The 111,600-nt window shown below is 72.6% G+C and carries 106 protein-coding genes and 3 pseudogenes (1 of these 109 only partly in view); 56 read left to right on the forward strand and 53 right to left on the reverse strand.

Features of this window, described 5'->3' with window-relative positions; all coding sequences use genetic code 11:
- The 3 genes from ACIP8Z_RS28465 to ACIP8Z_RS28475 form a co-directional block, all read left to right on the forward strand.
- A partial coding sequence (locus tag ACIP8Z_RS28465; RefSeq protein ID WP_402088345.1) for an acyl-CoA dehydrogenase family protein occupies positions 1-303 on the forward strand: 303 nt, incomplete at its 5' end.
- Positions 304-331: 28 nt separating this feature from the next.
- The gene (locus ACIP8Z_RS28470; RefSeq protein ID WP_073906858.1) at positions 332-1,117 is read left to right on the forward strand and encodes an electron transfer flavoprotein subunit beta/FixA family protein; all 786 of its coding nucleotides are present in this window, start codon (positions 332-334) and stop codon (positions 1,115-1,117) included.
- Between the two features lie 38 nt (positions 1,118-1,155).
- Positions 1,156-2,112 (forward strand): electron transfer flavoprotein subunit alpha/FixB family protein, encoded by a 957-nt coding sequence (locus ACIP8Z_RS28475; RefSeq protein ID WP_266970384.1) that lies wholly within the window; start codon positions 1,156-1,158, stop codon positions 2,110-2,112.
- A 103-nt stretch (positions 2,113-2,215) separates the two neighbouring features.
- On the opposite strand, the gene ACIP8Z_RS28480 is transcribed toward ACIP8Z_RS28475, so the two are convergent.
- The 5 genes from ACIP8Z_RS28480 to ACIP8Z_RS28500 form a co-directional block, all read right to left on the reverse strand.
- The gene (locus ACIP8Z_RS28480) at positions 2,216-2,605 is read right to left on the reverse strand and encodes a zinc ribbon domain-containing protein (RefSeq protein ID WP_402088349.1); all 390 of its coding nucleotides are present in this window, start codon (positions 2,603-2,605) and stop codon (positions 2,216-2,218) included.
- Between the two features lie 122 nt (positions 2,606-2,727).
- Entirely contained in the window at positions 2,728-3,444 is a 717-nt protein-coding gene (locus tag ACIP8Z_RS28485) for a TetR family transcriptional regulator (protein ID WP_402088352.1), read from the reverse strand.
- Between the two features lie 111 nt (positions 3,445-3,555).
- Positions 3,556-4,317 (reverse strand): SDR family NAD(P)-dependent oxidoreductase, encoded by a 762-nt coding sequence (locus ACIP8Z_RS28490; protein ID WP_402088355.1) that lies wholly within the window; start codon positions 4,315-4,317, stop codon positions 3,556-3,558.
- A gap of 180 nt (positions 4,318-4,497) precedes the next feature.
- The gene (gene cynS / locus ACIP8Z_RS28495) at positions 4,498-4,965 is read right to left on the reverse strand and encodes a cyanase (protein ID WP_402088358.1); all 468 of its coding nucleotides are present in this window, start codon (positions 4,963-4,965) and stop codon (positions 4,498-4,500) included.
- Positions 4,966-5,037: 72 nt separating this feature from the next.
- Entirely contained in the window at positions 5,038-5,634 is a 597-nt protein-coding gene (locus tag ACIP8Z_RS28500) for a carbonic anhydrase (RefSeq protein ID WP_402088361.1), read from the reverse strand.
- 95 nt (positions 5,635-5,729) lie between these two features.
- Between ACIP8Z_RS28500 and cynR the strand changes: the two genes are divergently transcribed.
- From cynR to ACIP8Z_RS28515, 3 genes are all read left to right on the forward strand, one after another.
- Complete coding sequence (gene cynR, locus ACIP8Z_RS28505; RefSeq protein ID WP_402088364.1) at positions 5,730-6,665, forward strand: transcriptional regulator CynR; 936 nt, start codon at positions 5,730-5,732, stop codon at positions 6,663-6,665.
- 151 nt (positions 6,666-6,816) lie between these two features.
- Positions 6,817-7,380 carry a heme-binding protein gene (locus ACIP8Z_RS28510; protein ID WP_402088874.1) on the forward strand — a complete coding sequence of 188 codons (564 nt, stop codon included), beginning with the start codon at positions 6,817-6,819 and terminating at the stop codon, positions 7,378-7,380.
- 45 nt (positions 7,381-7,425) lie between these two features.
- Positions 7,426-8,091 (forward strand): ankyrin repeat domain-containing protein, encoded by a 666-nt coding sequence (locus tag ACIP8Z_RS28515; protein WP_402088367.1) that lies wholly within the window; start codon positions 7,426-7,428, stop codon positions 8,089-8,091.
- Here the strand turns inward: ACIP8Z_RS28515 and ACIP8Z_RS28520 are convergent.
- Positions 8,066-9,214, reverse strand: coding sequence for an acyl-CoA dehydrogenase family protein (locus tag ACIP8Z_RS28520; RefSeq protein ID WP_402088370.1), 1,149 nt, complete (start codon positions 9,212-9,214; stop codon positions 8,066-8,068). The genes ACIP8Z_RS28515 and ACIP8Z_RS28520 overlap by 26 nt on opposite strands.
- Positions 9,215-9,330: 116 nt before the next feature.
- Between ACIP8Z_RS28520 and ACIP8Z_RS28525 the strand changes: the two genes are divergently transcribed.
- Entirely contained in the window at positions 9,331-9,936 is a 606-nt protein-coding gene (locus ACIP8Z_RS28525; protein ID WP_319321807.1) for a TetR/AcrR family transcriptional regulator, read from the forward strand.
- Between the two features lie 92 nt (positions 9,937-10,028).
- On the forward strand, positions 10,029-11,375 hold the full coding sequence (locus ACIP8Z_RS28530; protein ID WP_402088374.1) for an ROK family protein: 1,347 nt from the start codon (positions 10,029-10,031) through the stop codon (positions 11,373-11,375).
- A 118-nt stretch (positions 11,376-11,493) separates the two neighbouring features.
- On the opposite strand, the gene ACIP8Z_RS28535 is transcribed toward ACIP8Z_RS28530, so the two are convergent.
- The 5 genes from ACIP8Z_RS28535 to ACIP8Z_RS28555 form a co-directional block, all read right to left on the reverse strand.
- Positions 11,494-12,630 (reverse strand): XdhC family protein, encoded by a 1,137-nt coding sequence (locus ACIP8Z_RS28535; protein WP_402088377.1) that lies wholly within the window; start codon positions 12,628-12,630, stop codon positions 11,494-11,496.
- Positions 12,631-12,673: 43 nt separating this feature from the next.
- On the reverse strand, positions 12,674-14,140 hold the full coding sequence (locus tag ACIP8Z_RS28540; protein WP_017238279.1) for an NCS2 family permease: 1,467 nt from the start codon (positions 14,138-14,140) through the stop codon (positions 12,674-12,676).
- A gap of 288 nt (positions 14,141-14,428) precedes the next feature.
- Positions 14,429-16,834: a xanthine dehydrogenase subunit D gene (pucD, locus tag ACIP8Z_RS28545; RefSeq protein WP_402088380.1), complete on the reverse strand. Its 2,406-nt coding sequence runs from the start codon at positions 16,832-16,834 to the stop codon at positions 14,429-14,431.
- A 2-nt stretch (positions 16,835-16,836) separates the two neighbouring features.
- Positions 16,837-17,424, reverse strand: coding sequence for a (2Fe-2S)-binding protein (locus tag ACIP8Z_RS28550; protein ID WP_402088383.1), 588 nt, complete (start codon positions 17,422-17,424; stop codon positions 16,837-16,839).
- 2 nt (positions 17,425-17,426) lie between these two features.
- The gene (locus tag ACIP8Z_RS28555) at positions 17,427-18,317 is read right to left on the reverse strand and encodes an FAD binding domain-containing protein (RefSeq protein WP_402088386.1); all 891 of its coding nucleotides are present in this window, start codon (positions 18,315-18,317) and stop codon (positions 17,427-17,429) included.
- A 309-nt stretch (positions 18,318-18,626) separates the two neighbouring features.
- On the opposite strand from ACIP8Z_RS28555, the gene ACIP8Z_RS28560 reads away from it, so the two are divergent.
- Positions 18,627-20,324 carry a PucR family transcriptional regulator gene (locus ACIP8Z_RS28560; protein ID WP_402088389.1) on the forward strand — a complete coding sequence of 566 codons (1,698 nt, stop codon included), beginning with the start codon at positions 18,627-18,629 and terminating at the stop codon, positions 20,322-20,324.
- Between the two features lie 314 nt (positions 20,325-20,638).
- The gene (locus ACIP8Z_RS28565; protein ID WP_402088392.1) at positions 20,639-21,427 is read left to right on the forward strand and encodes a hypothetical protein; all 789 of its coding nucleotides are present in this window, start codon (positions 20,639-20,641) and stop codon (positions 21,425-21,427) included.
- 66 nt (positions 21,428-21,493) lie between these two features.
- On the opposite strand, the gene ACIP8Z_RS28570 is transcribed toward ACIP8Z_RS28565, so the two are convergent.
- Together ACIP8Z_RS28570 and ACIP8Z_RS28575 are read right to left on the reverse strand one after the other, a co-directional pair.
- Positions 21,494-23,170, reverse strand: a complete 1,677-nt coding sequence (locus tag ACIP8Z_RS28570) for a WD40 repeat domain-containing protein (protein WP_402088394.1) — start codon at positions 23,168-23,170, stop codon at positions 21,494-21,496.
- Positions 23,171-23,318: 148 nt separating this feature from the next.
- Positions 23,319-24,296 (reverse strand): GntR family transcriptional regulator, encoded by a 978-nt coding sequence (locus tag ACIP8Z_RS28575; RefSeq protein ID WP_402088877.1) that lies wholly within the window; start codon positions 24,294-24,296, stop codon positions 23,319-23,321.
- A gap of 407 nt (positions 24,297-24,703) precedes the next feature.
- Here ACIP8Z_RS28575 and ACIP8Z_RS28580 point away from each other — a divergent pair, with 407 nt between their 5' ends.
- Together ACIP8Z_RS28580 and ACIP8Z_RS28585 are read left to right on the forward strand one after the other, a co-directional pair.
- Complete coding sequence (locus tag ACIP8Z_RS28580) at positions 24,704-25,570, forward strand: (2Fe-2S)-binding protein (RefSeq protein ID WP_402088397.1); 867 nt, start codon at positions 24,704-24,706, stop codon at positions 25,568-25,570.
- A gap of 204 nt (positions 25,571-25,774) precedes the next feature.
- The gene (locus ACIP8Z_RS28585; RefSeq protein ID WP_402088400.1) at positions 25,775-26,899 is read left to right on the forward strand and encodes a DUF2637 domain-containing protein; all 1,125 of its coding nucleotides are present in this window, start codon (positions 25,775-25,777) and stop codon (positions 26,897-26,899) included.
- 38 nt (positions 26,900-26,937) lie between these two features.
- Here ACIP8Z_RS28585 and ACIP8Z_RS28590 read toward each other — a convergent pair whose 3' ends face one another.
- The 4 genes from ACIP8Z_RS28590 to ACIP8Z_RS28605 form a co-directional block, all read right to left on the reverse strand.
- Positions 26,938-27,342 (reverse strand): ATP-binding protein, encoded by a 405-nt coding sequence (locus ACIP8Z_RS28590; RefSeq protein ID WP_319322053.1) that lies wholly within the window; start codon positions 27,340-27,342, stop codon positions 26,938-26,940.
- A gap of 70 nt (positions 27,343-27,412) precedes the next feature.
- A complete protein-coding gene (locus ACIP8Z_RS28595) occupies positions 27,413-29,155 on the reverse strand; it encodes a pyruvate dehydrogenase (RefSeq protein ID WP_402088402.1) in 1,743 nt (580 codons plus the stop codon).
- Positions 29,156-29,210: 55 nt separating this feature from the next.
- Positions 29,211-30,809 carry a protein phosphatase 2C domain-containing protein gene (locus tag ACIP8Z_RS28600; protein ID WP_402088405.1) on the reverse strand — a complete coding sequence of 533 codons (1,599 nt, stop codon included), beginning with the start codon at positions 30,807-30,809 and terminating at the stop codon, positions 29,211-29,213.
- Between the two features lie 123 nt (positions 30,810-30,932).
- Complete coding sequence (locus tag ACIP8Z_RS28605; protein WP_402088408.1) at positions 30,933-34,694, reverse strand: S8 family peptidase; 3,762 nt, start codon at positions 34,692-34,694, stop codon at positions 30,933-30,935.
- 232 nt (positions 34,695-34,926) lie between these two features.
- Here ACIP8Z_RS28605 and ACIP8Z_RS28610 point away from each other — a divergent pair, with 232 nt between their 5' ends.
- The 4 genes and pseudogenes from ACIP8Z_RS28610 to ACIP8Z_RS28625 form a co-directional block, all read left to right on the forward strand.
- Complete coding sequence (locus tag ACIP8Z_RS28610; protein ID WP_402088410.1) at positions 34,927-35,910, forward strand: helix-turn-helix domain-containing protein; 984 nt, start codon at positions 34,927-34,929, stop codon at positions 35,908-35,910.
- 85 nt (positions 35,911-35,995) lie between these two features.
- Positions 35,996-36,430, forward strand: a complete 435-nt coding sequence (locus ACIP8Z_RS28615) for a hypothetical protein (RefSeq protein WP_402088412.1) — start codon at positions 35,996-35,998, stop codon at positions 36,428-36,430.
- 64 nt (positions 36,431-36,494) lie between these two features.
- The gene (locus tag ACIP8Z_RS28620; protein ID WP_402088415.1) at positions 36,495-36,977 is read left to right on the forward strand and encodes a DUF456 domain-containing protein; all 483 of its coding nucleotides are present in this window, start codon (positions 36,495-36,497) and stop codon (positions 36,975-36,977) included.
- Positions 36,978-37,029: 52 nt separating this feature from the next.
- Positions 37,030-37,257 (forward strand): annotated as a pseudogene (locus ACIP8Z_RS28625) (PPOX class F420-dependent oxidoreductase); the annotation flags it as partial.
- Here ACIP8Z_RS28625 and ACIP8Z_RS28630 read toward each other — a convergent pair.
- Positions 37,190-38,635, reverse strand: a complete 1,446-nt coding sequence (locus ACIP8Z_RS28630; protein WP_402088417.1) for a DNA-3-methyladenine glycosylase 2 family protein — start codon at positions 38,633-38,635, stop codon at positions 37,190-37,192. The pseudogene ACIP8Z_RS28625 and the gene ACIP8Z_RS28630 overlap by 68 nt on opposite strands.
- A 78-nt stretch (positions 38,636-38,713) precedes the next feature.
- Positions 38,714-39,832, reverse strand: coding sequence for a ribosome small subunit-dependent GTPase A (gene rsgA / locus ACIP8Z_RS28635; RefSeq protein ID WP_402088420.1), 1,119 nt, complete (start codon positions 39,830-39,832; stop codon positions 38,714-38,716).
- A gap of 339 nt (positions 39,833-40,171) precedes the next feature.
- Between rsgA and ACIP8Z_RS28640 the strand changes: the two genes are divergently transcribed.
- Entirely contained in the window at positions 40,172-40,636 is a 465-nt protein-coding gene (locus ACIP8Z_RS28640; RefSeq protein ID WP_402088423.1) for a VOC family protein, read from the forward strand.
- Here the strand turns inward: ACIP8Z_RS28640 and ACIP8Z_RS28645 are convergent.
- Together ACIP8Z_RS28645 and ACIP8Z_RS28650 are read right to left on the reverse strand one after the other, a co-directional pair.
- Positions 40,519-41,310 carry a helix-turn-helix domain-containing protein gene (locus tag ACIP8Z_RS28645; RefSeq protein WP_402088426.1) on the reverse strand — a complete coding sequence of 264 codons (792 nt, stop codon included), beginning with the start codon at positions 41,308-41,310 and terminating at the stop codon, positions 40,519-40,521. The two genes, ACIP8Z_RS28640 and ACIP8Z_RS28645, sit on opposite strands and share 118 nt — an antisense overlap.
- Before the next feature lie 26 nt (positions 41,311-41,336).
- A complete protein-coding gene (locus ACIP8Z_RS28650) occupies positions 41,337-42,461 on the reverse strand; it encodes a YihY/virulence factor BrkB family protein (protein ID WP_402088429.1) in 1,125 nt (374 codons plus the stop codon).
- A 17-nt stretch (positions 42,462-42,478) separates the two neighbouring features.
- On the opposite strand from ACIP8Z_RS28650, the gene ACIP8Z_RS28655 reads away from it, so the two are divergent.
- The 17 genes from ACIP8Z_RS28655 (at position 42,479) to ACIP8Z_RS28735 (ending at position 59,163) form a co-directional block, all read left to right on the forward strand.
- On the forward strand, positions 42,479-44,137 hold the full coding sequence (locus tag ACIP8Z_RS28655) for an acyl-CoA dehydrogenase family protein (protein WP_402088431.1): 1,659 nt from the start codon (positions 42,479-42,481) through the stop codon (positions 44,135-44,137).
- A 345-nt stretch (positions 44,138-44,482) separates the two neighbouring features.
- Positions 44,483-45,784 (forward strand): GAF domain-containing protein, encoded by a 1,302-nt coding sequence (locus ACIP8Z_RS28660; protein ID WP_402088433.1) that lies wholly within the window; start codon positions 44,483-44,485, stop codon positions 45,782-45,784.
- Positions 45,785-46,039: 255 nt separating this feature from the next.
- Positions 46,040-46,609, forward strand: a complete 570-nt coding sequence (locus tag ACIP8Z_RS28665; RefSeq protein ID WP_402088435.1) for a GNAT family N-acetyltransferase — start codon at positions 46,040-46,042, stop codon at positions 46,607-46,609.
- Between the two features lie 193 nt (positions 46,610-46,802).
- Positions 46,803-46,886, forward strand: coding sequence for a putative leader peptide (locus tag ACIP8Z_RS28670; protein ID WP_310591794.1), 84 nt, complete (start codon positions 46,803-46,805; stop codon positions 46,884-46,886).
- A gap of 136 nt (positions 46,887-47,022) precedes the next feature.
- The gene (locus ACIP8Z_RS28675) at positions 47,023-48,720 is read left to right on the forward strand and encodes a nitrite/sulfite reductase (protein WP_319321903.1); all 1,698 of its coding nucleotides are present in this window, start codon (positions 47,023-47,025) and stop codon (positions 48,718-48,720) included.
- Positions 48,717-48,896 carry a hypothetical protein gene (locus ACIP8Z_RS28680; protein ID WP_078944884.1) on the forward strand — a complete coding sequence of 60 codons (180 nt, stop codon included), beginning with the start codon at positions 48,717-48,719 and terminating at the stop codon, positions 48,894-48,896. The genes ACIP8Z_RS28675 and ACIP8Z_RS28680 overlap by 4 nt, the downstream gene beginning before the upstream one ends.
- On the forward strand, positions 48,893-49,600 hold the full coding sequence (locus tag ACIP8Z_RS28685) for a phosphoadenylyl-sulfate reductase (protein ID WP_402088438.1): 708 nt from the start codon (positions 48,893-48,895) through the stop codon (positions 49,598-49,600). The genes ACIP8Z_RS28680 and ACIP8Z_RS28685 overlap by 4 nt, the downstream gene beginning before the upstream one ends.
- 29 nt (positions 49,601-49,629) lie before the next feature.
- Entirely contained in the window at positions 49,630-50,163 is a 534-nt protein-coding gene (cysC, locus tag ACIP8Z_RS28690) for an adenylyl-sulfate kinase (RefSeq protein WP_383863651.1), read from the forward strand.
- Positions 50,160-51,095: a sulfate adenylyltransferase subunit CysD gene (cysD, locus tag ACIP8Z_RS28695; protein WP_355960028.1), complete on the forward strand. Its 936-nt coding sequence runs from the start codon at positions 50,160-50,162 to the stop codon at positions 51,093-51,095. Before cysC ends, cysD begins: the two co-directional genes overlap by 4 nt.
- On the forward strand, positions 51,095-52,438 hold the full coding sequence (locus ACIP8Z_RS28700; RefSeq protein ID WP_402088440.1) for a sulfate adenylyltransferase subunit 1: 1,344 nt from the start codon (positions 51,095-51,097) through the stop codon (positions 52,436-52,438). The genes cysD and ACIP8Z_RS28700 overlap by 1 nt, the downstream gene beginning before the upstream one ends.
- 205 nt (positions 52,439-52,643) lie before the next feature.
- The gene (locus tag ACIP8Z_RS28705; RefSeq protein ID WP_402088443.1) at positions 52,644-53,753 is read left to right on the forward strand and encodes an aliphatic sulfonate ABC transporter substrate-binding protein; all 1,110 of its coding nucleotides are present in this window, start codon (positions 52,644-52,646) and stop codon (positions 53,751-53,753) included.
- A gap of 33 nt (positions 53,754-53,786) precedes the next feature.
- Positions 53,787-54,581 (forward strand): ABC transporter ATP-binding protein, encoded by a 795-nt coding sequence (locus tag ACIP8Z_RS28710; protein ID WP_402088446.1) that lies wholly within the window; start codon positions 53,787-53,789, stop codon positions 54,579-54,581.
- Complete coding sequence (locus ACIP8Z_RS28715; protein WP_402088449.1) at positions 54,568-55,470, forward strand: ABC transporter permease; 903 nt, start codon at positions 54,568-54,570, stop codon at positions 55,468-55,470. The genes ACIP8Z_RS28710 and ACIP8Z_RS28715 overlap by 14 nt, the downstream gene beginning before the upstream one ends.
- A gap of 7 nt (positions 55,471-55,477) precedes the next feature.
- Positions 55,478-56,221: a sirohydrochlorin chelatase gene (locus tag ACIP8Z_RS28720; RefSeq protein WP_402088452.1), complete on the forward strand. Its 744-nt coding sequence runs from the start codon at positions 55,478-55,480 to the stop codon at positions 56,219-56,221.
- A gap of 200 nt (positions 56,222-56,421) precedes the next feature.
- The gene (locus tag ACIP8Z_RS28725; RefSeq protein WP_402088455.1) at positions 56,422-56,904 is read left to right on the forward strand and encodes a hypothetical protein; all 483 of its coding nucleotides are present in this window, start codon (positions 56,422-56,424) and stop codon (positions 56,902-56,904) included.
- 80 nt (positions 56,905-56,984) lie between these two features.
- Complete coding sequence (locus tag ACIP8Z_RS28730; RefSeq protein ID WP_402088458.1) at positions 56,985-58,094, forward strand: hypothetical protein; 1,110 nt, start codon at positions 56,985-56,987, stop codon at positions 58,092-58,094.
- 148 nt (positions 58,095-58,242) lie between these two features.
- On the forward strand, positions 58,243-59,163 hold the full coding sequence (locus ACIP8Z_RS28735; RefSeq protein ID WP_402088461.1) for a D-alanyl-D-alanine carboxypeptidase family protein: 921 nt from the start codon (positions 58,243-58,245) through the stop codon (positions 59,161-59,163).
- A 104-nt stretch (positions 59,164-59,267) separates the two neighbouring features.
- Here the strand turns inward: ACIP8Z_RS28735 and ACIP8Z_RS28740 are convergent, their stop codons facing one another.
- The 5 genes from ACIP8Z_RS28740 to ACIP8Z_RS28760 all read right to left on the reverse strand — a co-directional run bounded on the left by ACIP8Z_RS28740 (position 59,268) and on the right by ACIP8Z_RS28760 (position 63,755).
- Positions 59,268-59,894 (reverse strand): DsbA family protein, encoded by a 627-nt coding sequence (locus tag ACIP8Z_RS28740; RefSeq protein WP_402088464.1) that lies wholly within the window; start codon positions 59,892-59,894, stop codon positions 59,268-59,270.
- A gap of 74 nt (positions 59,895-59,968) precedes the next feature.
- On the reverse strand, positions 59,969-60,526 hold the full coding sequence (locus tag ACIP8Z_RS28745) for a DUF1697 domain-containing protein (protein ID WP_402088467.1): 558 nt from the start codon (positions 60,524-60,526) through the stop codon (positions 59,969-59,971).
- A gap of 153 nt (positions 60,527-60,679) precedes the next feature.
- Entirely contained in the window at positions 60,680-61,975 is a 1,296-nt protein-coding gene (locus tag ACIP8Z_RS28750) for an ABC transporter substrate-binding protein (RefSeq protein WP_402088470.1), read from the reverse strand.
- Positions 61,972-62,814, reverse strand: coding sequence for a carbohydrate ABC transporter permease (locus tag ACIP8Z_RS28755; RefSeq protein ID WP_402088472.1), 843 nt, complete (start codon positions 62,812-62,814; stop codon positions 61,972-61,974). Before ACIP8Z_RS28755 ends, ACIP8Z_RS28750 begins: the two co-directional genes overlap by 4 nt.
- Positions 62,811-63,755: a carbohydrate ABC transporter permease gene (locus ACIP8Z_RS28760; RefSeq protein WP_402088475.1), complete on the reverse strand. Its 945-nt coding sequence runs from the start codon at positions 63,753-63,755 to the stop codon at positions 62,811-62,813. Before ACIP8Z_RS28760 ends, ACIP8Z_RS28755 begins: the two co-directional genes overlap by 4 nt.
- A gap of 165 nt (positions 63,756-63,920) precedes the next feature.
- Between ACIP8Z_RS28760 and ACIP8Z_RS28765 the strand changes: the two genes are divergently transcribed.
- Both ACIP8Z_RS28765 and ACIP8Z_RS28770 read left to right on the forward strand, forming a co-directional pair.
- The gene (locus tag ACIP8Z_RS28765; RefSeq protein WP_402088478.1) at positions 63,921-64,778 is read left to right on the forward strand and encodes a phosphotransferase; all 858 of its coding nucleotides are present in this window, start codon (positions 63,921-63,923) and stop codon (positions 64,776-64,778) included.
- A 47-nt stretch (positions 64,779-64,825) separates the two neighbouring features.
- The gene (locus tag ACIP8Z_RS28770) at positions 64,826-65,650 is read left to right on the forward strand and encodes an alpha/beta fold hydrolase (protein WP_402088481.1); all 825 of its coding nucleotides are present in this window, start codon (positions 64,826-64,828) and stop codon (positions 65,648-65,650) included.
- 19 nt (positions 65,651-65,669) lie between these two features.
- On the opposite strand, the gene ACIP8Z_RS28775 is transcribed toward ACIP8Z_RS28770, so the two are convergent.
- The 4 genes from ACIP8Z_RS28775 to ACIP8Z_RS28790 form a co-directional block, all read right to left on the reverse strand.
- Entirely contained in the window at positions 65,670-66,395 is a 726-nt protein-coding gene (locus ACIP8Z_RS28775) for a 3'-5' exonuclease (RefSeq protein ID WP_402088484.1), read from the reverse strand.
- Positions 66,396-66,482: 87 nt separating this feature from the next.
- Positions 66,483-67,766, reverse strand: a complete 1,284-nt coding sequence (locus ACIP8Z_RS28780) for an SAV2148 family HEPN domain-containing protein (protein ID WP_073906727.1) — start codon at positions 67,764-67,766, stop codon at positions 66,483-66,485.
- Positions 67,767-67,876: 110 nt separating this feature from the next.
- Entirely contained in the window at positions 67,877-69,247 is a 1,371-nt protein-coding gene (locus ACIP8Z_RS28785) for a copper amine oxidase (protein WP_402088487.1), read from the reverse strand.
- 73 nt (positions 69,248-69,320) lie between these two features.
- Positions 69,321-70,136 (reverse strand): Tat pathway signal sequence domain protein, encoded by an 816-nt coding sequence (locus tag ACIP8Z_RS28790; RefSeq protein ID WP_402088879.1) that lies wholly within the window; start codon positions 70,134-70,136, stop codon positions 69,321-69,323.
- Between the two features lie 189 nt (positions 70,137-70,325).
- Between ACIP8Z_RS28790 and glgX the strand changes: the two genes are divergently transcribed.
- Positions 70,326-72,446, forward strand: coding sequence for a glycogen debranching protein GlgX (gene glgX / locus ACIP8Z_RS28795; RefSeq protein WP_319321957.1), 2,121 nt, complete (start codon positions 70,326-70,328; stop codon positions 72,444-72,446).
- Here the strand turns inward: glgX and ACIP8Z_RS28800 are convergent.
- Positions 72,415-73,647: an MFS transporter gene (locus tag ACIP8Z_RS28800; RefSeq protein WP_402088882.1), complete on the reverse strand. Its 1,233-nt coding sequence runs from the start codon at positions 73,645-73,647 to the stop codon at positions 72,415-72,417. The genes glgX and ACIP8Z_RS28800 overlap by 32 nt on opposite strands.
- A gap of 90 nt (positions 73,648-73,737) precedes the next feature.
- Between ACIP8Z_RS28800 and treY the strand changes: the two genes are divergently transcribed.
- Positions 73,738-76,119, forward strand: a complete 2,382-nt coding sequence (treY, locus tag ACIP8Z_RS28805; protein WP_402088490.1) for a malto-oligosyltrehalose synthase — start codon at positions 73,738-73,740, stop codon at positions 76,117-76,119.
- A gap of 76 nt (positions 76,120-76,195) precedes the next feature.
- On the opposite strand, the gene ACIP8Z_RS28810 is transcribed toward treY, so the two are convergent.
- From ACIP8Z_RS28810 to ACIP8Z_RS28825, 4 genes are all read right to left on the reverse strand, one after another.
- Positions 76,196-76,681, reverse strand: a complete 486-nt coding sequence (locus ACIP8Z_RS28810) for a hypothetical protein (protein ID WP_402088885.1) — start codon at positions 76,679-76,681, stop codon at positions 76,196-76,198.
- Positions 76,682-76,783: 102 nt separating this feature from the next.
- Positions 76,784-77,917 carry a cytochrome P450 gene (locus ACIP8Z_RS28815; protein WP_402088493.1) on the reverse strand — a complete coding sequence of 378 codons (1,134 nt, stop codon included), beginning with the start codon at positions 77,915-77,917 and terminating at the stop codon, positions 76,784-76,786.
- 177 nt (positions 77,918-78,094) lie between these two features.
- Entirely contained in the window at positions 78,095-79,027 is a 933-nt protein-coding gene (locus tag ACIP8Z_RS28820; protein ID WP_402088496.1) for a hypothetical protein, read from the reverse strand.
- A 43-nt stretch (positions 79,028-79,070) separates the two neighbouring features.
- On the reverse strand, positions 79,071-79,619 hold the full coding sequence (locus ACIP8Z_RS28825; RefSeq protein ID WP_402088499.1) for an FHA domain-containing protein: 549 nt from the start codon (positions 79,617-79,619) through the stop codon (positions 79,071-79,073).
- Between the two features lie 258 nt (positions 79,620-79,877).
- Here ACIP8Z_RS28825 and ACIP8Z_RS28830 point away from each other — a divergent pair, with 258 nt between their 5' ends.
- The gene (locus ACIP8Z_RS28830) at positions 79,878-80,795 is read left to right on the forward strand and encodes a GNAT family N-acetyltransferase (RefSeq protein ID WP_402088887.1); all 918 of its coding nucleotides are present in this window, start codon (positions 79,878-79,880) and stop codon (positions 80,793-80,795) included.
- A gap of 61 nt (positions 80,796-80,856) precedes the next feature.
- Positions 80,857-82,608 carry a malto-oligosyltrehalose trehalohydrolase gene (gene treZ, locus ACIP8Z_RS28835; protein WP_402088502.1) on the forward strand — a complete coding sequence of 584 codons (1,752 nt, stop codon included), beginning with the start codon at positions 80,857-80,859 and terminating at the stop codon, positions 82,606-82,608.
- A gap of 18 nt (positions 82,609-82,626) precedes the next feature.
- On the opposite strand, the gene ACIP8Z_RS28840 is transcribed toward treZ, so the two are convergent.
- The 4 genes from ACIP8Z_RS28840 to ACIP8Z_RS28855 form a co-directional block, all read right to left on the reverse strand.
- The gene (locus ACIP8Z_RS28840) at positions 82,627-83,790 is read right to left on the reverse strand and encodes an aminopeptidase P family protein (RefSeq protein ID WP_402088505.1); all 1,164 of its coding nucleotides are present in this window, start codon (positions 83,788-83,790) and stop codon (positions 82,627-82,629) included.
- A gap of 74 nt (positions 83,791-83,864) precedes the next feature.
- Positions 83,865-84,824: a hypothetical protein gene (locus ACIP8Z_RS28845; RefSeq protein WP_402088508.1), complete on the reverse strand. Its 960-nt coding sequence runs from the start codon at positions 84,822-84,824 to the stop codon at positions 83,865-83,867.
- A 49-nt stretch (positions 84,825-84,873) separates the two neighbouring features.
- Positions 84,874-85,755: a LysR family transcriptional regulator gene (locus ACIP8Z_RS28850; RefSeq protein WP_402088511.1), complete on the reverse strand. Its 882-nt coding sequence runs from the start codon at positions 85,753-85,755 to the stop codon at positions 84,874-84,876.
- Between the two features lie 20 nt (positions 85,756-85,775).
- The gene (locus ACIP8Z_RS28855; protein WP_319321982.1) at positions 85,776-86,309 is read right to left on the reverse strand and encodes a tetratricopeptide repeat protein; all 534 of its coding nucleotides are present in this window, start codon (positions 86,307-86,309) and stop codon (positions 85,776-85,778) included.
- 96 nt (positions 86,310-86,405) lie between these two features.
- Here ACIP8Z_RS28855 and ACIP8Z_RS28860 point away from each other — a divergent pair, with 96 nt between their 5' ends.
- Positions 86,406-87,137 carry a hypothetical protein gene (locus ACIP8Z_RS28860; RefSeq protein ID WP_402088514.1) on the forward strand — a complete coding sequence of 244 codons (732 nt, stop codon included), beginning with the start codon at positions 86,406-86,408 and terminating at the stop codon, positions 87,135-87,137.
- A gap of 26 nt (positions 87,138-87,163) precedes the next feature.
- Here ACIP8Z_RS28860 and ACIP8Z_RS28865 read toward each other — a convergent pair whose 3' ends face one another.
- Positions 87,164-87,814: a nucleoside/nucleotide kinase family protein gene (locus ACIP8Z_RS28865; RefSeq protein WP_402088517.1), complete on the reverse strand. Its 651-nt coding sequence runs from the start codon at positions 87,812-87,814 to the stop codon at positions 87,164-87,166.
- Between the two features lie 207 nt (positions 87,815-88,021).
- On the opposite strand from ACIP8Z_RS28865, the gene ACIP8Z_RS28870 reads away from it, so the two are divergent.
- Positions 88,022-88,438 (forward strand): VOC family protein, encoded by a 417-nt coding sequence (locus ACIP8Z_RS28870; RefSeq protein WP_402088520.1) that lies wholly within the window; start codon positions 88,022-88,024, stop codon positions 88,436-88,438.
- Positions 88,439-88,444: 6 nt separating this feature from the next.
- Here ACIP8Z_RS28870 and ACIP8Z_RS28875 read toward each other — a convergent pair whose 3' ends face one another.
- Together ACIP8Z_RS28875 and ACIP8Z_RS28880 are read right to left on the reverse strand one after the other, a co-directional pair.
- On the reverse strand, positions 88,445-88,786 hold the full coding sequence (locus ACIP8Z_RS28875) for a hypothetical protein (RefSeq protein WP_402088523.1): 342 nt from the start codon (positions 88,784-88,786) through the stop codon (positions 88,445-88,447).
- Complete coding sequence (locus tag ACIP8Z_RS28880; protein WP_402088889.1) at positions 88,783-89,301, reverse strand: DUF6232 family protein; 519 nt, start codon at positions 89,299-89,301, stop codon at positions 88,783-88,785. The genes ACIP8Z_RS28875 and ACIP8Z_RS28880 overlap by 4 nt, the downstream gene beginning before the upstream one ends.
- A gap of 627 nt (positions 89,302-89,928) precedes the next feature.
- Here ACIP8Z_RS28880 and fusA point away from each other — a divergent pair.
- On the forward strand, positions 89,929-91,953 hold the full coding sequence (fusA, locus tag ACIP8Z_RS28885; protein WP_402088526.1) for an elongation factor G: 2,025 nt from the start codon (positions 89,929-89,931) through the stop codon (positions 91,951-91,953).
- Between the two features lie 46 nt (positions 91,954-91,999).
- Here the strand turns inward: fusA and ACIP8Z_RS28890 are convergent, their stop codons facing one another.
- On the reverse strand, positions 92,000-92,497 hold the full coding sequence (locus tag ACIP8Z_RS28890; protein ID WP_402088529.1) for a DUF3592 domain-containing protein: 498 nt from the start codon (positions 92,495-92,497) through the stop codon (positions 92,000-92,002).
- A gap of 80 nt (positions 92,498-92,577) precedes the next feature.
- Positions 92,578-92,829, reverse strand: a pseudogene (locus ACIP8Z_RS28895) (ATP-binding protein); the annotation flags it as partial.
- A gap of 154 nt (positions 92,830-92,983) precedes the next feature.
- Here ACIP8Z_RS28895 and ACIP8Z_RS28900 point away from each other — a divergent pair.
- The 3 genes and pseudogenes from ACIP8Z_RS28900 (at position 92,984) to ACIP8Z_RS28910 (ending at position 94,851) form a co-directional block, all read left to right on the forward strand.
- A pseudogene (locus tag ACIP8Z_RS28900) lies at positions 92,984-93,745 on the forward strand (Scr1 family TA system antitoxin-like transcriptional regulator).
- The gene (locus tag ACIP8Z_RS28905) at positions 93,742-93,981 is read left to right on the forward strand and encodes a DUF397 domain-containing protein (RefSeq protein WP_402088532.1); all 240 of its coding nucleotides are present in this window, start codon (positions 93,742-93,744) and stop codon (positions 93,979-93,981) included. Before ACIP8Z_RS28900 ends, ACIP8Z_RS28905 begins: the two are co-directional and overlap by 4 nt.
- 84 nt (positions 93,982-94,065) lie before the next feature.
- The gene (locus tag ACIP8Z_RS28910; protein WP_402088535.1) at positions 94,066-94,851 is read left to right on the forward strand and encodes an SDR family NAD(P)-dependent oxidoreductase; all 786 of its coding nucleotides are present in this window, start codon (positions 94,066-94,068) and stop codon (positions 94,849-94,851) included.
- A 137-nt stretch (positions 94,852-94,988) separates the two neighbouring features.
- On the opposite strand, the gene msrB is transcribed toward ACIP8Z_RS28910, so the two are convergent.
- From msrB to ACIP8Z_RS28930, 4 genes are all read right to left on the reverse strand, one after another.
- Positions 94,989-95,396, reverse strand: coding sequence for a peptide-methionine (R)-S-oxide reductase MsrB (gene msrB, locus ACIP8Z_RS28915; protein ID WP_319322016.1), 408 nt, complete (start codon positions 95,394-95,396; stop codon positions 94,989-94,991).
- 16 nt (positions 95,397-95,412) lie between these two features.
- Complete coding sequence (gene murC / locus ACIP8Z_RS28920; RefSeq protein ID WP_402088538.1) at positions 95,413-96,804, reverse strand: UDP-N-acetylmuramate--L-alanine ligase; 1,392 nt, start codon at positions 96,802-96,804, stop codon at positions 95,413-95,415.
- Between the two features lie 163 nt (positions 96,805-96,967).
- Positions 96,968-97,450 carry an indole-3-glycerol phosphate synthase gene (locus ACIP8Z_RS28925; RefSeq protein WP_402088541.1) on the reverse strand — a complete coding sequence of 161 codons (483 nt, stop codon included), beginning with the start codon at positions 97,448-97,450 and terminating at the stop codon, positions 96,968-96,970.
- A gap of 106 nt (positions 97,451-97,556) precedes the next feature.
- Positions 97,557-98,342, reverse strand: coding sequence for a pyrimidine reductase family protein (locus ACIP8Z_RS28930; protein ID WP_402088544.1), 786 nt, complete (start codon positions 98,340-98,342; stop codon positions 97,557-97,559).
- Between the two features lie 36 nt (positions 98,343-98,378).
- On the opposite strand from ACIP8Z_RS28930, the gene zapE reads away from it, so the two are divergent.
- The 4 genes from zapE (at position 98,379) to ACIP8Z_RS28950 (ending at position 102,493) form a co-directional block, all read left to right on the forward strand.
- On the forward strand, positions 98,379-99,464 hold the full coding sequence (gene zapE, locus ACIP8Z_RS28935) for a cell division protein ZapE (protein ID WP_402088547.1): 1,086 nt from the start codon (positions 98,379-98,381) through the stop codon (positions 99,462-99,464).
- Positions 99,465-99,498: 34 nt separating this feature from the next.
- The gene (locus tag ACIP8Z_RS28940; protein ID WP_319322032.1) at positions 99,499-99,930 is read left to right on the forward strand and encodes an OsmC family protein; all 432 of its coding nucleotides are present in this window, start codon (positions 99,499-99,501) and stop codon (positions 99,928-99,930) included.
- A gap of 135 nt (positions 99,931-100,065) precedes the next feature.
- Positions 100,066-101,439 carry an alkaline phosphatase PhoX gene (locus tag ACIP8Z_RS28945; RefSeq protein ID WP_402088550.1) on the forward strand — a complete coding sequence of 458 codons (1,374 nt, stop codon included), beginning with the start codon at positions 100,066-100,068 and terminating at the stop codon, positions 101,437-101,439.
- 223 nt (positions 101,440-101,662) lie between these two features.
- The gene (locus ACIP8Z_RS28950; RefSeq protein ID WP_402088892.1) at positions 101,663-102,493 is read left to right on the forward strand and encodes a PPK2 family polyphosphate kinase; all 831 of its coding nucleotides are present in this window, start codon (positions 101,663-101,665) and stop codon (positions 102,491-102,493) included.
- On the opposite strand, the gene ACIP8Z_RS28955 is transcribed toward ACIP8Z_RS28950, so the two are convergent.
- Positions 102,479-104,011, reverse strand: coding sequence for a helix-turn-helix domain-containing protein (locus ACIP8Z_RS28955; RefSeq protein ID WP_402088553.1), 1,533 nt, complete (start codon positions 104,009-104,011; stop codon positions 102,479-102,481). The genes ACIP8Z_RS28950 and ACIP8Z_RS28955 overlap by 15 nt on opposite strands.
- Positions 104,012-104,132: 121 nt before the next feature.
- On the opposite strand from ACIP8Z_RS28955, the gene ACIP8Z_RS28960 reads away from it, so the two are divergent.
- Both ACIP8Z_RS28960 and ACIP8Z_RS28965 read left to right on the forward strand, forming a co-directional pair.
- Positions 104,133-104,348, forward strand: coding sequence for a hypothetical protein (locus tag ACIP8Z_RS28960; RefSeq protein ID WP_402088556.1), 216 nt, complete (start codon positions 104,133-104,135; stop codon positions 104,346-104,348).
- Positions 104,349-104,357: 9 nt separating this feature from the next.
- A complete protein-coding gene (locus tag ACIP8Z_RS28965) occupies positions 104,358-105,254 on the forward strand; it encodes a polysaccharide deacetylase family protein (RefSeq protein WP_402088559.1) in 897 nt (298 codons plus the stop codon).
- Between the two features lie 48 nt (positions 105,255-105,302).
- On the opposite strand, the gene ACIP8Z_RS28970 is transcribed toward ACIP8Z_RS28965, so the two are convergent.
- Genes ACIP8Z_RS28970 through ACIP8Z_RS28985 form a run of 4 tightly spaced genes read right to left on the reverse strand, consistent with a single transcriptional unit; the run spans position 105,303 to position 107,717 of the window.
- Positions 105,303-105,509 carry a hypothetical protein gene (locus ACIP8Z_RS28970; RefSeq protein ID WP_402088562.1) on the reverse strand — a complete coding sequence of 69 codons (207 nt, stop codon included), beginning with the start codon at positions 105,507-105,509 and terminating at the stop codon, positions 105,303-105,305.
- 14 nt (positions 105,510-105,523) lie between these two features.
- Positions 105,524-106,174: an ABC transporter gene (locus tag ACIP8Z_RS28975; protein ID WP_402088565.1), complete on the reverse strand. Its 651-nt coding sequence runs from the start codon at positions 106,172-106,174 to the stop codon at positions 105,524-105,526.
- The gene (locus tag ACIP8Z_RS28980; protein WP_402088568.1) at positions 106,171-107,046 is read right to left on the reverse strand and encodes an ATP-binding cassette domain-containing protein; all 876 of its coding nucleotides are present in this window, start codon (positions 107,044-107,046) and stop codon (positions 106,171-106,173) included. The genes ACIP8Z_RS28975 and ACIP8Z_RS28980 overlap by 4 nt, the downstream gene beginning before the upstream one ends.
- A complete protein-coding gene (locus ACIP8Z_RS28985; RefSeq protein ID WP_355959888.1) occupies positions 107,043-107,717 on the reverse strand; it encodes an AIM24 family protein in 675 nt (224 codons plus the stop codon). Before ACIP8Z_RS28985 ends, ACIP8Z_RS28980 begins: the two co-directional genes overlap by 4 nt.
- Before the next feature lie 71 nt (positions 107,718-107,788).
- Between ACIP8Z_RS28985 and ACIP8Z_RS28990 the strand changes: the two genes are divergently transcribed.
- The 4 genes from ACIP8Z_RS28990 to ACIP8Z_RS29005 form a co-directional block, all read left to right on the forward strand.
- The gene (locus ACIP8Z_RS28990) at positions 107,789-108,496 is read left to right on the forward strand and encodes a peptidyl-tRNA hydrolase (protein WP_402088571.1); all 708 of its coding nucleotides are present in this window, start codon (positions 107,789-107,791) and stop codon (positions 108,494-108,496) included.
- Between the two features lie 137 nt (positions 108,497-108,633).
- Positions 108,634-110,052, forward strand: coding sequence for a DUF692 family multinuclear iron-containing protein (locus tag ACIP8Z_RS28995; RefSeq protein ID WP_402088574.1), 1,419 nt, complete (start codon positions 108,634-108,636; stop codon positions 110,050-110,052).
- A gap of 1 nt (position 110,053) precedes the next feature.
- Complete coding sequence (locus tag ACIP8Z_RS29000; RefSeq protein ID WP_402088577.1) at positions 110,054-111,142, forward strand: TIGR04222 domain-containing membrane protein; 1,089 nt, start codon at positions 110,054-110,056, stop codon at positions 111,140-111,142.
- Positions 111,143-111,190: 48 nt separating this feature from the next.
- A protein-coding gene (locus ACIP8Z_RS29005; RefSeq protein WP_402088580.1) for a TIGR04222 domain-containing membrane protein crosses the window boundary here: on the forward strand, positions 111,191-111,600 show its 5' portion. Its footprint extends 334 nt past the window's final position; 410 of the gene's 744 nt are visible here — the first part of the coding sequence; the start codon lies at positions 111,191-111,193; its stop codon lies beyond the right edge, outside the window.

Here is a 111,600-nt window from a genome sequence, read left to right on the forward strand (position 1 = left end):
CTCGCCGACATGGCCATGAAGCTCGAAGCCGCCCGCCAGCTCACCTACGCCGCCGCCGCCAGGTCCGAGCGCGTCTCCGCCGGAGGCGACAAGGAGGACCTCACCTTCTTCGGCGCCGCCGCCAAGTGCTTCGCCTCCGACGTCGCCATGGAGGTCACCACCGACGCCGTCCAGCTCCTCGGCGGCTACGGCTACACCCGCGACTACCCCGTCGAGCGCATGATGCGCGACGCCAAGATCACCCAGATCTACGAGGGCACCAACCAGGTCCAGCGCATCGTCATGGCCCGCAACCTCCCGTAATCGTCTGTCACTTGAAAGGAGCCAGGCCGTGACCCTGAGGATCGCAGTCTGTGTGAAGTACGTACCCGACGCGACCGGCGACCGCGGTTTCGCCGACGACCTGACGGTCGACCGCGACGAGGTCGACGGCCTGCTGTCGGAGCTCGACGAGTACGCCGTCGAGCAGGCGCTGCGGATCTCCGAGGAGTCCGACGACGCCGAGGTCACCGTCGTCACGGTCGGCCCGGACGACGCCAAGGACGCGCTGCGCAAGGCGCTGTCGATGGGCGCCGACAAGGCCGTCCACGTCAACGACGAGGACATCCACGGCTCCGACGTGATCGCCACCTCGGCGATCCTCGCCAAGGCCCTGGAGAAGACCGGCTTCGACCTGGTCGTCTGCGGCATGGCCTCGACCGACGGCACCATGGGCGTGCTGCCCGCGCTGCTCGCCGAGCGGCTGAGCCTGCCGCAGGTCACCCTGCTGTCGGAGCTCTCCGTCGAGGACGGTCTCGTGAAGGGCCGCCGTGACGGCGACGCCGCCACCGAGCTCCTGGAGGCCCCGCTGCCGGCGGTCGTCTCGGTCACCGACCAGTCCGGTGAGGCCCGTTACCCCTCCTTCAAGGGGATCATGGCCGCCAAGAAGAAGCCGGTCCAGGAGCTGGACCTGGACGACCTGGACATCGACGCCGACGAGGTGGGCCTCGCCGGGGCGTGGACCCTGGTCGACGCCGTGGCCGCGCGCCCGGCCCGTACGAAGGGCACGATCGTCACGGACGAGGGCGACGGCGGCAAGCAGCTCGCCGCCTTCCTCGCCACCCAGAAGTTCATCTGACCCACCGTCAGCCTGACACCCCACAGGAGCAACGAATCATGGCTGAGATCCTGGTTCTCGTGGACCACGCCGACGGTGCGGTCCGCAAGCCTGCCCTCGAACTGCTGACCCTGGCCCGCCGGATCGGCGAGCCCTCGGCGGTCGTGCTCGGCGCCGGCGAGGCCGCGGCCTCGATCGCCGCCACCGCCGGCGAGTACGGCGCGGCGACCGTGTACGTCGCGGACGGCGCCGAGTTCACCGAGCAGCTGGTCGTGCCGAAGGTCGACGCGCTGACCCAGCTCGCCCAGGAGAAGGGGGCGGCCGCCGTCCTGGTGACCTCCTCCGGCGAGGGCAAGGAGATCGCGGCCCGCGTCGCGCTCCGTCTCGGCTCCGGTCTGATCACCGACGCCGTGGAGCTGGAGGCCGGCGAGAACGGCCCGGTCGCCACGCAGTCCGTCTTCGCCGCCTCGTACCAGGTGCGCTCGACGGTCACGCACGGCGTGCCGGTCATCACCGTCAAGCCGAACTCCGCGGCCCCGGAGGCCTCTTCGGCCGCCGGCACGGTCGAGAACGTCACCGTCTCCTTCACCGGCAACGCCGCCAGGGTCGTCGCGCGCACCCCGCGCGTCTCCACCGGCCGCCCGGAGCTGACCGAATCCGCGATCGTGGTCTCCGGCGGCCGTGGTGTCGGCGCGGCCGAGGGCTTCGCGGTCGTCGAGAAGCTGGCCGACTCGCTCGGCGCGGCCGTCGGCGCCTCCCGCGCCGCCGTGGACGCCGGCTGGTACCCGCACTCCAACCAGGTCGGCCAGACCGGCAAGCAGGTCTCGCCGCAGCTGTACGTCGCGGCGGGCATCTCCGGCGCGATCCAGCACCGGGCCGGCATGCAGACGTCGAAGACGATCGTCGCGGTCAACAAGGACCCCGAGGCCCCGATCTTCGACCTGGTGGACTACGGCGTGGTCGGCGACCTCTTCGAGGTGCTGCCGCAGCTGACGGACGAGATCGGCGCCCGCTGACCCGTCCGCGCCGGATGACGCGATAGGGGCGGGTGGTGGCACTCTGTGCCACCACCCGCCCCTATCCTGTGTCCGCCGAAGCGGATGAACCGGATCCGGCGGATCAGATCCACCCGTCGAGGGGGACCTCCTCGCAGAGTCGGACGATGGGCCTGCGACCGGTCACGCCGACCCCCGAGGAGACCTTGACCCGGACGCCGGGGCGCACCGCGTGCAGCGGCCCGTCGACCCGGCAGCGGACCGTGAAGCCCTCCGTCATGTACACCGGCCAGAGGTCGGCGTCGGCCGCGGCGACCCCGCGCCGTACGGAGATCACGCCCTCGCCCTCGCTGAGTTCGGGGTTGAGATCGGTCGACCCGCAGGTCGGACAGAGCAGTCGCTGGAACGTCGTGGTGTGGCACCAGCGGCAGCGCTGGAAGTAGAGCTCGGTGTCGGGGCCCGCCTCCTCGGCGGCCTGGACGGCGGTCCCGCTCCTCAGTCCCGTGTGGAACACGATGCCTTCTCCTTGCACTCGGCGGCTCGACCGTGCATGGAGCAAAGATATGGCACTGAGTGCCATCAAATAAAGACCTGAGTTCCCTCAATTAGAGATACCGGGAACCCCCGGGGTGGGTCTCAGCCCTCTCCGAGGCTCGATTCCACCTCGCGCACCACGCGCCACATGGGGGTGGACCGCTTGGTGATCACCACGACGACGTCCTCGGCCTCCTCGGCCGGCGCGGCCACGACCGCGTCGGGGCTCCAGGTGCCGCGGACGAACTCCAGGGCGCTGTCCACCTCCGCCAGCGGGTCGCCCTCGCCGCCCGAGCGCAGCCAGTGCCGCAGGGCGTGGTTGTGGGCGGCGACCACGGCCGCCGCGGCCACGTTGGCGCGCAGGGTGCCGTCCCTGCGGTCGGCCCACCGGGTGCGCAGATAGTCGCCGAGGGTCTTCTCGTACCGCCAGACCACCGACAGCTCGTACGTGCGCAGCCCGGTCACCTCGCGGGTGAGCCGGTAGCGCTGCACGGAGAAGGTCGGGTTCTCGGCGTACATGCGCATGACGAGCCGCGCGGCGCCGCAGACCCGGACCATGGGGTCGTCGGAGTCGGCGCTCGCCGCGAGGAAGCGGGTCATGTCGGCGAGGCACTGCTCGTGGTCGGGGAAGACCACGTCCTCCTTCGACGGGAAGTACCGGAAGAAGGACCGCCGGCCGACGCCCGCGAGGGTGACGATGTCGTCGACGGTGGTCTGCTCGTAGCCCCGCTCCAGAAAGAGCTGGAAGGCCGCGGCGATGAGGGAGTCCCGCATCGCGGGCTTCGTGGAGTGCGTCGACGCTGATCCGGCTGTTCCCATGGCCTTGAACCTAACACCCGTATCCCCTCGGCGCGGCACTAGGTGCCGGACGTATCCGGCACCGAGTGCTGTCACGAGGGTACGGAGGCCCGGAGGCGGTGGTACGAAGGCTCAGCGGGCACTCATCCGGAGCGCGCCGTCCATCCGGATCGTCTCGCCGTTGAGGTAGTCGTGCTCGGCGATCATCGTCACCAGGCGGGCGTACTCCTCCGGGCGCGCGAGGCGCTGCGGGAAGGTGACGCTCGCGGCGAGACCGGCCCTGACGTCCTCCCCGAACCCGGCCATCATCGGGGTGTCGACGATGCCGGGGGCGACGGTGACGACCCGGATGCCGAACTGCGCCAGGTCGCGGGCGGCGGTGACCGTCATACCGGCGACGCCCGCCTTGGAGGCGGCGTAGGCGATCTGGCCGACCTGGCCCTCGAAGGCGGCGATCGAGGCGGTGTTGACGACGAGACCGCGCTGCCCGTGTTCGTCGGGCTCGTGCCGGGCGATGGCCTCGGCGGCGAGCCGCATCACGTTGAACGTACCGATCAGGTTGACGTTCACCACGGCCCGGAACAGGTCGAGGTCGTGCGGGCCCTTGCGGCCCAGGATGCGGGCCGAGGGCGCGATGCCGGCGCAGTTCACGGCGATCCGCAGCTCGGCGCCGTCGGCGTCGATCGCGGCGAGGGCCTCGCGGACCTGCTGCTCGTCGGTGACATCCGCGGCGAGCAGCCGGACGCCCTCGGGCAGCTGCCCGGCGGCGGCCACGGCCTTGTCCAGGTCGAGTCCGTAGACCGTGGCGCCCCGGGCGGCGAGCGCCGCGGCGGTGGCGGCGCCGAGGCCGGAAGCGGCACCGGTGACGAGAGCGGCGGAGCCGGCGATGTCCATGGAACTCCTCGTTCGTGTCGTGCGGGTGCGATCCTGCCGCCGGGTTGGCCGCCGGATCGGGCGCGTGCCCGCGGAGGACCGCGCGGTCCGCGCGATCTGCGCCGCCCACCATAGAACCGCAGGCCGCGCCCCCGGAAGCGGAACCAGGAGGACCGTCCGGGGGCGCGTCGGCGCGACGGGTCAGAACGGCTTGGTCGGCAGGTACTTGCCGTCGAGCGTGATGACCGCGCGCTCCCCGCCCTCGGGGTCGGCGACCTTCTTCACATCCAGCCGGAAGTTGATCGCGGAGATGATGCCGTCGCCGAACTCCTCGTGGACCAGGGCCTTCAGCGTGGTCCCGTAGACCTGGAGCATCTCGTAGAAGCGGTAGATGGTCGGGTCGGTCGGGATGCCGTCGAGGGAGCCCCGGGTGGGGATCGTCCGCAGCAGCCGCACCGCGTCCTCGTCCAGGCCGAGGAGCTCGGCGACGGCCCGCGCGGAGTCCTCGGGCAGCGCGTGCTGGCCGAGGACGGCGGCGGTGGTGAAGGCGACGGAGAGACCGGCGGCGTCGGCGATCTGCTGCCAGCTCAGGTCCTTGACGGTCTTGGCGTCGACGGCGGCGACGGCGAGCTCGTGACGGGCGGTGGGGTCGAACTGGGCGTGCACCATGAGAGGTACGTCCTTTCGGTGGGGGTGTGCGGGAAGGGGTGGGTGTGTGTGGGCGTGCGGGAAGGGGCCGGGTCAGGCGGCCGCGTGGGCGAAGGCCCCGGGAAGCTCCTCGACGGTGCCGTCGGCGATGTCGAAGACCCAGCCGTGGAGCCGTACGTCTCCCTGCGCCAGGGCGCGGGCCACCGACGGGTGGGTGGCGAGGTTCGCCAGCTGCGCGGCGACGTTCTCCCGTACGAGCGCGGCCACGTCCCCCGCCCGTCCGGCGGCCGCGGTACGGGCCAGGGAGGCGTCGGCGTGCCGCAGCCAGGCGGCGACGGCGGGCGCCCCGCTCAGGTCGCGGCCCTCGGCGAGCGCGGTCATGGCGCCGCAGGCGGAGTGCCCGCAGACGATGATGTCCCGCACGCCGAGGACGGTGACGGCGTACTCGACGCCGGCGGCGACGCCGTCGGTGCCGGGGGTGTGGGCGGGGACGAGGTTTCCGGCGGTGCGGACGACGAAGAGTTCGCCGGGGTCGGTCTGGGTGATGAGTTCGGGTACGACGCGGGCGTCCGAGCAGCCGATGAACAGCGTGCCGGGGCGATGGACGGTGGCCAGGCGGGCGAAGAGCCCTGCCTTGGCGGGGAAGACCTCCCGCTGGAAGCGGGCGATTCCCTCGGCGAGATGAGGCATGCCTTCACCCTGCACGACCAGCACCTATAGCGTCCAAGACGCCTTATCGATGTCTGCTATAGCTGGCATCTATGGTAGTGGTTAGAGTCGATGCCATGCAGCCGGAACTCCGTCATCTCCGCTATCTGCTCGCCGTCGCCGAGCACGCCAACTTCACCCGGGCCGCCGAAGAGCTCCGGATCGCCCAGCCCACGCTCTCCCAGCAGATCAAGCAGCTGGAGAAGGCCCTCGGGGTGCTGCTCCTGGACCGCACCGGCCGCACGGTGCGCCTCACGGACGCCGGGGAGGCCTACGCGGGCTACGCGCGGCGCGCGCTCCAGGACCTGGCGGCGGGCGAGCGGGCGGTGCTCGACGTGCACGACCTCTCGCGGGGCCTGCTCCGGCTCGCCGCGACCCCCACCTTCACGTACCTCACGGGCCCGCTGGTCGCCGACTTCCACACCCTGCACCCCGGGATCGCCGTGGAGGTACGGGAGTTGCCCCAGGACCGCATCGAGGCCGAGCTCCTCGCCGACCGCCTCGACCTCGGCATCGCCTTCCGGGGCGCCCATCTGCCGGGCATCGAGGACACCACGCTGTTCACCGAAACCCTGGGGCTCGTCGTCGGCCCCGGCCACCCCTTCGCCGGCCGCATCGAACCCGTACCGGCCGCGGAGCTGAACCACCATCACCTCGCCCTGCTCAGCCCGGACTTCGCGACCCGCCGGCACGTCGACGCGTACGTCTCCGAACACGGCCTCCGGCCGCGGATCGCGGTGGAGGCCAACGCCGTCAGCGCGCTGACCGAGATCGTCCTGCGGACTGCGCTCGCCACCGTCCTGCCCGACGCCGTCACCCGGGACCATCCGCGGCTGACCCCCGTCCCGCTCTCCCCCGGCCTGCCGACCCGTGGCGTGACCCTCCTCCGCCGGGCGGCCGGCTACCGGAGCGCGGCCACACGCGCGTTCACGGACCTGGCCGTCCACCGGCACGCGCAGGACGCGGGCGACGAGGGGGACGCGGGCGGCGCGGAGGGTCAACCGATCGGATGACCCCGGGGTCCACCGTTGCGGGCGCCCGAGGCAGCCGGGACGACGACCGACGGCGGCGGGGGACGGCCCCAGGATGGAGGAGAAGCGGGCCACGGAGCACCGACGGCCCCCGCAGCCCACCGAGTTCACTGGAGCAGATCCCATGAAGCACGTGAAGAAGACCTCGCGCACCCGTGTCGTCACCGGTGGCGCGATCGTCTCCGCGCTCGCCCTCGGTGGCTTCGGTGCCTACTCGGCCAGCGCTACCGGCGAGAACACGGCGGCCGCCCCCGCCGCCGCGGTCGCCGAGGCCGACGCCAAGAACAAGAACACCACGCGGTCCACGCACCTGACGATCGAGGCCGCGACGAAGGCCGCGCAGGCGACGCTCGACGCCGCAGAGAAGGAGAACCAGCGCGTCTCCGTCGCGGTCGTCGACCGCAACGGCAACACCATCGTCACCCTCCGCGGCGACGGCGCGGGCCCGCAGTCCTACGAGTCGGCCGAGAAGAAGGCGTACACGGCGGTCTCCTGGAACGCCCCGACCTCGGAGCTGGCCAAGCGCCTCACCAACGCCCCGACCCTGAGGGACATCCCCGGCACCCTGTTCCTCGCCGGTGGCGCCCCGGTGACCGCCAAGGGCGCGCCCATCGCGGGCATCGGTGTCGCGGGCGCCCCCTCGGGCGACCTCGACGAGAAGTTCGCCCAGGCCGGCGTCGCCGCCCTCGGCAAGTAACCCCGCCGGCGGTCCGGCGCCCGCGTCCGCACGAGGAAGGCCACCATGAACGCGCTCGACGACTCCCTCCTGGCGGCCGCCGCGCACGGTGACACCGTCGCCGTCCGCGCGGCCCTCGCCGCGGGCGCCCGGGTCGAGGCCCGGGACCGGCGCCGGCGCACCCCGCTGCTGCACGCCGCCCGGCACGACCACGTCGAGACCGCCCGGGTCCTCCTCGCCGCGGGCGCGGACCCCGACGCCCAGGACGACCGGTGCGACAGCGCCTGGCTGGTCACCGGCGTCACGGGCGGTGTCGCCATGATGCGGACCCTGCTCCCCGCGGGACCTGACCTGGGGCTCACCGACCGCTACGGCGGTACGGCCCTGATCCCGGCGGCCGAGCGGGGCCACGTGGCCTATGTCCGGGCCGTCCTCGCGGAGACGGACATCGACGTCGACCACGTCAACCGGCTGGGCTGGACAGCCCTCCTGGAGGCCGTGATCCTCGGTACGGGCGGCCGCGCGCACCAGAGCGTCGTCGCCCTCCTCCTGGCGGCGGGCGCCGATCCCGCACTCCCGGACCCGCACGGCGACACGGCACTCGACCACGCCACTCGGCACGGCCTCACGGAGATCGCCGGCCTCCTCAGGAATGCTCCCGGACCTCGCTCCGGGGGTGACCCCGGGGCGAGCCGGCGGAGCACCGTCACGGCTGGACGAGCCCCCGGCTGATCACGAGGCGCTGGATCTGGTTGGTGCCCTCGAAGATCTGGGTGATCTTGGCTTCGCGCATGTAGCGCTCGACCGGGAAGTCGCGCGTGTAGCCGTAGCCGCCGAGGACCTGGACCGCGTCCGTCGTGACCTTCATCGCCGTGTCGGTGGCGATGAGCTTGGCCGCGCTGGCCTGGCGGCTGAAGGGGCGGCCGAGGTCGCGGCGGCGGGCCGCGTCCAGGTAGGTGGCGCGGGCCGCGTCGACGGCGGCGGCCATGTCGGCGAGGAGGAAGCCGAGGCCCTGGTGGTCGATGATCCGGCGGCCGAAGGTCGTGCGCTCGTTGGCGTACCCCACGGCGGCGTCGAGGGCGGCCTGCGCGAGGCCCGTGGCGCAGGCGGCGATGCCGAGGCGGCCGCTGTCGAGGGCGCTGAAGGCGATCTGGAGACCCTGGCCCTCGTCACCGACGAGCCGGTCGGTGTCGAGGAGCGCGCCGTCCCAGTAGGCGGAGGTGGTCGGGACGGCCTGGAGGCCCATCTTGCGTTCGGGGGCGCCGAAGCTGAGGCCCTCGGCGGAGCCGGGGGCGAGGAAGCAGGAGATGCCGTGGCTGCCGGGCGCGGTCCGGGCGAAGAGCGCGTAGAAGCCGGCCCTGCCGCCGTGGGTGATCCACGCCTTGGTGCCGGTGATCCGGTACCCGCTGCCGTCGTCCTGCCGCTCGGCCTTGCAGGCGAGGGCGGCCGCGTCGGAGCCGGCCTGCGGCTCGGAGAGGCTGTAGCCGCCGATGGTGCGGCCCTCCAGCATCTCGGGCAGCCAGCGCTCCTTCTGCTCGGTGGTGCCGAAGGTGTGGAGCGGGTGGCAGGCGAGGGTGTGGACGCTGGTGGCGACGGCGACGGCCGCCCAGCGGGCGGCGAGCTCCTCGAGAACCTGCAGGTAGACCTCGTACGGCTGGCCTCCGCCGCCGTACTCCTCCGGGTACGGCAGACCGAGCAGCCCGGCCTCGCCGAGGGTGGCGAACAGTCCTTCCGGGTACCTCTCGGCGGCCTCGTACTCGTCCACCCGCGGAGAGAGCTCCTTGTCGGCGATCTCCCGGGTGAGGGCGATGAGGTCCGCTGCCTCGGGGGTGGGAAGCAGGCGGTCGACATCCATGGCGACTCCAGCGGCGCGCAAAGTGGTACTGGGAAAGGTACTGCAGTACCGCTTAGCGTAGCGCAGACAGGTGTACCCGTAACCCCCTCGGGACGAGGGCCTGGAATACTGGCCGGGTGATCGAGACCCCAGCCGCCGACGCCCCGAAGCTGACCGGCCGCGGAGCGGCCCGCCGCTCCGCCCTCTTCGAGGAGCTCGTCGCCCTCCTGGTCGGCGAGGGGTTCGCCCGGCTGACGCTCGACGATCTCGCCGCGCGCCTGCGCTGCTCGAAGCGGACCCTGTACGGGCTGGCCGGCAGCAAGGAGCAGCTGGTCCGGGCGGCGGTCGTGCACTTCTTCCGGCGCGCGACGGCCCGGGTCGAGGCGGTCCTGGCCGCCGCGACCGACCCCGCCGAGCGGCTGGCCGCCTACCTGCGGGCGGTCTCGGCCGAGCTGGCGCCGGTCTCGCCGCAGTTCTTCGACGACGTGGCGGCGTTCGAGCCGGCGGCGGAGGTGTACGAGCGCAACACGCGCGCGGCGGCCGGCCGGGTCCAGCAGCTCATCGAGGAGGGCGTCCGGGCCGGAGTCTTCCGCGAGGTGCACGTGACCTTCGCGGCCGATGTCATCTCCTCGGTGATGGTCCGCATCCAGCGCCGCCAGGTGGCCGCGGCGACCGGCCTCGCCGACGCCGAGGCGTACGACCAGCTGGCCGAGCTGCTCCTCAGCGGCCTCCGCAGGACCTGAGCCCGCGTTCATGTCCTGAAGGCCCCAGGGGCTTATTTCAGGATGTGAGTTAAACCTCAAGAGAAGGGCGCGCCCAGGGTCCTGACAGCGGTATGTTGCGCTCAGGACTACTTCACCTGGGGGCCCAAGTGACCATGCGGAACGGCCGCACCGTGCGTGACCTACGACGCGAGAACCGCACCGCCGTCCTTCAGCGCCTCTACTTCGAGGGGCCGCTGAGCCGCTTCTCGCTCGGCCCGGCGACCGGCCTCAGCTCGGGCTCCATCAGCAACGTGGTCGCGGAGCTCGTCGCGGAGGGCCTCGTCGAGGAGGCGGGCAGCGTCGACTCGGCCGGCGGGCGCCCTCGTACGCTGCTCCGGGTCTCCCCGGGCAGCGGCTGCATGATCGGCGTCGACGTCGGCGAGACCCGGATCAGGATCGAGCTGTTCGATCTCACCCTCACCGAACTCGCGCGCACCGAACGCCCGTTGGCCGTCGACAGCCCGAACCCCCACGGCCGGTACGAGGTCGGGGTGGTCGTCGGACACCTCCGGGAGGGCATCGCGGAGGTGCTGCGCACCGCGGGCGTGCCCGCGGAGCGGCTCCTCGGCGTCGGCGTCGGCGTCCCCGGCATCGTGGCCCGTACCGCCGAGGACGGCGCGGTCGTGCACGGCCAGACCATCGGCTGGGACGCGGTCCCCCTGGAGCGGCTGCTGCGGGAGAGTGTGGCGCTTCCGGCCTCGGTGCCGTACTGGATCGACAACGGCGCGAAGACCCTGGGCCAGGCCGAGATGTGGTTCGGCGCCGGCCGGGGCGCGCGCAGCGCGGTGGTCGTGCTGTTCGGCTCGGGCGTCGGCGCGTGCGTGGTCACCGACCCGATGGGTCCGGGCCGGGCGATCGAGTGGGGCCATCTGAAGGTGCGGGTCCGGGGGCGCCGCTGCCGCTGCGGAGCCCAGGGCTGCCTGGAGGCGTACGCGGGCGCGGAGGCGCTGCTCGACCGGTGGCGGGAGGCGGGCGGGCGGCCCCCGGCCGGCGCGGACGAGGAGACGGCGCTGACGGCGATGCTGGCGGCGGCGTATCCGCCGGAACCGGGGGCGGAGCCCGACGCCACGGCGCTCGCCGTCCTGGCGGAGACCGCCGAGTACCTGGGCGCCGGATTCGCCGACCTCATCAACCTCTTCCAGCCCGAGCGCATCCTGGTCGGCGGCTGGGCCGGACTCCAGCTCGGCGCCCGCTTCCTGGAGACCGTCAAGGGGCACGCGAACGAGTACGCGCTCACGTACCCGGCGGCCCGGGTCGGCATCGACATGGGCACGCTCGGCCCCGACGCGGTCACGGTCGGCGCGGCGATCCTGCCGCTCGCGGACTTCTTCGGTCGGGGCGGCCGCCGGGCCGAGACGGAGGCGGCCGAGGAGCAGCCGGCCTGGGCGTCGACCGTGCGGGAACGAGAGGCGCACTGAGCGTGCGCCTCCCGTCGACGGCCTTGTCGGGCCGCCCCGAGTGCCCGGCCGGCCGCCGCGTCGCCCGCTGGCCGACGGAGCCCGTGCTCGCGCCGGGCGACGGATCCCGTGCGTCTCGCTAGGCGACGGAGCCTATGCGTCCGATCGGCTCGCGGGGGCCGTCGTGGTGGATCGGGGTGTGGGCGCCCGTGAGGGAGAGGCCCGTGCCGCCCCGGCGGCTGGCGACGATCTCCGCGCCGATCGACAGGGCCGTCTCCTCCGGCGTACGGGCGCCGAGGTCGAGGCCGATCGGGGAGCGCAGGCGGGCGAGTTCGAGTTCGGTGACGCCGACCTCGCGGAGGCGCTCGTTGCGGTCCTCGTGGGTGCGGCGGGAGCCCATCGCGCCGACGTAGGCGACGGGAAGCTTGAGGGCCGCCTGGAGCAGCGGCACGTCGAACTTGGCGTCGTGGGTCAGGACGCAGAGCACCGTACGGCCGTCCACCTCCGTGGACTCCAGGTAGCGGTGGGGCCATTCGACGACGATGTCGTCGGCCTCGGGGAAGCGAGCCGGCGTCGCGAAGACGGGCCGCGCGTCGCACACGGTGACGTGGTAGCCGAGGAACTTGCCGACCCGGACCAGGGCGGCCGCGAAGTCGATGGCACCGAAGACGATCATGCGGGGGGCCGGGACCGAGGACTCGACCAGGAGGGTCAGCGGCTGTCCGCAGCGGCTGCCGTCCTCGCCGATCTCCACCGCGCCGGTGCGGCCCGCGTCGAGCATCGCGCGGGCCTCGCCCGCCGCCGTGCGGTCCAGTTCCGGGTGGCCGCCGAGCTTCCCCTCGTACGAGCCGTCGGGGCGGACCAGGAGCGCCCGGCCCATCAGGTCCTCGGGGCCGGAGACGATCCGGGCCAGGGCCGCCGCCTCCCCCGTGACGGCGGCGGCCAGCGCGGCGTGGAAGACCCCGCCGCGGACCGGGGTGACGAGGATGTCGATGATGCCGCCGCAGGTCAGACCGACCGCGAAGGCGTCCTCGTCGCTGTAGCCGAAGCGCTCGACGACGGTCTTCCCGTCTTCGAGGGCCTGCTGGCACAGGTCGTAGACCGCGCCCTCCACACATCCGCCGGAGACCGAGCCGATCGCCGTGCCGTCGCTGTCGACGGCGAGCGCGGCGCCCGGCTGCCGGGGCGCGCTGCCGCCGACCGCCACGACCGTGGCGACGGCGAACTCGCGTCCCTGCTCGACCCACCGGTGCAGCTCTTCGGCGATGTCCAGCATCTCGAACTCCTCGATATGTGTGTGGAGGGCGACGGTACGGGCGTCAGCTGACGCCCAGCCAGCTCTCGATCGGATGGATCGCGAAGAACACGATGAAGATCGCGGTCAGGCCCCACATGAAGGCGCCCACTTCGCGTGCCTTGCCCTGAGCCGTCTTGATGACGGTGTAGGAGATGACGCCGGCCGCGACACCCGTGGTGATGGTGTACGTGAACGGCATCAGGACCACGGTGAGGAACACCGGGATCGCGACGGAGCGGTCGCTCCAGTCGACGTGCTTGGCGTTCTGCATCATCATCGCGCCGATGACGACCAGGGCGGCGGAGGCCACCTCGGCCGGGACGATCGCGGTGATCGGGGTGAAGAAGAGGCAGGCCGCGAAGAACGCGCCGGTGACGACGGAGGACAGACCCGTGCGGGCACCCTCGCCGACGCCGGTGGCCGACTCGACGAAGACGGTCTGGCCGGAGCCGCCGACGCCGCCGCCGATGACACCGCCGGCACCGTCGATGAACAGCGCCTTGGAGAGGCCGGGCATCCGGCCCTGGGAGTCGGCGAGCTTGGCCTCGGAGCCGACGCCGATGATCGTGGCCATGGCGTCGAAGAAGCCAGCGAGCACCAGGGTGAAGATGATCATGGTGATCGTGATGTAGCCGACGTCGCCCCAGCCGCTGAAGGACACCTCGCCGATGAGCGAGAAGTCGGGCGTGGAGACCGCGCTGCCGTTGAGCTCCGGCGGGCCGGAGAACCAGGCCTTGGCCGGCAGGTCGCCGACGGCGTTGACGACGGCGGCGATGACCGTGCCCGCCACGATGCCGATCAGGATGGCGCCGGGCACGTTGCGGGCCTGGAGCGCGAAGATCAGCAGCAGCGTGAAGGCGAAGATGAGGACCGGCCAGCCGGCCAGCTCACCGGCCGGGCCCAGGACGACCGGGCCACCACCGGGAGAGGGGTTCTCGTGGACGAAGCCCGCCTTGACGAAGCCGATCAGTGCGATGAAGAGGCCGATGCCGATGGTGATCGCGTGCTTGATCGCCAACGGGATCGCGTTCATGATCATCTCACGGAGGCCGGTGACCACCAGGAGACAGATCACCACACCGTAGGCCACACACATGGCCATCGCCTGCGGCCAGGTCATGACGGCGATGACCTGCGAGGACAGCACGCCGGAGACGCTCAGACCGGCCGCGAGGGCGAGCGGGACCTTGCCCCAGAAGCCCATCAGCAGGGTGGTCACGGCGGCGGCGAGAGCGGTCGCAGTGATGAGTGCGGGCTGGCTGAGGACGTTGCCGTCCACATCCTTGCCGCCGAGGATCAGGGGGTTGAGCAGGAGAATGTACGCCATCGCCATGAAGGTGGTGACGCCGCCGCGGATCTCCGTCGCGACGGTGGATCCTCTCTCCGAGATGTGAAAGTACCGGTCGAGCCAAGAGCGGCCGGCGGGGACGTTCGAGCCGGAGCCCGCGTCCTCCGAAGCGGTCTTGGGCTCCACAGACGACTGGGTCATGGGGCCTACTCCCAAGGTTCAAAGGGGCACCCGCGTCAGACTTCGAAGGACTTCTGATCTGCTGAAGTTGCGGGATTTGGGATGCTGCGTGGGCTGCACGACCCGGGGGACGGCCCGAGACGAACGGAATGAATCGGTACTGCGGCACTGCGGGATACTGCCGGTGGTGCTGGTACTGCGGTGACACGGGGTGCTGCTGGTACTGCGGGTACTGCTGGGGGTCACTCCGGGCGGTACGGGCTGGGGAAGTGTGACGTTCCCTGGGAGGCACGTACCGCCCGGAGAGTCCTAGAGGGTGCCGGTGAGCGCCTCGGGGCGGACCGGCGTCTTGTTGAGCTCCAGGCCCGTCGCGTTCCGGATCGCCGCGAGGACGGCCGGGGTGGACGACAGGGTCGGGGCCTCGCCGAGTCCCCGCAGGCCGTACGGCGCCTTGGGGTCGGCCAGTTCGAGCACGTCGACCGGGATGGTCGGCGTGTCGAGGATCGTCGGGATCAGGTAGTCCGTGAACGAGGGGTTGCGCACCTTCGCGGTCTTCGGGTCCACGATGATCTCTTCCATCACCGCGACGCCCAGGCCCTGGGTGGTGCCACCCTGGATCTGGCCGACGACGGAGAGCATGTTGAGCGCCTTGCCGACGTCCTGGGCGGTCGCGAGCTCGATGACCTTCACCAGGCCGAGCTCGGTGTCCACCTCCACGACCGCGCGGTGCGCGGCGAAGGTGTACTGGACGTGGCCGTCGCCCTGGCCGGTGACCAGGTCGAAGGGGACGGTCGGGCGGTGCCGGAACTCGAGTTCGAGATCGATCGGCTCCTCGTCCTCCAGGATGTCGGCGAGGGTCGCGAGGACCTCGCCGCCGTCGGTGACGACCTTGCCGGCCTCCAGGAGGAGCTCGGCGGTCGCCCAGGCGGGGTGGTAGGAGCCGTTCTTGCGGCGGCCGATCTCCAGGACCTTCTCGCGGACGGCCTCGCAGGTGTTCTTCACCGCGCCACCGGTCATGTACGTCTGCCGGGAGGCGGACGTCGAACCGGCGGAGCCGACCTGGGTGTCGGCCGGGTGGATGGTCACCTGGGTGACGCCGAGCTCCGTGCGGGCGATCTGGGCGTGCACGGTGACACCGCCCTGACCGACCTCCGCCATGGCCGTGTGGACCATCGCGACGGGCTCGCCGTTGATGACCTGGAGGACCACGCGGGCGGTGGAGTAGTCGTCGAAGCCCTCGGAGAAGCCGACGTTCTTGATGCCGACGGCGTAGCCGACACCGCGGACGACGCCCTCGCCGTGGGTGGTGTTGGAGAGACCGCCGGGCAGCGCGCGGACGTCCGCCTGCTCACCGGCGGAGAGCCACTGCTGCTCGGGCGGCAGCGGACGGGCCTTGACCCGGCGCAGGAGCTCGGCGACCGGCGCCGGCGAGTCCACGACCTGGCCGGTCGGCATGATCGTGCCCTGCTCCATGGCGTTGATCTGGCGGAACTCCACCGGGTCCATGCCCAGCTTCTTCGCGACCTTGTCCATCTGGGCCTCGTACGCGAAGCAGGCCTGGACCGCGCCGAAGCCGCGCATCGCGCCGCAGGGCGGGTTGTTGGTGTAGAGGGCGACCGCCTCGATCTCGACGTCGTCGATCACGTAGGGGCCCGCGCCGAGCGAGGAGGCGTTGCCGACGACGGCCGGGGAGGCCGAGGCGTAGGCGCCGCCGTCGAGCACGATCCGCGCCTTCATGTGCGTGAGCTTGCCGTCCTTGGTGGCGCCGTGCTCGTACCAGAGCTTCGCCGGGTGGCGGTGCACGTGGCCGAAGAAGGACTCGAAGCGGTTGTAGACGATCTTGACCGGCTTGCCCGTGCGGAGCGCGAGGAGGCAGGCGTGGATCTGCATCGAGATGTCCTCGCGGCCGCCGAAGGCACCGCCGACGCCGGAGAGCGTCATACGGACCTTCTCCTCGGGCAGGCCGAGGACGGGGGCGATCTGCTTGAGGTCCGAGTGCAGCCACTGGGTGGCGACGTACAGGTCCACGCCGCCGTCCTCGGCGGGCACGGCGAGGCCGGACTCCGGGCCGAGGAAGGCCTGGTCCTGCATGCCGAAGACGTACTCGCCCTCGACGATCACGTCGGCCTTCTTGCGGGCCTCCGCCACGTCTCCGCGGATGATCGGCTGGCGGTGCACGATGTTCGGGTGGGGGACGTGACCGATGTGGTGGTCGTCGCGGCCCTCGTGGATCAGCGGCGCGTCGGGGGCGAGCGCGGAGGCCTCGTCCGTGACGAGCGGCAGCTCCTTGTACTCGATCTTGATCTTGGCGGCCGCGCGACGGGCGGTCTCCGGGTGGTCGGCGGCGACCAGCGCCACCGGCTCGCCGTGGTGACGCACCTTGCCATGGGCCAGGACCGGCGTGTCCTGGATCTCCAGGCCGTAGTGCTTCATCTCGGCGGGCAGGTCGTCGTACGTCAGGACGGCGTAGACGCCGGACATCGCGAGCGCCTCGGAGATGTCGATGGAGACGATCTCGGCGTGCGCGACGGTGGAGCGGAGCGTCTGGCCCCAGAGCATGTCCTCGTGCCACATGTCCGAGGAGTAGGCGAACTCGCCGGTGACCTTGAGGGTGCCGTCCGGGCGGAGCGTGGACTCGCCGATGCCGCCCTTGGTGTGGTTCTGGGTGACGTTCGTCGGCGTACCGGCCGGAACGGTGCGGGTGTTCTGCGCCATGGTCAGACCGCCTCTCCCTGACGGGCGGCCGCGAGGCGGACCGCGTCGAGGATCTTCTCGTAGCCCGTGCAGCGGCAGAGGTTGCCGGAGAGGGCCTCACGGATGTCCTGGTCGGACGGGTCGCTCTGCCGCTCCAGGAGCTCGTCGGCGGCGATCAGCAGACCCGGGGTGCAGAAACCGCACTGGACGGCGCCGGCGTCGATGAACGCCTGCTGGATCGGCGACAGTTCGATGCCCTCGCCGGTCTGCGAGTCCTGACCGGGCTTGGCTTCCCACTTCTTGGCGGCGTCGAGCGAGGTGCCGCAGGCGCCGGAGGCGCAACCGGCGTGCTCGGAACGCTCCTTGGCGAAATCGGCGAGGCCCTCGACGGTGACGACCTCGCGGCCCTCGACCTGTCCGGCCGCGACGAGGCAGGAACAGACCGGCACTCCGTCGAGGCGGACCGTGCAGGAACCGCACTCGCCCTGCTCGCAGGCGTTCTTGGAGCCGGGCAGGCCCATCCGCTCACGCAGGACGTAGAGGAGGGACTCGCCCTCCCAGACGTCGTCGGCTTCCTGCGGACGCCCGTTGACCGTGAAATTGACGCGCATGGTTATGCAGCTCCCTCAAGCGTGCGGCCGGTGCCGCGGTACTGCTCCCAGGTCCAGCCGAGCTGGCGGCGGGCCATGATGCCGACGGCGTGGCGGCGGTACTTGGCGGTGCCTCGGACATCGTCGATCGGGTTGGCGGCGCCCGAGCACAGGTCGGCGAACTGCTTCGCGATCGACGGGGTGATGATCTTGCCGTTGTCCCAGAAGCCGCCCTCCTCCAGAGCCGCGTTCAGGAAGGCCTCGGCCTCCTTGGCGCGGATCGGGGTCGGCGCGGCGGAGCCGATGCCGGTCCGCACGGTCCGGGTCTCCGGGTGCAGGGCCAGGCCGAAGGCGCAGACCGCGATGACCATCGCGTTGCGGGTGCCGACCTTGGAGTACTGCTGGGGCCCGTCCGCCTTCTTGATGTGGACGGTCTTGATGAGCTCGTCGGGCTCCAGCGCGTTGCGCTTCACGCCCGTGTAGAACTCGTCGATCGGGATGAACCGGCTGCCGCGCACCGACTCGACCTCGACCTCGGCGCCCGCGGCGAGCAGGGCCGGGTGGGCGTCGCCGGCGGGCGATGCGGTGCCGAGGTTGCCCCCGACGCCGCCGCGGTTGCGGATCTGCGGGGAGGCGACCGTGTGCGAGGCCAGTGCCAGGCCCGGCAGCTCGGCCCGCAGGTTCTCCATGATCTGGGTGTACGGAACGGCGGCGCCGAGGCGGACGTTCTCCTCGCCGACCTCCCACTCGCGCAGCAACTCGATGCGGTTCAGGTCCAGGAGGTACTCGGGCCGCCGGTGGTCGAAGTTGATCTCGACCATGACGTCCGTACCACCCGAAAGGGGCACGGCCGTGGGGTGCTCTGCCTTGGCGGCGAGCGCCTCCTCCCAGCTGGCGGGGCGAAGGAAGTCCATGGTGGCTCTCTTCTAGTGATTCTGGTGATCGGGGGTCGTGCGCAGGGATTCCGGGGGGACGGCCGGTCCTCGACTTCACGTTCATGTGCTGTTAACGCGGTGTGTGGCCTAGTACACAAGCCGACGATCGCCCGGGTGCAGTCACCGAAAACATGAAGGAGTTGGCTGGGTCCCGTCGTCGTCTTGTAGATTCGAACGAAAGGCGGGGAACGGTTACCTCGCCGTTTTCCCCTGGAAACGGTGGCCCCACGCCACCGTCGACAATGCGACATCCCCACCACCCACTGACGAAGGAACGGCGGCGACACGATGCGGCTGCGCGCACTGCTGGAGAACGACGCGCTCGGGCTGCGCCTGCTCGGCGGCGAGGACGAGCTGGACCGCACCGTCCGCGGCGTGATGACGACGGATCTCAAGGACCCCAGCCGGTACCTGTCCGGCGGCGAGCTGGTGCTGACCGGCCTCGCCTGGCTGCGGGAGCCGGCCGACGCCGAGCCCTTCGTCCGGATCCTGGCCTCCGCCGGGGTCGCCGCCCTCGCGGCGGGCGAGGCCGAGCTGGGCGACATCCCCGACGATCTCGTAGAGGCGTGTTCACGCCATCGGCTGCCGCTTTTCGCGGTGAACGAGACCGTTGCGTTCGCGACGATCACCGAACACGTCGTTCGACAGGTCTCCGGCGAGCGGGCGGGTGACCTGGCGGCCGTCGTCGACCGGCACCGGCGGCTCATGACCTCCGGACCGGCGGGCGGCGGACCCGAGGTGGTCCTCGACCTGCTCGGCTCCGACCTGGACCTGCGGGCCTGGGTCCTCTCCCCCACCGGCCGCCAGATCGCCGGCGCGGGCGAGCCCCTCCCGCCCTCGCTGGCCGCCACCCTCGCCGGTGAGCACCTGGCCGCCACCCGGACCGGACGGCGCGGCCCGCACCGGCTGAGCACGGGCGGAACGGCGTACTCCCTCTTCCCGATCCGCAACACCGGCCGGGGCGCCGCCCCCGCCTCCCGTGATGTGCGCGAGACGGTCCTCTCGGACTGGCTCCTCGCCGTCGAGGCGGACGCCGGGGACTGGCCGGCCGCCCGGCTCGACCTGCTCCAGGGCGTCACCCAGCTGATCGCCGTCGAGCGGGACCGGCGCGACGCGGCCCGTACGGTGCGGCGCCGTCTCGCCCAGGAGGTCCTGGAGCTGGTGCAGACGGGCGCCGCGCCCGCCGAGATCGCCGCCAGGCTGCGGGTGGCCGCCCCGGTGCTGCTGCCGGGTCTCGGCACGGCCCCGCACTGGCAGGTGGTCGTGGCCAGGGTCGAGTGGGAGCAGGAGGCCGGTCAGAGCCCCGCCGTGGAGGCCGGCCCGGTCGCCCAGGCGCTCCTGGAGGAGATCCTCGTCGACCCGGCGACCGTGGGCGCCGAGTCCGCCGATCGGATCGCCGTGGCGCACAGCGGCGACGAGGCCATCGCGCTGGTCCCGCTGGCCGCGGGTCCGCTGCCGGACAGCGAGGACGAGAGCCCGGCCACCGCGCTCGGCCTGCACGCGGACGCGCTGCTCGCGGCCGTACGCGCTCCGCTGTCGGCCGGCCTGGCCGACGACGGGCGGCTCACCCTCGGTGTCAGCGCCGCCGTGCACTCGGCGGAGGGCCTGCGCGGGGCCCTGGAGGAGGCCCGGCACGCCCGCCGGGTCGCCGCGGCCCGGCCGGGCCGGGTCTGCGCCGCGGGCCACCACGAGCTGGCCTCGCACGTGCTGCTGCTGCCGTTCGTCCCGGACGACGTCCGGCGCGCGTTCACGGCCCGGCTGCTCGACCCGCTGCGCGACTACGACCGCCGGCACCGGGCAGAGCTCATCCCGACCCTGGAGGCCTTCCTCGACTGCGACGGCTCCTGGACCCGCTGCGCGACCAGGCTCCACCTGCACGTGAACACGCTGCGCTACCGGGTGGGCCGGATCGAGCAGCTCACGGGCCGTGACCTGTCCCGCCTCGAGGACAAGCTCGACTTCTTCCTCGCCCTGCGGATGAGCTGAGACGAGCTGATCGGACGACCCGGGGGATCCCACGCGGATTCACCCTTTCGGGCGAGTCCGACGGAGTGACGTCAGGGCCGGTGGGGGCCCGTCGGCCGGGGCGGCCGGCGGGCCCCGCCGGGGCCTGATCGCGGGCCCGGCGGGGCTTCGGCGCCCTTTCGGCCACGGTCCGGACAGCGGTACACCGATCCACCGGACTCTTGTGAATTCTTTCACCTGACCCCTTGGCCACGTACTCCCCTTCGTGCTGAGATGCGGGTCTCACTCAACAGCTCAATGGCGCGCTCGGGGAGGGCAATGTGGCGGATACCGCCATGTCTGGTTCCGAAACAGGGGGCGGCGGAGACCCGTCCCTCGCCTACGGCAAGGAGACTCCCGTGGAGACCGCCATATGGCGGCTCCGCTCCCGGGGTTGCTGGACGGACGCGGCCGCGCTCCTCGCGCCCCACGCGACCGAACCGGCCGCCGCACTCGAACGGGCCGCGCTGCTGATCGAGCGCTGCCTCTACACGGAACAGGGCTGGGCCGACGCGGAGGAGGCGCTCCGGGCGGCCGAGGCGGTGGCCGGGACCGACGAGGAACGCGGGGCCGCCGCCTGCGAACGCGGTTATCTGGCCTACGCGTCGACCCTTCTGGGGGTGCGCGACCGGGCCGACGAGGCACGCATGGCCCTGGGCCGGGCCGCCGCCCTCATCGCCCCGTCCGCCGAGGGCCGGCCGCTGCTCGACCTGCGGCGCGGGCTCATCGCGCAGAACCTCGGCGACTCCCCGCAGGCGGCCCGCGCCGCGTACCGCAGGGCGCACGCCGGGGCCACCGCGCAGGGCGACTCGCTTCTGCTGTCGTCCACTTGGCGACACCTCGCCGGACTCGCTCTGAGGGAGGGGGAGTTGGCGGAAGCCCGGCATGGCTTCGCCGAATCGCTGCGCATCCGGGAGGAGTTGGGCTACCTGGTCGGTACGGCCCCGGCTCTCACCGCCCTCGCCACCACGGAGACCGAGCCGGAGGCGGGGCGGCTGCGCGCCGAGGCCCGCCGTCTCTTCCGCCTCCTGGGTGGCGTGCCGACCTGGCTCGCGAGCCAGCTGACGCCGCAGCCGGCCACCTGAAGTCCCTCCACTTGAGGGGTTGGTGACGGCACCTCAGGAATCCTGAGGAGTCCTCGGGCCGACGCGTCAGAACGTCGTGCGCTTCGGCACGAGACACACCAGGCTCTCGTCGGTGCCGATGAGCAGGGAGCCGGCGCCGGTCACGGCGACCGCGCGGACCGGGGGGCCCGGGCGGAACGAGAGCGCCGGGCCGCCCTCCGGGCGGTGGAGTCCGACGAGTCCGTCGCCCCAGGCGACGGCGATCAGCGGACCGTGCGAGGTCTCCGTCGCATGCAGGGAGACCACGGGCGAGGGCCGTTCGGTGAGGGGTTCGGGGCGCGGATCGCGGCCCGGGGTCCAGAGCCGGACGGTCCCGTCGACACCGCCGGAGCAGACGAACGGGGTCTCGGAGTCCACCGCCGCGACCGCCGTGACCCGACCGCTGTGCGAGGCGGCCTGGTGCAGGCCCCGCAGACCGAAGGCGTGCACCGAGCCGAGCCGGTCCCCCACCACCACCGAACCCGCGATCGCCGCGAGGGCCGTTCCCGGGTGCCGGGCCAGGGTCGCCGAGACGGCCTCCGTGAGGCGCTCCAGATACGGGGCCCGCGGCGTCGTCCCCCGCACGGTGTGCAGTCGGCCCCGGTCGTCCAGGAGCAGCACGGTGCCGTCGGGCGCGGGAGCGAGCGCGGTGACCCGGCCGGGCACGGTGTGGGCGAGACGGCCCGCCGGACTCGCGTCGGCCTCGTGGAGCAGCCGCACGGCGCCGGTGCGGTCACCGACGAGGAGCGTCCCCTCCAACGGCCCGCCCGCCGCGCCGAGGACGGTGACGGGACCCGGCCAGGGCGGGGTCAGATCGCCGCGGTGCCGGGCCCAGCGCAGCCGCCAGGGCGAGCCCTCCGCGAGCTCGGCGAGCGCGGGACGCAACCGGGGGTCGGCACCGTCGCCGAGCGCGGACAGCAGCACCGACGCCCTTTCGGCGGGAGCCTGTTCGCGGCAGAGGGACTGACCGGCCCGCATCCAGGCGGCCCGGAGACCGCCGTGGTCCTCGGCGGCGCTCTCGCCGGGGCGGGCGGGTGCCTCGGGGCCGTCGAGCGTGCCCGGGAGTCCGGCGGCGGCCGCCCCCGTGACGTACGCGGTGGTGACGAGCAACGGGTCGGCCGTGCAGACGGCCACCGGGTCGGAGAGGTCCGGCAGCGGCCGGGCCCGCTCGGGGGCTCCGGGGCCGGGGGTGCCGTCGTCGCCGTCGAGGTCCACGACGGCTACCCGGCGGTCGGTGCGCAGGGCGGCGGGGGCCGGGGTGCCGCTGCGGGCCTCGACCACGAGACGGACCCGGCCGACGCCCGCGAGCTCGGCGATCAGATCGGTGAGCGCGGCGGGTTCGGCGGCGGCGTGCAGATCGGTGAGGAGCAGGACGGCGCGGCCGGCGGGCCGGGCCTCGCTGGTGGCGAGGGCGTGCACGAGGTCGCCGGGCGACCGCGCCACCACGCCGAGGCGGTCGGCGATCGTCCAGGTCGCGCCGAGGGCGCTCTGTCCGGCCAGCGGAACGAGCACCCGGGCCGTGCGGCGGCGCGGCCGGCCGGCCCGCGGGCCGTGCTTGGCGAACCAGCCGAGCAGAGCCGTCTTGCCGCTGCCGGGGGCGCCGGTGACGAGGCAGAGCCGCGGCGCCTCGGGATCGGTGAGCCAGCCGAGCAGGGCGGTGGCCTCGGTCTCCGTACCGGTGACGGGTCGGCCTCCGTCCGCCGGGGACGGGGTCGCGGACGGCATGGGGCACCTCACGGGCGACGCGGTACGGGCGGCTGTCGCCCTTGACCTTAGTGGGCGCGGGCCCTCGGGGACCGCCCTGTCGCGGGGACGGACTTCCGGGAGCTTCCGCGGGTTTCGCGGGTTTCGCGGGGCGGTCGGGCGACGGGGGTCAGGCGTTGGAGCCCGTGAAGTGTTCGCGGACGAGGGCTTCGACGACCGGGAGGTCCTGGGCGAGCAGGGCGTCGAGCAGAGCGGTGTGCTCGGCCGCGTCGGCGACGAGCACGCCGTGGCGGACGACGGGGGCGCTCATCAGGGGCCACTGGGAGCGGCGGTGGAGGTCGTCGGCGACGGCGAGCAGCTGCTCGTTCCCCGCGAGGGAGAGGACGGCCCGGTGGAAGGCCCGGTCGGCCTCGGCGTAGTGGGCGCGGTCACCCCGGGCCGCGGCGTTCGAGGTCGCCTCCGCGAGCGGGCGGAGCTCGGCCCAGCGGGCGGCCGGGACCGTGCGCGCGAGCCGCAGCATGACGGGGACCTCGATGAGCGCGCGGACCTCGGCGAGTTCGGCGAGCTCGCGCGGGGTGCGTTCGGTGACACGGAAGCCGCGGTTCGGCACGACCTCGACAGCGCCCTCGACGGCGAGGCGCTGCATGGCCTCGCGGACCGGGGTGGCCGAGACGCCGAACCGCTCGCCGAGGGCGGGGGCGGAGTACACCTCGCCGGGGACGAGCTCGCCACCGACGAGGGCGGTGCGGAGCGCGTCGAGGATCTGGCCACGGACGGAATGCCGTACGACACGGGGGACGGGAGCGCGCGCGGGGACGGGAACCGGGGCGACACCGGGCGCGGGGCCGACGCCGGGGCCGTCCGGCTCGCAGTGCGTGTGCTCCCCTCGAACGGCCTCGCCACGGGCGGACTCACTCCGAACGGCGTCGCCACGGAAGACGTCGCCACGGACGGACTCGGTGCGGGCGGACTCGCTCCGAACGGCGTCGCCACGGGCGACCTCAGTCCGAGCGGCCTCGCCGGGGGCGGACCCCGTACGGGGGGACTCGCCGCGGGCGGCCTCGCCACGGGGGAACTCGACATGAGGGAACTCACCTTGCGCCGATTCACCCCGAACAAGCTCAGCTCGTACCGATTCGCACGGAATGCCATCGCCCCGAACCGCCTCGCCACCGGCGGACCCGCCACGGGTGAACTCGCCCTGGGCGGACTCGCCCCGGGCGTACTCCGCGCCACTGGGCCGTCCCGTGCCACGCGCCTGCTCCGGCACCCGTGCGGCCCCCTCCGCGTCCCGGGCGGCGTCGCCGAAGGGCGGGGACGGCCTCTCCGTCGCCCGCTCGCGCGCTGCGCCCTGCTCCACCCGGGTCCTCCTGCGGCCTCGTGCCGGGCCCGGCTCGCGTCGCGCGGGTCCTCTGTGCACCATAGGCGAACAGACCGACATCAGGGGTGTGAGGGCTGCCTCGCTGGTCGGAGGCCCTGGGCCGGTGGTGAGAGGTGACTGCGAATCGGGTAAGGTAAGGCTAACCTGCCAACGCTCGCGATTCGGTGGTCCCCATGACCGTCCCCGCCCTGTTGCCCGCCTCTCCGACCTCGCCCGTCGCGGCCGCCTACGCCCGGCTCGCCGAGGTCTTCCCCCATCTCCGGATGGAGGAACTCGTCCGCGGCGAGCGGCTGCCGCGCGGCGCGGGCTGGGTCGGCGCGGACGAGCTCGCGGCCGGCGGCCCCGATCTCGACGCCTTCCTCGCCTGGGACAACGCGCAGGTGCTGCGCGACTACGGCACCCAGGCCCGGCCCGACGTCGTCGCCAGCTTCGGACTGCACCGGTACGCGTGGCCCGCCTGTCTGCTCGTCACCGTCCCCTGGTTCCTGGACCGCAGGGTGCCCCGGCTGCCCGCACGGAACGTCTCCTTCCAGCGGGCGCTCGGGCGGATGGCCGTCCGGGTGGAGGAGTTCGCCTGTCTGCCCGGCGACCCCGCCGCGTCGCTCCCCGGCGCCCGGGTCGTCCCCGACGAGGACGCCCTGCGGGCCGAGGTGCGCGCCTCGCTCGCCGAGCACTTCGAGGCGATCCTCGAAGGCTTCGGCTCCCGGATGCGGCGCGGCCGCCGCGCCCTGTGGGGGATGGCCACGGACGAGATCGTCGAGGGCCTCTGGTACGTCGGCGCCCTGCTCGGCGAGGAGCGGCGGGCGATGGACGAGCTCGACCTCCTGATGCCGGGCACCGTCAAGCCGTACAAGCCCTACGCGGGCGCTGCGGGCTTCCGCGAACTGCCCGGCACCGAGGGACCGGACGGTGCCCCGCGCGCCACGCGCGACCGGGCGACCTGCTGCTTCTTCTACACGCTGCGCCCCGAGGACACCTGCCTCACCTGTCCGCGCACGTGCGACGCCGAGCGGGTGCGTCGGCTCACGGCGACCGCCTGAGGCTCCCGAGTGATTACGCCACCCGGACGGGTGGCGTAAATCGAACTCAAACCCCTTTCCCTGTATGGGCGTTCGACCAGATCGCACCTATTCGTATGTCGTGGGGCCCCGTTGGCGTGCTCTTGCCCGGAAACCCCTTGAGCGCCCCACGGGGTCGGCCAGTATGGGCCGCCAAACGCCCTACTGCGATGCAAGGGACACCGCATGAGACTGACCGACATATCGCTGGACTGGCTGCTTCCGGGTGGCGTCATGGTGGCCGGAGTCCTGACGGCGGTGGCGGTGCTCGCGCGCGGGAAGCGCGCCGGTGACCAGGCCGCGGCCGAGGACTCCTGGGAACGCAGCGAGGAGCGCCGCAGACGCAAGGAAGCCGTGTACGGCACCGCTTCCTACGTCCTCCTCTTCTGCTGCGCCGCGGTCGCCGCGGCCCTGTCCTTCCACGGCCTCGTCGGCTTCGGCCGGCAGAACCTCAACCTCACCGGGGGCTGGGAGTACCTCGTCCCCTTCGGACTCGACGGCGCCGCCATGTTCTGCTCGGTGCTCGCGGTCCGCGAGGCCAGCCACGGCGACGCGGCCCTCGGCTCGCGCCTGCTCGTCTGGCTGTTCGCGGGCGCGGCGGCCTGGTTCAACTGGGTGCACGCACCGCGTGGCCTGGGCCACGACGGGGCGCCGCAGTTCTTCGCGGGCATGTCCCTCTCGGCGGCGGTCCTCTTCGACCGGGCGCTCAAGCAGACCCGCAGGGCCGCGCTGCGCGAGCAGGGCCTGGTGCCCCGCCCGCTGCCGCAGATCCGGATCGTGCGGTGGATGAGGGCGCCCCGGGAGACGTTCGCCGCCTGGTCGCTGATGCTCCTGGAGGGCGTACGGACCCTGGACGAGGCCGTCGACGAGGTGCGCGAGGACCGGCGGGAGAAGGAGCAGAACCGGATCCGCCGTCGCGACCAGGTCAAGCTCGACCGGGCACGGCTGAAGGCGATCAACCGTCAGCACCGCGCCTTCGGGCTCGGCCGGGGTGGCGGCCGTCAGGTGGAGATGGCGGCGCTCAACGCCACCTCGGGCTCCGGTACGGGCCCGGGTTCGGGGTCCGGCACCGGCTCGGGTTCCGCTTCCGCGTCGGCGTCCGTGCAGGCCGCCGTCGCGGAACCGGCCATAGCGGATCCGGGACAACTGCCGCTTCGACCCCGGCCCTCCCTCCAAGCCGTCAGGGGTCGTGACACGCACACGAGCGACTCCCGGACGGTGGACCTCACCGCGGAGGACGACACCCAGACGCTGCCCCGTCTCGACTCCCTTGAGCGCAAGCTCAAGGACCTGGAGCAGCAGTTCGGCTGAGCATCACTCCGTCCACCACACACCGGCGGGGCCGCCTCTCAGGCGGCCCCGCCGTTCAGTTCGAACCACACCACCTTGCCCACCCCGTGGTTCTCGACCCCCCAGGAGTCGGCCAGGGCATCGACGAGGATCAGCCCCCTGCCGTGCGTACCGTCGTCGGCGGGCGGTACGTGCGGTGGCGCGAGACCGGGGACGAAGTCGCGGACCTCGACCCTCAGCTGCTCGGGCACGACCGTCGCCGTCACGACGGCCCCGTGCTCGGTGTGGATCAGGGCGTTGGTCACCAGCTCGCTGGTGAGCAGTTCCGCCACGTCGGAGGCGCCCGGTCGGCCCCATTTCCCCAGCAGTTCACGCAAGGCATGTCGCACCTCCGGCACCGCGGTGAGATCCTCGCATCCCACCTTTCTGAGCAGTTGAGTCGGCTGTCGTGCCTCCCCGGCCATATCCCCCACCCACAGATCGCGTCGAACAGGCTCACGGGGATGCATGCCCCGCCAAAACGCCCGCATTCCCTCAGAGTCGGGGCACGTTGCGCAGGTTGGAGCGGGCCATCTGGACCATCCGCCCCACTCCCCCGTCCAGGACGATCTTGCTGGCGGAGAGGGCGAAGCCGGTCACCATGTCGGCGCTGATCCGCGGGGGGATGGACAGCGCGTTGGGATCGGTGACGACGTCCACCAGGGCCGGTCCCTTGTGCTTGAAGGCGTCCTTGAGGGCGCTCGTCAGATGCTTGGGCTTCTCGACCCGCACGCCGTAGGCCCCGGCGGCGCGGGCGATGGCCGCGAAGTCCGGGTTCTTGTTCGTCGTTCCGTACGAGGGAAGTCCGGAGACCAGCATCTCCAGCTCGACCATGCCGAGCGAGGAGTTGTTGAAGACGATCACCTTCACCGGCAGGTCGTACTGCACGAGGGTGAGGAAGTCGCCCATCAGCATGGAGAATCCACCGTCCCCGGAGAGCGAGACGACCTGCCGGTTCCGGTCGGTGAACTGGGCGCCGATGGCCTGCGGCAGCGCGTTCGCCATCGAGCCGTGGCTGAACGAACCGATGATCCTGCGCCGCCCGTTGGGGCTGAGGTAGCGGGCCGCCCAGACGTTGCACATCCCGGTGTCGACCGTGAACACGGCGTCGTCATCGGCGAGTTCGTCGATCACGGAGGCCACGTACTCGGGGTGGATCGGGACGTGCTTCTCGACCTTGCGGGTGTAGGCCTTGACCACGCCTTCGAGCGCGTCGGCGTGCTTCTTGAGCATCTTGTCGAGGAAGCGCCGGTCGGTCTTCGCCCTGACCCGGGGGATCACACAGCGCAGGGTCTCCCGGACGTCGCCCCAGACGGCGAGGTCGAGCCGGGAGCGGCGGCCGAGGCGTTCGGGCCGGACGTCCACCTGGACGATCTTGACGTCGTCGGGCAGGAAGGCGTTGTACGGGAAGTCGGTGCCGAGCAGGATCAGCAGATCGCACTCGTGGGTGGCCTCGTACGCGGCGCCGTAGCCGAGCAGTCCACTCATGCCGACGTCGAACGGATTGTCGTACTGGATCCACTCCTTGCCCCGCAGCGCGTGGCCGACCGGTGACTTGATCCGCTCGGCGAACTGCATCACCTCGGGGTGTGCCCCGGCCGTCCCGCTGCCGCAGAAGAGCGTCACCCGGTCGGCCGCGTCGATCATCCGGACCAGGGCGTCGATCTCGGCGTCCCCCGGGCGGACGGTCGGCCGGGAGGTGACGAGCGCGGTCTCCACCGCCTTCTCCGGGGCCGGCTGGGAGGCGATGTCACCGGGCAGCGCGACGACACTGACGCCGCCGCGGCCGACGGCGTGCTGGATCGCGGTGTGGAGCAGCCGGGGCATCTGCCGCGGGTTGGAGATGAGTTCGCTGTAGTGGCTGCACTCGCGGAAGAGCTGGTCGGGGTGGGTCTCCTGGAAGTAGCCCAGGCCGATCTCGCTCGACGGGATGTGCGAGGCGAGGGCCAGGACCGGGGCCATCGAGCGGTGGGCGTCGTACAGGCCGTTGATGAGGTGCAGGTTCCCCGGTCCGCAGGAACCGGCGCAGGCGGCGAGGCCACCGGTGATCTGGGCCTCGGCGCCGGCGGCGAAGGCCGCGGTCTCCTCGTGCCGCACCTGGATCCAGTCGAGCGAGGGGGTACGGCGGATCGCGTCGACGACCGGGTTCAGGCTGTCACCGACGACGCCGTACAGGCGTCGGACTCCCGCGCGGACGAGGATGTCGACGAACTGCTCCGCCACGTTCTGTTTGGCCATGGCTCCATCAACCCATGGCCCGGCGGGTTGCGCCCGGCGGGTTGCGCCCGGTGGATTACGCCTCCCAGACACCCACCCCCGTACGGTCGTCGGCGTACCCGGTCACCCTCAGCTGGGTGTCGGCGAGGAACGCGGCCAGGCCGGGGGCCTCGGCGTCGGCCCAGCGGGCGGCCAGCTCGCGGGCGAGGGCGGGTTCGCCGCGCATCGGCTCCGCGAGGCCGGGTGAGGCGAGGAGCAGGGTGTCGCCGGGGCGGGCGACGGACGCGCGGAAGCGGAACGGCTCGGCAGGCGGCGGCACGGGCTCCTCGACGAGCGGTCCCGGCGCGGTCGTGATGCCGAGGTCCATGGTGAGCCGGTCGCCCTCCTCGGTCTCGGAGGCGACGTCCGGCGGAGGCGGCGAGCCGAATCCCACGACGGGGGCGCCGGTGACGGCGGCCGGCTCGGGCAGGAGCGGCTCGATGTCCTGCCAGGAGCCGTCACGGAGCCGGAAGAGACCGCCGCCGCCGATGCCGAAGAAGACCCGGGTTCGGCAGTCGGGGTCGGCGGGGACGAGCAGACAGCGGAGGGTCGCGGTGTACTCGTCGGGGGCGAGGCCGCGCTCGGCGGCGCGGGCGCGGAGTCTCCCGTACGTACGGTCGGTGAGCCGGTGCAGTCCCGACTTGAGGTCGCCGCGGCGGCCGGACCTGATGTCCTCGGAGAGGCGGGCGTGGCTGCGGCAGACGGCCTCGGCGATCCACTGGCAGGCGTCGGCGGCGGCGAGATGGGCGTCCTCGGCGGCGCGGGAGCCCGCGGCGACGGCGACGAGGACGAGCGCGGTCTCGTCGTGGCCGAAGCGGGCGGTGAGCAGGGCGTCGCGGCGGGGCTCGCCCCGGTAGCGCGCGGAGTCACCGCGTACGGAGGCGGCCCGCAGGGTGCAGGTGCCGTACCGGGCGCCGTCGAGCACGGTGTCGGACACCAGCTCGCCGAGCTCCCCGGGCCGGGCGACGGGCAGCGCGGTCGGCTCGGCCTCGTAGGTGGGCGGCCGACTGCCGACGTGTCCGGTACGGGGCCGGGGCACGGAGACCTCGACGGTGAGGTCGGGGCCGGAACCGGAGCCGGCCTCGGGCTCGGACGCGGGTTCGATCCCGGTCGTGGTCCCCTCGCGGTCGTCCGGTCTCCCGGGCACCTGGACGGTGGGCGTCTCGACGGGCGGGGCGGGCGGAGGCGGCGGTGGCGGGGCGGGAAAGGTCTGCGGGCCCTCCTGCCGCGCCTCCCAGGGCGCCCGCCCGGGCACGAGGGGTGCGGCGGGGCCGGGCGGCGGGGGCGGCGCGGCGGCCACCGGAGGCGAGGGCGGGGCGGGCGGCGCTGCGGGCGGGCTCGGCGCTGCCGGCGGGTTCGGCGGTGCGGCGGGCGGGCTCGGTGGTGCCGGCGGGTTCGGCGGCGCTGCGGGCGGGCTCGGCGCTGCGGCGGCCTTCGGCGGCACCGGGACCGGGACGGCCGCCTCGGCCCACGGGTCCGGCGTCTGGCCCGGAGTCGCGCCCGGCGGGCCCGTGGTGGCCCGGGTCGCCGTGGTGAAGTGGTCGTCGAGGGTGTCAGCCGACGCCGTCGGGGCCGTGTCCGGCGCCGACTCGTCGTAGAGCTTGTCCCACCAGTTGTCGTCCCCCTGCTGAGTCATGCCCTTATTGTCCACCGCGCGGGGCGCCCGAAAACGGGACATCAGGAAAACCGTTGCTGCAAATGGGTGATCCGCCGGGCGGCCCCACCCCCCACGGGAAGGACGCCCGGCGGACCGGCGTGATCAGCGCACGTCGTAGGCGCGGACCACGGTCTGGGTGACGGAGATGCCATTGGCGTCCGTCAGTTCGGTCTTCAGGGTGACCTGCTCACCGGTCGCGCCCGTGTGGTTCACGGTCGCGGTCCAGTGGCCGCCCTGCTGAGAGACCTGCGCTTCGGTCCAGGTCGTGCCTCCGTCGTAGGAGTACGAGAGCTTGGCCGAGGTGAGCGCCGCGGGAGTGTAGCCCGCGTGACCCGTCGCGGTGAGGCCGATGTGCTGGCCGTCGGTCGCGGCGAGGGTCTTGAGTCCGTCCTCCGGAAGGTCGTACCGGGGGAAGAGAATCGGGATGCCCTGAGAATAGACGCTCTCGTCGAGCTTGGAGGTGAATTTCCATACCGAATTGACGGAGTTCGAGCGGGCCCACACCTTGCTCCCGATCTTCATCACGTTCTGTTCGAGGGTGTACGTGCCCTCGTCGGCGGGCACCGGGAAGGCGCCGAACGGCCAGCCGCTCTCGCCGAGCACCTCGCCGTCGCGGCTGAGGCGGATGCCACCGATGTCACCGAAGGAACCGGCCTCGCCGTGGTGGGTGTTGTCGCCCCAGATCGCGGCGGAGAAGCCGATGTAGTTGCCCTGGCGCTCGGCGACGAGGACCGGCTTGCCGGTGCTGTCGCGCGGGGCGGTGGGGGTGACGACCCCGTCGTACCAGCGCTCGGTGCGCCGCTCGCCGGCCTTGTACGTGTGCGGGGTGCCGATCATGTACTCGCCGAACGGGAAGCTGGAGGACAGCATCCGGTCCCAACTCGTGTCACCGGCGGTGTAGTACTCGGTGCGGGTGCCCGGCGCGGAGACCGGAGCGAGGTCGCCGAAGGAGACCGACACGCCGTTGGGCCGGGAGGCGCCGCTGAAGTCGATGAAGTCGTTGGCGAGGCCCATGGCGCGGTAGGTGGACTCGGTGCGGCCGAGCTGCGCGTCGCGGACGCGGTAGTTCTTGTCGGCGCGGATCGACCCCTGCTCGGGGAAGGCGAGGTGGTAGAGGTACGGGCTCTTCGCCGTGGCCTTCCAGGAGAGGCCGACCTCGCCGGCGGCGAGCTTGCCGAGCAGGGCCGCGCCCTCGGCGGAGTCGACGGCGAGGACCGGGAAGCCGGCGCCGGTGAAGCCGCCCGTGGGGTACCAGCGGCCGGGGCCGGTGCGGTACGCGAGGACGGCCACCGCTCCGGCGGCCTTGGCGTTGCGGGCCACGGTCGTCGCCGAGTTGGAGGTGTCGGGGAAGCGGACCAGGGCGATGCGGCCTTGGACGCCGGCGGCCTTGAGCTCCTCGGGGGTGCCGGTGCCGGCGTCCACGAGACCGGCGGAGCCGGTGCCGTCGAGGTTGTCGGAGCCGGTGGAGGCGGTGACCGGGTGCAGGGTCAGGCCGTCGGTGGTCCGGAGCGAGGAGACCAGCGGGGCGGCGGTGCGCCAATAGCTGCCGAACTCGAAGTCGCCCTCGGCGGCCGCTCCTTCGACGGAGGCGTAGTAGCCGCGGATGGTGCGCCCGCCGGCGGCGGTGCCGGCGTGCAGCCAGAAGTCGTCCCACGACCGGGCGAACGCGAGCGTGGTGCCGCGGCTCTCGGAGGCCTTGTCGGTCGCGACCGAGAGCTTGTGGGCCTTGCGGGCGTCGAGGACGACGGTGGTGTCCTTCTTGACCTCCACCTGCGGGCGGCCGAGGTAGCTGAGCGAGTCGTTCAGCGTGGCGCCCTCACCCGCGTCGGGGGTGGTGACGAAGGAGGAGAGGAAGTAGCTGCCGGGGCGTACGCGGTAGACCTGGTCGGCGGCGCCGTCGTTGAAGCGGCGCTCGCCACTGGCGACGTCGGTGCCGATGACGTCGAGGGAGGAGGCTCCGGCGGCGGGGTTGCCCTGACGGTCGATCAGTTTGACGCGCAGGGTGACCGTTTCGGGCTCGACGTAGAGAGAGAACGGGGTGGAGACGTGGATGCCGCCCCTGCCGGTGGCGATCACGCGGCCGGTGACGTCGCCGTACTGGGCGCGGTCGAGGCGGGCCGTGGGGTCGAGCTCCAGCGGGACCTGGACGGTGGCGCCGGCGGGGACCGTCACGGTGCGCTTGCCGAGGCGGGCGACCGGACTCCGCACGGTGGAGCCGTCGTTGCCGGTGACCTTCTCGACGGCCAGGTTCAGGGTGACCGGGGCGCCGGAGGTGTTGGTGTACGGGACGGAGACCGTGGTGCGGTCGGTCCTGTCCTGCGGCCAGTTGAAGCTGCCGCCCTGGACGGCGGGCGAGCCGAGGACCGTCTGGTCGATCGCGGCCTTGACGTCGAGGCGGCCGCCGCCGACCTCGCGGACGTCGCCGGGGACGGAGCTCTCGGCGGAGGCGACGAGCGCGGCCTTGACCTGCTGGGCGGTCCAGCCGGGGTGGCGCTGCTTGACGATGGCGGCGGCGCCCGCGACGTGCGGGGTGGCCATCGACGTACCGGACATGGACTGGTAGGCGTACACGCCCCGGCCGCCGGCCGCGGCGGCGGAGATGCCGACGCCGGGCGCCGCTATCTCGGGCTTGAGGGTGTGGTTGACGATCGTCGGGCCGCGGCTGGAGAAGTACGCGGTGGAGTCGTCGCGGTCGGTGGCGCCGACGGTGAGCACGCTGGGGGCGCAGCCGGGCGAGGAGACCGTGTTGAGGGTGGGGCCCGAGTTTCCGGCGGCGATGACGAACAACGTGCCCTTGTTCTGAGCGAGTTCCTCGGCCGCGAGGCTCATCGGGTCGGTGCAGTCGGTGGGTACGGGGCTGCCGAGGCTCATCGAGACGACGTCGGCGCCCTGGGCGACGGCCCATTCCATGCCCGCGATGATCCAGGAGGCGGCGCCGGAGCCGGAGTCGTTGAGGACCTTGCCGTTGAGGAGGGCCGCGCCGGGCGCGACGCCCTTCTTCTTGCCGTCGCTCGCCGCGCCGGAGCCGCCGACGGTGGAGAGGGTGTGGGTGCCGTGGCCCTGGCGGTCGTCGGCGCTGTCGGAGTCGGTGAAGTTCTCCGAGGCGGTGATCCGGCCCTTGAGATCGGGGTGCTCGGCGTCGGCGCCGGTGTCGAGGACGGCGACCTTGGTGCCCGTGCCGTCGTAGCCGGCGGCCCAGGCCTCGGGGGCGTGGACCTGCTTCGTCGAGCGCTCCAGGGAGGCCTGGACCTTGCGGTCGAGCCAGAGCTTGGTGATTCCGGAGGCGGAGCGGGCCGTGGGGGTGTTCACCTCGGCCCAGAACGTGGCGGCCTGCTTCTTCTCCGCCTTGAGCGCGACGCCGTCGACGGTCTTGAGGACCTGGCCGCGCTTCGCGCCGCGCGGGGCGGCGGGGACGGAGCGCGCGAGGTCGGAGCCGTAGACCGCGATGAGGGGAAGCGTCGTACTGGCGGCGTCGTCGTAGCCCTGCCGGACGAGGCCGGTGACGTTGAAGAGCTCCTGGTCGACGCGGCCCGCGGCGAGCGCGTCGGTGGCGCCCTCGGGATAGACGTACAGGTCCTGGCCGGAGCGGCGGGTCTGGACCAGGGGGACGGTGCCGTCCTCGCGGGGCAGGGCGGTGGCGGAGGGGTTGCCGTCGGCGTCGCGGTCGACCACGACGCGGTCCCCGGTGACCAGGGTCACCGTGAGGGGACGGCCCCCGGTGCGGGCCGCGGCCTCGCTCCCTGCCGGCGGTCGCTTGCCGGCCGTGTCGTCCTGCGGCTCGTTCGCCACGGACGGCGCGACCGCGGTGACGGCCAGGACGACGGCTGTCGCCGCCCCCAGGGCCGTACGCGAAATCGGGCGCATCGCTCTCCCCATCTGATTCCGGAAAAAGGGCACAAGAAACCCGTCTCCGGAGGCTGTTGGTGCTGCGGTGGCGCCACATTGGCAGAGGTGAGGGCGGTACAGGGATGATGGGCGAGGCGGGAATACGCCGTGGCCGTTTCCCGCCAGGTCACCAACGGAACGAATGCCTCCGGTGAATGTCCTGGGAAGATCCGGGCGCACCGCCGGAGGTAGGGCGAGGGGTGGGGCATCCATGCTGGGAGCGATAGGACTCGACGAGCGCCAGGAGTCCGCGTACCGGGCGCTGGTCGCGCTGGGCGCGGCCGAGGTGACCGACCTGGCGCACCGGCTCGCGCTGCCCGAGCGGGACACCGAGCGGGCGCTGCGCCGCCTGGAGTCGCAGGGCCTGGCCGCGCAGTCCTCGGCCAGGATCGGGCGGTGGGTGGCGGCGCCGCCGGGGGTCGCCCTGGGCGCCCTCCTCACCCAGCAGCGCCACGAGCTGGAGCAGGCCGAGCTGGCGGCGAAGCTGCTCGCCGAGGAGTACCGGGCGGAGGCGGCGGAGGCCGCCGTGCACGACCTGGTCGAGGTGGTGACCGGCGCGAGCGCCGTCACCCACCGCTTCCTCCAGCTCCAGCTGGGCGCGCAGGAGGAGGTCTGCGCCCTGGTGACGGGCAAGCCGATCGCGGTCTCCGGCATGGAGAACGACGCGGAGGAGCAGGCCGCCGGGCGGGGGGTGCGCTACCGGGTGGTGATCGAGCGGGAGGTGCTGACGCTCCCGTCCGGGCTGCTCGAACTCTCGGCGGCGCTCAGCCGTGAGGAGCGGATCCGGGTCGCGGACCGGGTCCCGACGAAGCTGGTGGTCGCCGACGGGAACCTGGCGATGGTGCCGCTGACCGGGCGGGGCGCGGAACCGGCGGCGATCGTCGTGCACGCGAGCGGGCTCCTCGAATCGCTGATGGGCCTCTTCGAGTCGGTGTGGCGCGACGCGCTGCCGCTGCGGCTCGGGGCGGGCGCGCAGATCACCGAGGACGAGGCGCCCGGTCCGGACGTCATGGACCTGGAGATCCTGTCGCTGCTGCTCGCCGGGATGACGGACGCGAGCGTGGCCAAGCAGCTGGACCTGGGGCTGCGGACGGTGCAGCGCCGGGTGAAGGGCCTGATGGAGCTGACCGGGGTGACGACCCGGCTGCAGCTGGGCTGGCACGCGTACGAGAAGGGGTGGGTGGCACGCGGCTGAGCGGGGGCCGTATGGCAGGGTGAGCGCGCCCGGTTCGGACCTGCCGGCCCGCCGCCCTCCCGTACGACCCCTCAGGAGCACCGCCATGAACGGAAGGCGCCGCCGCGCCCTGCTGGCCACCGTCACCCCGCTGCTGGAGCCCGGGGAGCGGGTGGAGGTGACGAGCGTCGTCAACCTGAGCTCCGTCTCGGCGCGCCGGACCGCCGCGTTCGGTGTGGCGTCGGCCGTCTTCAGCGGTGGCACGATGGCGGTCATCCCGACGCCGACCCCGATGTACCTGGCGATGACCGACCGCCGGCTGTTCATCTTCCGCGCGGACCCGGTGTTCGCGAAGCCGGTGGAGCACACGATGACGCTCCAGCGGGCCGGTCTGGTCCGGTCGGAGATCACGGAGCGGTATGTGAACTCCTCCTTCGTCGTCTCCTCGCCGCACAGCGAGACCTCCCTGAAGATCCTGTTCCCGCTGCTCGGCCGCAAGGAGCGGGACCTCGTGGCCGCCGCCCTCCCCCTGGCCGGCTGACCCCCGCTCCTCCATTCGTCCGCCTTGACCTGCGGGAACACCCGAATTCCGGCACGCTGGGCACATGGGTGTGTGGCAGCTCCTGCTCGTCGCGACGGTGATGCTGCTCGGCCTGTTCGGGGTACTGGCGCCCGGCGTGCCGGGAACGTGGCTGGTGTGGGCGGCGATGCTGTGGTGGTCGCTGCACGAGCGGACCGACCTCGCGTGGATCCTGCTCGCCTCCACGACCGGTCTGCTGCTGCTCACCCAGGTGGTCGTCTGGCAGCTGCCGCCCCGCCGCTTCCGGGGCGTGGGCATCACCCGGCGGATGGTGGCGTACGCCGGTGCGGGCGCCCTTCTGGGCTTCGTCCTGGTCCCGGTGCTCGGCGCGATCCCCGGTTTCGTCGGCGGGATCTACCTCGCGGAGCGGCTCCGGCTCGGCGGCCACGGCCAGGCCAGGGCGGCGACCCGCACGGTGATGCGGGCGGCCGGCACGAGCGTCCTCGTGGAGCTGTTCTCCTGCCTGCTGATCGTGGGGGCGTGGGCGGGGGCGGTGCTCTGGGGCTGAGTCCTGGGCCGGAGGAGTGAGGGGCCCGGGCCCCGCTGCCGATCCGCCGGCTGAGAAGTGGCGCAACCGCGGAACGATCCGACGGTGGCGCCGGTCGTCGACGATCTCGCGAGCGTCCGCCCTGGCGGGTGCGGGGCGTCGAGATCCGGGGGGGGGGGAGGCGGAGCTGCTCGTCGGCCCGCACCCGCTGGGCCCGCGCGTCAGCGGGGAGGTCATCCGGATCCGTCCGCGCCGGATCCACAGCCGGGGCTTTGAGGAGTCCCCGGGAGCGGCGTCCTGAGGTAGCGGGCGGCGTACGAGCGCCAGGGGCGCCACTCCTCGGTGTCCGGGCCGTCCGTGGGGGGCACGTCGGGGTCGCCGAGCGCCCGCATCCGGATCAGGGCGGCGGCCTCGGCGGTGACGCCGGGCACGGCGAGCAGCGCGCGCTCGGCCTCGTCGCGGTCGGCGCCCGGGTCGAGGCGGACCTCGCCGTCGGTGAGCGCGCGGGCCAGCGGGCCCGCGACGGGGTGGCCGGTCAGCGCCCGGGGCTCCGGGAAGACATGGGTGAGGCTGCCGCAGCCGGTGGCCAGCGGGGTGCCGTGCTCCTCGACGACCCGGGCGGACTCCGCCGCGCCGAGCAGCGTCCGCAGGGCGAACTCCTCCGGTTCGGCCGTCCCCGGGGACCGTACGCCGGGCCGGGCGGCCACCTCGGCGGCGAGCCGGGGGGCCGCGCCGAGGCGCTCGGCGACCGCGTACGGGTCGGCGTTCAGGTCGAAGAGGCGGCGCAGCCGGTGCACGGCGGTGGTCAGGTCGCGCAGCTCGGTGAGATGGATCCGGGCCTCCAGCCAGCGCCCGGCGGAGCGCTCGTCGACGGAGACGATCCCGGTGCCGTACGGGAGGCGGAGGGTGCGCCGGTAGGTGCGGGCGCCGGGGGCGCCGACGACCTCCTCCACGCGAGGCACGGCCTCGGCCGCGAGCAGGTCGAAGACCTCGCCGGCCGCGTACGGCCCCCGGTGGGCGAGCCGCAGCGGCACCCCGGCGGCGAGCGCGGTGCGGGCTCCGGCGCCGCTGCCCGCCTCGGCGCGGAGGGAGGTGGGGGTGCGGGCGTAGACGGCGCGGATGGTCTCGTTGAACTGGCGGACGCTGGCGAATCCGGCCGCGAAGGCGATCTCGGTGACCGGAAGACCGGTGGTCTGGAGAAGCAGCCGTGCGGTGTGCGCCCGCTGGGCGCGGGCCAGTGCGACGGGTCCGGCGCCGAGCTCGGCGGTGAGCTGGCGCTGCACCTGCCGGGTGCTGTAGCCGAGGCGTCCGGCGAGGCCGGGCACGCCTTCCCGGTCGACGACGCCGTCGCCGATCATCCGCATCGCGCGCCCGACGACATCGGCCCGTACGTCCCAGGCCGCGGAGCCGGGCACGGCGTCCGGGCGGCAGCGGCGACAGGCCCGGAAGCCGTGGCCCTGGGCGGCGGCGGCCGTCGGGAAGAACGCGACGTTCTGCCGTTTGGGGGTGACGGCGGGGCAGCTGGGGCGGCAGTAGATGCCGGTGGTGCGGACGGCGAAGAAGAACTCTCCGTCGAACCGCGCGTCCCTGCTGCTGACCGCCTCGTAGCGGGTGTCGTCGTCCTTCACGTCTCCCAGTGTGCGACGGCCGACGACCCCCGGCTCGCGGTTTTCGGACACGGCGCTACGGGGGAGGGTCCGGCCCTCCCCCGTCACGCCCGCCATGGGGGAAAGGCCCGCCACTCCCCCGTACGCCCGCTACCGGACGTGTCCGCGCTTCAGCTCCATGGCGCGGCGGCCCTCGGCGCCCTTGCGCTTCCATTCCTTGAGGATCTCGGTGCGCACGCGGGCGTCGGTCTTGGCCACGATCCGCTGGTTCTCGCGGATCAGCTTGCGGTAGCTCTCCAGGCGGCGCACCGGAAGCGAGCCGTCCTCGATCGCCGCCGCCACCGCGCAGCCCGGCTCCGCCTCGTGGGCGCAGTCGTGGAAGCGGCAGTCCCCGGCCAGCTCCTCGATCTCCGAGAAGACCTGGCCGACACCCGTCTCGGCGTCCCAGAGCCCGACTCCGCGCAGCCCGGGGGTGTCGATGAGGACGCCTCCGCCCGGCAGGACGAAGAGGTTGCGGGTGGTCGTGGTGTGGCGGCCCTTGCCGTCGATGTCCCGGGCGGCCTGGACGGCCATGACGTCCTCGCCGACGAGGGCGTTGGCGAGGGTCGACTTCCCGGCGCCGGAGACGCCGAGGAGCACGGTCGTACCGCCCGCGACCACCGCGGACAGCACGTCGAGCCCCTCGCCCGTGGTCGAGCTGAGCGGCACCACCTGGACGCCGGGGGCGACCGTCTCCACGTCCTCGACGAGGTAGGAGAGCCCGACGGGGTCGGGCACGAGGTCCGCCTTGCTGAGGACCACGGTGGGCTGGGCGCCGGACTCCCAGGCCAGGGCGAGGAAGCGCTCGATCCGGCCGAGGTCGAGCTCGACGGCGAGCGAGACGGTGATGACGGCGTGGTCGACGTTGGCGGCGAGGATCTGGCCCTCGGACCGCTTGGATGAGGTGGACCGCGCGAAGGCCGTACGGCGCGGCAGGCACGCCCGTACGTAGCGGGGGTCGCCGACGCCCTCGGGGTCGACGGCGGCCCAGTCGCCGGTGCAGATGACCCGGAGCGGGTCGTGCGGGGTCACGAACGCCGTGTCGGCGCGCACGATCCCGTCGGCGGTGGCGATGTCGCACTGACCGCGGTCGACGCGGACGACCCGTCCGGGGACGAGTCCCTGGGCGGCGTACGGGGCGAAGGCGGTGGCCCACCCGGCGTCCCAGCCATGGGCGTCGAGCGGCGAGGAAGAGGAGGAGGAAGTGATGGGGGAAAGCGGGAAAGACAAGGGGGACCCTTCACAGGGGTGGCCCCGGCACACGCCGATCGGCGCGCAGAAGGAAGGTCAGCCGGCGACCACGGAGGTGGAGTGAACGAACTGCTGAATGCGGGCAACGCCCGTCGTGACGACAGCCATCGGTCACACCTCCTGGATCACGCACAGCGACAGTCACGGACGGCACAACGGCCGGTCCATGAGAACGACATGACCTTAGCGCGACCCGTTCGGACCACGCCAGGCATTTATTTTCGGCCTTTGCAGGACCTTTTTCCGGCCATGTTCCGGTCGGGGCCGAGGTCCGATTCGTACAAGACCGGCCGGGGACGGCCTGCCTACCGTGCCCTCATGGACACAGCACCCATCACCCCGCACCTGGACCTGATCGGCCTCGTCGTCTCCGACATGGCCGCCTCGCTCGCCTTCTACCGCCGCCTCGGCCTGGACCTCCCGGACGGGGCCGAGTCCGCCCCGCACGTGGAGACCGCGCTGCCGGGCGGACTGCGGATCGCCTGGGACACGGAGGACGTCGTGCGCTCCTTCGACCCCGACCGGCGGCGGCCCGAGGGCGGCAACCGGATCGAGCTCGCCTTCCGGTGCGCCACGCCGGAGGCCGTGGACGCGACGTACGAGGAGCTGGTCGCCGCCGGGTACCGGGGGCATCTGAAGCCCTGGGACGCCTTCTGGGGCCAGCGTTACGCGGTGGTCCTCGACCCGGACGGCAGCGGCGTCTCGCTGTTCGCCGACCCCGCCACGGACCCCACAGACGCGACGGACGTCACGGACGTCGCAGAGGCCACGGACGCCACGTAGGCACCGAGGGTCGTCCCGGCCAGCGCCCTGGTCTCGCGAGCGAGATGGGCCTGGTCGACGCAGCCCGCCCGGACGGCCGCCTCGGCGTACGGCACGCCGGCCAGGACCAGGGCGAGCGCCCGCTGGAGCCGGAGCACGCGGGCGAGTGTCTTCGGGCCGTAGCCGAAGGCGTCCAGGGACCGCCGGTGCAGCTGCCGGGCGCCGATCCCGACCGCTTCGGCCGCCTCGGCGACCGCCCGGCCGGCCGCGAGGCGCGCCACGACGGCCCGGAGCAGCGGATCGGGCGCGGGGGCCTCGGCGGCCCTGCGCCGGACGAGTTCGTCCAGGGCGGCGGCCGGGTCGGGGGCCTCGCCGATCCGCTCGCCGAGCCGCCGCGCCCCGACCTCGCCCCACAGCGCGCCGAGGGCGACGCGCCGGTCGCGGAGCTCATGGGCCGGGACGCCGAGGAAGCCGGGCGCGTCACCGGGGGCGAAGCGGATGCCCGCGTACCGTGCGGCGAACTCCCCGGGTACGTACGCGCGTGTGTCGGGTCCGGCGACGAGAAGGTGTCCGTCGGCCCAGATCAGGTCCATGCAGCCGTCGGGCAGGACGGGCCGGGCGCCGTCCGTGGCGGGGCCGGCGGTCCGGGTCCACAGGACGGCTCCGTCGAGCAGGGCGGGGCGCTCCTCGTACACACCTCAAAAATAGCCCCGCCGGTCGGTCAGTCCTTCTCCCAGCCGGAGTGGAGGCGGGACTTCACGTCGTCCGGGGGCAGGAACCGGGACCAGCGCTCGGGGAACTCGGACGGCATGTCCGGGTCGTCCTCGTCGACGTCCTCCGCCTCGGCGCGCACGCGTGCGACGAGTTCCGCCGCCTGGATGGCGCGGGCCCGCTCGTTCGCCTCGCGGGCCGCCGCGGTGGCCACGGAGGGCCAGACGCGGTCGATGGCCGCGTTCACGGCGGCGCCGACCAGGACGGCGAAGGCCGAGATGCCGATCCAGAGGAGGACGGCGATGGGGGCGGCGAGGGAGCCGTAGATCGTCGGTCCCTCGACCTGGCTGGTGAGGTAGATGCGCAGCAGGAAGCTGCCGAGGACCCACATCGCGAGGGCGACGAGGGCGCCCGGGATGTCCTCGATCCAGGGCGATCTGACGGGCACGGACACGTGGTAGAGCGTGGTGAGGAAGGCGATGGAGAGCAGGATGACGGCGGGCCAGTAGAGGACGGCGACGACCTCCGTGCCCCAGGGGAAGAATTCGACGACCCGGTCGGGGCCGACCACCGCGAGGGGCAGGACGACCGCTCCGATGATCAGGGCCACGATGTAGAGCAGGAAGGCCAGGAGCCGGGTCTTCACGATGCCGCGGTGGCCGTCGAGCCCGTACATGACGGTGATGGTGTCGATGAAGACGTTCACCGCGCGTGATCCGGACCAGAGGGCGATCGCGAACCCGAGGGAGACCAGCTCGGGGCGTTTGCCCTGGGTCACGTCGTCCAGGAGCGGTTTCGCGATGTCATGGACCCCGCGGTCGGAGAGAACCGTTCCGGCGGCGCGGAGGATGTTCTCCTCGATGCTCGCGACGGTGTCCGTGTTGGTCCAGTCGTCGGCGTAGCCGAGGAGGGCGATCAGGCCGAGGAGCAGCGGCGGCAGCGACAGCAGGGTGAAGAACGCCGCCTCGGCGGCGAGGCCGAGGATCCGGTACTCGATGCACGAGTTGACGGTGTCCTTGAGGAGCAGCCAGACCATCTTCCGCTTCGAGACGTTGCGGTAGAGGACGCGCGCACGGTGGAGCCTGCTCCAGGGCCGCCGCTCGGGCCGTTCGGGTGTTTCGCTTGCTGCCTGCACCTGCTTACCGTATCGGCATGGCAGCGAGCACCCACACCGTGACCAACCAGGCTCCGCCCCTGGTCGGGTACGACGTCTTCATGACCGATCCCGTCCTGACGGAGGCGGTCGAACGACACCTCGCGCCGGAGCTCCTCACGGAGGTCCGCGAGGACCTCGTCGTGCTCGGCCGGGCCGCCGGTTCGGCCCAGGTCCGGGAGTGGGGCGAGCGGGCGAACGCCAACCCGCCGCGGCTGCGGACCCACGACCGGTACGGCCACCGGATCGACGAGGTCGACTTCGATCCGGCCTGGCACCGGCTCCTCGGCAAGTCGGTGGGGGCCGGGCTGACGGACGCGTGGGGGCGCCCGGGCGGTCATGTGCGCCGGGCCGCCGGGTTCCTGGTCGTGTCGCAGGCGGAGGCGGGGCACGGCTGCCCGCTGTCGATGACGCACGCCGCCGTGCCCGCGCTGCGCGCCGAGCCGGAGCTCGCCGAGGTGTGGGAGCCGGCGGCGACCTCGCACGTGTACGAGCGGGGGCTCCGCCCGGTCGCGGAGAAGCCGGGTGTCCTGCTCGGGATGGCGATGACGGAGAAGCAGGGCGGCAGTGACGTCCGGGCGAACACGACGGAGGCGCACCCGCTGGCGGCCGACGGGGAGTACGTCCTGACGGGGCACAAGTGGTTCTGTTCGGCGCCGATGTCGGACGCCTTCCTGGTCCTCGCGCAGGCGCCGGCGGGGCTGACCTGTTTCCTGGTGCCGCGGGTCCTCGCGGACGGCTCGCGCAACGCCTTCGCGATCCAGCGTCTGAAGGACAAGCTGGGCAACCGTTCGAACGCCTCCGCCGAGGTGGAGTTCGACGGGACGACCTGGGCGCGCCGGGTCGGCGAGGAGGGGCGCGGGCTCCGCACGATCATGGGCATGGTGGCGGCGACCCGGCTCGACTGCGTCCTCGGTTCGGCGGCGCTGATGCGGCAGGCGGTGGCTCAGGCCGTGCACCACTGCGCGTACCGCGAGGCCTTCGGCGGGCCGCTGATCGAGAAGCCGCTGATGCGGAACGTCCTCGCGGATCTGGCCCTGGAGTCGGAGGCGGCGACGGTCTTGGGCATGCGTCTGGCGGCGGCCTACGACGCCGCCGGTACCGGCGGCGGCAGCGACGCCGAGCGGGAGCGGGCCCTGCTCCGTATCACCGTTCCGGCGGCGAAGTACTGGGTCACGAAGCGGTGCACGCCGATGGTGGCGGAGGCGCTGGAGTGCCTGGGCGGCAACGGGTACGTGGAGGAGTCCGGGATGCCCCGGCTGCTGCGGGAGTCGCCGCTCAACTCGGTCTGGGAGGGCTCGGGGAACGTCCAGGCGCTCGACGTGGTCCGGGCGCTGCGGACGGAGCCCGCCGCGCTGGACGCGTTCCTGCGGGAGGTCGGGGCGGCGCGGGGCGCGGACCACCGGCTCGACCGGGCGATCCGGGGGCTGCTCGTCGAACTGGCGGACCTGGACGGGATCGAGGCGCGGGCGCGGCGGATCACTGAGCGGCTCGCGCTGGTCCTCCAGGGGGCGCTCCTGGTGCGGTGGGCGCCGCCGGAGGTCGCGGACGCCTTCTGCGCGGCGCGTCTCGGCGGGGACGGGGGCGCGGCGTTCGGGACGCTGCCGCACACGCTGGACCTGCGGGCGCTGGTGGAGCGGGCACGGGTGGAGGCCTGAGGCGAGTCGGTACGCCTGGTGAAGACCTGAGGCGGCTCCGTACATCGGGGACCTGAGGCGACTGCGTACGTACACCCGGGGGAAGTTCGCCGCGCGTGCCAGGGGTGGACCGCGAGGGTCGGCACGCGCGGAAAAGCGGGGGTGGTGCTGCGCCGACACGGCACCACCCGCCGCTCGCACCACCTTCACCCAGGGGGCCGATCGGCGACCAGAGTTGCAAAGGGTTGCAGGATTACCCGAACCGGGCCTCGCGGGACGCTTCCGAACGGCACGATGGGCACCGACACTCCGGACATCTGCCCCGTGCAGAACCGATACAGCACCCCGGGTGGCTGGGAGAGACCGATGAATAACACGCAGCTCGACATGAAGCGCCTCGCCGCCATGGACGCCGCCCAGGCCACCCGGCTGCTCCACCGGGTCCGCGAGGAGACGCTCGCCGGCCGTACGCCCCCGATCGCGCCCCGCGCGGTGATCGACGCGTCCTGGCAACGGATGGCGCGGCTGGGACTCGACCCGGACCAGGGGACGAACAGCGTGCTGCTCCAGCGCGACGAGCTGGAGGAGCGGCGCAGGACCACGCTCCTCTCCGAGGTCATGCAGACGCTCAGCGGCGGGCTCGCCGGCATCGCCGACACCTCCCTCCAGATCATGGTGGTCACCGACGAGCACGGCCGGGTGTTGTGGCGGCAGGGGAACCTCGCGGTGATGCGGCAGGCGAACGGCATCTGTCTGGAGGAGGGCGCGGCCTGGACCGAGCACACCACCGGGACGAACGCGGTCGGTACGGCCCTCGCCATGGGCCGGGCGGTCCAGGTGCACTCCGCCGAGCACTACGTCCAGGCGCTCCACAACTGGACCTGCGCCGCCGCGCCCGTGCACGACCCGCGCGACCGGCGGCTGCTCGGCATCGTGGACGTGAGCGGCCCCGCGTCAAGCTTCCATCCGGCGATGCTGGCCCTGGTCGGCTCGGTGGCCCAGCTCGCCGAGGCGGAGATGCGGGAGCGGCACCGCAGCTCGGTCGAGCGGCTGCGGGCGGTGGCCGCGCCGATCCTGTGCCGGGTGGGCGGACGCGCCGTCGCCGTGGACACCCACGGCTGGACGGCGGCCGTGACGGGGCTCGCGCCGGTGGACCGGATCACGCTGCCGAAGTCCTTCCGGTCCGGCCGGATGTGGCTGCCCTCGCTCGGCGTGTGCGCGGTGGAGCCGCTGCCGGGCGGCTGGCTGCTGCGGGTCGAGGAGGAGACGCCGGCGGAGGAGCCGGGCACGGCGGCGGCGAGCCGGGTGGTCCTCGACCTGAGCAGACCGCGCCGCTGGACGGTGTCCGTCTCGGGGGCGGCGGGCAGCTGGCAGCAGGAGCTGAGCCCTCGGCACGCGGAGCTCCTCTACGTCCTGGCGATGCACCGGGACGGCCGGACGGCGGCGGAGCTGGCGCACGACGTGTTCGGGGACCGTACGCGGACGGTGACCGTACGGGCGGAGATGTCCCGGGTACGCCGGAACCTGGCCGGGGTCCTGGCGCACCGCCCCTACCGCTTCAGCGAGGAGGTCGCGGTGGAGGTCCTCCGCCCGGAACGCCCGGCCGACCTGCTGCCCCACTCCCTGGCACCGGCGGTACGGGGCCCCCGCACGGGCACGATCGCGTAGCGCCCGGGGCGCGTCGGACGTCCGGGCGCGTCGGACGCCCGGGGCGCGTCGGACGTCCGGGGTGCGGGGTGCCGGGGCGCGTCGGACGTGCGGGGCCCGTGAGACGTGCAGGGCGCGCGGGACGTGCAGTGCGCTCAGGGCGCGGACGGCCCCGATCCGGCCACGTCTGTCCAGCATGCGGACACCCCGGACCGGCGGCCCCACCGCCCGACCCCCCGGTCGCCTCGCCGAACGGGGCCGTGATGCGATGAACCCATGCGCATCACTCTCACCACCTGGTCCCTCGAACAGACCTCCCCCGCCGATCTGCGCCCCTCCCCCGCCCCGGAGGGTGACGACATCACCATCGCGCGGGCCGCGGTCCCGTCGCCGGAGTACAGCCGCTTCCTCTATACGGCGGTCGGCGGCGACATCCGCTGGAACGACAGGCTGTCGCTGACGTACAAGCAGTGGCAGGAGATCGTCGAGAAGCCGGGCGCCGAGATCTGGGTGGCGTACGACAAGGGGACGCCGGCCGGGTACGTGGAGCTGGACCCTCAGGACGACGGCGTCGTGGAGATCGTCTACTTCGGCCTCATCCCGGCCTTCCGGGGACGCCGGATCGGTGGTCACCTGCTGTCGTACGGGGTGGCGCGGGCCTGGGACCTGGCCGAGCGCTGGCCCGGGCGGGAGGCGACGCGGCGCGTCTGGCTGCACACCTGCTCGCTCGACGGCCCGCACGCCATGGCCAACTACGAGCGCCGCGGCTTCCGGCTCTTCGACACCAAGGTGGAGGAGGTCGACGAGACCGAGGCCCCGGGCCCGTGGCCGGGCGCCCACGCCTGACGCCGCCGGCCGCGCCCCTCGGCGCGCGCGACGTACACGCCGCCCGGCACCCCGTACCGAAGACCCGCGAAGGGGCCCTGATCAGGGCCCCTTTCGCGTGACCCACACCACACCATCTCACAAAACGAGACGACTACGTCCATATTCTGGACGATGCTGGACTGGGTCCAAAGTCCCGTGACACGCTTCCGTCATGTCTGGAACTGGAATTGCCTTGGTGAGTCGGCGGCACGTCGACCTGGGCCGCATGTCCAGCGCCATCTGTCCGGCGCGCTGAGAGAACCAGCACCGCCGCGATCACTTTTCAGCACGACTCTGCCCGACCCTGCTGCGCACTGACGCGCCACCCTCCGACCTGAGCGCCAGTGTGCAGGTCAGAGCCGCCCTCTCGCAGTCCCGAAGGACAAGACGCCATGGCCGCCACCCCGGAAAACCCCACTCCCGCCGCCGCACGCCGCAAGACCGGGCGCCACCGTGGCGAGGGTCAGTGGGCCGTGGGGCACTTCACCCCCCTGAACGGCAATGAGCAGTTCAAGAAGGACGACGACGGTCTCAACGTACGGACACGTATTGAGACGGTCTACTCGAAGCGCGGATTCGACTCCATCGACCCCAACGACCTGCGCGGACGCATGCGCTGGTGGGGCCTCTACACCCAGCGCAAGCAGGGTCTGGACGGCACCAAGACGGGTGTCCTGGAGCCGGAGGAGCTGGACGACGAGTACTTCATGCTCCGCGTCCGGATCGACGGCGGCCGGCTGACCACCGAGCAGCTCCGGGTCATCGGCGAGATCTCCGAGGAGTTCGCCCGGGGCACCGCCGACATCACGGACCGGCAGAACGTCCAGTACCACTGGATCCGCATCGAGGACGTCCCCGAGATCTGGAACCGCCTGGAGGCGGTCGGTCTGTCCACCACCGAGGCCTGCGGCGACACCCCGCGTGTCATCCTCGGTTCCCCGGTGGCCGGCATCGCGGCCGACGAGATCATCGACGGCACGCCCGCGATCGACGAGATCTACCGTCGGATCGTCGGCAACAAGGACTTCTCCAACCTGCCCCGCAAGTTCAAGTCCGCGATCTCCGGCTCGCCGCTGCTCGACGTGGCGCACGAGATCAACGACATCGCCTTCGTCGGCGTGAACCATCCGGAGCACGGCCCCGGCTTCGACGTCTGGGTCGGCGGCGGTCTCTCCACCAACCCCAAGCTGGGCGTCCGCCTCGGCACCTGGGTCTCCCTCGACGAGGTCCCGGACGTCTACGAGGGCGTCATCTCGATCTTCCGCGACTACGGCTACCGCCGGCTGCGCAACCGCGCCCGGCTGAAGTTCCTCGTCGCCGACTGGGGCCCGGAGAAGTTCCGCCAGGTCCTGGAGGACGAGTACCTCCAGCGCAAGCTGACCGACGGCCCCGCCCCCGAGCAGCCCGCCGGCCGCTGGCGCGACCACGTCGGTGTGCACCGCCAGCAGGACGGCAAGTTCTACGTGGGCTTCGCGCCGCGCGTCGGACGGGTCGACGGCGCCACCCTGACGAAGATCGCCGCGGTCGCCGAGGCGCACGGCTCCGGCCGGGTCCGCACCACCGCCGAGCAGAAGATGCTCGTCCTCGACATCGAGGAGGCGCAGGTCGAGTCGATCGTCGCCGCGCTGGAGGCCCTCGACCTGCGGGTCACGCCCTCGCCGTTCCGACGCGGCACGATGGCCTGCACCGGCATCGAGTTCTGCAAGCTCGCGATCGTCGAGACCAAGGCGCGCGGTGCCTCGCTCATCGACGAACTGGAGCGTCGCGTCCCGGAGTTCGACGAGCCGCTGACGATCAACATCAACGGCTGCCCGAACGCCTGCGCCCGCATCCAGGTCGCGGACATCGGCCTCAAGGGCCAGCTGGTCCTGGACGACGAGGGCAACCGCGTCGAGGGCTACCAGGTGCACCTGGGCGGCGCGCTCGGCCTGGAGGCCGGCTTCGGCCGCAAGGTCCGCGGCCTCAAGGTCACCGCGGCCGAACTCCCCGACTACGTGGAGCGGGTCCTCAAGCGCTTCCAGGCGGAGCGCGAGACCGGCGAGCGCTTCGCGACCTGGGCGGCCCGTGCCTCGGAAGAGGCGCTGTCATGAGCGAGCGTGCCGCACCGTTCCACTGCCCCTACTGCGGCGACGAGGACCTGCGTCCCAACGAGCAGGGTCACGGCGCCTGGGAATGCGCCGCGTGCAGCCGAGCCTTCCAGCTGAAGTTCCTGGGGCTGCTCGCCCCCGGCACTTCGGGCAACACCCCTGGAGGGAAAGAGATATGACGCTCACTCAGGACGCCACCACGGCCGACCTCAAGGCACTCGCCGAGCAGGCCGGCCGTGATCTGGAGGACGCCTCCGCGCTGGAGATCCTCCGCTGGGCCGTGGACACCTTCGGTGAGGGCTTCTGCGTCACGTCCTCCATGGAGGACGCGGTCGTCGCCCATCTCGCCTCGCGGGTCCGGCCCGGCGTGGACGTCGTCTTCCTCGACACCGGCTACCACTTCGAGGAGACCATCGGCACCCGTGACGCCGTGGACGCCGTCATGGACGTCCACGTCATCACCCTGACCCCGCGTCAGACCGTGGCCGAGCAGGACGCCGAGTACGGCGCGAAACTCCACGACCGCGACCCCGACCTGTGCTGCGCGCTGCGCAAGGTCAAGCCCCTCGAAGAGGGCCTGACCCGGTACAGCGCGTGGGCGACCGGTCTGCGCCGCGACGAGTCCCCCACCCGGGCGAACACCCCGGTCGTCGGCTGGGACGAGAAGCGCCGCAAGGTCAAGGTCTCCCCCATCGCCCGCTGGACGCAGGACGACGTCGACGCGTACGTCACGGAGCACGGCGTCCTCACCAACCCGCTCCTGATGGACGGATACGCCTCCGTCGGCTGCGCCCCCTGCACCCGCCGGGTCCTGGAGGGCGAGGACGCCCGCGCCGGACGCTGGGCGGGCCGCGGCAAGACCGAATGCGGGCTGCACGGATGACGGACACTCAGGAAGTTCAGGAGAAGCACGTGACGGGTGCCACCATCTGGCTCACCGGCCTGCCGAGCGCCGGCAAGACCACCATCGCGTACGAGCTGGCCGGCCGGCTCCGCGAGGAGGGCCACCGGGTCGAGGTGCTCGACGGCGACGAGATCCGTGAGTTCCTCTCCGCGGGCCTCGGCTTCAGCCGCGAGGACCGGCACACCAACGTGCAGCGGATCGGGTTCGTCGCGGAGCTGCTCGCCTCCAACGGCGTGAAGGCCCTCGTCCCCGTCATCGCCCCGTACGAGGACAGCCGCGAGGCGGTCCGCAAGCGCCACGCGTCCGAAGGCACCCCCTACGTCGAGGTGCACGTCGCCACTCCGGTGGACGTCTGCTCCGTACGCGACGTGAAGGGCCTCTACGCCAAGCAGGCCGCCGGCGAGATCAGCGGTCTCACCGGCGTCGACGACCCGTACGACGAGCCGCGCGACCCGGATCTGCGGATCGAGTCCCACACCCAGACCGTGCAGGAGTCCGCGGCGCAGCTCCACGCGCTGCTCACCGAGAGGGGTCTGCTGTGACCACCGTCGCCCATGTTCACGACAGCACCGACAACCCGTTCGCGCTGTCGCACCTCGACTCCCTGGAGTCCGAGGCCGTCCACATCTTCCGTGAGGTGGCGGGCGAGTTCGAGCGTCCGGTGATCCTCTTCTCCGGCGGCAAGGACTCCATCGTCATGCTGCACCTGGCGCTGAAGGCCTTCGCCCCCGCGGCGATCCCCTTCACGCTGCTGCACGTCGACACCGGGCACAACTTCCCCGAGGTCCTGGAGTACCGCGACCGCACCGTCGCCAAGCACGGCCTGCGGCTGCACGTCGCCTCCGTGCAGGAGTACATCGACGCCGGCAAGCTCCGCGAGCGCCCCGACGGCACCCGCAACCCGCTGCAGACCGTGCCGCTCACCGAGGCGATCCAGCAGCACCGCTTCGACGCCGTCTTCGGCGGCGGCCGCCGCGACGAGGAGAAGGCCCGCGCCAAGGAGCGGGTGTTCTCGCTGCGCGACGAGTTCTCGCAGTGGGACCCGCGCCGCCAGCGCCCCGAGCTGTGGCAGCTCTACAACGGCCGGCACGCCCCCGGCGAGCACGTCCGCGTCTTCCCGCTGTCCAACTGGACCGAGCTGGACGTCTGGCAGTACATCCAGCGCGAGGAGATCGAGCTCCCGGAGATCTACTTCGCCCATGAGCGCGAGGTGTTCGCCCGCAGCGGCATGTGGCTGACGGCCGGCGACTGGGGCGGCCCGAAGGAGTCCGAGACCACGCAGACGCGGCTGATCCGCTACCGCACCGTCGGCGACATGTCCTGCACCGGCGCCGTCGACTCCGACGCCACCACGCTGGACGCCGTCATCGCCGAGATCGCCGCCTCCCGGCTCACCGAGCGGGGCGCGACCCGCGCCGACGACAAGATGTCCGAGGCCGCGATGGAAGACCGCAAGCGCGAAGGGTACTTCTAATGAGCACGTCCACCGAGCAGCTGACCGAGCAGCTGGCGGCCACCACCCTGCTGCGCTTCGCCACCGCCGGCTCCGTCGACGACGGCAAGTCCACCCTGGTGGGCCGGCTCCTCCACGACTCCAAGTCGGTCCTGGTGGACCAGCTGGAGGCCGTGGAGCACGCCTCGCGCTCCCGCGGCCAGGAGGCCCCCGACCTGGCGCTCCTCACCGACGGTCTGCGGGCCGAGCGCGAGCAGGGCATCACCATCGACGTGGCCTACCGCTACTTCGCGACGCCCCGCCGCCGCTTCATCCTCGCCGACACCCCCGGGCACGTGCAGTACACCCGGAACATGGTGACCGGCGCCTCCACCGCCGAGCTGGCCGTGGTCCTCGTCGACGCCCGCAACGGCGTGGTCGAGCAGACCCGCCGGCACGCGGCCGTCGCCGCGCTGCTCCGCGTCCCGCACGTGGTCCTGGCCGTGAACAAGATGGACCTGGTCGAGTACCGGGAGCCCGTCTTCGCCGCGATCGCCGAGGAGTTCACGACGTACGCCTCCGAGCTCGGCGTCCCGGAGATCACCGCGATCCCGATCTCCGCGCTGGCCGGCGACAACGTCGTGGAGCCGTCCGCGAACATGGACTGGTACGGCGGCCCGACGGTCCTCGAACACCTGGAGACCGTCCCGGTCAGCCACGACCTGACGGCCTGCCACGCGCGGTTCCCCGTGCAGTACGTGATCCGCCCGCAGACCGCCGAGCACCCCGACTACCGGGGCTACGCCGGTCAGATCGCGGCCGGTGCCTTCCGGGTCGGCGAGGAGATCACCGTCCTGCCGTCGGGGAAGACCTCCACGATCACCGGGATCGACGCGCTGGGCGAGGCCGTGGACATCGCCTGGGCCCCGCAGTCGGTCACCATCCGGCTCGCCGACGACATCGACATCTCGCGCGGCGACCTGCTCGCCCCGAGCGGTGACGCCCCGCCGACCACGCAGGACATCGAGGCGACCGTCTGCCACGTGGCGGACCACCCGCTCGCCGTCGGCCAGCGGGTGCTCCTGAAGCACACCACCCGCACGGTCAAGGCGATCGTCAAGGAGATCCCCTCGCGGCTGACCCTCGACGACCTCTCGCAGCACCCGAACCCGGGGCAGCTGGTCGCCAACGACATCGGCCGGGTCGTGGTGCGCACCGCCGAGCCGCTCGCGCTCGACGCGTACGCCGACTCGCGCCGCACCGGTTCGTTCCTGCTGATCGACCCGGCTGACGGCACCACGCTCGCGGCGGGCATGGCGGGCGCGTCCTTCGCCACCGCCAAGGCCGTCGCGGTCGTCGAGGACGAGGAAGGATGGGACTTCTGACATGAGCGAGAACGTCTACGCCACCTTCGCGAAGGAGGGCGGCCGGGTGGGCTCCGGCGCCCTCGGCGCCGGCATGGGAGGCGTCGCGCGATGTGCGTGCTGACCTCGACGCGCCGCATGCGCGGCGCGACCCCGCTCCACCCGCTCCACCCCGAACGACATAGACGCAGACTTCGAAGACGCTGAATCGAGGGGAAAACCTCCCGTGCCTGCCACCACCCGCACCACCCTGCGCCGCGGCCTCGCCGCCGCTGCCGCCCTGCCGCTGCTGATCGGCGCGCTCGCCTCCTGCGGCTACGGCTCCGACGCCAAGAACGACGAGAAGAAGGTGGCCGCCGAGGGCAAGAAGCTCTCCGCCGACACCGTACGGCTCGGGTACTTCCCCAACCTCACGCACGCCACCGCGCTCGTCGGTGACCAGGAGGGCATCCTCCAGAAGGAGCTGGGCGGCACGAAGCTGGTGCCCACCACCTTCAACGCCGGCCCGTCCGAGATCGAGGCGCTGAACGCCGACTCGATCGACATCGGCTTCATCGGCCCCTCGCCGTCCATCAACGGCTACGTCAAGACCAAGGGCACCAACCTGCGCATCATCGGCGGCTCGGCCTCCGGCGGCGTGAAGCTCGTGGTGAACCCGGCGAAGATCAAGACCCTCGACGACCTCAAGGGCAAGAAGATCGCCACGCCGCAGCTCGGCAACACGCAGGACGTGGCCTTCCTCAACTGGATCTCCGAGAAGGGCTGGAAGGTCAACGCCCAGAGCGGCAAGGGCGACGTCTCCGTGGTCCGCACGGACAACAAGGTGACCCCGAACGCCTACGCCTCCGGCGCCATCGACGGTGCCTGGGTGCCGGAGCCGACCGCGTCGAAGCTGGTCAGCGACGGGGCGAAGGTGCTGATCAACGAGTCCGACATCTGGCCGGACAAGAAGTTCGTCATCACCAACATCATCGTGTCGCAGAAGTTCCTCACGGCCCACCCGGACGTGGTCGAGGCCTTCCTGCGCGGCGCGGTGAAGACCAACGAGTGGATCAACGCCAACCCGGACAAGGCGAAGGCCTCGGCCAACGCCAAGCTGAAGAACCTCTCGGGCAAGGCGCTGGGCGCGAAGGTGATCGACGCCGCATGGCCGTCGATCCAGTTCACCAACGACCCGCTGGCGGCCACGCTCCAGGCCCAGGCCGACCACGCGGTGAAGGCCGGTCTCCTGGAGAAGCCCGAACTGGCCGGCATCTACGACCTGAAGCCGCTCAACAAGGTCCTGAAGGCAGCGGGCAAGCCCGAGGTCTCCGACGCCGGTCTCGGCGCGAAGTAACAGTCCGCAGCTGATCCCCAGGAGGTGACGACCATGGCCACGACCACGACGCTCGCCAAGGCCGAGGACCGTGCGGCGGTGACCCATGCCGCCCGCATCGAGCATGTCTCCAAGTCCTTCGGCGGACCCGCCGGCGGGCAGCTCGTCCTCGACGACATCTCGCTCGATGTCGCCCCGGGCGAGTTCGTCACCCTCCTGGGCGCCTCGGGCTGCGGCAAGTCCACCCTGCTCAACCTGGTCGCCGGGCTCGACCGGCCGTCCGCGGGGTCCATCGAGACCCCCGGCGGCCGGCCGGCCCTGATGTTCCAGGAGCACGCCCTCTTCCCGTGGCTCACCGCGGGCAAGAACATCGAACTGGCCCTGCGGCTGCGCGGGGTGCCCAAGACCGAGCGGCGCGAGGAGGCCGAGCGGCTGCTCGACCTCGTCCGGCTCGGTGGCTCGTACGGCAAGCGGGTCCACGAGCTGTCCGGCGGCATGCGCCAGCGGGTCGCCCTGGCTCGCGCGCTCGCCCAGGACAGCGACCTGCTCCTGATGGACGAGCCGTTCGCCGCGCTCGACGCCATCACCCGGGACGTCCTGCACGACGAACTGACCCGCATCTGGCGGGAGACGAAGCTGTCGGTGCTCTTCGTCACCCACAACGTCCGCGAGGCCGTGCGGCTGGCCGAGCGCGTCGTCCTCCTCTCGTCCCGGCCTGGCCGGATCGCCCACGAGTGGACCATCGACATTCCTCAGCCGCGCCGTATCGAGGACTCCGACGTCGCCGAGCTGTCCCTCGAGATCACCGAGCACCTGCGTGGGGAGATCCGCCGTCATGGCCAGCACTGACACCAGTCCGAAGACGCCGACGACGCGGAAGGCCGACGACCTCGCCGGCCTGGAGGCCGGCCTGGACGCGCTGGACAGCGTGCAGATCCGGCGCACCCCGGTCCGCGAGGTCCTGCTCAAGAAGGTCTTCCCGCCGGTCGTCGCCGTCGCGCTGGTCCTGGTGGTGTGGCAGCTGCTGGTCTGGGGGAAGGTCACCGCCGACTACAAGCTGCCCGCCCCGTCCGCCGTGTGGGACAGCCTGACCGTGATGTGGAGGGAGGGGACCCTCCTCAGCGTCCTGTGGACCAGTGTGTCCCGGGCCCTGTACGGGTTCTTCCTCGCTCTGGTCATCGGCACCCCGCTGGGTCTGCTGGTCTCCCGGGTGAAATTCGTCCGGGCGGCGATCGGCCCGATCCTCGCGGGTCTCCAGTCGCTGCCCTCGGTCGCCTGGGTGGCACCCGCGGTCCTGTGGCTCGGCCTCAACGACAGCATGATGTACGCGGTGATCCTGCTGGGCGCCGTCCCGTCCATCGCGAACGGCCTCGTCGCCGGTGTCGACCAGGTCCCGCCGCTCTATCTGCGGGCCGGCCAGACGCTCGGCGCGACCGGGCTCAAGGGCGCCTGGCACATCGTGATGCCGGCCGCGCTCCCGGGCTACCTGGCCGGGCTCAAGCAGGGCTGGGCGTTCTCCTGGCGTTCGCTGATGGCCGCGGAGATCATCGCGTCCTCCCCCGACCTGGGGCTCGGCCTCGGCCAGCTGCTCGAGTACGGCCGCAACAACATCGACATGGCGGGGATCTTCCTGGCGATCATCCTGATCCTGATCGTCGGCATCGCCATCGACCTGCTGATCTTCAGCCCGCTGGAGCGCACGGTGCTCCGCCGCCGCGGCCTGCTGACGAAGAGCTGAGCCTGTCATGAACCGCCCCGTCCTCCTCGTCATCGCCCACGGCAGCCGCGATCCGCGGCACTCGGCGACCGTCCAGGCGCTGGTGCGCCGTGCCGGTGCGCTGCGGCCGGGGCTGCGGGTGGAGACGGCGTTCCTGGACTTCAACCTGCCGTCGGTGCCGGGGGTGCTCGACCGGCTCGCCGCCGACGGCGTACGGGATGTGGTGGCGCTGCCGCTGCTGCTGACCCGTGCCTTCCACGCGAAGGCCGACATCCCCGCCGTACTGCGCCAGGCGCCGCCGTCCCTGCGGATCCGCCAGGCGGAGGTCCTCGGTCCCTCGCCGCTGCTGATCGCGGCGGTGGAGCGACGGCTGTACGAGGCCGGGCTCACGCCCGGCGACAAGAGCACCACCGGGGTCGTCCTGGCCTCGGCGGGCTCCACCGACCCGGAGGCGATCGCGGTGATCGCAGAAACGGCGCGGGAGCTGCGGCGCACCGGTTGGTGCTCCGTGCGGCCCGCGTTCGCCTCCGCATCTCTCCCCCGTACGGAGGAGGCCGTCCGGCTCCTCCGTGCCGACCGGGGCGTCCGCCGGGTGGCCGTCGCCCCGTACGTGATAGCTCCGGGCAGGCTCCCGGACCGGATCGCCGCCGGCGCGACCGGCGCGGACGTCCTCGCGGACGTCCTCGGCCCCTCCCCCGAACTGGCCGCGCTCCTGGTGGAGCGCTACGACGGCGCCCGTGCCACCCGTCTGCCGGTCGCCCGTACCGCCTGAGCCCGGTCGTCCGAAGTTCGGCAATGGAATGCCGAATAGGGACGGCTATACGGCCGAAGCGGAATTCGGAAATCCGCGATCCCATCGCATGGAATAGTCGAGAATCACGCGCCACTAAAACCTCAGATGTTCCTCAACTCCCTTGTTCTGTCACCCCGTTCACCCGGAGGATATTACCGACCGATCAAGAGGGGAAAGAAATGAACATCGCACTTCGCCGGGTCAGTATTTTATCGGCCCCCGCCGTCGTCGCCGCACTGGCCATCGGGACGCTCACCGCGCCCCAGGCCATGGCGGCCGACCGGACCGTCACCGTGAACTGCTCGGCCGCCCTGGGGCCCTCGGCCGACGGCAACGTCCGCACCGTCAGCTACTACGTGGCGAAGACGTCGACGACCTGGAAGCACAAGCAGCGCCTCAACTTCCCGACCAGTCACGGCATCAGCAAGACGCGCCGCGATCTGAGCCACGTCACCTACCTCCTGGACGGCACGACCCGCCGGGGGCACGTCGAGGTGAAGAAGAACGAGGTGGCCTGGGACAACAACAGCTGGGGCATCGCGTCCTGGGGCGTGGGCCGTGAGCCGGTCACCAAGAAGGGCCGCACCCGCCTCGTCAGCCACGGCTGGTACAACATGAACAGCTGGCCGGTCGAGTGCCAGGGCAAGTCTTTCGCTTTCTGAACCCACACCCGCACCAGGGAGCGAGTGAGCGCGGGCGGGCCGGCAGGGCCCGCCCGCGCCCGCGGAGGGAATCCATGAGGATGCGCACACGCCTGGCGGCCGCCGCTCTGCTGATCATCCCGGTCCTGGCCGGATGCTCGGCGGACGACGGACCCACCACCCCGGCCGCCTCCGGGGACCCGGTGGAAAACCGGTTCCTCCTCGTCGAGGGAGACACCGCCGGATACATCACGTTCGACACCGAACAGGAGAAACTGACCGGGTACCGCTCCGACGGCACGCGCGCGTGGACCCACTCCGGATATTTCCCTTCCGATATCCAATGCCTCAACCGATGTCCTGACGCGGTGATCTCCGCACCCGTCTCCGAGAATCCGAGGCAGAAGGAATCGCTGGCGATTTGGAAGTACCGCGGAGAAACCACCGTGAAGAAATTCCCGGCCGGTCGTCTCGATGTGCACTGGAGCTCCGATCCCGACAACTGGATCGCCACCGTCGGCCCGTCGGTCACCTGGTCGGAAGGCGCCCGGAAGCGGTCCCTGGACCTGCCGGGGGAGCTCAGGGACTCGATGGGCACGCAGTCCGCCGACGGACGTTCTCTCGCGGTGTCGGTCGCCACGGGCAACGAGGCCGCCCCGCGCTGGTCCGCCTACCTCTTCGACGTCCCCGGCAGGACGCCCGGCACTCCACGGCTCGCCGTCGACCACCTTCCCGGATCGGTCGGCTGCCTCGACCCCGCGGCCGACCGGGCCGCCACCATCGGCGAGAAGCCCGCCCTCTTCACCCTCGGCTCGGGCCGCAGGGTCCGTGACCTCGGGGACTTCTCCAGCGAGTGCGCCATGTCGCGGAGCACGACGGTGTTCGGCAGCTACGCGGTGGGCGGAGCCGAACAGGACGCCCAGTCCGTCCAGGTGACGGGGAACACCGGGAACCGGACGTCCCGGGCAGGCACTTCGAGCGGAGGCGGGCTCGGCGCCACCAGCGGCTGCGGAGTGTTCCTCTCCGAGGGCAGAATCGCGGCCATGCCTGCCACGGGCGGGGTCGAGCGCTCGGAGGTCCGCGCCGTCGGCCTGCGCGTCCGGCCCGACGGCGACGTCTACGCACTCGCCGCCGACGGCACCGTGACCCGGCACCGGGTCGTCACCGCGGGAGACGGCTGCTCGGTCGACTCCTCGGGCTCCGGCCGCTGACGGTCGTACCGGGTGGCGGTCACGCGCCACTGCTCCGAGCGGCTGAAGCACTGCTCCGACAGGGCGGTGCGAGCAAGTTCACGCCTGTGCCGTGCATCCATCCCACCCTCTCGCGCGTCTTCTGTGCGCCGGGCCATTGCGGGCCCGGATGACATTCGGTTCCTACCAAGGGCAGAAGACTTTGATCACTTCGACACTCGGCGTACGCAGAGCCGTGACCGTCACGGTCACGGCCTCGGCCGTACTGGCCGGCGGCCTCTTCACCGGCCAGGCGTACGCCGCGCCGCCCACCCCGTCGATCACCGCCCAGGGCGGCTTCGTCATGAACAACGGGACGGGCACCACCCTGTTCGGGAAGGCCGCCGACACCCGTCGGTCGACCGGTTCGACCACGAAGATCATGACCGCGAAGGTGGTCCTGGCCCAGCGCGGTCTGAACCTCGACGCCAAGGTCACCATCGACAAGGCCTACAGCGACTACATCGTCTCCAAGAACGCCTCGTCCGCCCGGCTCATCGTCGGGGACAAGGTGACGGTCCGACAGCTCCTCTACGGCCTGATGCTGCCGTCGGGTTGCGACGCGGCCTACGCGCTCGCGGACAAGTTCGGCACCGGCACCACGCGGGCCGCGCGGATCAAGTCGTTCATCGGGAAGATGAACACCGAGGCCAGGAACCTCGGCATGCGCAACACCCACTTCGACTCGTTCGACGGAATAAGCAATGGGAGCAACTACTCCACTCCGCGCGACCTGACGAAGCTCGCGAGCAGTGCGATGAAGAACCCCACGTTCCGCACCGTGGTCGCGACGAAGTCCACGAAGCAGAAGGTGACCACGAAGACCGGCGGCTACCGGTACATGTCGTGGAGCAACACGAACAAGCTTCTGAGCACGTACAGCGGCGCGATCGGCGTGAAGACGGGTTCGGGTCCGCAGGCCAAGTACTGCCTCGTCTTCGCGGCGACCCGCGGCAGCAAGACGGTCATCGGCGCGGTGCTCGCCTCGCCGAGCGAGGCGAACCGGGCGACCGACGTCAAGAAGCTGCTGGACTACGGCTTCGCCAGGTAGGAACGCGATCGGCGGCGACCGGCCCACGACGGCGCCGGTCCCGCCCCGGGCCTGTCTTCCGCTCGTCGGGGGGCAGGCCCCCGCCATGTTCCGCCGGACACCCGTCAGCTGAAGTCGAGGCCACCCGTGCGGGTCCGCTTCAGTTCGAAGAGGTCCGGGTGGCCGGCGAGGACCCGGAAGCTGTCGAAGAGTTCGGCCGCGCGCTCGCCGCGCGGGACGGCCCGCAGCACCGGGCCGAACCACACGGTGCCGTCGACGTGGATCGTGGGCGTGCCGACGTACGCGTCGGCGTCGGGGTCCTTGCCGGCGTCGTGGCTGCGGCGGACGGCCTCGTCGTACGCCGCGTCGTGGGCAGCCCCGGCGAGTTCGGCGGGCAGGCCGAGCTCGGCGAGCGACTCGGCGACCACCGCGTCGAAGTCCTGCCGCTTCTGCTCGTGGATGCGGGTCCCGTACGCGGTGTAGAGCGGGCGCAGGATCTCCTCGCCGTGCCGCTCGGCGGCGGCCGCGGCGACTCTGACCGGTCCGATCGAGGCGTCGACGAGTTCGCGGTACCAGTCGGGCAGGGTGTTGCCCTCGTTGTGCAGGTACAGGCTCATGACCTTGAAGCGGAGGTCGATGTCCCGCTCGCGCTCGACCTCCAGGATCCACCGGGAGGTGATCCAGGCGAAGGGGCAGGCGGGGTCGAAGTAGAAGTCGACGGCGGGGCGGGACACGGTCTCGGTGTGCGTCATACCGAGAAATCTAGCCAGCCGATGGCCTGCCCTCGTGGTCCAATCGCACCCGCTGGGACTGGGCCAGTTCGCGGTCAGCCCTCCCGGGTCATCTCGATGAGCTTGACCACGGTGTTCCAGTTCCGCGCGGTGGCGACGAGCCCCTTCACGACGGCCGGACGGGAGACCATGTCGCCCAGCCGGGACCTCCCCAGACCCTCGGGCACATACAGGTAGAGCACGCGGTCGCCGAGGGCGAAGTCCTCGGGGAGATGGGCCTCGCGGTCGATCGAGGCGAAGCGCCCGGGGTCCACGGGCCCCGAGTAGTAGATGGCGTGGAGCTGCTTGCCCTCCAGCTCGGCGGCCGGGAAGGGGCAGGCCTCGGCCACCGCGGCCAGATAGTCGCCGTCGCGGACGAGGCAGTCGACGCGGAAGCCGAACCGCTCCTCGATCGCGTCCTCCAGCGCGGTGGCGAGCTCGTCCTCCCCGGCGCCGGAGTCGGTGGTGAAGACGGCGTTCCCGCTCTGGAGGTAGGTGCGGACGTTCGTGTGCCCGAGGCCTTCGAGGAGGGTCCGGAGCTCCGCCATGGGGACCTTGCGGTGTCCGCTCACGTTGATGCCGCGGAGCAGCGCCGCGTACGTCGTCTTCGTCATGGGGTCAAATCTAGGCGGGCCACCGCGCCTCGTGGGGGGCGGCGCGGTGGCCGGTTCGAACACTGTCCGATCAGAGGGATCCGCGAGAAGACCCTTCACCCATCTGTGACTTATCCAACAAACTTTCGTAATGCCGAACCTCTGGTGAACGCGTCATTTGCGCTGATAGCGGGCGAGCACCCGGTTGCCGTCCGTCACCAGACGTCTGCGCAGCTCGGCGCCGTCGATGGCGCCGCTGTAGTACTCCTGGAAGGCGGGCGTCGCCACCTTGTCCTTCCACTCCGGGTAGCCGCGGACCGACTGCGCCGGCGCGGGCCGCAGCCGTTCGGCCACCGCGGCTCCGGTCGCCCAGCCGTCCCGGGCGGTGTGCAGCGAGGGGTCGGCGAGCGCGGTCGTGCCGGTGGGCAGCATCCAGTCGCCGCGCGCGAGCCGCACCATGTTCTCCGGGCGCAGGAAGAAGTCGAGGAAGGCGGCCGCCTCCTTCTTGTACGGACTGTCCTCGGCGATCGACAGGGTCTGCGGGGAGACGCCCTGGGCGAGCCCCGCGTCTCCGGCGGGGGCGGGCAGGACCGTCCACTCGAAGCCCTTCGGGGCCTGTTGGGCGATCTGCTGCCGGTAGGCGAAGCCCAGCGGCACCATGGCGTACTTGCCGGCGAAGAAACCGGGGAGGGTGTCGGAGCCGCCGCTGCCGAGCGTGGTGCGCGGGGCCGTGCGGTCGGTGACGACCTGGTCGTGGATCGTGCCGGCGACGACGGCGTCGGCCTCGGTGAAGCGGATGGTCACCCGGCCGTCGGCCTCCCGGTGGAACAGCCGCCCGCCCGCCGAGAGTCCGAGGTTGAGGCTGACGGAGACGGGCTCCTTGAGCGGCCAGGCGACGGCGTACCGGCCGGGGCCCATGGTGCGGGTGAGGTCCTGGGTGATCTGCCGGAACTCGGTCCAGGTCCAGGGTTCCTCCGGGGTGGGGACGCGCACGCCGGAGGATTCGAGGATCTTCCGGTTGGCGATGATCACGCGCGGTTCCTGGAGGAACGGCACGCCGTAGATCCCCTCGCCGAAGGTGGTGGTCTCCCAGCTGCGGGCGGGGATGTCGGCCCGGAGCCGTTCGGGCAGCAGCGGGCGGAGGTCGGCGAGGTCGCCGCCGTAGGCGAAGTCGGCGAGGTCGTCGGAGGCGTCGTGGATGATGTCGGGCGCCTCGCCGCCCTCGAAGGAGGTGAGGAGCTGGTCGTGGACGGAGTCCCAGCTGCCCTGGACGTAGTCGATCTGGACGTCGGGGTGGGTGGCGTTCCACTCCTCCACCAGCTGCCGGTTGGCGTCGACGGACTCCTTCTGCCAGGCGAGGGACTGGAAGCGGAGCCGTACGACCCCGTCCTCGGGCGCGTCGTTCCCCGCCGTGCAGCCGGTGACGAGCAGGGCGAGCGCGGCGGTGAGGGTGAGGATCCGTCGTTTCATGACTTCACCGCCCCGGCCAGCGTCCCGCCGGTGATGCGGCGCTGGAGGAAGCCGAAGACGACGAGGGAGGGCAGGGTGGCGAGGAAGGCCGCGGCGGCCAGCGGGCCGAGGTCGGCGACGCCCTCGGCGCCGAGGAAGTGGGTGAGGACGACCGGCAGGGTCTGCTTCTCCGGGGTCTTGAGCAGGACGAGCGCGAAGAAGAACTCGTTCCACGCGGTGACGAAGGCGAAGAGGGCGGTGGCGACGATCCCGGGGACGAGCAGCGGGGCGGTGACCGAGACGAGGGTACGGAGCCGGCCCGCGCCGTCGACGGCGGCGGCCTCCTCCAGTTCGGCGGGGACGGCCCGGACGTACCCCATCAGCATCCAGAGGGCGAAGGGCAGCGACCAGACCACGTAGACCAGGACGAGGCCGAACACGCTGTTCACGAGGTGCAGGTTCTTGAGGATCAGGAACAGCGGGATGATCACGAGGACGAACGGGAACGCCTGGCTGATCACCACCCAGCCGGTCGCGGCCGAGGCGAGTCTGCCCCGGTGGCGGGCCGTCACATAGGCGAGCGGGGTCGCGACGCCCACCGCGATCACGGCGGCGGCGACCGCGGCGACCAGGCTGTTCCCGGCGGCCCTCAGCAGCGGCTGCTCGTCGAAGGCCTGCCGGAAGTTGGCGAGCGTGGGGTCCTTCGGGATCCAGGTGGGGTGCAGCGAGGCGAGCTCGGGAGCCGGCTTGAAGGCGGTGGAGACCAGCCAGAGGAAGGGGAAGGCGAGGAAGACCAGATACGCGAGGAGGGCCACGTACTGGCCGATGCGCGCGGGTCTGCTCGTCCGGAGGGCGCTCACCGGTCCTGGTCCCCTTTCAGCCGTCGTACGAGGGAGAGGGCGATGAGCACCGAGACGGCGGCGATCATCACGCAGCCCATCGCGGCGGCGTAGCCGAACTGCCCGTAGCGGAAGGCCTCTTCGTAGGCGAAGAGCATGGGGAGCCGGGTCCGGCCGCCCGGTCCGCCGCTGGTCAGCACATAGACCAGGGCGAAGGAGTTGAAGTTCCAGATGAGGTTGAGGGCGGTGATGGCGAGGGCGACCGGCCGGAGCGCGGGCCAGGTGACGACGCGGAAGCGGCGCCAGGCTCCGGCGCCGTCCAGAGCGGCGGCCTCGTGGAGTTCGTGCGGGGTGTTCTGGAGTCCGGCGAGCAGGGCGACGGTGGTCTGCGGCATCCCGGCCCAGACGCCGACGAGGATGACGGCGGGGAGCGCGGTGGCGAGGCCGGAGAGCCAGTCGCGGCCCTCGCCGAGGCCCAGGTTCCGGATCGTCTCGTTGAGGATGCCGGCGTCGGGGTTGTAGACGAGCCGCCACATGATGCCGACGACGACCTCGGGCATCGCCCAGGGAATGATCGCGAGGGCCCGCGTGAGCCATCGGAAGCGGAGCTTCTGGTCGAGCAGGAGGGCGAGGCCGAGGGCGAGCAGGAACTGGGGGACGGTGACCCCGACGGCCCAGACCACGCCGATGCGGAACGAGTCCCAGAACAGGGTGTCGTGCAGGAGGTCCTGGAAGTTGAGCGTGCCCACCCAGCCGGTGGCCCGGGTGCGGCCGGACTGGGCGTCCGTGAAGGCGAGCGCGATGCCGTAGAGCAGCGGGCCGACGCTGAGGACCAGGATCGGCAGCAGTGCGGGGAGGACCAGGAACCAGGCGCCGACATCGGGGCCGCGCGGGCGTGTCCCGTGGGCGGCGCGCGGTGTGCGCGTCCGGCCCGGCCGCTTCGTCGCGGTCAGCGAGCTCACCGATTCGACCCCCGTCCGCCTTCTCCCGGGCTCCGGCCGGGGGACCCGCACCGCCGTGGGAACCCCGCCATGGTGCTGACGGCCCGGGGGGCGGTCAAGGCGATCTGCGCGGTGAGCTGCGTGGATGGGAGACTTTGGCTCAATCACACAGGTAGGGAGAGGTCGATGGACGAGGCGCGGGCGCGGGAGATCCTGGCCGCGGCGGGGGTGCCGGTCGCGGAGGCGCGGCTGCTGGCCCTCGGAGAGAACGCGGTCTTCGCCGTGGGCGATCTCGCCGTGAAGGTGGGCCGGGACGCGGAGCTGTTCGAGCGGGCGGAGCGGGAGCTGGCGCTGGCCGCCTGGCTGGCCGACGCGGAGGTCCCGGCGGTGCGGGCCGCCGAGGAGAAGCCGCGGCTGGTCGAGGGGCACCCGCTCACCTTCTGGCACCGGCTGCCCGAGGCCGTACGGCCCGCGGAGCCCCGTGATCTGGCGCCGCTGCTCCGGCGGATCCACGCGCTGCCGGAGCCGGCGGCCTTCACGCTGCCGCGCCGTGAGCTGCTCGGCGGGGTCGAGCGGTGGCTGCGGCTGGCGGGCGGCGCGATCGACCCGGCGGACGCGGCCTTCCTGCGGGAGCGGCGCGATGCCTTCGCCCCGGCGGCGGCGGCGCTGACGCCGTACCTGACGCCGGGACCGATCCACGGCGACGCGCTCCCCCGGAACGTCCATGTCGGCCCCGACGGCCCGGTCCTGGTGGACCTGGAGACCTTCTCCTCGGATCTGCGCGAGCACGACCTCGTGGTGCTCGCCCTCTCCCGGGACCGGTACGGCCTGGACCCGGCCGCGTACGAGGCCTTCACCGAGGCGTACGGCTGGGACGTGCGGGAGTGGGAGGGGTGCGCGGTGCTGCGCGGGGCGCGGGAGACCGCGAGCTGTGCGTGGGTGGCGCAGCACGCGCCGACGAACCCGAAGGCTTTGGCCGAATTCGAGCGGCGGGTGGCCTCGCTGCGGGACGGCGACCCCGAGGTGCGCTGGTACCCGTTCTGACATCATGTGGTCCTGACCGAACCGGCTTCCGAGAACGGGGTGTTGGGATGCGCGTGGAACTGTCCGAGGTGGCGCTCGACGTCGAGGTGAGCGGCGCGGGACCGGCCGTGCTGCTCGTGCACGGCTTCCCGGACAGCCACCGTCTGTGGCGTCATCAGATCCCGGCGCTGAACGTGGCCGGGTTCATGACGGTCGCCCCGACGCTGCGGGGTTTCGGCGCCTCGGACCGTCCCGAGGGCGGTCCGGAGGCGTACCACCCGGCCAAGCACGTGGGCGATCTGCTGGAGCTGCTGGCCCGGCTGGAGGTCGACCGGTTCCATGTGGTCGGCCATGACTGGGGCTCGGGTCTCGCGCAGGGCATCGCGCAGGTCGTACCGGACCGGGTGGCGAGCGCGACGCTCATGTCGGTGGGCAACCTCGCGGCGATCCTCGCCGCGGGCTGGGAGCAGCGGCAGCGCCTGTGGCACCTGTCGATGTTCCAGCACGAGGGACTCGCCGAGGAGTGGCTCTCCCGCGAGGACTTCGCGCGGCTGCGCGAGATGCTCGACGACCACGCGGAGGCGGAGGCCGTCCTGGAGCCGTTGCGCGCTCCGGGTGGGCTGACGGCCGCCCTCCAGATCTACCGGTCGGGGCTGTCCATCGAGACCCAGCTGGGTGCGCCCCCTGAGCTTCCCCCGCTGTCCGTCCCGGCCATGGGCGTCTGGTCCACCGGCGACCGGTTCCTCGGCGAGCGGCAGATGGTGGACACCGGAGAACACGTCACCGGTCCCTGGCGGTACGAGCGCGTGGAGGACGCGGGTCACTGGTTCCCGCTGGATCAGCCGGAGCGGGTGAACGACCTGCTCCTCTCCTTCCTCAAGGAGCACTCCTAGAGGAAGGGACGGCGGCGTCCTACACCGCCGCCGCGACCGCCTCGCGCAGGGGCCACGTGGAGTCGACGACCGCCTCCGCGTCGCCCTTGCGGCGCAGGAAGGCCTGGAAGTCCTCGGCCCAGGCGCGGTACCAGCCGATCTGGCGCTCATGGAGCTCGGCCGGGTTCAGCTCGGCGACCTGGCGGTGCCGCTCGGCTATCGCGACGGCGACCCGGACGGCGGCGAGCGCGTCGGCGGCGGCCTGGTGGGCGGCTTCGAGCACCACCCCGTACTCCCCGCAGACCGCTTCGAGGTTCCGCTTGCCGCGCCGGTAGCGGTCGACCGCCCGGTCGATGGTGTACGGGTCGACGACGGGCCCGATGGGGACCCCGCCGAGCCGCTCGCTGAGCGAGGGCAGTCCGTGCCGGCGCAGCTCGGCGGAGAGCAGCGTCAGGTCGAAGGACGCGTTGTACGCGACGACCGGGACGCCGTCCTCCCAGTACGCGGCGAGGGCCTGCGCGATCTCCTCGGCGACCTCGCGCACCGGCCGGCCCTCGGCGGCCGCCCGCTCGGTGCTGATGCCGTGGATCGCGGACGCCTGTTCCGGGATGCGGATGCCCGGGTCGGCGAGCCAGTCCCGCCGACGTGTGACGTGTCCCCCGCCGTCGACCTCGATGATCGAGGCCGTCACGATCCGGGCCTCCAGCGGTTCGGTGCCGGTCGTCTCCAGGTCGAAGCCGACCAGCGTCTCGCCGTGCCAAGCCATCGGGTCCTCCTTACGTGATCTCCCCCGTGGTGCTGACCACCCTCGCACGCACCACTGACAACGCCTCCGGTGTCCCCCGTCGGAGGGTCAGGAGACGGGCCGGGAGTCGAGCCAGACGGACTCGAACTCCTCCCGGTATGTCTCGAAAAGTCCGTGATCGCCGTCACGGATGCCCTGGCCGTGCCGCACCACGTTCCGCCCGCCGCCGCGCAGGACGAGGACCGGTGCCTCCATGCCCCGGGCCCGGCGCAGATAGGACTGCACGACGCCGACCCCGTCCGGTCCGTCGCCGTCCACCAGATAGGCGGTGAAGCGGGGCGTCTCGTCGAAGACGTGGATCTGGAAGGCACCCGGGTCGCGGAGCTTGGAGCGGACCCGGCGCATGTGGAGGATGTTCATCTCCACCGAGCGGCTCAGCTCGCCCTTCTTGAGACCGAGTTCGCGCTCACGGCGCTTCACCGCGCTGCTCGCGGGGTTGAGGAAGAGGAGCCGGGTCCGGCAACCGGACTCGGCCAGCCGGACCATGCGGCGCCCCGAGAAGTTCTGCACGAGCAGATTGAGACCTATGCCCGTGGCGTCGAGGCGACGGGCTCCGCCGAAGAGGTCCTCGGCCGGCAGCTGCCGCTGGAGCCGGACCCGGTCGGGGTGGACGGAGACCACGTCCGCGTACCGGTCCCCGACGAGGTCCTCGACCGCGTCCACGGGCAGCCGGTCGGCGGAGGGCACCCCGGCGCCGCTGCCGAGGATCTCCAGGATGCGGGCCGAGGCCCGTTCCGACTGGGCGAGGACGGTCAGCGAGAGCGCCCGGTTGCGGGAGACCACGTTGCGCGTGACCTCCAGCTCGTCGAGGGCGAGCTCGACCTCGCGCCGGTCGTCGAAGTAGGGCTCGAAGCAGGGCCAGTGCTGCACCATCAGCTCACGCAGCTGCGGCAGCGTGAGGAAGCTGAGGACGTTGTCGTCGGCCGGGTCGAGCAGATAGCCCTTGCGGCGCGACACCTCGCGCACGGCGACCGCCCGCTGCACCCACTCCTGGCCGGCGGGGCCCGCCGCGGCCACCACCCACTCCTCGCCGTGCACGGGCTCGTACACGGGCCGCAGGACGGCCGCGACCACGGCGCGGAGCCGCTGCTCGACGAGGTTCAGCCAGATGTAGGCCCGTCCGGCGCGCTGGGCGCGGGTGCGGACCTCGCTCCAGGCCTCGGCGTCCCAGTCGAGCTCGGCGCCTATCTCCACCGGCCGGGCCACGGTGACCGTCCCGGGCGGCACGGCGCCCGGTGGCGCGACCGCGCCCGGCGGGGCCTCGGCGGGGCCGGCGGGACCCTTCTCCTGACCCGGATCCCCTGGGGGCAGCTCCAGACCTCCCGAGCTCACCCGCGCACCGCCTTCTGCTCCTGGACGCCCGTGTCGACCGGTCCGACAACGATCAAGGAAGGGTACTCCGCGAGCGGGAGGCGGTGCAGCAGGATCGTCAGGCTCCTTCCTCAACTCCCCAGATCGGGCTGCCCGTTCTGAGAGGCGAGATCGGACGGAGTGAGCGGATTCATAGCGGTTACGTCCCGGGGGGCGAGCTGGAAGCCCTGCCAGTGGACCGGCATGGGCTGCTGGTCCTCGTCCCGGGCGATGTGGTGGAACCCGATGTTGACCCAGACGGACGGCTTGGTCAGGGTCTCACCGTTGACCCATTTGTCCACGCTGTCGCCGGCGTTGGGCGCGCAGTTGCCGATGTTGTTGCTCGCGAACTTCTCGCAGGCGCGCGCCTGCGTGAAGTACACGTCGTGCTTGGTGAAGCCGCGTCCCGCGTGGGTGTCGGTGTGGCCGGGGACGATCTCGTACGAGCGCTCGTGACCGTCGGCGTTCTTGCCGGTGCCGCTGACCACCCGCCACCAGCGCATGTTCTTGGCGTCGCCGGCGAGCTCCTTGGTGACGACGGTGCGCTTGGTCTTCACGGTCGGTCCGCCGCCGCCCGGGGCCGGCGCGGTGACGGTGGAGTCGAACTGCTCGACGCGGTCCTTGGTGGAGCCGTCGAGACCGAAGTCGAGCTTCCAGAAGACGTTGTGGGCGTGGCTGGTGGCGTAGGCGCGGGAGCCCTTGCCGATGGGCCAGCCGCGGCCGTCGGTGGCGTTGTAGTCGACGGGCGAGAGGCTGCCGGTGGCACCGACGTTGGCGCCGATGGTGCCGTCGGCGGAGAACCGCCATTCGGAAATGTACTCGTACCAGCCGACCTTGTTCACGGTGTAGACGAGGAGGTCCTTGGCCTGCGCCTGGTACACCTTGCTGCCGTTGTCGCTGGCCATGCGGTAGGCGTGGCCACGCGCCCGCGTGGTGGTGCACAGACCCTTGACCTGGCCGACCTCGGGCACCTTGACCGTGGTGAGGGTGCCGCCCGGGCACTCGGCCGGCTTGAGGTTCTGCAGGCCCCAGCCGAAGCCCGCTCCGGTGAGGTCGTCGTACTCGGCGACGCCGTCGTCGTAGGGCACATGGATCTGGGCGAGCCGGGCGCTGGTGAGGACCTTGATCGGGGCGGCCGCGCCGGGCGGCTGGTAGGTCACCTTGTCGAGCGTGAGCCCGGCGTCGGTGTCGTAGCGCCAGCACATGCGCCAGGTGGCGCCGCCGTCGAGCTTCTGCGTGATGCGGTAGGCGTTGGAGCAGTCGGCCTCGGGCGTGACGGGCGCGCGCGTCGGGGACGGCGGCGGCACCACGGGGTTGCGCGTCGGGGCCGGTGCGGGGGCCGCGGTGGCCCCGGTCGCCGGGCCGGTGGCGGCGGTCGCGGTGCCGAGCAGGACGGCAGCGGTCAGGACGGCGCCGCGGGTGCGCGGCTTCCGCCGGGTGGACAGGGTGTGCGGGGTGGACATGGGGACGTGCTCCCTCGTACGGAGATCGGCCCGCCGTCCGCGAGGGGCGGCGGGAGAGGACCGGCGGCGGTGGTCAGCCGACGCGGGTGACGGTCCTCGCGGAGAGGTCGACGATCAGGTCGCGGGTGTCGATCCAGGCCCCGTTGAGGACCTTGGTGACGAGCCGTACGCACCGGTGCTCACCGCAACGGGTGAGCTGCGCGGGCACGTTCGCCTCGCGGTAGGTGCGGTAGAGGTCGCCGTTGAACCACAACTGGGCGGTGGAGGTGAGTTCCTTGCCGGTGGCGTCCTTGTAGTCCTCCTTGACGCCCCTCCCGAGGGGGCTCGCGAGGATCAGCTCCAGGGCCTCGCGCAGCTCCTCGGGGTGGGCGGAGGGCTGGACCCCGCGTTGCGCACCGGACTTCTCGACCTTCCCCGTGGTGAGGTTGACGGTCCGGGTGATGAGCTCGTCCCGGCCGTAGTCGTAGAAGCGGACCTCGGCGCGGCGCGTGCCGTCCCCCGGCAGCGGGTCGGCGAGGCCGGTGCCCAGGTGCTGGGGTCCCCGGCCGCCCTCGACGTTCTGCTGGGCCGCGGCGCCGGGCGGGGTCAGCGCCAGCGTCTCGGCACGCGCGAGCTCGTCGTCGGTGAGCGGGTCGCTGCCCACGCCCTTCTCCCCCTCGGCCGCCGCGGGGGCCACGGTCGCCGGCGGGGGCGCGCCGCCCTGCGCCTGCGCGTCGGCTCCCCGCGTTCCGTCCGTGCCCTGCTGTCCGGTCGAACCGGCGGCTCCGGCCGACCCCGCGGTTCCGGCCGCCCCCACCCCGACGGCGGCGCGGCCGCCCGGCGTGTCGTCCGCCCCCGCCGAGCCCGGCAGGCTGATCGCGACCGCGACGGCGGTTCCCGTCACCGCCATGGCCGCTCCCGCCACCACCTTCCCCAGGTGGCGGCGCGCTATTTCGTACACACTTCCCCCTCATTCCCCCTCTAGGTGTGCGGTCACCCGGTAGGACGGGGCGAAGTCCTAGGAGGTTGCGCCTCTTTCGGGCAGGATTCGGCCGAAGAACAGCTATAAAACCCGGACAGAAGAGGAAGAGTCGTATCCATGCAGGTCTGGCCGGGACAGGCGTACCCCCTGGGCGCCACCTATGACGGAGCGGGAACCAACTTCGCGGTCTTCTCGGAGGCCGCCCACAGGATCGAGCTGTGTCTGCTTCACGACGACGGCTCGGAGACGGCGGTGGAGCTGCGTGAGACCGACGCGTTCGTGCGGCACGCCTATCTGCCGGGCGTGATGCCCGGTCAGCGGTACGGGTTCCGGGTGCACGGCCCGTACGCCCCGGAGCGCGGGCTCCGCTGCAACGCGGCGAAGCTGCTCCTCGACCCCTACGCGCGCGCGGTGTCGGGGCAGGTCGAGTGGGGCGAGGCGGTGTACGGCTATCCCTTCGGGAAGCCGGACGCGCGCAACGACCTCGACTCTGGGCCGCACACGATGACCTCGGTCGTGGTCAACCCGTACTTCGACTGGGGCGACGACCGGCGGCCGCGCACCGAGTACCACCACACGGTGATCTACGAGGCCCATGTGAAGGGCCTGACGATGCTCCATCCGGACCTTCCGGAGGAGCTGCGCGGCACGTACGCGGGTCTGGCGCATCCGTCGGTGATCGGGCACCTCAAGGAACTGGGCGTCACGGCGCTCGAACTGATGCCCGTTCACCAGTTCGTGAACGACCACCGACTGGTCGACGCGGGGCTCTCCAACTACTGGGGCTACAACACGATCGGATTCTTCGCGCCGCACAACGCGTACGCGTCCTGGGGCGACCGGGGTCAGCAGGTCCTGGAGTTCAAGTCGGCGGTACGGGCGCTGCACCAGGCGGGCATCGAGGTCATCCTGGACGTGGTCTACAACCACACCGCCGAGGGCAACCACCTGGGCCCGACGCTCTCCATGCGGGGCCTGGACAACCCCTCGTACTACCGGCTCGCGGACGACCCCCGCTACTACATGGACACCACCGGCACCGGAAACTCGCTGCTCATGCGCTCGCCGCACGTGCTCCAGCTCATCATGGACAGCCTGCGGTACTGGGTGACCGAGATGCACGTGGACGGTTTCCGCTTCGACCTGGCGGCCACCCTGGCCCGACAGTTCCACGAGGTGGACCGGCTGTCCTCGTTCTTCGACCTGGTGCAGCAGGACCCGGTGGTCAGCCAGGTGAAGCTGATCGCCGAACCCTGGGACGTCGGCGAGGGCGGCTACCAGGTGGGCAACTTCCCGCCGCTGTGGACCGAGTGGAACGGCAAGTACCGGGACTGCGTACGGGACCTGTGGCGGGGCGAGCCCCGCACCCTCGCCGAGTTCGCCTCCCGGCTGACCGGCTCCTCCGACCTGTACCAGGACGACGGCCGGCGGCCGCTCGCCTCGGTCAACTTCGTGACCTGCCACGACGGTTTCACCCTGCGGGACCTCGTCTCGTACAACGACAAGCACAACGAGGCGAACGGCGAGGGCAACCGGGACGGCGAGAGCTACAACCGCTCCTGGAACTGCGGCGTGGAGGGCGAGAGCGAGGACGTCGGGATCGCCGAGCTGCGCGCCCGCCAGAGCCGTAACTTCCTTGCCACCCTGATGCTTTCGCAGGGGGTGCCGATGCTCAGTCACGGCGATGAGTTCGGACGCACCCAGGGCGGCAACAACAACGCGTACTGCCAGGACAACGAGGTGTCCTGGGTGCGCTGGCCGAAGGAGAACGCCGAGGCGGAGGCGACGCTGCTCCGCTTCACCCGGGCGATGGTGCGGTTGCGCCGGGAGCATCCGGTCTTCCGGCGCCGCCGCTTCTTCCACGGACGGCCGGTGGAGGGCACCCACGACGAGCTCACCGACATCGCCTGGTTCACGCCCGAGGGCGAGGAGATGACGTCCCGCGACTGGCAGGCGGCGCACGCCCAGGCGCTGACCGTCTTCCTCAACGGCAACGCCATCTCGGAGCCGGGCACCCAGGGCGAGCGGATCGCGGACGACTCGTTCCTGCTGATGTTCAACGCCTCGTCGAAGGAGCTGGAGTTCGCGGTCCCCGACAGCCACGGGACCCGCTGGCGCACGGTGGTGGACACCTCCGATCCGGAGGGGATGCCACCGCAGGAGGGCCCTGAGCTCGTGGGCGGCGAGCGGGTGACCCTCGCGCCGCTCAGCCTGACCGTTCTGCGCCGGCCGGCCTGAGTTCCGGTACGGGACCGGGCGCCGCCGCCCGTACCGTCCAGGACAGCAGCGCGCAGGCCACGGCCGCCCCCACCGCCACCGCGAAGGCGGCGGGGGCGCCGTGGCCTTCGGCGAGTCGGCCCGACACGGCCAGGGCGAGGGCCTGACCGGCCACGATCCCACTGGTGAGGAAGGCCATGGACTCGGCGAGCCGGGCGGCCGGCACGGTCCGCTCGGTGAGCCCGAAGACGGTGATCAGGTGCGGGGCGTAGGCGGCCCCGAGGACCACGACGACCGCGTACAGGGCGCCGAGGGAGCCGACGAACAGCAGTGGAACGGAGAGGACGACCAGCGCCGCGGTCGCCGTGCGCCAGCGGGTCGTCAGCCCGATCCGGGCGGGCACGGCCGCCAGGGAGAGACCGACGGCGGCGCTCATCACTCCCATGGCGGCGTAGACGAGACCGGCCTGGGCGGGCGCGCCGAGCTCCTCGGTGAGCGCGGTGATCCCGGCCTGAGAGGCGCCGAACATGGCGCCCTGGAGGACCATCGTGCCGCGCAGGGCGTACGCGGATCCCGGCAGCCGCGTCCGTTCGGCGGCGCCCGTACGGGTGGACGCCGGCGGCTCGGGAAGGGTGGCCCGCGCCGTCGGATGGAGGGCGAAGGCCGTACCGAAGACGGCGAGCAGGAGCGCCGCCAGGAGGAGCGCGGCCGCCGGGTGGGCGACGGCGGCGGCGAGGCCGACGCAAGCCGGGCCGAGGACGAAGGACACCTCGTCGAGGGTTCCCTCGAAGGAGAGCACCGTGCCGACGGTCCGGTCGTCGGCGCCGGAGCGGCGGGCGAGGGCCACCGAGCGGGTCCGGGCGAGCGGCCCGATCTGGGGGACGGTCGCCCCGGCGAGCCCGCCGAGGACCATCAGCCAGGCCGTGGGGGCGTGGGCCGGCGCGGCGAGGACCAGGGCGGTGACGGCGACGGCGTTGGCGAGGGAGGCCACGAGGACGACCCCGCGCTGACCGTGCCGGTCGGTGAGGCGTCCGATGACCGGCCCGCCGACGGTCTGCCCCGCCGCGAGCGCCCCGCCCGCCAGGCCGGCCGTGGCGAGGGAGCCGCTCGTCTCGGCGACCAGGAGCAGGCTGCCCAGCTGGCACATGGCGGTGGGCAGCCGGCCGAGGAAGGAGACGACGGGCAGGGCCGGGCCGAGCAGGGAGAGCGTGTCGCGATACATCCGGAGCATCGGGCGAACGTAACGCGATGCACACGAACGGGTGCATGGGGCGATGACACAGAAGCCCTCCCGCGGGGTACGTACGTTCGCATGACCTCCCTCCCGTCCGGCCCGACCTCCCTCCCGTCCGGTTCCGACTCCTCCCCGCCCGCGCTCCCCACCGCCACCTACCGGCTCCAGCTCCAGCCGGAGTTCCCGTTCGCGGCGGCCGAGCGGGCCGTGCCGCACCTCGCGGGCCTCGGGGTCTCGCACCTCCACCTCTCGCCCATCCTGGAGGCGGTCCCCGGCTCGAGCCACGGCTACGACGTCACCGACCACCGGTCCGTGCGCGCCGAGCTCGGCGGCGAGGAGGGGCTGCGGTCCCTCGCCGCGACCGCGCGGGCGCACGGGCTCGGCCTCGTCGTCGACCTGGTGCCCAACCACATGGCGGCCTCCGCCCGGCACAACCACGCGCTGCGCGCCGTGCTCCGCGACGGTCCCGCCTCGCCGTACGCCCGTTGGTTCGACATCGACCGGTCCGCCGGGGACGGCCGGCTGCTGCTCCCGGTGCTGCCCGCGCGGCTCCCGGAGGTGCGGGACCGGCTGCGGGTCGCGGACGGATGCCTGCACCTGGACGGCCAGGACTTCCCGCTGCGGCCCGGCACGGAGGGGCTGCCGCTCGACGAGCTGCTCGACGCCCAGTGGTACCGGCTCGCCTGGTGGCGGCTCGCCCGCACCGAGCTCAACTACCGGCGCTTCTTCACGATCTCGGATCTGATCGGGGTACGGGTGGAGGACCCCGAGGTGTTCGGGGCCACCCACGCGAAGATCGTGGAGCTGGTCCGGGACGGGGTGGTCGAGGGGCTGCGGATCGACCACCCGGACGGACTCGCCGACCCCCAGGGCTACTTGGAGCGGCTCGCCGAGGCCACCGGCGGTCACTGCTGGACGGTGGTCGAGAAGATCCTCACCGGTGCGGAGACCCTGCCTGCCGCCTGGCCGGTGGCCGGCACCACCGGGTACGACGCCCTGCGGCACGTCGACGGGGTGTTCACCGACCCGGTCGGCGCCCACGAGCTGACGGACCTGTACCGGGAGTTCGTCTGCCGGGCGGGCGACAGGGGCGGCCGCTGGGAGGCGACCGAGCGGCGCGCCGCGTACGAGGTGGTCGGCCACGACCTGGCCGCCGAGACGTCCGTCCTGACCCGCATCGCGGAGCGGATCTGCGCCGCCGACCCCGCCCTGCGGGACCACGCGCCGTGGGCGCTGCGCACCGCCGTCCGCGAACTCCTGGTCCGGGTCCCGGTCTACCGCCCCTACCGGACCGGCGGCGAGGAGGTGCTGACCCCGGAGGCGGCGCGCGGCGCGAAGGCGGCCTTCGCGGTGCCGGAGGAGGCCGCCGCGGTCGACGTCGTACGGGACCTGGCGCTCGGCGCGCTCGGTGACGGGCCCGAACACCGGGCGTTCCGGGCCCGGTTCGCCCAGACCTCGTCGGCGCTGCGGGCCAAGTCCGTGGAGGACACGGCCTTCTACCGGTACACCCCGCTGCTCTCGGCGAACGAGGTCGGCGGGGACGCGGGGCGCCCGGCGGTGCCGGTGGACGAGTTCCACGCGTACTGCCGGCGGATCTCACAGGACTGGCCGGGCACCGGCACCGTCCTGTCCACGCACGACACCAAGCGCAGTGCCGACGTCCGGGCCGCGATCGCGGTCCTCTCGCAGTGCCCGCAGGTGTGGGTGGATCTCCTCGCCGAGGTCGCGGGAGTGCCGTCGCCGGACCCGCACGTGGCCTGGACGGCCTGGCAGACCGCCTTCGGCTTCGGCGCCCCCGACCCGGACCGGCTCGGCCCGGCGATCCTCAAGTCCGTGCGGGAGGCGGGGCTCCGGACCAGCTGGACGGAGCCCGACACGGAGTACGAGCGGGCGGTGGAGGAGTTCGCGGCGGCCGGTCCCGGCCGCATCCCGCTCCGGGCGGCTTCGGAGGCGGCCTTCGCCCTGGAGCCGCACATCCGGGCGCACGCGCTGGGCGCGCTGCTCACGCAGCTGACGATGCCGGGGGTGCCGGAGCTGTACCAGAACACCGAGCGGGAGTACCGGGCCCTCGTCGACCCGGACAACCGGGCCCCGTTCGCGATCGGCGCGGACGACGACCACACGGCCCTGGTGCGGGCGGCGCTGCGACTGCGGCGCGAGCGCCCCGCGGCCTTCGGCGCCAGGGGCACGTACACCCCGCTGTCGGCGGAGGGTCCGACGGCCGCCCACTGCCTGGCCTTCAGCCGCTCCGACGAGGTGATCACCGCTGTCACCCGGCTGCCGCTGCGGCTCTGGGAGGCGGGCGGCTGGCAGGACACGGAGCTGGTCCTGCCGGAGGGCCGCTGGGCCGATGTCCTGGACGGTGTGCGGGAGTTCATCGGCGGCCCGGCGACGGAGCTGAAACTGGCCGAGCTGTTCGCGGAGCGGCCGGTGGCACTGCTGGCACGTCTGCACGACTGAGGGACTGACCGGCCGAGGGGCTGCGGGCCGCGGGCCGCGGGGCCCCGGGGGGTGAGCCCCGGGGTCCCGCGGAGGGTCAGGAGCGGGAGGCTCGCGAGACCTCGCACTTGGTGTACTCGGAGCCGTCGCCGGTTCCGGGGTAGGCGGTGGTGAGGTCCTCGTTCACGGAGGCGCCCGCCGCGACCTTGATGGCGGTCTTGGTGGCGCTCGCCGGTACCGCGCTGCCGGCCGCGTCGCCCTTGAACTTCATGGTGACGGTGTAGTCGTAGTCGAGCACGCCGTCGTTCTTCACGGTGACGCGGGCGACGAGGTTCTTGGTCGCCGCGTCGTACCTGCACTCGTTGATGGTCACGTCGCGGATCGCCTTGTCGGCGCTGCTGGAGCCGCCGGGAAGGGAGCCGCCGGAGGTGCCACCGGAGGTGCTGTCGTTGTCGCCGTTGTGGTTGCTGCTGCTCGAACTGCCGGAGCTGCTGCTGCCGCAGCCGCCGCCGTGCGAGCCGCGGGCACCGGTCAGGGCGACGACCGCGATGCCGAAGACAGCGATCGCGCGGACATGACGCATCTTCACGTTTGAATCCCCGTTGAAAGTGGTACAGAAATAGGCGCTCTTGACGAGCGCACGTCACCCTAGCAGCGGGGGACGGCCACCTCTCCCCCTCCGGGTTCAGCCCCCGGGACGGACGATCAGGGTCCGCGGCGCCCGGGTGATGAGACCGGCCCACACCGGCCGGAAGCCGTCGGCGAGGCGGAGCCGGGGCATGGCCGCGAACAGCGCCCGCAGGGCGTACTCGGCCTCCAGTCCGGCCAGGATCACGGCCGGGCAGAAGCCGCTGCCGTAGGTGAGCTGGCCCGGGTCGTCGCGGAGCGGGTCGAAGCGGTCGGGCTCGCGGAAGCGCTCCGGGTCGCGGCCGGCCGAGCCGACGAGCAGGGCGACGGACGCGCCCGCGGGGAGGACGCCGCCGCTGACCGGGACCTCGGCGGCGGTACGGCGCACGGCGATCTGCACGGGCGGGTCACGGCGCAGCGACTCCGCCCAGGCCCGGCTCACGAGGCCGGCGGGGGCGTCGCGCAGGGCGGCGACCTGGTCCGGGTCCGAGAGGACGTTGCCGAGGAAGGAGGCGAGGGCCTTCTCCCGTACGGCGATCTGGCCGCCGCACTCCCCGGCGAGGGCTCCGGCGGCCCGGCCGCGTACCAGCCGCATCATGTCGCGGTAGGGCACGCCGACGGCGGCGGCGACGGTTCCGGCGGGGAGCCAGTGGCAGAAATCGGCGACCAGGTCGGCCTGGGGCCGCTCGGCGATCCGGCGGGCCAGGACGTACGCCGTCCGCTCGGTGACCGAGCGGAGGGCGGCCACGTCGACGTCGACGTGGGCCCGCGCGCACGGCGGGTCGCCGGGCCGGTGCCCGTGCGTGAAACGGCGGTCGGTGAGGGCGGTGGCCACGTCCGCGTACCGACTGAGCACCCAGGCCCGCAGCAGCGGGTCGTACGTGAGCGGGAACTCCTCGCGCAGGGTCCGGTGGATCCCGTGCGGGTCGCGCGAGGCACCGGGGTCGAGGGGGCTCGGCGCGACGACCCGGGCCCCGGGCGGGACGCCGCCGCCGGGCACGGTCCGCACGGGCGCCGCCAGCGGCGCGAGGCCGCCCGGCACCACGGCGCTCACACCCTCGCCCGCCCGGCCGCCGGCCGGGGGCGTCGCGGGTGCCATGGACGGCAGCCGGGTCCAGGGATCCCCGGGCTGCGCCTCCGGCCGGTCGTTCCCTTTGCCTCGGCCCGGCTCGCGGTTCTGCTCGTGGCTCATCGCGCCCCCTGTCGATCGGCGGTGGGTGCCGCGGCCGGAGATCGTGGCGCGCGTCCCCCCAGCCCATCACCGCCCGCGCCGCACCGCCCGCCGCATGCCGCCGAACGGGTGAACGCCGCCGAGGCGGCCGGACGGGGCGGCACGGCTCCACGGGGCCGGGGTGGGCTCCCCCGGAGCTCAGCCCGCGGGCCACTCCTGGCCGGCGGTCACCTCCCGGCGGATGCTCTGCCACTCGGCCTCCCCACCGGGCAGCGGCCAGGCCCAGGTGAGCTGTTGCTTCGTGTTCAGGTCGTGGAGGAGACGGGCCAGCTGCGGGCCGGCGGTGGCGGCGCCGTCGGGGACGGTGGGACCGTGGACGGCGCGGAGCTCCGCGAAGCGTGCCAGTTCGTCCTCGTAGAACTCCGCGGCCTCCTGGGTGCGTGCGGCCAGGTCGTCACGCGGCACCGTGCGCTGCAGCTGCAGCACCGGAGGGTCGACGGATTCGGCGATCGCCGCGGCGAGCCGCGCGTGACCGTCCAGGATCAGATGGCAGTCCAGGCCGCTGACCCACCACAGCAGCACGGGTGGGAGCGTCCCTTCCCGGGCCTGCTTGCGGTACGCCTTGACCCGGCTGTCGTCGGAGGCGGGCATCGGCCGGAGCGGAAGGACCTCCCACGCATGAGAATGGAGGAACCACTCGATGTAGCCGTCCGGATGGCCGTCGACGAGCATCGAGCTCCAGTGCTCGGCGTGCGAGGTGTCGGCGTGGCGCCATCGCGGGAGCGGGCTGTCGCATGAGAGCAGCCATCGGCCCTCGTGCAGCGGACTTCCCTGCGATTCGTCGAGGTACCGGGCGATGTGATGGGCCCACCGTTCCGGGCTGCCCGCCAGGGCGCGCGCCGTATCGGCGCGCAGGGGCGGGACGACGGAGCGGTACGCGTCGGTGCGCCAGAAGTCCACGCCGTCGAGGTGTTCGTCGACGACGGCGAGCAGAACCGGCCGCGCCCGCTGGGAGATCAGCAACTGCTGCCCGGCACTGAACACGCACAGCCCGGGCTGGTCGCGGTCCCGCACGTCGAGTGACAGGCCCGCCCAGGTGCCGTCGCCCCGGGTGACATCGTTCCGCTGCATGCCGAGAGCGTAGAAGGTCGCGCCGCTGGGCTCCGGACGGGGCCTACCCGTGCGACAGCCGGAACGACATCTGGCCGAAGCCGACGACGTCGCCCGACCGTACGACCACCGCTCCGGTGACCCGGCGGCCGTTGACCGTCGTGCCGTTCGTCGAGCCGAGGTCGCGGAGGATCCACATGCCGCTCTGCATCGACAGTTCTGCGTGCAGCCGGGAGGCCGTCTCGTGGCTGAGGCGGAGGCCGTTGACCGGGTCGCGGCCGATGCGCAGGGGGTGCGGGCCGGGCAGGGGCAGCAGGAGTTTCGGCAGGCGCTCCGCGGACCAGGCGCGTCCCAGCTTGACCGTGAACGCGGACATCCGCTCGACCGCGCCCATCACCCGGCGGGTCCAGGTGCCCTCGGTCCTCAGGTCGGCGGTGAGCAGGGCGAGTTCGTCGGGGCGCCGGGCCTGGAGCGCGCGCTCCATCCGGTAGACGAACGTGTCGTGCGAGAGGCGGCCCTGAGCGGCGCCCTCACGGAGCAGCACCAGCGCGCGGTCCCGCTCGGCGTCGGTCAGCCGAGGGGTGTTCGCCGGAAGCTCGAAAGGGGTCGTCACATCTGTGATTGTCCGTCCGTCGGGGCCGCAGTGTCCAGAAGGGCCTCCCGGCGGGGAAACCCCGTACCCCGTCGTCGGTGATCGCTGTTACGGTCTGCCGTCTCCACAGCACGGATCCCCAGGGGGAAACACGACGTGACCACGTCTTCTTCAAGCACCGCCAGCACCACCAGCACCGTCGGAAAGACCAGCACCGCCAGCACCACCGGCGCGCACGATCTCGTCATCCGTCCGCTCGCCGGGCCCGAGGAACTCGACCTGTTCCTCCGCCTCACCTACTCGCTCGACCACGAGCTCGCCGACGACCTCGCCACCGGCCGCCGCGTCCCCGAGTGGATGTGGGTCGCCCTCGACGGCGACCGGCTCCTCGGCCGGCTCTCCTGGTGGACGAACGCGGCCGGCGGCGCCCCGCAGGCGCTCGACTTCTTCGACCTCGCCCCGGAGCTCTCGGAGGCGGAGCGCGCCGAGATCGGCCTGCGGCTCCTGGAGACCGCCACGGCCGCCGTGATCCCGGCGGGCACGCGGCGCCCGGAGTTCGGCCGCTTCATGCCGGCGGACTGGCGTGAGGTGCCGGAGACCCGGTCGCTCCTGGAGTCCGTCTTCGGCGCCCTGGTGGCCACGGGGGCCCGTCCGCTCGTCGAGCGGCTGCGCCTGGAGTGGCGGCCCGGCACTCCCGTGCCGGAGCCGAAGGGACGTCTGGAGTTCCGCCCGGTGCGGGACCGCGAGGACCTCGTCGCGCTGATGACGCCCGTCATGGAGGGCACGCTCGACGCGCACGGGCAGGCCGATCTCGCCTCCGGCCTGTCGGCCCGCGAGGCCGCGGAGCTGCACTACGACGAGGAGTTCGCGCACTACTCCTCGCCGCGGGAGTGGTGGCGGGTTGCCCAGCTGCCGGAGACGGGCGAGCCGGTCGGCTTCGTCGTCCCCGCGCGGAACAACTACCACCACACGATCGCGTACATCGGCGTCCTGCCCGCGCACCGCGGCCACGGCCACATCGACGCCATCCTGGCGGAGGGCACGCGCGTCCTGGCCGCCGCCGACGTCCCCCGGATCCGGGCGGCGACGGACCTGGGCAACGTACCGATGGCGGCGGCGTTCGCCCGTGCGGGCTACATCACCTTCGAGCGGGCCATCAACTACGTGTGGGACACACCGGGCGTGGCGGGTTCCTGACTGCCAGGATGGTCGCGGTAGTCAGTCGTGGAGCGGCTGGTCCGTCGACGAGGGGATTTCCGTGCTCTTCGAGGTGTGGGCGCCGAACGCCCGTGACGGGGTGACGCTGGAGCTGAACGGCTCCGCGCATCCCCTGGAGCGGGACGCGGAGCGCGACGGCTGGTGGACGGGGGTCGTACCCGCGGAGGACGGCGACCGGTACGGCTTCTCGCTCGACGGAGGGCACCTGCTGCCCGACCCGCGCTCCCGCCGCCAGCCCGACGGGCCCGACGGGCTGAGCGCGGTCGTCGACCACTCCGCGTACGCCTGGCGGAACGAGTCCCCGCGGCTGCGGCTCCGCGGCGGCGTCCTGTACGAGCTGCACCTCGGCACCTTCACCCCGGAGGGGACCCTGGACGCGGCGGCGGCGCGCCTCGGGGAGCTCGCGGGCCTCGGCGTCACCCATGTGGAGCTGATGCCGCTGTGTCCGTTCCCCGGGGTGCGGGGCTGGGGGTACGACGGGGTGGCGCCGTGGGCGGTGCACGAGCCGTACGGCGGCCCCGCGGCGCTGAAGCGGTTCGTGGACGCGGCGCACGGGCTCGGCATGGGCGTGGTCCTGGACGTGGTGCACAACCACCTGGGACCCGACGGCAACCATCTCCCGTTCTTCGGCCCGTACTTCACGGAGACCCACCACACGCCGTGGGGCGCGGCGGTGAACCTGGACGCGCCGGGCTCGGACGAGGTCCGGGCGTACTTCCGGGGCAGCGCGCTCGCCTGGCTGCGGGACTACCGGATCGACGGCCTGCGGCTCGACGCCGTGCACGCGCTCGCCGACACCCGGGCGCTGACCTTCCTGGAGGAGCTGTCGGCGGCCGTCGACGAGCTGGCGAAGGAGCAGGGCCGCCCGCACTTCCTGATCGCCGAGTCGGATCTCGCCGACCCGCGCACGACCACCCCGCGCGCGCTCGGCGGCATCGGGATCCACGCCCAGTGGAACGACGACTTCCACCACTCCCTGCACACCGCCCTGACCGGCGAATCCCAGGGCTACTACGCGGACTTCGCGCGCGCCCCGATGGCCGCGCTCGCGAAGACGCTCACCCACGTCTTCTTCCACGACGGCACGTACTCGGCGTTCCGGGGCCGGCGTCACGGGCGTCCGGTGGACCGCGAGCGCACCCCCGCCCACCGCTTCCTCGGGTACGCGCAGACCCACGACCAGATCGGCAACCGGGCCCTGGGCGACCGTCTCTCGGCCTCCCTCTCCCCCGGTCTGCTGGCCTGCGCGGCGACCCTCGTCCTCACCGGCCCCTCGGTGCCGATGCTCTTCATGGGCGAGGAGTGGGGGGCGACCACGCCCTGGCAGTACTTCACCGACCACACCGACCCGGAGCTCGCGGAGGCCGTCCGGCGGGGCAGGCGGCGGGAGTTCGCGGAGCACGGCTGGGACGAGAACGAGGTCCCCGACCCTCAGGAGGCCGCCACCCGTGACCGTTCGGTCCTCGACCGGGCCGAGCGGGAGCGGGACCCGCACAAGCGGCTGCTCGCCTGGTACCGCCAGCTCATCGCGCTGCGCCGCACCCTGCCCGACCTGACGGATCCGGACCTGGCGGGCGTGAAGGTGGCCTTCGACGAGGAGGCCCGCTGGCTGGTCTTCCGGCGCGGGGTCCTGCGGGTGGCGGTCAACCTGGGCGGGGAGCCGGCGGCGATCCCGCTCGGCTCCAACGGCCGCGACCAGGTCCTGGCGTCGTGGGAGCCGGTCGAGACCCCGGCGGTGGACGGGGTCCTGCGGCTCCCCGGCGAGTCGGCGGTCGTCCTGACGGACGGCTGAGCCGCCCCCTGGACGCGACTACTCCACGATCGCCATCTCGTGCGGGGTGTTGTTGAAGCGGCGCCCCGCACCGTCCTCCGTCGCCGTCACGATGTCCTCGATGCGGACGCCGAAGCGGCCCGGCAGATAGACGCCGGGCTCGATGGAGAAGCACATGCCCGGCACGATCGGGAGCTCCTCGCCCTCGATCATGTAGGGCGGTTCGTGGGTGGTGACGCCGATGCCGTGGCCGGTGCGGTGGATGAAGTACTCGCCGTACCCGGCGTCCGTGATGACCTTGCGGGCCGCCCGGTCGACCTCCTGGCAGGCGACCCCGGGCCGTACCGCCTCGAAGCCGGCCTGCTGGGCCTCCCGTACGAGGTCGTGGACGCGCCGCTCCTCGTCGGTGGGTTCGCCGACGTGGACGGTACGGGTGGTGTCGGAGCCGTACCCGTGCTTGAGGCCGCCGAAGTCGAGGACGACCATGTCGCCGCGCTCGATGACCCGGTCACCGGCCTCGTGGTGCGGGTTGGCGCCGTTGGGACCCGAGCCGACGACGGTGAAGTCCACCTGCGAGTGCCCGAAGCGCAGCAGCAGCGCGGCCAGGTCGGCGGCGACGTCGGTCTCCCTGCGGCCGGCGAACCGGACCTCCAGGATCTCGCCGTACGCCCGGTCGGCGGCGGCCCCGGCGGCCGCGATCCGGGCCAGCTCGTGGGCGTCCTTGACGCCGCGGAGCATCGGCAGGGCCTCGGTGAGGGAGACGTAGGAGGTCCCGGGGAGGGCCTTCTGGAGGCCGAGGAGGTGCATGGCCCAGGCGTTGTCGCTGACGCCGAACCTGCCGTCGACGTCGAGGAGCGGCGCGGTGACGGCGTAGGGGTCCTTGCCGTCGGTCCAGTCCCGGAGGGTGAGCGCGGCGGCTCCGGCGGCCTTCTCGGCGTCGGGGGCCTCCAGGGTCGGGACGACGAGGACCGGTTCCTGTCCGGGGGCGATGACGAGGGCGGTGAGCCGCTCGGTGATCGCGGTGGGCTGGTAGCCGGTGAGGTAGACGAGGTCGGGGCCCGGGGCGACGATCACGCCCGCGAGTCCGGCGTCGGCGGCGGACTCGGCGGCGCGTGCCATCCGGGCCCGGTAGTCGTCCGCGGTGAACGGGACGGGGGTCTCGCCGTGCTCCTCGGCCGCTTCGGGGGCGGGGGTGCTCGACATGGGGTCTCCTTCTCGGCTCCGCTGCGTCCTGGACGTACAGCATCCTGCCGGGCGACGCCCGGGGCCGCGACCGCTCAGCGGAGGTCCGGGCCCTGGGCGATGAGCCGCTCCAGGAGTTCCTGGAAGTCGTCGCCGACGACGATCCGCAGGTCCCCCCGTTCCTCGTCGTGCTCGCTGAGCTGGGTGAGGGTGCCGCCGCGCCACCAGAAGACGTACGGGCTGATGGCGCCCGGTGTGTCCTCGTACCCGGAGGCGGCGAAGGAGGCCATCGCGCCGAGGGCCGGGATGATCGAGGTGTCGCGGATGGGGTGGAAGGCGAGCTGGTGCCGGAACGGCATCGCGACCAGGGCGCCGTGCTCGCCGAGCGGCAGCCCGGTGACCCGCCGGGCCACGCCCTCCAGGTCGAGGACGCGGCTCGCGGTGTAGAAGGAGTCGCCGAGGATGAGCTCGAAGCACATGCCGTCGGCGTCGCGGACGGTCTCGTGCTCCTCGACGGGCAGCCCGCGCAGATTGCGCAGGGCCCGGTCGCGCAGCTGGGCGTGGTCGCCGAGCCGTTCGAGCGCGTCGTCGGTGAGCATCATGACGCTCTCGGGCAGGTCGAGGGCGAGGATCTCGTACAGGCCGGGGGCGACGGTCCGCGCGTACCCGAAGGCGGCGGCGTCGATGCCGTCCCCGCTGACGACCCGGGGGTACAGCTGGGAGCGGATCTGCTCGGGCGGCAGGGTGTCGAGCGCGGACGGGCCGTCCATGGCGCGGACGACCAGACCGATGTGGCGGTCGATCATGCCGGGCCAGACGCGGGGGCCGCGCCGGTCCTGGTGGCAGACGGCGGCGAGGTTGCCGAGGCCGAAGCGGCGGCCCTTGTCGTCGACGACATGGTCGGCGTAGACGCTGACCTCCAGGCCGAGCTCGGCGAAGGTCTCCCGGACGCGGCCGCGGAACAGCGCGGCCTCACGCTGTGAGAAGTACGCGAACTCGGGGTCCCTCGGTGCGTCGTCGCCGTCCCGCCTGGGTCCTCGTCGCAGCCACCCCACGCCCGCCCGCCTTCCGTCGCCGTTGCGCACAGGGTAGCGACTGCCGGTGTCAGCTCTGGAGCCGTCGGGTGAACTCGGCCACCGGGCCGGTGGGTTCGGCCCGCGAGCCGGCCGGGAGGAGGAGTTCGGTGCGGTGGACGAGCCGCGGTGCGACCAGGGGGACGGCGACGGCGCCGGAGACGTCCGCCGCGACCGGCGCGGGCAGCAGGGCGAGGCCGTGCCCGGCGGCGGCCAGCGCGGCGAGGGTGCGGGTGTCGGTGCCCTCGTAGCGCAGGGCGGTACGGAAGCCCCGCCCGGCCGGCCCGCCGTGGGCGCCCCGCAGCCCGTCGAGGGGGAGGCCGGCGGCGGGCGCGTCGAGCCAGCGGGCGTCGACCAGGTCGTCGAGGCGGAGCCCGGGGCGTCCGGCGAGAGGATGGGCCGCGGGCAGGACGACGGCGAGCGGTTCCTCGGCGACGCCGGTCGCGGCGAGCGGGGCGACGTCGGGCAGCCGCAGCGGGTCGCTGGGGGCGGCGATGCCGTCGACGAGCCCGGCGTCGGCCTCGCCGGTGGCGACGGCGGCGGGCACCGCCTCTCGGGGCAGGGCCCGCAGGGTGACTCCGGTGGCGGGCAGCGCGGCGAGGGTACGGGCGTGCAGGGCGAGCGGGGAGGCGGCGACGCTCAGGGTGGCGCGGGGCGCGGCCGCGAACCGGTCGAGGTCGGCGCGGGCCGCGTCGAGCCGGAGCAGCAGCGCACCGGCGTGTTCGAGGAGCCGCTCCCCGGCCGGGGTCGGGGCGACCGGCCGGCGGGTGAGCAGCGGCAGCGCGAGGTCGGCCTCCAGGGCGGCGATGTGCTGGGAGACGGCGGACTGGGTGTAGCCGAGTTCGCGGGCGGCCTCGGAGAAGGAGGCGAGCCGGGCGACGGTGACGTACGTACGGAGGAGGTGCGGGTCCATGGGGATACGCGCCGGGCCCGTCAGGATCCGTCGGGGGCGGTGAGGAGGGCCTGCGCGTAGTGGGCGAGGGAGCGGTTGTAGCGGGGCAGCAGGGGTGCGAGGGCGCCGAGGGCGAGGGCGGCGGCCTCGCGGTCGCGGCCGGTGTCGGCGAGGGCGAGGGCGAGGAAGGCGTCGACGGCGCCGGACAGCGCGGTCTCGTCGGCGTCGAGCTCGGCGGCGGGGATCGCGCGCTCGGCGGTGAGGAGTTCGACGCTGCGGTCGGGGCGGCCGAGGTTGCGCAGGCTGCTGGCGAGCTGGATGACGGCCCGCCGTCGGCGGAGTCCGGTGAGGCCCTGGTCGAGGGCCCGCCGGTAGAGGCGCACGGCCTCCTCCGGCTCTCCGGTGGAGTCGTGGGCGGCGCCGCGCTCGAAGAGGGCGGCCGGGTCGTCCTCGGGGCGCTCGGCGGCGAGGGCGGCGACTCGGGCGCGGAAGTCGGCGGGCTCGTACGTGTCGAGCCGCTCCCAGAGGGCGGCGACGCGGTGCTCCCAGTGGGCGTGTTCCTGATCGGTGGTCATACGGCCACCCTATCCAGCCCGGTATAAGCGTTCGTGATGGACAGTGCAGTGATCATCGTTGGACGTGAACGGGCGGCGGCGCCAAGGATGGTCCCCATGAACAGCACGCACACCCTCCCCCACACCCCTCGGATCGCCCTGGTCGGCGACCGCTCCCCGCACGTCCGCTCCCACGTCCGTATCCCGGTCCTCCTCGACGCCCTCGCCGAGCGCGACGGCCTCGCCCTCGACGCGTACTGGATCCCGACCGGGGACGCGGAGACACCCGGCGCGGTGAAGGACTTCGACGCGGTGTGGGTGCTCCCGGGCAGCCCGTACGCGAGCGAGGCGGGGACGCTGGCCGCGATCCGCACGGCCCGCGAGGACGGCATCCCGTTCCTCGGCACCTGCGGCGGCTTCCAGCACGCGCTCCTGGAGTACGCGCGGGACGTCTGCGGCCTGACGAGCGCGGCGCACGCGGAGAACGACCCGTCGGCGGACGTCGGCGACCTGCTGATCGCGCCCCTCGCCTGCTCGCTGGTGGGCCACGAGGGAGTCGTACGGATCACCCCCGGCTCGCTCGCCGAGCAGGCCATCGGCGCGGAGCGGACCACCGAGCACTACCACTGCAACTACGGCCCCGACGGTCGCCATCTGGACACCCTGCGGGCGCATGGCATGCGGTTCACGGGCACGGACGAGGAGGGCGGCATCCGCATCGCCGAACTCCCCTCGCACCCCTTCTTCCTGGCGACCCTCTTCCAGCCGGAACTGGCCGGCGACGGCACCCGCCCGCACCCGCTGATCCGGGCGCTCGCGGCGGCGGCGGCGCGGCACGCGGCGGGCTGACCGGCGGGACCGCCCCTGGGCCCGCTTCAGGCCATCGGCACCACGAGGTGGGCGCGGTCGCGGCCGGGGGCGACCAGGCGGGCGTTCGCCTCGTCCGAGTCCTGGACCCAGCGTTCGGCGCGGGCCCGGTCCTTGCCGAAGCGGACATGGCGCTCGACGAGGCGGGGGACGCGGCGCCGGGCGTCCAGGTCGAGGTACCAGGCCTCGTCGAGGAGCGGCAGGACACCGGCCCAGGCGCCCTCGTCGTGCAGCAGGTAGTTGCCCTCGGTGACGACCAGCGGGATCTCGGGGCCGACGGGTATCGCCCCGGCGATCGGCTCCTCCAGGCCGCGGTCGAAGGCGGGGGCGTAGACCGTGGTGCCGGGGGCGGGGGCGCGCAGCCGGGCGAGGAGCGCGAGGTACCCGGCGGCGTCGAAGGTGTCGGGCGCGCCCTTCCTGCCGGATCGGCCGAGGCGTTCCAGTTCGGCCTGGGCGAGATGGAAGCCGTCCATGGGGACGAGGACGGCGAGCCCGTCGAGGCGGGCGACGAGCCGGGCGGCGAGGGTGGACTTCCCGGCGCCGGGCGCGCCGGCGAGCCCGAGGATGCGGCGGGGCGGGCGGCCGTCCCCGGGGCGCTCGGCGAGGGCCCGCGCCCGAGCGGCGAGGCGGTCGAACTGCTGCGCGTCCATGCGGGGCATTCTCGCACCGGGTGCGGGCGCGGCCCAGTGTGCGCCCGCCGCGGCTTCCCTCCCCCGGCCCCCGCCCCGACCCTCGCCCCCGCCCCGACCCTCGCCCGGCCCTCTCCGGACCCTCGTCCGGACCCTCCCCACGGCAAGGGTCGCGCCCGGGTCGACACGGGTTGACGCGGGTAGATTCCTGCCGCTTCCACGTATTACGTTGGGGTAATGCCGTCCATCGCACTTGTGACCCTTGTCGTCCGTGACTACGACGAGGCCATCGCCTTCTACACCGACGCCCTCGGCTTCGACCTGGTCGAGGACACCGACCGGGGCGGCGGCAACCGGTGGGTCGTCGTCCGCCCGCGCGGCGCGGCCGGGGTCGGCGGCCTCGGGAACGCGGGCCTGCTCCTGGCCCGCGCCAAGAACGACGCCGAGGAGGCCTCCGTCGGCAACCAGACGGGCGGCCGGGTCGGCTTCTTCCTCCACACCGAGGACTTCGCCCGCGACCACGCGCGGATGTCGGAGGCGGGCGTCAAGTTCCTGGAGGAGCCGCGGCACGAGCCCTACGGCTCGGTCGCCGTCTTCGAAGACCTGTACGGCAACCGCTGGGACCTCCTCCAGCCGGCGGACCCGGCCGCGTAGGGGGCCCTACCCCAGCAGGGCGATCAGCTGACCCACCGCGTCCACGACGGGCTGGCCCACGGTGCCGACGGCGGCGGCGATCTGTGCGACCGACGCCAGGACGAGGCCGCGCTGCCGCAGGGCGGCGCGGTCGGGGGTGAGTTCGGGCAGCGCCTCGTCGACGGTCCGCGCCTGCTCCGGGGTGAGGTGGGGCCGCAGGCCCTGGAGGAGGCGGGTGAGTTCGTCGACGGCGGCGCGGAGGCGGTCGTCCGGGGCGCCGCCGACGGTTCCGTAGTTGATGCCGACGTTGCCCTGGCCGTCGTTCATGTTGACCACGGGGCCGTAGTTGTTCGTCGTGTCGCCGCTCACAGGTTGATCCCCCTGTTGTTCCGGCCGCCGTTCATGTTGACGACCGGACCGTAGTTGTTCGTGTTGCTGTTGATCTGCTGCACGACCGTGCTGAACTCGGCGGCCGGGTTGTCGATCGCGCGGGCGATCCGTCCGGCGATGTCCCGCAGTTCGTCCACGCTCGGCAGGGTCACGGCCACGGTGGAACCGCTGGACATCTCGATGTCCAGCACCGGCTTCGGCTTCTCGAACAGCTCCCTGAGGAGGTAGACGGCCAGCACGATCAGGACGATGATCATGACCGGGTTGTTGGCCTCGGCACCGGCCCTGCGGCCGCTCCCCGCATCGACCACGGCGTAGACCACCACGGCCACGGCGAACCACTTGAGGAAGCGCAGGACGGCCGCACCCCGGTCGGGTTGTTTCTTGTAGGCCTCGACGCGGGTGATGTTGTGCAGCGGGAAGGCCGCCGCACCCACCCACAGCATCCGGCGGCTGACCCGGAGGCGCAGGACGCGACCACCACGAAGATCCAGTGGCGGCGAGTCCGGCGGCTCCGGGGGACCGGACGGCGGACCCGGGGGACCGGGCGGCGGTCCCGGCGGCGGCGCGGGCGGCGGACCCGGGGGACCGGACGGCGGACCCGGCGGCAGCGCGGGCGGCGGACCCGGCGGCGGACCTCCTGTGCTTCCTGTGACATCCATACGTCCCCCGTGTTCTCGTCACTCCCACCCGCACCGTGCGGGAGCACCATTAAGCGCCGGGGTCGCGTCGCGAGGCAGACGAGATACGGCCAATTCGCCTTCTCTGGCCGGTAGTTGGCTACCACAGCAAGGGGCGACGCACACCGGCCACCGCCCCCGGGTCCCGGAAATCCGCTGTCGCCTCTCCGCTCCCCCTCCCTACACTCACGTCTCGCGGCGCATCGACCGATGTGCCGCCAGGCGTCCGACCGAGGGGAGACGACCGTGCGTTGCCGTAACGCCGCCGCCGTGTCGTCCGCCCGTGCCCGGTACGACGTGATCCTCGCCTCTCGCTCCGGCCGGTGGCGGCTGCGCGCCCGCCATCGCCGACCCGTGACGTTCCCGCCGTCCCTCTGACGGCCCGCGTACGGGAATCGCGCTGCCCTGTCTTCATCCAGCAGCAGCGAAAGGCACGACACCGTGCGTACCCACCTCATCGACCGCGTCCGCAACCTCGGCATCCTCGCCCACGTCGACGCCGGCAAGACCACCGTCACCGAGCGGTTCCTGTACCTCACGGGCGCCACCCACAAGCGCGGCGAGGTCCACGACGGCACCACCGTCACCGACTTCGACCCGCAGGAGCGCGACCGCGGCATCACGATCTTCGCCGCGGCCGTCAGCTGCGACTGGGCCGGACACCGGATCAACCTCATCGACACCCCGGGGCACGTCGACTTCTCCGACGAGGTCGAGCGCTCGCTGCGCGTCCTCGACGGTGCCGTCGCCGTCTTCGACGCCGTCGCGGGCGTCGAGCCGCAGAGCGAGACCGTGTGGCGGCAGGCCGACCGGCACGGCGTCCCGCGCATCGCGTTCGTCAACAAGCTGGACCGCGCGGGCGCGGAGCTCGACACCGCCGTGGAGTCGATCCGTACCCGTCTCGGCACCGTCCCGCTGCCCGTCCAGCTGCCCATCGGGCGCGAGGACGGCTTCACCGGCGTCGTGGACCTGGTCGGGATGCGGGCGTACGTGTGGGCCGACGGCGCCGACACGTACACCGACGAACCGATCCCCGACGAGCTCGGGGACGAGGCCCGGCACCGCAGGCGAGGCCTTGAGGAGACCGTGGCGGAGCTGCATCCGGGCGCCCTTGAGGAGTTCTGCGGCGAGGGCACGCTCTCGGCGGAGACCCTCACGGGCGCGCTCCGCGACCTCACCCTCACCGGCGAGGCCGTGGTCGTGCTCTGCGGCTCGGCGTACCGCAACCGGGGTGTCGAGCCGCTGCTCGACGCCGTCGTCGCGTACCTCCCGGCGCCGTCGGACATGCCGCCGGTCCGCGGCGAGGTGCCGGCGGACCCGGAGGCGCCGTTCACCGCGCTCGCGTTCAAGGTGAGCGCGACGGCCACCGGCCGGATGACGTACGTCCGCGTCTACGCGGGCACGATCGGAAAGGGGGACACCGTGCTCGACGCCGTCAGCGGCCGCACCGAGCGGATCGCCCGCATCCTGCGGGTCCAGGCCGACCGCGCGACCGAGGTCGACGTGGCGCGCGCCGGGGACATCGTCGCCGTCGTGGGCCCGAAGGGCGCCCGCGCCGGGTCGACCCTGTGCGCCCAGGACGCTCCGATCGTCCTCGAATCGCCGACGACCGCCGACCCGGTGGTCTCGGTCGCGGTCGAGGCGCGCCGGAGCACGGACACCGGCCGCCTGGCGACGGCCCTCGCCCGGCTCTCCGAGGAGGACCCGTCGCTCGTCGTGCGGTCCGACCCGGAGACCGGCCAGACCGTCCTGTCGGGTCTGGGCGAACTACACCTGGAGGTCGCGGTGGAGAAGCTGCGCCGCGACCGGGGCCTTGAGGTCACGGTCGGCCGTCCGCAGGTCGCGTACCGGGAGACGGTGGCGAAGGGCGTCACCGGGCTGCTCCACCGTCATGTCAAACAGGACGGCGGCGCGGGCCAGTTCGCCCATGTCGTCATCGACGTCGCACCGCTCGCGGACACCGAGGACGCGGAGTTCGCGTTCACGTCGACGGTCACGGGCGGCCGGGTCCCGCAGGAGTACGTCCGCGCGGTCGAGGCCGGCTGCCGGGACGCCCTCGTCGAGGGTCCCCTCGGCGGCCACCCGGTGACGGGCGTCCGGGTCACGCTCACGGACGGCGCCACGCATCCGAAGGACTCCTCGGAGATGGCGTTCCGCACGGCGGGCCGGTTCGCGCTGCGCGAGGCGCTCCGCGCGAGTGTGATGACGCTCCTGGAGCCGGTGACCGACGTGACGGTCACCGTCCCCGCGGAGTCCGTCGGCTCGGTCCTCGGCGACCTCGCGGCCCGCCGCGGCCGGGTCACGGACCAGACGACCCGCTCCGGTACGGCGGTGGTGGAGGCGACGGTGCCGCTGGCCGAACTCTTCGGCTACGCGTCCCGCCTGCGCGGCCGCACCCAGGGCCGGGGCACCTTCACGACCCGCCCGGCGGGTTACGCCCCCGCGCCCCGGGGCCGGGCCGACTGAGTGAGGGGTGTCCGGTCCGTGGCGACCCCACGGACCGGACACCCGCTCAGGCTCCGCTCCTCGGCCGGCCCTCGGGAACGGCGCGCCGCTGCCGCGCCAGGTGGACCGCCGACCATACGAACACCAGCAGGAAGAGCACGGCACCGGCGCCGAACATGACGGTGGCCACGGCCGGACCACCGCCACCGACATCGTCCTGAGAGGCGACCACCTGCGGATCGTCCTCCCGGTACCGGACGGTCAGCCGTTCACCGGCCACGTTCTCCCCGTGACCGCTCCCCACCGGAAGGTTCGCCACCACGGTCCGCCCCTCGGCCTCGAACCTGACCTCGCATCCCCCCAGGAAGCATCCCGAGCCGGCCGCGACCAGCGTGGCCTCGGCCTGCCGACCGTCCTGGAGGGAGCGCAGGTGCTGGGCCGCCGGATGCATCACGAGGCCCGACAGGGCCGCCAGCAGCAGTGTGAGCACCAGCGCGAACACGACCGCCACCCGTGGCCCCAGAACTGCCTTGCCCTCGTTCGTCTCGGCGCCCAAGTCGTCCACCCCCTTTGTCGGTTCCTCCCGATCAAGGTACGTCAGGAGCCGAGGTCGAGCTCGGCCCGTACGGTCTTCCGCAGCCGCAGCCCGGGCGCGTACGAGAGGGTCAGCTCGAAGTCCCGCCCGGGGACACGGCCATGGGTGACGGCGTTGGCGGCGAGCTCGGCGACGAGGAGCGCGGCGGCGTCGGAGGATTCGGAGCCGTACGGGATGTTCCAGCGGTCGAGCTGGTGGAGCGAGAGACGACGGGCGAGGCGCGCGCCGCGTGGGGTGGAGCTGAAGCGCTGGGTGAACACACGTACGGTGACGGCGGCTTCGCGGGTCATGGGGGAGGTCATGGGGCCAATGTGGCGCCGCGGGGGGCGGGTTGCCAGGTCAGAAACCCGTACGCTCCGACAGCGTACGGGTTCACGCTCTGGACGGTACCGGTGACTACCCGTGAGCATGGGTGCGTTCAACGCGAGCGCACGGGTGCGGGAGGCGGCCGGGGTGATGGATGAGGTTCCGGACGAGGTCAACGGCGGCAGCGAACCGGAGGCGTCGGACAGCCTGACGGCCTTCGGGGAGGTGGTCAACCTTCCGGAGGCGGGCGGGGCTGACGCAGGAGCGCTTCGCGCCGATGGTGGGGTACTCGGTACCGACGGTCGCCTCGATCGAACAGGGCCGGCGTTTACCGCCGATGGCCTTCGTGAACCGGTCGGAGGAGGTGCTCGACGCGTTCGGGGCGATCAGGGGCGCGGCCAAGCATGTGGCGCGGAAGCCGGGGCTTGCGAAGTGGTTCCGGCAGTGGGCGAAGCTGGAGCTGCAGGCAGCGACGCTCTACACGTACGAGAACCGGCTGGTGCCGGGGCTGCTGCAGACGCCGGCTTATGCGAAGACGCTGTTCGAGAAGCAGGTCCCGGCCTTGGGGGACGAGGAGATCGAGTCGAAGCTCGTCGCACGCGTGGAGCGGAAGAAGCTGCTGACGGACCACCCCCACACGATCTACAGCTTCATCGCGCACGACGCAACATCGATCTCCAGATCATGCCGCAGGCAAGGGGACATCACGCAGGTCTCGACGGTCCGGTGCAGCTCCTGGAGACTGCGGAAAACAAGTGGTACGCCTACTGCGAGGGCCGGCGCGCCGCCCACCTCATCCCCGACCCCAAAGAGGTCGGCATCCTCCAGAAGCGGTATGCCAGGATGCGGGCACAGGGTCTGTCCTTCGAGGAGTCCGTGAGCCTGTTGCGGGAGATGCGAGGAGCAACATGAGCACCACAGACCTGGTCTGGTTCAAGAGCAGCTACAGCGGTGGCGACGGCGACAACTGCGTCGAAGTCGCCCTCGCCTGGCACAAGTCCAGCTATAGCAGCGGCGGCGACGGCGACTGCGTCGAGATCGCCACCTGCCCCTCCACCATTCACGTCCGCGACTCCAAGAACCCCGCCGGCCCCCAGCTCGCCCTCTCCCCTGCCACCTGGACGGAGTTCCTCGCCGAACTGGGCTGAGCCGCGTCTGACAGGATGCGTGTACCGGCCCTCCACCGCACGCGGGGCGGCCGGTGGACGCACGACGCGAGGAGCACGTACCAGATGAGCACAACGCCCGGCGGTTACCTCTCCGGCCTCTTCTCCCTGGACGGCCGCACCGCCCTCGTCACAGGCGGCAGTTCCGGCATCGGGCGCGCCATCGCCGGAGCCCTGGCCCGCGCCGGGGCGAGCGTGGTCGTGATGGCCCGCAAGGAGGCGGAGCTCGTCGCGACCGTCGACGAACTGACCGCCGACGGCTGCCGGGCCGCCTGGGTGAGCGCCGACCTGAGCACCCGCGAGGGGATCAAGGCCGGGGCCGAGCAGGCCGCGGCGGTCTTCGGCGAGCCGGACATCCTCGTGAACTCGGCGGGCATCAACCTGCGTCCGCCGTTCGGCGACCTCTCCGACGAGGTCTGGGACACCACGATGACGGTGAACCTGGAGGCCCCCTTCCTCCTCGGCCGGCGTTTCGGGCCCGGCATGGCCGAGCGCGGCTTCGGGCGGATCATCCACATCACGTCCCAGCAGGCGCACCGCGCGTTCGTGCAGAGCGGTGCGTACGGGGTGTCCAAGGGCGCCGTGGAGTCCCTGGCCCGTTCGCAGGCGGAGGCCTGGTCCCCGTACGGCGTCACCGCGAACACCCTGGTCCCGGGCTTCGTGATGACCCCGCTCAACGAGCGGCTCTCCTCCGACCCGGAGAAGGTGGCCGCGCTGGCGGCGCGCACGATGGTCGGCCGCAACGGTCTCGCCGAGGACTTCGCGGGCGCGGCGGTCTTCCTGGCGAGCGCGTCCTCCGCGTACGTGACGGGCCAGTCCCTGTTCGTGGACGGCGGCTTCTCCGTCCACTGAGCGGCGTGACGGGGCACAGGGAGCTCCTGACGGGCGTGGGCGGTGATGGACTCCCCCCGACCCGTCCGCCGTCTCCGGCGGAACAGCACGACGGCGGCAAGGGAAGCGTCCCTTGCCGCCGTCGCCTTCCCGACAGCTCAGCTCTCGCCGGGCTCCAGCCGCAGCGAGATCGAGTTGATGCAGTACCGCTGGTCGGTCGGGGTGGGGTAGCCCTCACCCTCGAAGACATGGCCCAGGTGGGAGCCGCAGCGGGAGCAGCGGACCTCGGTGCGGACCATGCCGTGCGAGCGGTCCTCGATCAGCTCGACGGCGGAGCTGTCCTTCGGGTCGAAGAAGGACGGCCAGCCGCAGTGCGACTCGAACTTCTCGTTCGACGTGAACAGCTCCGCGCCACAGGCCCGGCAGGAGTACACGCCCTTGGTGGTGGTGTCCGTGTACTCACCCCGGAACGCGGGCTCGGTGCCCGCCTGGCGCAGCACCTGGTACTCCGCCGGGGTCAGCTCCGCACGCCACTGCTCGTCCGGCTTCTCGACGTCGTACGCCATGAGCTCGCTCCCTCTGCTACTTCGACAGGTGGTCCAGGATCAGCGGGCCGAGGTCCGTGACGTCGCCCGCGCCCATGGTGAGAACGAGATCACCGGGTCCGGCCATTCCCGCCACGACCTGCGGCACCGTCGCCTTGTCGTGGACGGGCGTCACGTCGGCGCCGGCCTGGCGCGCGGCGGCGATGATCAGCTCGCTGGTGATGCCCGGGATCGGGTCCTCGCGGGCCGGGTAGATGTCGAGGACGACGGACGCGTCGGCGAGGGCCAGCGCGTCGCCCATCTCCTTGCCCAGCTCCTGGGTGCGGGAGAAGAGGTGAGGCTGGAAGACCACCAGGAGGCGGGAGGCTCCGGCGGCGCCGCGCATGGCCTCCAGGTCGGCGGTCATCTCGGTGGGGTGGTGCGCGTACGAGTCGATGACCTGGACGCCCTTCGCCTCGCCCTTGAGCTGGAGGCGGCGGCCGACGCCGGTGTAGGCGGTGAGGGCCTGGGCGAGCTCGGCCGGGTCGATGCCGACGCGGGCGCCGGCGGCGAGGGCCGCGGCGGCGTTGTGCGCGTAGTGGCGGCCGGGCACGGAGACGGTGAAGGTGTGCTCGGCGCCGTCGAGGGCGACCGTCACCTCGCTCTTCATCCCGTTCGGGACGATCTTCAGGATGCGGGCGTCGGAGTCCTCGGTCTCGCCGACCGTGACGATGTTCAGACCGTCGCGGTCCGCGACGCGGCGGGCCAGCTCGCGGGCGCCCGCGTGCTCGCCGACGACCAGGGTGCCGCCGGGGCGGATCTTGGCCGTGAAGGCCTCGAAGGACTCGTAGATCTCGTCCATGGAGGCGTAGTTCGCGTGGTGGTCCAGCTCGACGTTGAGGACGATCGCGACCTCGGGGTCGTACTTCTGGAAGCTGCGGTCGCTCTCGTCGGCCTCGGCGACGAAGACCTCGCCGTCGCCGTGCAGCGCGTTGGTGCCGGGACCCGCGAGGTCGCCGCCGATGGCGTACGAGGGGTCGAGGCCGAGCTCGGTGAGCGCGACGGCCAGCATGGAGGTGGTGGTCGTCTTGCCGTGCGTACCGGCGACGGCGATCGCGCGCAGGCCGTCCATGAGGGAGGCGAGCGCGTCGGAGCGGTGGACGACGGGGATGCCGAGCTCGGCGGCGCGGGCCAGCTCGGGGTTGTCGGCGCGGATGGCGCTGGAGACGACGACGGCGGAGGCGTCGTCGGCGAGGTGCTCGGCGGCGTGCCCGATGTGCACGGTGGCGCCGAGGGCGCGCAGCGACTGGGCGGTCGCGGAGTCCTTGGCGTCACTGCCGGCGACCTTGGCGCCGCGCTGGGCGAGGATCTTCGCGATGCCCGACATTCCGGCACCGCCGATGCCGATGAAGTGCGGCCGTTCCATGGCGGCAGGGATGGCGGGTGCCATGCGGATCTCTCCCCGGGGTGCGTCGTGCGTGGAAGACCCCAGCCTAGTGGCTCCGGCCGGGTGGGCCCGGCGGGCGGCGGCGGGGCCGGTACGAGGCGGGCCGGCCGTTCCCGGCCCGTGTCCGCGCCCCCTGCACGGGGCGCGGACCGGGACGGCCGTACGGCTACTCGGCCGCTTCCTCGCTGTGGGCGAAGAGCTTGAGGACGGGTACCCCTACCTTGTGGCGGGCCCGGGAGGCCCAGTCACGGTGGAAGAACTCCTCCACGTAGTGCGGGGCGGTCAGCACGATCACCTCGTCCGCCTCCGACTCCTCGACCACCGCCTTCATCTTGGTGAGCGGGTGGTCCTCGACGACCTGGCCGACCGCTTCGCAGCCGGCGTCTCTCAGCGCCTGGAGCGAGTGCTCCAGGGCCAGCTCGGCGGGGCGCCTGGCCTCCTTGCCCTCCGGTTCGTCGCCCTCGCGGGCGGCTTCCTTCAGTTCGCCCATGGCTACGTCGTCGATGGCACGCAGCAGTACATCGGCCTGGTCACCACGCGGCTGCATCAGAACGATGAAGGACACGCCCTCGTCGCCGTGCAGGGTGGTGACGAATTCCACGTCGACGGACGTCAGGGGCTTCTCGATCATCAGAACGCTTGTGAACACCTCAGGAGCCCTTCTGCGGAAACCATCCTTCCCCGTGCCCGCACGGGGTCTGCGACAGTAAGTGTGCCCAGCGGACGGAAAGCGGAACGACAAATTCCGCCGATTGTCAGATCCGACCGTAGCGGGTGAAGAGGAAGCCGTCCTGCTCCAGCAGCGAAGCCACGGCGAAGCGTGTCGGGACGGCCACCGGAGGGCCTCCGGCGATCCGCTGGGCGCCACCCGCCGTCATCGTCGGCGAGACCGTCAGACACAGCTCGTCGAGTGCCTCCGCGGCCACGAACTGGCCGAGCAGCCGGGGCCCGCCCTCGGTCAGCTGCCGCCTGAGCCCGCGCTCCGCGAGCACCGCCTTCGCACGGGCCGGCTCCACCCCGGCACCGTCGCCCGCCACCAGCACCTCGGCGCCCGCCTCCCGCGCCGCCCGCACCCGCTCGACGGGCGCGGCGGCGCCCGTGAGGATCAGGGTCGGCACCAGCGGCCCGGTGAAGAGCGGAAGCGAGAAGTCCAGGCTCAGCGAGGCGCTGACCACGGCGATCACCGGGGCCGGTCCCTGACCGGCGGCGGCGCGGCGGGCCGCGAAGGCCTCACGCGCGCGTGCGGGGCGGTATCCCTCCAGACGTACCGTTTCCGCACCGACGACGACCACGTCGGCGAGGCCCCGCAGGGTGCCGAAGATCCGCATGTCGGCGTCGGAGGAGAGCGGCTGGGAGCGCCCGTCGTGCTGCCCCGCCCCGTCGAGCGAGGAGACCATGTTGGCCCGCAGCCAGGCGCCCTCCCCCTCGGGGAGCTCCGGGTACGCGTAGGCGTCGGCGAGCTCGTCGAGCGACCACTCCCGGTCGGCTCCCGCATCGGTCTCGTGGGCTGTCATGTCCGTCACAGGGAACAGGCGTCGCATCCTTCGAGTCTGACATGGCGCTTACAGTGGGGAACTGTGTCGACCCGTGCCCTCTCCGAAGCCGCATCCACCCCAGCGGCCCCGCTCTCGCTCTGCTCCCGAGAGCCCCACGTCCCCGCCGACCGACTCGTCGCGGAGATGGTGCCGCCACCGCGCTTCGACTCCGTACGGTTCGACACGTACCTCCCGGACCCGAACCAGCCCAGCCAGACGGACGCCGTCAAGGCGCTGAGCTCCTTCGCCGAGGGCCTGGGCGGAGCGCACGCCTCCGGCGCCGGGAAGCGCCGCTGGTTCGCCCGGAAGCCGGCCGCCCCCACCGGGCCGCGCGGGGTCTACCTGGACGGCGGGTACGGCGTCGGCAAGACCCACCTGCTCGCCTCGCTCTGGCACGCGACCCCCGCGGAGCCCGCGCTGAAGGCGTTCGGCACCTTCGTCGAGCTGACCAACCTGGTCGGCGCGCTGGGCTTCCAGCAGACCGTGAAGACCCTCAGCGAGCACCGTCTCCTCTGCATCGACGAGTTCGAGCTCGACGACCCGGGCGACACCGTCCTCGTCTCCAGCCTGCTCGGCAAGCTGGTCGAGTCGGGCGTGGCGCTCGCCGCCACCTCCAACACGCTCCCCGGCAAGCTCGGCGAGGGCCGCTTCGCCGCCGCCGACTTCCTGCGCGAGATCCAGGGCCTCTCGGCCCACTTCCGGCCGCTGCGGATCGACGGCGAGGACTACCGCCACCGCGGTCTGCCCGAGGCTCCGTCCCCGTACTCCGACCAGGTCGTCACGGAGACCGCGTACGCGACGCCGGGCGCCTCCCTCGACGACTTCCCGCACCTGCTCGAACACCTGGCCAGGGTTCACCCCAGCCGGTACGGCGCGCTCACCGACGACCTCACCGCGGTCTGCCTCACCGACGTGCAGCCCGTCCCGGACCAGTCGACGGCTCTGCGGCTCGTCGTCCTGGCCGACCGGCTGTACGACCGCGAGATACCCGTGCTCGCCTCCGGACTGCCCTTCGACCGGCTGTTCAGCGACGAGATGCTGAACGGCGGATACCGCAAGAAGTACTTCCGGGCGATCTCCCGGCTCACCGCGCTCGCCCGCGACGCCAAGGGGCTGGTCGCGCAGTAGGTTGGTGGCCGTACCCGATCGAAAGGGATCCACCATGGCCACCGTGCGTCACGCCCACACCGTCTGGCAGGGCGACCTCCTCAAGGGTTCCGGCGTCGTCACCCTCGACTCCTCCGGTCTCGGCTCGTACGACGTCTCCTGGCCGGCCCGCACCGAGGAGCCCAACGGGAAGACGAGCCCCGAGGAGCTCATCGCGGCCGCGCACTCCTCCTGCTTCTCCATGGCCTTCTCCAACGGCCTGGCCAAGGCGGGCAACCCGCCGACCCGCCTGGAGACCAAGGCCGACGTCACCTTCCAGCCGGGCGAGGGCATCACCGGCATCCACCTCACCGTGCGCGGCGAGGTCCCCGGCCTGGACGCGGACCAGTTCCAGGCGCTGGCCGAGGACGCGAAGAAGAACTGCCCGGTCAGCCAGGCGCTCACCGGCACGACGATCACCCTCACGGCCGAGCTCGCCGGTTCCTGACCCCCGGTCAGAACACACGCCACATGAGGCAGTTGTGGCCCGCATGGTTCACGTGTCACCACAGTGCGTGGTACACACATGCGGGTCACACGTCACATCGCACGCCTGTCCGCCAACAGGAAAGTGGGTTGCCTCATGTCCGCGACTCGACGTCAGATCCTGTCCCGCACCGGCGCCACCGCCGCCGGGATCGCCTTCACCGGCGCCCTCTCCGAACTCTTCGCCGGCAGCGCGAGCGCCGCGCCCGGCGGCCACACGGGACGGGCCGGCTACGGCCCCCTGGTCCCCGACCCCGCGGGCCTGCTCGACCTCCCGGCCGGCTTCCGCTACCAGGTCCTCTCCCGGCAGGGCGATCCGCTCCGCTCCGGCGAGGGTCTCGTCCCCAGCAATCCCGACGGCATGGGCGCCTTCGCCGGCCGTCGCGGCCGGGTGCACCTCGTCCGCAACCACGAGAACCGGGTCACCGGCAAGATCGGCGTCCCGACCGTCCCCGGCCTGACGTACGACCCGGCCGGCAAGGGCGGCTGTACGGCCCTGGAGCTCGACGGCCGGAACAACGTCCTCGGCGAGCGGGTCGCCATCGCCGGTACGGCCGTCAACTGCGCGGGCGGGCCCACCCCCTGGCGCACCTGGCTGACCTGCGAGGAGACCGAGGACAAGGCCGGGACGAACGGCTACACCAAGGACCACGGCTTCATCTTCGAGGTCGACGGAGCCGACCCGCACCGCACCGGAGCCGTCCCGCTCACCGCCATGGGCCGCTTCCAGCACGAGGCGATCGCGATCGACCCGACGAGCGGCATCGTCTACGAGACGGAGGACGCCTTCGATCGCCCCTTCGGCCTCTTCTACCGCTTCCTCCCCCACCGGCCGCTCGGCGGCACGGGCTCGCTGCGCGCGGGCGGCGCCCTGGAGGCCATGCGGGTCCCGGGCGTCGCCGACCTCTCCGTGATCCAGGAGGCCGGCACCCGCTTCGAGGGGATCGAGTGGGTCCCCGTCCCGGACCCGCAGGCGGCGGAGACCCCTATCAGATTCCAGGACTTCGGTCCCCGGGGCATCACGCACGCCCAGAAGCTGGAGGGCTGCTACTGGGGCGGCCGGGCCGTGTACTTCGTGTCCTCCTTCGCCCGCGTGAAGGACGGTTCCGGCGCGACGCACTTCGGCCAGGTCTGGAAGTACGAGCCGCACCGGCGCCGGCTCACCCTCGTCGTCGTCTTCGGACCGGACACCGACATCCAGCTCCCCGGCGAGTCACCGGACAACATCTGTCTGGCGCCGAGCGGGGGCCTGATGGTCTGCGAGGACGGCGAGGGGGCGCAGCACGTCTTCGGGGTGAGCGAGCGGGGCGAGGTGTACGCGCTCGCCCGGGGCGCGCAGAACATCGGCACGCCCGAGGCGCCGGAGTGGGGCGAGTTCGCGGGCGTCACGTTCTCCCCGGACCGGGGAACCATGTACGTCAACTGCTACACCCCGGGGACGACGTTCGCGGTGACCGGCCCCTGGTGCTGAGCTGAGGGTGGCGCCCGGTCGCGCGCACTCGCGGGCGGCCGGGTTCCGTCGCAGGATCGGGGAGGACGGACGGGCGGTGCGGCGGAAGGGGCACGAGGTGGCGAAGAAGGACGGGAAGACGGAAGGCCGGAAAGACAGCGGGAAGGACGGCGGGCAGGACGGCAGGAAGAAGGGCGGGAAGGACGCCGGGAGGAAGCACAAGCGCACCTCCGGGCCCACTCCCCTGCGGGAGCTGCTCCGCGTCCCCGAGGGCGAGCGCGTCGGCCTCGCCGCGTACGACGCCTCCGCGACCCCGGGCGGCCCCGCCGACAAGGCGGCCGGTCTCGCCGCCACCGCCGCCCTCGCGCCGCGCCTCGCGGACCTGCAGGAACGCCTGTATGCGGCGAGCACGGCCGGTGACCGCCGGCGGGTGCTCCTGGTCCTCCAGGGAATGGACACCAGCGGCAAGGGCGGCACGGTCAAGCACGTCATCGGCCTGTTCAACCCGTCCGGCTGCCGCATCCGTGCCTTCAAGGCCCCGACGCAGGAGGAGCGGAACCACCCGTTCCTCTGGCGGATCATGAAGGCTCTCCCCGAGCCGGGCGAGATCGGCATCTTCGACCGCTCGCACTACGAGGACGTCCTCATCGCCCGGGTGAGGGAGCTGGTCCCGCGCGGGCAGCTCGAACGCCGCTACGACCAGATCAACCGCTTCGAGAAGTCCCTCGCCGAGGACGGCGTGACGGTCGTCAAGGTCTTCCTGCACATCTCGTACGAGGAACAGCGCAGCCGCCTGCTGGAGCGTCTGGACAACCCGGAGAAGCACTGGAAGTTCAACGCGGGCGACATCGAGGAACGCGGCAAGTGGCCGGCGTACCAGGAGGCGTACGAGATCGCCCTGGAACGCTGCACGACGGACGAGGCCCCCTGGTACCTGGTCCCGGCGGACCGCAAGTGGTACCGGAACTGGGCGATCAGCACGCTCCTCCTCGAACACCTGGAGGCGCTGGACCCGAAGTACCCGCCGGGCGACTTCGACGTGGACGAGAGCCGGCGGCGGCTACTGGCCACGTGAGTGGCGGCGCCAGCCGCCGACGGCATCCCTCAGCGCCGTGGACGCGTGGAGGTCGAGCAGGCCCAGCCGCCCCTGCCGCGCCATCGTGGTGAAGAGCCGGTACAGGAGCGTCGAGTCGTGCAGGTGGTTGAGCCACACGGCGAAGGTGGTCATGAGCCTCGTGTCGTCCAGCCAGGTCACCAGATCGAACAGGGCCTCGATCTGCGCGTCCTCCAGCTCCTGGACGACGACGCCGAGCCGCACGTCGTCGGGTTCGGGCCCCTTGCCGTCCGGCAGGGCGGCGGCGAGCACGAGAGCCGCCACGTCGTGCCGGCCGGCCCCCACGAGGCCGATCGAGACCCTCAGCCCGAACCGGTCTCCCCGGCGCCTCCGGGCCAGGGTCTCCGCCACGCGCCGCAGCCGCGTCGGCGCCGAGGTGCCGGAGAGCGCGGCCGTGACGAGGTCGACGGCCTGCGCGTCGCTCCGCACGCGGGACACCACCTCGGCGAGGACCCGATCGCTCTCGGAGTCGGAGTGGGTCTCGGTCTTCCGCAGCCCCTGGAAGACGACGGCCGCGTTGCGAGAGGTGACCCGAGCGGCCACCGCGTTGGTCCACGACTCCTGTATCCGGGACCGCCCCTGCCACGACACCTCGGGGGCGAAGGCCAGCACGTCCTCCAGCGGCCTGAGCCGTGCGACGTCGGCGACGAACGTGACCGCGGGGGTGAGCCCCGCCGTCTCCTTCACCCAGTTCAGCAGCTCGGTCACCTCGTCCAGCGGCCGCGACCACGCCGCCTCCGTCAGGTCGCGGCTCGCCTCGGGGAAGTTCTCCTCCCCCCACAGCTCGGCCAGCTGGTCCTTGAACGCCGCCAGGGGCACGGCTCCGGTGGAGGAGCTCCGCCGCGACAGCTCCTCCTCCAGGCGCAGCACCTGGTCCCGCAGCTCCTCGCCGTGGCGTTCCGCCTCCGCTCGGAGGTGTTCGGCGTCCTCGAGGTCCTGCCGGAGCCGTGCGATCTCCCGCAGCAGGTCGTAGGTGGGGGCGGGGTCCGCGCGCTCGGCGCCCCAGTCCAGGCGGAGCCGCGTGAGGTCGTCGGCGAGGCGGCGGACCTCGCCCTCCTTCACCTCCAGGAGGGTCTGCAGCGCCTCGATGTTGCGCTCCGCGCGCCGGGTGTCCCGGCGTGAGCGGGCCAGTTCCCCCCGCAGGCTCTCCAGCTGGAACTCGTCCGGGTTGCAGACGCGCAGCGCCTCCAGGCGCCGGCTCCTGAGTGCCTCCTTCGCCTCCGCCCTGAGGGGCGCTCCGAGGTGCTCCTCGACCTCGCTCACCAGCCGGTCGACGAACTCCTGGGGCGCGAGCCGGCGGCCGCTCAGGTAGCGGGAGACGGCGGACTTGTCGAGGTGGACGCGGTGGGCGTACTGGGTCTGGGTGACGCCCAGGCGTCTGAAGAGCTCCGTCAACACGGTGCCGAGGGCAGCAACCTCGGCGACCCCGCCGCGCTCGATCTCCGACGAACTCCCCTGCGTACGGGCGACTTCGGTCATCGCACACCTCCCCCTGGGCGTTGCCGCGACACCGGCAACAGTTGCGGCTTTCGCAACGTACCGGACGGGTCCGACGGTGGGGGCTCGCTCATCCGAAACCCCACACGACCCAAGGAACCCGATGCGTACTCTTCGCTGGGGCCAGCGCGCCCTCATCGTTCTCGTGGCGACCCTTCCCCTGCTGCTCGTGACGCTCGCCTTCGTGCCCGCCCTGCTCGTCCTGCCCTTCCGGCGGGAGCGGGCCGCGCACGTCGGCGCGATGGTGCGTCAGCTCAGTGCGTGGACTCGGGTGCTGCTGCTGTCGAGTCGCGAGCGTGAGAACACTTTGATCAGTTAACTTCCGATCGTGAACACTTCTGTACGAAACCTGGCGGCGCTCGGTCTTCTGGGCGCCGCCCTCGTCGGCTGTGGCCGGGAAGCCGTCGACACGCCCCCGGCCCCGCAGGCGAAGGAACCGGCCGCCACCACCAGCCCCTCGCCCCGGGCGAGCGCCGCGGCGGCCGGCCCCAAGCCCGCGCGCGTCCCCGCCGCACCGCCCACCATGGCTCCGGGACCCGGCGGCCTCACCCCCGTGTACTCGCACCGGGCGAAGAGCACGGGGAAGGCCGCGGAGAAGGTCGTCGCGCTCACCTTCGACGCCGACATGACGGCCGATCAGGGGCCGCGGGCCGCGCAGGGCGAGCGTTTCGACAATCCGCAGCTCATCGAGACCCTGCGCCGGCTCAAGGTGGACGCGACCGTGTTCATGACGGGCCGCTGGGCGGAGGAGTACCCGGACCAGGCGAAGTCCATCGGCCGCGACCCGCGCTTCGAGATCGCGAACCACTCCTACAGCCACTACGCCTTCGCGTCCCCCTGCTACGGCCTCCCGACTGTCGCCAAGCCCGACATGGCGGACGACGTCCAGCGGGCCTTCGACGCGTTCCGCGACGCCGGGGCGGTCAACGTCGTCCCGTACTTCCGCTTCCCCGGCGGCTGCTACGACGACGCGGCCCTCCACGCGCTCGCCCCGGCCGGGGTGACGGCGGTCCAGTGGGACGTGGTCAGCGGCGACGCCTTCGCACAGGACGCGGACGCGGTGGCCGAGCAGGTCCTCGACGGGGTGAAGCCGGGCTCCCTGGTGGTCATGCACTGCACGCGCAGCGCGGCCCCGGTCACGGAGCAGGCGATCCAGCGCATCGTCCCGGAACTCCGGGCCCGCGGCTACCGCTTCGTGAAGGTCTCGGAGCTGATGCGCGGCTGAGCCGACGAGCCGCTCGGCGGATGCGCGGCTGGGCGAAGGAGCGGCCCCCTAGCCCGAGCAGGCCGTGCGCTCCGCCTCCCGCCATTCGCAGACCGGGCACAGGGTGATGCCCTTCGTGGACTCCGGGTACTCGGTCGGCTCCTGGCACAGGACGCAGGCGGCGAAGGGCCCCTCGGCCGCCGGTTCGGGCCTCGGGCCGGGCTCCGGGGTGGCGCAGTACGACGTGGACTCGGTGGACTCGGTCGTGTCGTTCATGCCTTCGAGCGTACTCACTCCAGGCGGGCCGTGGCCCCGCACGCGAGAACCGCGCACACCGCCGCGAGGAGGACGGCGCCCCCGCAGGCGAGCCACGGCGGGTCGGCGGTCGCCGTGCGGGCGCCGGTGATCAGGGCCGTCATCGCGTGCTTCGCCGGTGAGCCGGTGGTCACCAGGGCGAGCAGCGAGCCCAGGACCAGGGCCGCGACGGACCAGCCGGGGGCCCGGACGAAGGGGCGGGACGCGAGCGCGCCGACGGCGGCGCCCGTCAGGGCGCAGGCCAGAGCCGCCAGGAGCCCCGTGGTCGCGGCGGCGGGCGCGGTGACACCGCGCCGGTCGCCGGTCGCGGTCACCGCGAGGACCGCGACCGCGCCGACGAGGGCGGGCAGGAGGGTCCCGGTGGCGAGCGTCGCGAGATGCGCGCGGCCCCGGCCGGCCGCCGCCGCGACGACGTTCCGGGCGGCGGACGGCTCCTGTGTGACACAGATCCGTACGCACCAGGCGGTGACGGGGAGCAGCGCGCCGGCGGTGAGGCCGAGCGCGCCGAGGACGGGCTCGCCCGCGTCGACGCCGACGGCGAGGAAGGCCGCGTAGAGGAGGAGCGGGGCGAGCCAGCGCTGCGAGCGGAGCAGCAGGCCGGTCTGGTAGCGCAGGAGCGCCGTCATACGCGTACGCCTTCGGGGCCGAGGTGGTGGATGTGCCAGGAGGCGGCGAGGAGCGCGCTCAGGAGGGCGTCGGAGTGGCCGGCGTCGACGGTGAGGACGGTGGTGCCGTCGCCGTCGGGTCCGGGGGCGACGAGGGGGTGACCGGGAAGTCGCTCCGGGGGCGGGAGGGCGCGCGGGCCGTCGGAGACGGTGATCCGCACGCGCGGCCGCGGCCCGCCGCCCGCGCGCACCGGACCCGGGGCGGGGCCGGCCGGGGGGCCCGGGGCCTCCCTGACCCGTCCCTCCCGCACCTCGTACACCGCGGACGGCTCCCCCTCCAGCCGGCGCGGGTCGTGGTCGACGAAGACGACGGTTCCGCCGCCCGCCCGGCGGGTGCGGACCGCCGCGTCCAGTTCCGCACGCGCGCCCGTGTCGAGGCCGGTCCAGGCCTCGTCGAGGACGAGGAGGGACGGATCGGCGAGGAAGGCCTGGGCCACGGCGACCTTCTGGCTCGTGCCCTTGGAGAGCTCCGCCATGGCCGTACGGGCGTGCTCGCCCGCCCCGAGGCGTTCGAGCCACTCCCTCGCCCTGGCGCGCGCCGCCGCCGTGCCGAGACCCTGGATCCGCCCCAGGTGGACCAGGTAGTCGGTGGCCGTGAAGGGCAGCGCGGCCGGGAAGCGCTCGGGGACGTACGCCGTGCGGGGCGGGCGGCCCGTGACCCGGCCGGTGGTGGGCGCGTCGACGCCGGCGACGAGCCGCAGCAGGGTCGACTTCCCGGTGCCGTTCGTGCCGACGACCCGGACCAGGGCCCCGGCGGGCAGGTCGAGGTCCACCTCGCGCAGGATCCACGCCCCCCGGAGGCCGTGGCGGCGCCCCACCCGCTCCAGCCTCAATTCGAGGTCTTCTGCGGGGTCAGCTCGCTGGGACGGACGACCACGAAACCCTGGCCCTCCAGCTTCAGCTGCACCGCCTCGCCGGAGCCGCCGCGGATCATCGAGCCGACGGACTGCGAGCGGTGGAGCGAGGTGTGCAACTGCTCGCTCCAGCCGACCACGGCGTCGGTGTCGACGAAGACCGGGGCCTGCGGGGTGACGGGGATGACGATCGGGTTGCCCTCGCACATGAGGGCGACCTTGCCGTAGCCGGAGAAGACGGAGTTGAAGAGGCCGCCGCTGGTCATGCCGGCGCCCTTCACGGTCTTGATCTCGTAGTGGAGGGTGGAGTCGAAGCAGAGCACGTTGCGGCCGTTGACCGAGAACGCGTCGCCCTGCTCGATCTCGACGATGAAGCAGTTCTGCGCCTCGTGCGCGAACCACGCCTCGCCCTGGCCGCGGACGGCCATCAGGGCGAGGCCCTCGCCGGTGACGGCCCGCTTGAGCAGGCCGCCGATCCCCTGGCCCTTGCGCTCGAACTGGAGGTTGCCGCGGAAGGCGATCATCGATCCCTGGCGGGCGTGCATCTCACCGTTGACGGTGTATTTGACGGATTTGGCGTTCTGGAGGGTCATCCCCGGAAAATCTGCGGTCTCGGCAAGGTGTTCGCCGGCGAAAAGATCACTCTTCATGAGGGGCATCCTGGCCCGGAACTGCTCGTTCCTCCAAGAAACGCTCGTGACGGCAGTGGCAGACTTGCCCGGTGAGCAGCAATGAGACCGATCTCCGTGATGAGAAGCCCCAGTTCGTCCTGCCGTTGGTCGTACGGATCGAGCGGGACGCGCCGCCGTCCCGTACCGACGCCCTGGAGACCGCCGCGCGCGCCGTCCTGGAGATCCTCACCGACGACCGCTCGCTCGGCGAGGGCCCGTGGGCGCAGGCCATGACCGACTGGCAGGACGCCAGGATCCGCAAGGTGGTGCGCCGGGCGCGCGGCGCGGAGTGGCGGCGCGCGGGCGCGCTCCCGGGGATCACGGTCGACGGCCTGGAGGCGGAGGTACGGGTCTTCCCGCCGGTCCCGCTCGACGGCTGGCCCAAGGAGCTGGCCAAGCTCCAGGTCTCGGGCACCGACCTCGACGACCCGGCCCCGCCCGGCCCCGTACCGGACGGCGCGGTGGTGCTGTGGATCAACCCGGAGCTCGACATGTCGGCGGGCAAGACGATGGCCCAGGCCGGGCACGGGGCCCAGCTGCTGTGGTGGGCGATGGGGGACGCCGAGCGGAAGGCCTGGCACGAGGCGGGCTTCCCGCTCGCGGTGCGCACCGCGTCGGCCGAGGAGTGGCCCGCGCTGACGGCGAGCGGTCTCCCGCTGGTCCGGGACGCGGGCTTCACCGAGATCGCTCCCGGCCCCACCGTGGTGGCCGAGGGAAGCGACCGTTTCGCCCCGGGACTGCGGCTGCCGCGACCCTAGCCGTCACCACCTGGCACCCCCTCCGTTCGCCGTGACCGAACGGAACCTCAAATCAACCTCTGAACGTGACCCTCCTGGGATTCGAACGCCTCCGCCGGGGCCATCACGTGGGTGACTGAGGACCGAAGGAGGGGGACATGACGGAACTCGGCATCGGCATCGGCTGGCGTCCCGAGATCGCTGACGCGGTGGAGGGACTGTCCGGCATCGACTGGGTGGAGGTCGTCGCGGAGAACATCTGCGCCGACCATCTCCCCGACTCCCTGACGCGGCTGCGCGAGCGCGGCGTCACCGTCGTGCCGCACGGCGTCTCGCTGGGGCTCGGGGGCGCGGACCGCCCCGACCCGGCGCGGCTCGCCGCGCTCGGCGAGAAGGCGGTGGCGCTGGGGGCGCCGCTGGTCACGGAACACATCGCGTTCGTCCGGGCCGGGGGCCCGCTCACCGCGACCCCGCAGCTCGAAGCGGGCCATCTGCTTCCCGTCCCCAGGACCTGGGACGCGCTCGACGTGCTCTGCGAGAACGTACGGATCGCGCAGGACGCGCTGCCCGTACCGCTCGCCCTGGAGAACATCGCGGCGCTCGTCTCGTGGCCGGGCGAGGAGATGTCGGAGGGGCGCTTCCTGGCGGAGCTCGTGGAGCGTACGGGGGTACGGCTCCTCATCGACGTCGCCAATCTGCACACCAACCACGTCAACCGCGGCGAGGACCCGGCGCGGGCCCTGTCGGAGCTGCCGGTGGAAGCGATCGCGTACGTGCACGTGGCGGGAGGTGTCGAGCGGGACGGGGTCTGGCACGACACGCACGCGCACCCCGTGCCGGGCGCGGTGCTCGACGTGCTGGCGGACCTCGCCTCGCGGGTCGCGCCGCCTGGCGTGCTGCTGGAGCGGGACGACGACTTTCCCCCCGCGGAGGAGCTGGCCGACGAGCTGCGGGCGATCCGCGGGACGATCACCGTCGTGGACACGCGTTCCTCCGGGGCCGAGGCGGTGCGCACAGCCCACCGGCACGGCGCCCTCTCGTCGAGGCCCGCGCCCCGGGACGCGCTGCTCATCGGCGCCGGGGCCCGGGTTTCCGGTGGGCCGATGCCCAGCGTCATCCCCGTGGTACCCGTGGCCCCCGTACCGGAGACCGCCCCCGCGCCCGCGCCCGGCGCCCGGCAGCGCGTCGCCGTCGCTCAGGCCGCTCTGTTGTCCGCGCTCGTCGCCGGGACCCCCGTGCCCGAGGGGTTCGACAGCCGACGGCTCGGCGTGCAGAGCCGGGCGCTCGCGGCCAAGCGGGCCGGGGTCGTCGCGAAGGTGGCGCCGGAGCTCCCCGAGATCCTGGGCAAGGGCTACCGCCCGGCGTTCCTCGCGTACGCCCGATCCCGGCCCATGACCGGCGGCTACCGCCGCGACGCGCTCGACTTCGCCGAGCACCTCCTCGTCGCCGGGCGGCCGGATGATCCCGCGGCGCGGCGGCGGCTCACGGAGTGGTGGCAGGACCGTTCGGGCAGCCGCCCGCCGAGCCGCGCCACCCGGTTCGTACGGGCCGCCCGGCACGCACTGGTACGGAAGTGAGGTGCTCGTGAACGTCCTGGTCGCGCTCTACCATCTCGCCGGCATCACCGTCATCACGGTGCTCGTCACCCGGGTCGCCCGGACCCGCGGGGGACCCGGCGGACCGGTCCACGACCGGTACGAGGCCGCCTTCCTCAACGGCGGCCCCGCCAGGGTCGTCGACACCGCCCTGAGCGCCCTGCAGGCGGACGGCAGGCTGGCGATCGGCGGCCCCGGCATCGTGGCCGTCGTCCGCCCCGTCGCGTACGACCCGGTGGAGCGCGCCGTGCTCCAGGAGCACGCCGCCGCCCCGCACGGGGCCCTGCACCACCTGCGGATGGCCGTCATGCGGCACCCGGCGGTCCAGGAGATCGGCGACGGGCTCGCGGTGCGCGGGCTCGTCGTCGATCCGGCGACCCGGCGTGCCACGGCCCGGTGGTGCGGCGTGGCCGCCGTCACGACCTTCGTGTTCTTCCCGGTGTCGATCGTCCTCACGGTCGTGGACTTCGCGACCACCCTGGACACCGACTCGGGGATGCCCGTCCCGTTCATCTTCAAGGTGGCGCCGATCCTGATCGCCACCATGGTCACCGCCATCGTCTGCGGGTCGCTCAGCGCCCGGCAGATCACCCCGGCCGGGCGGCGCGCGGCCCTGGCGTACGGGCGGGCCCACGCCCATCTCGCGGACGCCGGCCTGCTGGTGGCCCTGCACGGGCTCCGGGCGCTGCCCGACGCCGTGCTGCGGGAGCAGCTGCTGGCCGCGGCCCGGATCTACGGGCCGCCCCGGCGACGCGGACGCGGCGGCCGGCGTCCCGTGGCGCGGCACCACTACGGCGGTTCGGGCGCGGACGACGACTTCGCGGCGGCCACCGTGTGGTGTGCGGGGACCAGTGCGTGCGGCGGCGGGGGTGGCGCGGGCGGTGGCTCCTGCTCGGGCGGCGGCTCCGGTTCGTCGTGCTCGTCCGGGTCCTGCTCCGGGGGCGGCTCCGGTTGCGGCGGGGGCGGAAGCTCGTGCTCCAGCTCCAGCGGGAGTTCGTGCTCCAGCTCCAGTGGAAGTTCGTGCTCCAGCTCCAGTTCCAGCGGGAGTTCGTGTTCCAGCTCCAGCAGCTGATCACCCGTTCGGGTGGCGGGCCCGCCCCGCCTCCCGTACAACTCGTTCATGGTCTGGGTTCCGTTGCTGCTCGTGGCGTGTGTGGTGGCCGGGGTCGGCTGTGCGCGGCTCTGCCGGGCGACGCTCGCGGCGGCCCTGCCCCCGCGCGCCGAGGCTCCGGAGGGGAGCGCGCCGGAACTCACCGTCGGTGAGGCGGCCTACCTCGCCGGCGGCCCGCTGCGGGTCACCGATCTCACCCTCGTGTCCATGCACCGGGAACGCCGGCTGCTCCTCGCCCGCACCGGCTGGGCGACGGTCCTGGACGCCGGCGCGTGTGCGGCGGACCCGCTGGAGCGGGCCGTGATCGGCGCTCTGGGCCCTCAGGGGCAGGCCCCGATTCCCGCCGTACGTCCGCGGGTCGCCGCCGCCGACTCCGTACACCTGCTCGCGGAGCGGCTCGTCGCACGGGGGCTCGCCGT

This window comes from Streptomyces sp. NPDC088553, from assembly GCF_044752965.1.
GTDB lineage: Bacteria > Actinomycetota > Actinomycetes > Streptomycetales > Streptomycetaceae > Streptomyces.

Bases quoted from the DNA above. Each gene is read 5' to 3' on its own strand.
- ACIP8Z_RS28685 (WP_402088438.1), top strand. From the start codon at position 48,893: ATGACGCTCACTCAGGACGCCACCACGGCCGACCTCAAGGCACTCGCC.
- ACIP8Z_RS28580 (WP_402088397.1), top strand. From the start codon at position 24,704: ATGACCGTCCCCGCCCTGTTGCCCGCCTCTCCGACCTCGCCCGTCGCG.
- ACIP8Z_RS28960 (WP_402088556.1), top strand. From the start codon at position 104,133: ATGCGTACTCTTCGCTGGGGCCAGCGCGCCCTCATCGTTCTCGTGGCG.
- ACIP8Z_RS28750 (WP_402088470.1), bottom strand. From the start codon at position 61,975: ATGAAACGACGGATCCTCACCCTCACCGCCGCGCTCGCCCTGCTCGTC.
- ACIP8Z_RS28725 (WP_402088455.1), top strand. From the start codon at position 56,422: ATGAACATCGCACTTCGCCGGGTCAGTATTTTATCGGCCCCCGCCGTC.
- ACIP8Z_RS28565 (WP_402088392.1), top strand. From the start codon at position 20,639: ATGTCTGGTTCCGAAACAGGGGGCGGCGGAGACCCGTCCCTCGCCTAC.
- cynS (WP_402088358.1), bottom strand. From the start codon at position 4,965: ATGGTGCACGCCCAGTTCGACCCCACCGCCCGTCACGAGCTCGCCGTC.
- ACIP8Z_RS28765 (WP_402088478.1), top strand. From the start codon at position 63,921: ATGGACGAGGCGCGGGCGCGGGAGATCCTGGCCGCGGCGGGGGTGCCG.
- ACIP8Z_RS28585 (WP_402088400.1), top strand. From the start codon at position 25,775: ATGAGACTGACCGACATATCGCTGGACTGGCTGCTTCCGGGTGGCGTC.
- ACIP8Z_RS28810 (WP_402088885.1), bottom strand. From the start codon at position 76,681: ATGCGTCATGTCCGCGCGATCGCTGTCTTCGGCATCGCGGTCGTCGCC.
- ACIP8Z_RS28660 (WP_402088433.1), top strand. From the start codon at position 44,483: ATGAATAACACGCAGCTCGACATGAAGCGCCTCGCCGCCATGGACGCC.
- ACIP8Z_RS28815 (WP_402088493.1), bottom strand. From the start codon at position 77,917: ATGAGCCACGAGCAGAACCGCGAGCCGGGCCGAGGCAAAGGGAACGAC.
- ACIP8Z_RS28865 (WP_402088517.1), bottom strand. From the start codon at position 87,814: ATGCCCCGCATGGACGCGCAGCAGTTCGACCGCCTCGCCGCTCGGGCG.
- ACIP8Z_RS28530 (WP_402088374.1), top strand. From the start codon at position 10,029: ATGTTGCGCTCAGGACTACTTCACCTGGGGGCCCAAGTGACCATGCGG.
- ACIP8Z_RS28930 (WP_402088544.1), bottom strand. From the start codon at position 98,342: ATGCGACGCCTGTTCCCTGTGACGGACATGACAGCCCACGAGACCGAT.
- ACIP8Z_RS28710 (WP_402088446.1), top strand. From the start codon at position 53,787: ATGGCCACGACCACGACGCTCGCCAAGGCCGAGGACCGTGCGGCGGTG.
- ACIP8Z_RS28730 (WP_402088458.1), top strand. From the start codon at position 56,985: ATGCGCACACGCCTGGCGGCCGCCGCTCTGCTGATCATCCCGGTCCTG.
- ACIP8Z_RS28740 (WP_402088464.1), bottom strand. From the start codon at position 59,894: ATGACGCACACCGAGACCGTGTCCCGCCCCGCCGTCGACTTCTACTTC.
- ACIP8Z_RS28970 (WP_402088562.1), bottom strand. From the start codon at position 105,509: ATGAACGACACGACCGAGTCCACCGAGTCCACGTCGTACTGCGCCACC.
- ACIP8Z_RS28770 (WP_402088481.1), top strand. From the start codon at position 64,826: ATGCGCGTGGAACTGTCCGAGGTGGCGCTCGACGTCGAGGTGAGCGGC.
- ACIP8Z_RS28570 (WP_402088394.1), bottom strand. From the start codon at position 23,170: ATGCCGTCCGCGACCCCGTCCCCGGCGGACGGAGGCCGACCCGTCACC.
- pucD (WP_402088380.1), bottom strand. From the start codon at position 16,834: ATGGCGCAGAACACCCGCACCGTTCCGGCCGGTACGCCGACGAACGTC.
- ACIP8Z_RS28540 (WP_017238279.1), bottom strand. From the start codon at position 14,140: ATGACCCAGTCGTCTGTGGAGCCCAAGACCGCTTCGGAGGACGCGGGC.
- ACIP8Z_RS28610 (WP_402088410.1), top strand. From the start codon at position 34,927: ATGCTGGGAGCGATAGGACTCGACGAGCGCCAGGAGTCCGCGTACCGG.
- ACIP8Z_RS28605 (WP_402088408.1), bottom strand. From the start codon at position 34,694: ATGCGCCCGATTTCGCGTACGGCCCTGGGGGCGGCGACAGCCGTCGTC.
- ACIP8Z_RS28655 (WP_402088431.1), top strand. From the start codon at position 42,479: ATGGCAGCGAGCACCCACACCGTGACCAACCAGGCTCCGCCCCTGGTC.
- ACIP8Z_RS28670 (WP_310591794.1), top strand. From the start codon at position 46,803: ATGTCTGGAACTGGAATTGCCTTGGTGAGTCGGCGGCACGTCGACCTG.
- ACIP8Z_RS28940 (WP_319322032.1), top strand. From the start codon at position 99,499: ATGGCCACCGTGCGTCACGCCCACACCGTCTGGCAGGGCGACCTCCTC.
- ACIP8Z_RS28675 (WP_319321903.1), top strand. From the start codon at position 47,023: ATGGCCGCCACCCCGGAAAACCCCACTCCCGCCGCCGCACGCCGCAAG.
- ACIP8Z_RS28820 (WP_402088496.1), bottom strand. From the start codon at position 79,027: ATGCAGCGGAACGATGTCACCCGGGGCGACGGCACCTGGGCGGGCCTG.
- ACIP8Z_RS28665 (WP_402088435.1), top strand. From the start codon at position 46,040: ATGCGCATCACTCTCACCACCTGGTCCCTCGAACAGACCTCCCCCGCC.
- ACIP8Z_RS28615 (WP_402088412.1), top strand. From the start codon at position 35,996: ATGAACGGAAGGCGCCGCCGCGCCCTGCTGGCCACCGTCACCCCGCTG.
- ACIP8Z_RS28720 (WP_402088452.1), top strand. From the start codon at position 55,478: ATGAACCGCCCCGTCCTCCTCGTCATCGCCCACGGCAGCCGCGATCCG.
- ACIP8Z_RS28735 (WP_402088461.1), top strand. From the start codon at position 58,243: ATGACATTCGGTTCCTACCAAGGGCAGAAGACTTTGATCACTTCGACA.
- ACIP8Z_RS28640 (WP_402088423.1), top strand. From the start codon at position 40,172: ATGGACACAGCACCCATCACCCCGCACCTGGACCTGATCGGCCTCGTC.
- msrB (WP_319322016.1), bottom strand. From the start codon at position 95,396: ATGGCGTACGACGTCGAGAAGCCGGACGAGCAGTGGCGTGCGGAGCTG.
- ACIP8Z_RS28870 (WP_402088520.1), top strand. From the start codon at position 88,022: ATGCCGTCCATCGCACTTGTGACCCTTGTCGTCCGTGACTACGACGAG.
- murC (WP_402088538.1), bottom strand. From the start codon at position 96,804: ATGGCACCCGCCATCCCTGCCGCCATGGAACGGCCGCACTTCATCGGC.
- ACIP8Z_RS28800 (WP_402088882.1), bottom strand. From the start codon at position 73,647: ATGTATCGCGACACGCTCTCCCTGCTCGGCCCGGCCCTGCCCGTCGTC.
- ACIP8Z_RS28790 (WP_402088879.1), bottom strand. From the start codon at position 70,136: ATGGCGGTGACGGGAACCGCCGTCGCGGTCGCGATCAGCCTGCCGGGC.
- ACIP8Z_RS28715 (WP_402088449.1), top strand. From the start codon at position 54,568: ATGGCCAGCACTGACACCAGTCCGAAGACGCCGACGACGCGGAAGGCC.
- ACIP8Z_RS28515 (WP_402088367.1), top strand. From the start codon at position 7,426: ATGAACGCGCTCGACGACTCCCTCCTGGCGGCCGCCGCGCACGGTGAC.
- ACIP8Z_RS28500 (WP_402088361.1), bottom strand. From the start codon at position 5,634: ATGCCTCATCTCGCCGAGGGAATCGCCCGCTTCCAGCGGGAGGTCTTC.
- ACIP8Z_RS28520 (WP_402088370.1), bottom strand. From the start codon at position 9,214: ATGGATGTCGACCGCCTGCTTCCCACCCCCGAGGCAGCGGACCTCATC.
- ACIP8Z_RS28490 (WP_402088355.1), bottom strand. From the start codon at position 4,317: ATGGACATCGCCGGCTCCGCCGCTCTCGTCACCGGTGCCGCTTCCGGC.
- ACIP8Z_RS28535 (WP_402088377.1), bottom strand. From the start codon at position 12,630: ATGCTGGACATCGCCGAAGAGCTGCACCGGTGGGTCGAGCAGGGACGC.
- ACIP8Z_RS28860 (WP_402088514.1), top strand. From the start codon at position 86,406: ATGAACAGCACGCACACCCTCCCCCACACCCCTCGGATCGCCCTGGTC.
- ACIP8Z_RS28955 (WP_402088553.1), bottom strand. From the start codon at position 104,011: ATGACCGAAGTCGCCCGTACGCAGGGGAGTTCGTCGGAGATCGAGCGC.
- ACIP8Z_RS28560 (WP_402088389.1), top strand. From the start codon at position 18,627: ATGCGGCTGCGCGCACTGCTGGAGAACGACGCGCTCGGGCTGCGCCTG.
- ACIP8Z_RS28680 (WP_078944884.1), top strand. From the start codon at position 48,717: ATGAGCGAGCGTGCCGCACCGTTCCACTGCCCCTACTGCGGCGACGAG.
- ACIP8Z_RS28595 (WP_402088402.1), bottom strand. From the start codon at position 29,155: ATGGCCAAACAGAACGTGGCGGAGCAGTTCGTCGACATCCTCGTCCGC.
- ACIP8Z_RS28555 (WP_402088386.1), bottom strand. From the start codon at position 18,317: ATGGACTTCCTTCGCCCCGCCAGCTGGGAGGAGGCGCTCGCCGCCAAG.
- ACIP8Z_RS28485 (WP_402088352.1), bottom strand. From the start codon at position 3,444: ATGGGAACAGCCGGATCAGCGTCGACGCACTCCACGAAGCCCGCGATG.
- ACIP8Z_RS28905 (WP_402088532.1), top strand. From the start codon at position 93,742: ATGAGCACCACAGACCTGGTCTGGTTCAAGAGCAGCTACAGCGGTGGC.
- ACIP8Z_RS28840 (WP_402088505.1), bottom strand. From the start codon at position 83,790: ATGTCGAGCACCCCCGCCCCCGAAGCGGCCGAGGAGCACGGCGAGACC.
- ACIP8Z_RS28550 (WP_402088383.1), bottom strand. From the start codon at position 17,424: ATGCGCGTCAATTTCACGGTCAACGGGCGTCCGCAGGAAGCCGACGAC.
- ACIP8Z_RS28475 (WP_266970384.1), top strand. From the start codon at position 1,156: ATGGCTGAGATCCTGGTTCTCGTGGACCACGCCGACGGTGCGGTCCGC.
- ACIP8Z_RS28785 (WP_402088487.1), bottom strand. From the start codon at position 69,247: ATGTCCACCCCGCACACCCTGTCCACCCGGCGGAAGCCGCGCACCCGC.
- ACIP8Z_RS28855 (WP_319321982.1), bottom strand. From the start codon at position 86,309: ATGACCACCGATCAGGAACACGCCCACTGGGAGCACCGCGTCGCCGCC.
- ACIP8Z_RS28945 (WP_402088550.1), top strand. From the start codon at position 100,066: ATGTCCGCGACTCGACGTCAGATCCTGTCCCGCACCGGCGCCACCGCC.
- treY (WP_402088490.1), top strand. From the start codon at position 73,738: ATGACCTCCCTCCCGTCCGGCCCGACCTCCCTCCCGTCCGGTTCCGAC.
- ACIP8Z_RS28995 (WP_402088574.1), top strand. From the start codon at position 108,634: ATGACGGAACTCGGCATCGGCATCGGCTGGCGTCCCGAGATCGCTGAC.
- ACIP8Z_RS28975 (WP_402088565.1), bottom strand. From the start codon at position 106,174: ATGACGGCGCTCCTGCGCTACCAGACCGGCCTGCTGCTCCGCTCGCAG.
- glgX (WP_319321957.1), top strand. From the start codon at position 70,326: ATGCAGGTCTGGCCGGGACAGGCGTACCCCCTGGGCGCCACCTATGAC.
- ACIP8Z_RS28910 (WP_402088535.1), top strand. From the start codon at position 94,066: ATGAGCACAACGCCCGGCGGTTACCTCTCCGGCCTCTTCTCCCTGGAC.
- ACIP8Z_RS28745 (WP_402088467.1), bottom strand. From the start codon at position 60,526: ATGACGAAGACGACGTACGCGGCGCTGCTCCGCGGCATCAACGTGAGC.
- ACIP8Z_RS28620 (WP_402088415.1), top strand. From the start codon at position 36,495: ATGGGTGTGTGGCAGCTCCTGCTCGTCGCGACGGTGATGCTGCTCGGC.
- ACIP8Z_RS28850 (WP_402088511.1), bottom strand. From the start codon at position 85,755: ATGGACCCGCACCTCCTCCGTACGTACGTCACCGTCGCCCGGCTCGCC.
- ACIP8Z_RS28775 (WP_402088484.1), bottom strand. From the start codon at position 66,395: ATGGCTTGGCACGGCGAGACGCTGGTCGGCTTCGACCTGGAGACGACC.
- ACIP8Z_RS28985 (WP_355959888.1), bottom strand. From the start codon at position 107,717: ATGAAGAGTGATCTTTTCGCCGGCGAACACCTTGCCGAGACCGCAGAT.
- cynR (WP_402088364.1), top strand. From the start codon at position 5,730: ATGCAGCCGGAACTCCGTCATCTCCGCTATCTGCTCGCCGTCGCCGAG.
- ACIP8Z_RS28600 (WP_402088405.1), bottom strand. From the start codon at position 30,809: ATGACTCAGCAGGGGGACGACAACTGGTGGGACAAGCTCTACGACGAG.
- ACIP8Z_RS28590 (WP_319322053.1), bottom strand. From the start codon at position 27,342: ATGGCCGGGGAGGCACGACAGCCGACTCAACTGCTCAGAAAGGTGGGA.
- ACIP8Z_RS28700 (WP_402088440.1), top strand. From the start codon at position 51,095: ATGAGCACGTCCACCGAGCAGCTGACCGAGCAGCTGGCGGCCACCACC.